Here is a 114,064-nt window from a genome sequence, read left to right as displayed (position 1 = left end):
CATGGTGATCCTGGGCGCCGTCGAGTTCAACTTCTGGACCGGCGTGGCGTCGGGCACCGCCCTGATCCTGGGCGCCGCCTACTCGCTATGGATGGTCAAGCGCGTCGTGTTCGGCCCGGTCGTGCACAAGCACGTGGCCGAGCTCACCGACCTGAATGGCCGTGAGTTCGCCATCCTGGGCGTGCTCGCGATCGCCACCCTGTGGATGGGCCTGTACCCGGCGCCGATCGCCGAGACGCTGCAGGTGTCGGTCACCGACCTGCTGCAGCACGTTGCAGCCGGCAAATTGCCTCAATAAAGAAGCCATGAACGAAATGAACTCCACATTGCTAGCGGCGGCCGACACCAACCTGGCGCCGGTCTATGCCGAAATCTTCCTGCTGATCGCGGCCTCCGCGATCCTGCTGATCGACATGTTCCTGAAGGAGGGCAAGCGTCACCTCACGTACGTGCTGACCCTGCTGGCCATCGTCGGCTGCGGCGTGCTGACCTTCGCCGACATGAGCGCAGGCGCCACCGTGTACACCTTCAACGGCATGTACGTGTCGGACCCGATGTCCAACCTGCTCAAGCTGGTGACCTACGTGGCCACCGCGATGACCCTGGTATATGCACGCCAGTACACGGGCGACCGTGACATGATGTCCGGCAACCTGGGCGGCGAGTTCTACGTGCTCGCGCTGTTCTCGATGCTCGGCCAGATGATCATGATCTCGGGTAACAGCCTGCTGTCGATCTACCTGGGCGTCGAGCTGATGTCGCTCTCGCTGTACGCCCTGGTGGCCATGCGCCGCGATCACGCGATCTCGACCGAAGCCGCGATGAAGTACTTCATCCTGGGCGCGCTGTCCTCGGGCTTCCTGCTGTACGGCATGTCGATGGTCTACGGCGCCACCGGCTCGCTCGACCTGACCGCCATCGCACAGTCGAGCAGCGGCATCGACGCCAACCGCACCATCCTGGTGTTCGGCCTGGTGTTCATGGTGGCCGGCCTGGCCTTCAAGCTGGGCGTGGTGCCGTTCCACATGTGGGTGCCGGACGTGGTGCAGGGCGCCCCGACCTCGGTGACCCTGCTGCTGGGCGGCGCACCGAAGCTGGCGACCTTCGCCATCGTGGTGCGCATCCTGGTGGAAGGCCTGCCGGCCATGGCCTTCGACTGGCAGCAGATGCTGCTGGTGCTGGCCGTGCTGTCGCTGGCCGTGGGCAACATCACCGCGATCGCCCAGACCAACATCAAGCGCATGCTGGCCTACTCGACCATCGCCCAGATGGGCTTCGTGGTGCTGGGCATGATGACCGGCGTCGTGGACGGCGACGCAAGCCGCGCCGCCGCTTCCTACAGCGCCGCGATGTACTACACCATCGCCTACGTCCTGACCACGGTCGGCAGCTTCGGCCTGATCATGATGCTGGCGCGCGCCGGCCACGAAGCCGAGAACATCGCCGACTTCAAGGGCCTGGGCAAGCGTTCGCCGTGGTTCGCGATCGTCATGACCATCATGATGTTCTCGCTGGCGGGCGTGCCGCCGATGGTCGGCTTCATGGCCAAGTGGGCCGTGCTGCAGGCCGTTGCCAACGCGGGCATGGTGTGGCTGGCCGTCGTGGCCGTGATGTTCTCGCTGGTGGGCGCCTTCTACTACCTGCGCATCGTCAAGACCATCTGGTTCGACGACGCGCTCGATGCCGCCCCGATCCACGCGCCGGCCGACATGCGCGCCGTGATGTCGCTCAACGGCGTGGCCGTGGTGGTGCTGGGCATCGTCCCGGGCTGGCTGCTGGCGGTGTGCTACACCACCATGCAGGCAACCCTCGCCAGGTAACAGGCGGCAGGGTGGATTCCTCCCTCGCCGTCTGGCTGGTGGTCGCGATCTCGATCGCGGCCGCCAACCTGCCTTTCCTCACCGAGCGCGTGTTCGGTTTCATTCCCGTGAAATCGAAGTCCGCCGGCGACGGCACCGTTCCCGTCTCGCGCACGAAGTCCCTCCCGCTGCGCCTGCTCGAGTTAATTGTTTTATACTTTGTCGTCGGCTTCCTGGCGCGCGCCCTGGAATCCCGGATCGGCGGCGCATTCGCGCAGAACTGGGAGTTCTATGCGATCACCGGCTGCCTGTTCCTGGTGCTGGCGTTCCCCGGTTTCGTGTTCCGTTACCTGCGCAAGCGCCGCGCCTGACTGTATCCCGTAGGGTGGGCGGGTCTCCCGCCCACGCGTTCAACTACCGCTCTTCTTTCGAAACGCGCGCCCGGACCATCATGCCGGGTTTGAACGCGTGGGCGGAGACCCGCCCACCCTACGAACCCAACATGGAGCCTGCATGACGGCAAACCTGAAAGAAACCCGCATCGATGGTGGCGTCGTCTACGACGGCCACTTCCTGAAAGTCGAACGCGACCGGATCGCGCTGCCCGACGGTTCCATCACCCAGCGCGAATTCATCCGCCACCCCGGCGCCGTGGTCATCCTGCCGCTGCTGCCCGACGGCCGTGTGCTGCTGGAGCGCCAGTTCCGCTATCCGAATTCACAGGTTTTCATCGAGTTTCCCGCCGGGAAGATCGACCCGGGCGAAGACCACCTCGACTGCGCCAAGCGCGAGCTCGAGGAGGAGACCGGCTACACGGCCGCCAAATGGCGCTTCGTCTGCACCATCCACAACGCGATCGCCTATTCCGACGAGCACCTCGAGCTGTTTCTGGCCGAAGACCTCACGGCCGGCGAGCAGAAGCTCGACGAGGGCGAGTTCCTCGAGACCTTCACCGCCACCGTGCCCGAGCTGCTCGACATGGTGAAGCGCGGCGAGATCACCGACGTCAAGACCATCATCGGCACGTTCTGGCTCGAGAAGATCCTGTCCGGCAGCTGGAACCCGGTTTGATGTATGCGGCCTCTGCTGGCGCTCGTATTCTCGTGTTGGGCGCTGGCCGCTTCCCCGACTGCGTCGGCCGCGCCCCGCACCGCCTTCCAGGCGCGCTGCGAGGCCACGGCCGGTGACACCCTGTCGGTGCTGACCGGCACCCGGAACGGCTTTCGCATCGACAACACCTTGGGCTACCGCTCGCTCACGACGATGAAGGGGCAGGCCACGAATGGCAGGGCGCACGCCAACCAGGTGGTGCTGGGCCTGACCCGTACCGAGTCGCGGGTCAGCATCCATGCCGGCGGGCGCCTGCTCACCGACCCTGCCAGCGGCAATGAATGCATCGCACCGCACATCGAGGTCAAGCTTTACTATCCGCCCATCGTGGTCTACATCGGCCGCGAGTTCCGGCCCGGTTCCTGTGCCTACGAAGAACTTCTGGCGCACGAAATGCGCCACCTGAACGCCTACCTCGACTACCTGCCCAAGGCCGAAGCGCGGGTGCGCCAGGCACTGGCCAAGCGTTTCGGGAACAAGCCCCTGTATGCGCGCATCGGCCAGGCACAAAGCCTGCTCCAGCGCGAGATCGACCGCGGCTGGATGCCCTACATTAAGAGCGAGATGGCGCGGGTCGAGGCCTTGCAGGCGGCGATCGATTCGCCCCAGGAATATGCCCGCCTCGGCAAGGTTTGCGGAGGTGAGGTACAGTCGCTGCTTCGACCTGTACAAAAACGCAAGCAACCATGACCCAGCAGGCAGTTCCAGCCAATCGACCTACGCCGCCGCGCTACGTCGCGCTGCTCCCCGCGGCCGGGGTCGGCGCGCGCATGGGCGCGGCCTGTCCCAAGCAATACATGCAGGTCGGCGGCAAGCCGATGCTGCGCCACGCGCTCGACGCCTTTTGCGCCAGTCCCCTGATCGCGCACACCTACGTGGTGGTGAGCGCAGACGATCCTTTCATCGACGGCGTCGCGCCCCCCGATGGCGTGACGGTGCTGCGCTGCGGCGGGGACACCCGGATGGAGTCGATCCGCAACGGCCTGCGCGCGCTGCACGGCAGCCTCGGCGTGGACGACTGGGTCCTGGTCCACGACGCGGCCCGTCCCGGGCTGGACGCGGAACTGATCGAACGCCTGATCGTCGAAACGGGTGAGCACCCGGCCGGTGGCCTGCTGGCCTTGCCGGTAGTCGATACCGTCAAGCGCAGCGGCGCCGGCGAGCTGGCGACCGTGCCGCGCGACCGTTTGTGGCTGGCCCAGACGCCGCAGATGTTCCGCTACGCCTTGCTGGTGCGCGCGCTGGACGCGGCGACCGACCCGTCCGCGATCACCGACGACGCCAGTGCGGTTGAAGCGCTGGGACTGGCCCCCAAGTTGGTGGAAGGGCATCCCCGCAACCTCAAGGTCACGCTGCCGGCCGACGTCCGGATCGCCGAGATGTACCTGGCAGCGTATCGAAACGACACCAAGCGAACCGAAACCACACCAAGCGAATGACCATGGCACAAGCATCCTTCAATCCCACCCCGCCGTTCCGCATCGGCACCGGCTACGACTGCCACGCGCTGGTCGAGGGGCGCAAGCTCATCGTCGGCGGCGTGACCATCCCGCACCGCCTCGGGCTGCTCGGCCACTCCGACGCCGACGTGCTCCTGCACGCCGTCATCGATGCCTTGCTCGGCGCCGCGGCGCTGGGCGACATCGGCAAGCATTTCCCCGACACCGACCCGATGTTCGCGGGCGCGGACTCGCGCACCCTGCTGCGCGAAGTGGCGCACCGGGTGGTCGCCACCGGCTACACCATCGGCAACATCGACGCCACCATCATCGCCCAGCAGCCGAAGATGGCGCCCCATATTCCGCTGATGGTCTCGCGCATCGCCGAGGACCTCGGCGTCTCGCCGCAGCAGGTGAACATCAAGGCCAAGACCAACGAGAAGCTCGGCTTCCTCGGACGCGAGGAAGGCATGGCGGCGGAGGCGGTCGCCATGCTGATCCGGGCAGCGGACTGATGCCGGGGTGATGACTCTCTGTCATGTGCGTGCATACGCACTATAATCCTCGGATCGCATGCCGCCGTCCGACGCGGAACCGCACATGAGTACACAAGAGACGATGACGCCGCGCGCGGCCTGGATGCTGATCCTGGCCGCCAGCGCGATCCTGATGATCACCATGGGCGCGCGCCTGACCACGGGCCTGTTCCTGTCGCCGATCAACACTTCCACCGGCCTCGGCATTGCGAGCATCAGCTTTGCAATGGCGGTGGCCCAGCTCATGTGGGGCGCCTCGCAGCCGGTGTTCGGCGCCATCGCCGACAAGTTCGGTCCGGCCCGCGTCATCGCGATCGGCGGGATCATGCTCGCGCTTGGCACGGCCGCCACGCCCTTCGTCGATTCCGAATGGGGCCTGCTGCTCACCATGGGCGTCCTGTCCGCCGCCGGCGCCGGGGCCGGCAGCTTCTCGATCCTGATCGGCGCCACCGCCCAGCGCCTGCCCAGCGAACGGCGCGCCTTCGCTTCCGGCTTCATCAACGCAGGCGGTTCCTTCGGCCAGTTCGTGTTCGCGCCGCTGATGGGCGCGATCATCGCCGGCGCCGGCTGGGTCGCCGCGATGCTGACCATGGCCGCCACGACCCTGCTCACCATTCCGCTGGCCCTCGGCATGCGCGGGAAGCGCTCGCCACTGCCGGTGGCGGCTGCCGGCGCCGGCATGGCCGGGCCCGCGCCGGCAGTGGCGGCGCCACCCGGCATGACGCTCACCGGCCAGCTGCGCCTGGCCATGCGCGACCGCAGCTACCTGTGCCTGCACCTCGGCTTCTTCACCTGCGGCTTCCACATCGCCTTTCTCGTCACCCACCTGCCGCAGGAGGTGGCGCTGTGCGGCCTGGCGGCCGGGGTGTCGGCCACGGCGCTCGCCCTGATCGGCCTGTTCAACATCGCCGGCAGCCTGGCGGCCGGGGCGCTCGGGAACCGCTACCGCATGAAGTCGCTGCTGGCCTGGATCTACGCCAGCCGCGCGCTGGTCATCGTCATCTATCTGCTGGCGCCGAAGACTGCGCTCACCTTCTACCTGCTCGCCGGCGCGCTCGGCTTCACCTGGCTGGCCACGGTGCCGCCGACCGCGGGCCTGGTGGGCAAGCTGTTCGGCATGCGCTACCTGGCCACGCTGTTCGGCATGACGCTGCTGTCGCACCAGATCGGCGGCTTCTTCGGCGCCTGGCTGGGCGGCCTGTCGTTCGTGCGCTTCGGCGACTACACCTGGATGTGGTACGCCGACATCCTGCTGGCCCTGGCGGCCGCGCTGGTCAACCTGCCGATCCGCGAAGCGCCGGTGGCCCCCGCGACGCGCCCCGCGCCGGCCGCGGCGGAGGGCTGAACGGATGGCGCGTGAAGCCTGGGCCTACCGCGACGTGGCCGTCGAGTCCGCGCTCGATCCGCGCACCGGGCGGGTGCGCATCCGGCCGGTCGCGGGGCAGGCCTACGCGAGCTCGTTGCGGGTGCAGTGCGCGCGTGCACTCAGCGATCCTGAACGCTACCCGGTCGGCACCCGCTTCCTCGTTTCCGCCAAGCTGACCGACCGCCTCGGCGGCGAGCCCTTCCTGTACGCCTGGCATGGCGATCCGGTGGTCGTGATGAGCAAGGCCGCCCTGACGCGTTTTCTCGGCGAGCGCAAGCGCCTGCGGCTCTGAGGGCGGCGCCGGACGCAAGCGCGCAGCTGCATGGCAGGCCCTTGCAAAAATGGTTACCATCGGGTTTTGAGACCGAACCCGAAAGGACATCATGCCTACACGGAACATCGCCGTCATCGTCGGCAGCCTGCGCAAGGACTCGTTCACCCGCAAGGTGGCGCAATCGATGATGGAACTTGCCCCGGCGAGCCTGCACATGGAGATCGTCGAGATCCGCGACCTGCCGCTCTACAACCAGGACGACGAGACCGACAATCCACCGGCCGCCTTCACGGCTTTCCGCGAGCGCGTCGGGCAGGCCGATGGCATCCTGTTCTGCACGCCGGAATACAACCGGTCGGTGCCGGGCGCGCTCAAGAACGCCATCGACGTCGGATCGCGCCCCTACGGCAAGGCGGCCCTTGCCGACAAGCCCTGCGCGATCGTCAGCGTGTCGCCCGGCGCGCTGGGCGGCTTCGGCGCCAATCACCACCTGCGCCAGATGCTGCCATTCCTGAACATACCCTGCATGCCGGCGCCGGAAGCCTATGTCGGCCTGGTGGCGGGCAAGTTCGAAGGCGAGCGGCTGGTGGACGAGTCCAGCCGCGCCTTCTTCCAGGCCTTCATCGACAGCTTCGCCGGCTGGGTCGAGCGCCATGCCCGCTGAGGCGCAAGAGGGAAATCCGATCACGGTGCGCGGGCTCGACCACATCGTCTTGCGCGTCGCCGACCTCGAGGCCATGATCGCCTTCTATGGCGACGTGCTCGGCTGCCCGGTCGAGCGCCGGGTCGAGGAGATCGGCCTGATCCAGCTGCGTGCGGGCCACTCCCTGATCGACCTGGTGCCGGTCACCAGCAAGCTCGGTCGCGAAGGCGGCGTTGCCCCGGGGGGGGGCGGGCGCAACCTCGACCACCTGTGCCTGCGCGTCGAGCCCTTCGACGAAGCGGCGATCCGGCGCCACCTGGACGGGCACGGCGTGCCGGCCGGTCCGGTCGAATCGCGCTATGGCGCGGAAGGGCAGGGGCCGTCGATGTACCTGCTCGACCCCGAACGCAACACCGTCGAGCTCAAGGGGCCGCCTTACCGATGAGCACCGCGAAGCGTCGACACGACGCCTTCCATCCGATCGGGTATGCGGGGCAGCCCGGCGGGTGGCGTGCACGCGTGCACGAGGTCATTTTTGGCATCGACACGCCGGCCGGGCGCGCCTTCGACATCATCCTGGTGGCGGCGATCCTGCTCAGCATCCTGGTTGTCGTGCTCGACAGCGTTCCCGCGATCGGCGGCAACTATCCCAGGCTGCTGTACGGGCTCGAATGGTTCTTCACGCTGCTGTTCACCGCCGAATACCTCGCGCGGCTCCTGACGGTGCGCCAGCCGCTGCGCTATGCCCTCAGCTTCTACGGGGTGATCGACCTGCTGTCCGTCGTGCCGACCTATATCTCGCTGCTCGTGCCTGGCAGCGAGGCGCTGCTCGACATCCGCATCCTGCGCCTGCTGCGCGTGTTCCGCATCTTCAAGCTGACCCTGTACATCGAAGAGTACACCCGGCTGGCCGAGGCGCTGGCGGCCAGCCGGCGCAAGATCATGGTGTTCCTGTCGGTGGTGCTGATGGCGGTCCTGATCCTGGGGACGGTCATGTATGTCGTGGAAGGACCGGCGAACGGATACACGAGCATTCCCGCGGCAATGTATTGGGCGATTGTGACCATGACCACGGTGGGTTACGGCGACATCACGCCGAAGACAGCGCTCGGCCAGGCGATCGCCTCGTTCATGATGCTGCTCGGCTGGGGGATCCTGGCGGTGCCGACCGGTATCGTCACTGCGGAGATGACGGCGCGCCGCGTCGACCGCCGCCATGGGCCCGGACGCCTGCTGCGCGACTGCGAGGACTGCGGCAGCGGCGGACATGATGCCGACGCGAACTTCTGCAAGGATTGCGGCGCCGAGTTGCCCGCGGAAACGCCGCCGCGCTGAGACCGGGCGGCGCACGTTTGAACCAGCTCAAATGAGGGAATGGCGGCGTCGTTAGCCTACTAGCTTCGCACCGCGGCCCGGCCCCCAGCCGGTCCTGCCGCGGACTCTTCGATAGTGGCATTGACGCCTTTCATTCATCACATTACGAGGTGAGCATGTATCCGTTTCCGCAATCCGTGACTCCTGCCGTGCGTTCCCACATGGACGCGCAGACCGCCTTCCTGAACGATATGTCGAAGTCGGTGTTCCGTTCCTTCCAGCAGATGTGCGACCTGAACATCCAGCTGGTCCAGACCCTGGTCGAGGAAAGCACGCTGGCCGGACAGCAAGTGTTGAGCGCCGAGCGCCAGACCGAGCTGCTCAGCGCCGCCTCGGCGCGGGCCCAGCCCACCACCGAGAAGCTGCGCGCCTACCAGCAGCACGTCTCGCGCCTGGCCGCCGACGCCCAGGCCGAGCTGGTGCGCGTGACCGAGCAGCACGTGCAGACCACCTCCCGCACCGCACGCGTGCTGGTCGACGAGGTGGCGCGCACCACCGCCGAGGAGACCGAGCGCAGCATCCGCACCCAGAAGGAAGCGCTGCGCAATGTGGCCGACCCGTTCTCGGGCCCGGACAGCGCCGCCCGGGAAGCGGCAGGCAACGGCGAGCAGCACCGCAGCCAGCCGAATCCGGGCGCGCCGCAGTCCGCCAGCCAGGGCAGCCGCGCGTCCGGCGCGACAGCGCACTGACACGCCCTCAGGCCGGTGCAGCCAGTGCTGAGCCGGCCGCCGCTGGCGCCGGACGCATCGGCGCCAGCCCGAACAGCGGCCGCAGGACGCGCATGCGCCGCACCAGTTCGAAGCTTCCGAAGCTGAGCGTCAGGGTCAGCACGACCAGCAGCACCGCTTCCAGCCCGGGCGCCAGCCTCAGCGGCTGCATGCCGTGCGCCAGCGCCACGATCAAGGTCTGGTGCAGGATGTAGACCGGGAACACGGCCTCGTTCAGGTAACGGCGTGCCGGGCCGTCGCGGTCCAGGTGACGGCCGGCGAAACCGCAGGCTGCCACGATTGCGCTCCATGCAAGCAAGGCATACAGGGCGTAGGCCAGGGGACGCAAGCTCGCCAGCAGGGGCGGCGACGCCAGGTCCCACGCTGCATTCCAGAGCACCAGCACTGTCCATATGGCGGCGGCGATACCGAGCGCGTGCCAGCGCAGGGGCGCCAGACGGGCCCAGAAGCCGGGCGCCCGCGCCACCAGCGCGCCGAGCAGGAAGGGCAGGAAAGACACCGCATGGTTATACCAGTCGTCCACCACGGCGTGGGTAGTCGGGAAGCGTTCGACCAGCCCGATGCGCACCAGGGCCAGCACGGCGGCCGGCAGGGCGATCAGTTTCCAGCCCTGCAGCAGGGCGCCGGCGCGGGCGGCGATGCGGTCGAAGCGCGGACCCAGCGAGGCGATCAGGCCGCCCAGCAGCATCGTGTAGATCCACAGGTAGGCCACGAACCACAGGTGGTTCCAGGTCGGCAGCAGCAGGCAGTCCTCGCGGCAGAAGCCCTGGTATGCCTGCAGGTAAAGCCCCATGAAGGCGCCGTAGCCGTCGGCATAGCCGAGCTTTTCCACCACTTCGAAGTAGGGCTGGGGCGGCACCACCACCAGCATCCCGAACGCCAGCGGAACGAGCAGGCGCAGGCTGCGGCGGCGCAGGAAGGGACCCGTTTCCGTCCTGCGCAGCATCAGGCTGGCCGCGGCGCCGGCCACGAAGAACAGCAGTCCCAGGCGCCAGGGCGAGGACAGCAGCATAAAGGGTTCCGGCCCGGCGCCGGCAAACGGGCTTTTCACGTGCCAGTCCCAGCTCACGTAGTACATGCCCACGTGGTAGAGGATCAGGACGAAGAAGGCCAGGATGCGCACCCAGTCGAGGAAGTACAGGCGCGCGGCGGGCGGAACAGGGGCTTGGTGCATGGCTCGCTTTCATTGGGATGATCGCGAAAGCATGCCGCGCATGCCTGCCTGGCGCCAGCCGCATGTGGCGAAGCGGTCTTGCGGCGGGGCGGACCGGTAGCGGGCGCCCAGGGCGCGGCTAGGGCATCCCGAGCCGGGCCATGAGCTCCGCGCGGTACTGGCGGCTGCAGGGCACCAGTGCGCCGCTGCGCAGCAGCAGCTCGCAGTCGCCCTTGTCGCGAGGGACGATGCGTTCCACGCAGGCGATGCGCACGGCGGCGCGCCGGTGGCAGCGCACGAAGCCGGCGCCCAGCTGCGCCAGCAGGGCGGCCAGGGTCTGGCGCAGCAGCGGCGCGCCATGCGCGCCGTGCAGCACCACGTAGTTGTCGGCCGTCTCGAGCCATTCGATGTCCGCCACCTGCACCACGCGCGTGGCGCCGCGCTCGGATACGAGCAGCTGGCGCGGCGGCAGCCCGCTCGGGACCTGCGCGCCTGAAGTCGCCAGGTTCCGCACCGCATGGCGTTCCCGCAGCCGTTCCAGGGCCCGGCGCAGGCGCGCCTGGTCGAAGGGCTTGAGCAGGTAGTCGATCGCATCGGCGTCGAATGCCCGCAGCGCATAAGCATCGTGGGCGGTGACGAACACCACCAGCGGCGCAGGCGCGGGTAGCGAGGCCGCCAGGTCGATGCCCGACAGCTCCGGCATCTCGACATCGAGCAGCAGCGCATCCGGCTGGAACCGGGGCAGGCAGTGCAGGGCGTCGATGCCGTCGGCCGCTTCGTGCACCGCGTCGATGCCCGTTTCCAGCGCCAGCATGCGGCGCAGGCGCTCGCGCGCCGGCCGCTCGTCGTCGACGATCAGGATGCGCAAGGCAGCCTCAGTTCGGTGCGCACGCCGGAAGGATGCAGCTGGCTCAGGGCCAGGCTGGCGTCGGTCCCGTACAAGGCGGCCAGGCGCGCGCGCAGGTTGGACAGGCCGAGGCCCGGGCCGGCCGACTCCCCGTTTTTCCGCGCGCCGGCGTCGAGCACGCCGCGGTCGTCCTCGATGCGCAGGACGAACTCGGAGGCGTCGCCGCGCCCGCTGCGGAAGGCGCACACCGTGATGCGGGTCGGCTCGCGGCGACGCTCGACCGTGTGCTTGAACACGTTTTCCAGCAGCGGCTGCAGGCTCATGGCCGGGAGCAGCACGCCCAGCACGGCGTCGTCGACGCGCCAGTCGACCCGGGCGCGACCGTCGAAGCGCCCTTCCATGACGCCGGCATAGGCGCGCGCCAGGTGCAGTTCCTGTTCCAGCGTGGCCTGCGGGCGTTCGCCCAGCGCCAGGGCGGCGCGCAGCATGTCGGCCAGCTGCACCAGGGTGGCGTCGGCACGCGCGACGTCGGTGTGCATCAGCGAGGAGATGGTGTTGAGGGCGTTGAACAGGAAGTGCGGCTGCATCTGGCGCGCCAGCGAATGCAGCTGGGCTTCGCGCAGCAGCGCGTGGGCCTGCCCGGCCCGCACGCGCTCGCCGAGCAGCTCGCGGTAGGACAGCAGGCCGAAGCCGATCACCGTGAACAGGCCGGCGAACACCGTGATCTTCAGCGACTCGTAGACGAACAGCTGCGGCAAGGGCGCATGCTCGTAGCCGGCGCCCGCCAGCGCATACACGCCATGGCGGATGCCGAAGGCAAGCGGCACGAAAGCGATCCAGTACAGCGGCAGCACGCGGGCCTGCAGGGCGAACCAGCGCCAGGGCGTGGCGATCAGGTGGTCGCCGTGGGCGGTCAGGCGGCGCTGGAGCAGCAGCAGGAAGGTGGCCGCGCAGGCCGACGAGCTTTCCCACAGCACCGGCTGCCAGTATGCCGTACCGCCGTCGCGTCGGTAATCCTCGATCGCGACCAGCACCATGAGGGTCCAGAACAGGAGCCAGGCGATGGCGGCGGCGGTCTTGCTGCGGGTCGGGTGCATGGACGGGATGTGCGTGGGATGCCCGATCATCCGGCATCCGCCGCCGCTTGTCAAAGTGCCTTCAGTTGCTGCCGGGCGCCGGTGGGGCCTCGCGTTCCTGCTCCAGCCTGGCGCGCATGGCCTCGACGTCCGCCATGTAGTCCGCGACCGTCGCATCCGGACTGGCGCGCAGTTCCGGCGGCAGCAGCACCGACATGTAGAGCTCGTCCGCCAGCCGGCCGTGCTGCTGCTGGTTCACGATCAGGACCAGGGCTGAACCCAGCACGGCGGCGCCGGCGCAGAGCGCGCGCAGGCGCCGCCGCAGGGACGGCTTGATGGTCGCCAGGTGGAAGTAGATGATGCCGGCGACGGTGGCGACTGCCGCGTGCGAGCCGTAGCGGGTCAGCCATTCGAGCGACCAGGCATAGGCGGCGACCGCCGCCAGCAGGCGGAAGCCCACCAGCGCCGCCATGCCGCAGCCGAAGATGAACAGGTGCCGCCCCAGCCGCGTATAGCGGCCGAACAGGCGGTTCAGGAAGGCCCACAGGCTGCTCCACAGCAGGGCCGCGCCGATGCCGGCGCCGGGCGCCAGCACATAGTTCAGCAGCTCGAAGGGTTCGGCGTCCAGCAGCCAGGTCAGGAACAGCGCCACCAGCCCGGCCAGCAGCACCCCCACGATGCCGGGCACGAGGCCTTCCCAGCCGTGCATGGTGCGATCGCGCAGTTCGGGCGGCACCGGGAAGTCCGCCGCGCGCACGCGCAGGGAAGTATGGCCCATGCGCACCACGGTATCGCCCGTGAGGATCAGCTCCTGCACCCGCTTGCGGCGGCGGTTCAGGACCGCATTGAGCCCGTTGAGCGTGCCAAGGTCGCGCATCACGAGCGCGCCATCGGGCCCCTGTTCGATGACGGCATGGTGCGCGGCCGCATATTCGTCGTCGAGGATGAAATCGTTGTCGTAGGCGCGCCCGACGCGGATCGGCAGGCTGGCGGCGCGCTGCCGGTGCAGCACCTCGCCGTTGCGGGCCAGGATCTCGACGGTCCAGGGGCCGGTCATCGCTTGCCCACCGGCGCGCCCGCGGGCGCTGCCGTGGCCGCAGGTGCGCGCCGGATATTGCGCCCAAAGGAGCCGAGAAAGGCGCGGGTCACGCGCATGCCGTTTTCGTAGGACACGCCGGACACGTCCAGCCGGCTCTGCAGGCTCGACTCCGCCGCATTGGTGCTGGCCGTCAGCAGCGTGAAGTTGTACAGCCCCTCGAACTTGCGGTAGGCGCGCACGCACGTCACGGCGCGCAGCGGCAGGGTGCGGGTATGCACGAAGCGCTCGGTGCACACCGGCTTGCCCAGGCGTTCGTCGCCCGCGCCGCCCAGCTTGCCCTTGCCGAACAGGCGGCTCGCCAGGGCCGCGAAGGGCAGCCGCGCCAGGTTGTCGGAGCGGATGTACAGGTGGGTCATCGACACGTGGCCGGTCTGCTGGGTCGAGGACACGTAGATCGCCGACTCCATCGCGCAGCTCATCGAGTCCGAGGTGTAGGCCGTCTGCGCCTTGACGTTCGAGCGTCCCCAGCAGCGCAACTGGCCGGATTCGCGCACCGGCACCAGGTAGGGGCCCATGCTCTTGATCGCCAGCGGGTCTTCCAGCAGGCGGTCGACCATGGCGCGCTGGTGCTCCAGCAACTGGGCCGCGATCAGGGGATTGAAATCCCTGGGCGGGGCCGGCTGGCTCTCCACCTTGCGCAGCAGTTCCTGCACGTATTTCACCGGCACCAGGAAGCTGACCGATTCGCCGTCGCGCCGCTTGGAGACGTTCACGCCGGCCACGGTGCCGTTGCCGGTGACGCTGGGCCCGCCGCTCATGCCCGAGTTGATCGGACCGCCGAACATGAGCTGGTCGTAGAAACTGCGCGTGACGATGCCGTTGTAGGCGCCTTCGGAGATCGCAAAGCCGAGGTCGAGCGGGTTGCCGAGCGAGTACAGGCGCTGGCCCTGGCTCAGGCGCACCGGCCGTTCGGGCACCTTGAAGAAGCCGCTGCCTTCGCGGTTGACGCGCAACACGGCCAGGTCGTGCAGCACATCCACGGCCATCAGCTCGACCGGGCCGCTGTTGCCGTCGGTGTCGACGAATTCGGCGGTGTAGACGTCCGGGTCGAGGGCCATCTGCGACACCACGTGGTAGTTGGTGACAACGAGGTTGCCGGTGCCTACCAGGAAGCCGGAGCCGACGGTGGACTGGGTGCGGCCGTTCTTGAGCAGCATGCGGATCTGCAGGAGGTCGCCGCGCGCCGACGAGTACAGGTCCTGGGCGGCCGAGGAGGGCGGGGGCAAGGCCTCCTGGGTGTCGACCTCGCCCGGCGCGGGCGCCGCCGGATCGGCGCCGGGCGGAGCGGCCGGGGGCAGGAGCGGTGGAGGCGCCGGCAGTGTCGTCGGGGTGGCGCGAGGCGGCTGGCTGGCCCTTTCAGGCGGCGCCGTGGCTGCGCCGGCCGTCAGGCAGGGGAGCAGCAGGGCGACGAAGGTCCGTTTCATGCAATCCGATCATGGCAGGGGGGAATCAGTATCTTGCCACCGGCGCGCTTGTCCGTGCGCGCGCTAGGGTGGGCCGGGGCGCGCCCCGGCCTACCCTACGCGAATCAGGACGTTGCGGCGGCCGCATCTGCCGCGCCCATCATGTGCCCCAGCTTGGCCTGCTTGGTGTCCAGGTAGCTGTTGTTGAAGGCGTTGCGGTTGACCAGCAGGGGCACGCGCTCCGCCACCGCGACGCCGAGACGGGTGAGGGCGTCGATCTTGCGCGGATTGTTGGTCATCAGGCGCAGCGAGGTGACGCCGAACTGCGCCAGCATCGGCTTGCACAGCTCGTAGTTGCGGGCGTCGGCATGGAAGCCCAGCTGCAGGTTGGCTTCGACCGTGTCGGCGCCGGCTTCCTGCAGGCGGTAGGCGCGGATCTTGTTGACCAGGCCGATGCCGCGGCCTTCCTGGCGCAGGTACAGCAGGACGCCGCGGCCTTCCTCGGCGATGCGCTGCAGCGCGCCTTCGAGCTGGGCGCCGCAGTCGCAGCGCTGCGAGAACAGCACGTCGCCGGTCAGGCATTCGGAGTGCACGCGCGCCAGCACCGGCTCGCCATCGCCAATGTCGCCCAGTACCATGGCCAGGTGCTCTTTACCAGTAGAGTGCTCGATGAAGGCGTGCAGCGTGAACTGCGCCCAGGGGGTCGGCAGGGCGCACGAGGTGACGTAGTCGAGCAGCTGGTCGCTGGCGGCAGGGGTGGTGGGCATGGCGTTTCTCTTGTTTAAAGCATATTGCAGTAACCGGATAGTTTACCGGAAATCCTACACTGCCGTGCGGCAGGCCCGGCCCTAAGGGGAGAAACAGTTTCGGTAGCGTAACTGTTGCGGTAGGATGCCCGCATGGACATGCTTTCCCCTTCCACACCCCGCCAGCGCAGACGCAGCCTGGGCGCCTGGCTGGCGCTCGCTTTTTCGATGTTGAGCGTGGTCCTGACCGTGCTGCTCGTCGTCGTCGTCGAACGTTCCGCGAACGAGCAGGTCAAGGAGAGCATCGGCCTTAGCCTGGGAGAACTGGCGCGGGGGACAGCCGACAAACTCGACCGCGGCATGTACGAACGCTACCGCGAGGTCATGCTGATGGCTGGCCGGCGCACGCTGCGCGACCCGCGCTTTCCGCTGGCCGAACGCCGCCAGGTCCTGACCGACATGCGCGACACCTACCAGTATTACGACTGGATCGGCCTTACCAGCCTGGACGGCCGCGTGATCGTCGAGGCGCGCGGCCTGCTGGAAGGCGTGGACGTGTCCTCGCGTCCCTGGTTCACGAATGCGCTGCGGGGCGTGCATGTGGGCGACGTGCACGAAGCCGTCAAGCTGGCCAAGCTGCTGCCGGGAGTGGACGGCGAGCCGCGCCGCTTCGTCGACGTCGCCTTCCCCTACACCGGACTGGACGGCAAGCCGGCCGGCGTGCTGGGCGTGCACCTGTCCTGGCAATGGGCGCGCGACGTCGAACGCTCGATCATCCAACCGATCCAGGCGCGCGGCCGGGTGCAGGCCCTGATCGTGAGCCAGGCCGGCGTAGTGCTGCTCGGTCCCAAGGACCTGCAGGGCAAGACGATTGCAACCGACAGCCTGAAGCTGGCGCAGCAGAAACGCACCGGCTACCTGGTCGAACAGTGGGACGACGGCGAATCCTACCTGGTCGGTTATGGCGCCACGATCGGACGCAATGCCTATCCTGGCCTGGGCTGGACCGTGCTGGTACGCCAGGACGTGGACGACGCCCATGAGCCGGTGCGCCGCCTGCGCGAGCGTGCGCTGTGGAGCGGCGCTGCACTGGCGGTGCTGTTCTCGCTGGCCGGCGTGCTGGTGGCGCGCCGCATCACCCGGCCGCTCGGCGCGCTCGCCGCATCGGCCGAGCGCATCGGGAGCGGCGAAGCCGTGCAGCTGGTGCCGAACACGAAGGACTATTTCGAGGTGCAGGCGCTGTCCGGCACCCTGAACCAGCTGGTGGGCGACCTGGTGCGCCAGCAGGCCGAACTGCGCGACCTGAACGCCACCCTCGAGCAGCGGGTCGAGCAGCGCACCCGCGAGCTGGAACGGGCGCTGGCCGCGGTACGGGCCAACGAGGGCCGCATCAACGCCATCGTGGAGGCGGCCCAGGATGCCTTCATCGCGGTCGACCAGCGCGGCATCATCCTCGACTGGAACGGCGCGGCCGAGCGCATGTTCGGCTGGCGCCGGCACGAGGCGGTCGGCTGGCCGCTGGCCGAGCTGGTGTTGCCGGAACGCTTCCGCGCCAGTCTCGGCCATGCCCTGAACGCGTTCCGCCAGGCGGGACACCTGCCGATCCTTGACGGGCGCATGGAGCGCGAGGTCATGGACCGCCAGGGCCGCGAGTTCACCATCGAGATGACGGCCGGCCTGGCCGGCGAGGGTGAGGACGCCTTCTTCAGCGTGTTCCTGCACGATATCTCGGAACGCAAGCGGGTCGAGCAGATGAAGAGCGAATTCGTCTCGACCGTCTCGCACGAACTGCGCACGCCGCTGACCTCGATCCAGGCCTCGCTGGCGATGCTGGCCGACGGCATGGCGGGCGAGTTGCCGCCGGACGCGATGCGCTTGACCACGATCGCCAGCCAGAGCAGCGAGCGCCTGGTGCGCCTGGTGAGCGACCTGCTCGACATCCAGAAGATCGAAGCCGGCCACATGGAGTTCGTGCGCACGCCGCAGCCGCTGCTGCCGGTGGCCGAGCGGGCGCTGGCGGCGATGGAGGGCCACGCGAGCCGGGCCGGCGTGCTGCTGCGCCACGACTGGAGTGTGAATGCGGCCGACATCGCGGCCAGCATCGACCGTGACCGCATGGAGCAGGTGCTGACCAACCTGCTGTCCAACGCCATCAAGTTTACGCCCGGCGGCAAGCGCGTCACGCTGGGCCTTGCCCTGGTTGACGGCAAGGCGCGCCTGTCCGTCGTCGACGAAGGGCCGGGCATTGCGCCGGAATTCCAGGGACGGGTATTCCAGCGCTTCGCCCAGGCCGATGGGGCCGACTCGCGCACCCGCGGCGGCACCGGCCTGGGGCTGGCGATCAGCAAGGCCATCATCGAGGAACACGGCGGCGCGATCGGTTTCACCACCGCCCCGGGGCGAGGCACCTGCTTCGCGGTGGAGCTGCCGGCCGCCTAGCCGACCGCCTAACCGGGGGCCTCCTGCTCGTCCTTGCTCTTCCAGAAGCGGTTCAGCAGCGGCGTGACGCTGGTGCCGTGCAGGAAGATGGAACCGATGATGACGGCCACGGTAGCGTTGATCAGTTCGCGCGCGAGCGAGGGCGGCAAGCCGTGGTTGATGGCATAGGTGAGGTAGTAGATCGAGCCGATGCCGCGCACGCCGAACCAGGCGCTGATGGCGGTCGCGCGCCCGCCGATGCCGGAGCCCAACATACTGATCAGCACGCTGAACGGCCGTACCAGGAAAAAGACGAACAGGGCCAGTGCCCACGGCTTCCAGTCGAGCAGGTACCAGCTCGCGGCGCCGCCCAGCAGCAGTACGAGGGTCAGCTCGGACAGCCGCTCCAGGTGCTCCTTGAACACCAGGGCGCCGCCGCTGACGGTCGGTTCTTCCGGAATGGGCGCGTGCGGGTGGGCCTCGTCGGTCTTCGGCTCGCTCAGGCCTTCGTGGTTGATCGGCGCCTTGATCAGGCGCATTTCTGTCTGGCGCAGCGCCACCCCGGCGGCGAACACGGCCAGGAAACCGTAGGTGTGCAGCGACAGGGCAATGCCGTAGGAAAGGCCGATCAGCCCCAGTCCCAGCAGGTCGTCGAGCACTTCATGCCGCTCGAAACGCGCGTGCACCGCCGCGCCGGCCCATGCCAGCGCGGCGCCGCAGGCGATACCGACTGCCAGCCCGCCCAGCGTGGCCCACGCCACGTCGACCAGCACCCAGCGCCACCCCATCTCGCCCAGCTCATGCAGGCCGAGCAGGCCCAGCCCCAGCATAATGAAGGGAAAGGCACTGCCGTCGTTGAGGCCCGCCTCGCAGGTCAGGGTAAAACGCAAGGGATCGTTGTCGCCGGCATGCCTGACCTGGACATCGGTCGCCAGGACCGGATCGGTCGGCGCCAGGACGGCGCCCAGCAGGACCGCCGCGCCGACCGGCAGGCCGAGCACCAGCCAGCCGAACAGGGTGATCAGCCCGACCGAGAGCGCCATCGCCAGCCAGGCCAGCCTGATCGCCGGCATCCAGCGTGGAAGGGAAAAGGGCACCGGCATCTTGATGCCGGCGGAGAACAGTGAAATGAGGACCGCGATCTCGGCGACCACTTCCAGCACCTTGGCCTCGTCGAGCGGATCGAAGGAAAACAGGCCGAGCGCCAGGGGACCGAGCAGGAGTCCGATGCCGAGGTAGATCATGGCCGACGTGAAGGGCAGCCTGGCGATCGTCTGCCCCCACAGGCCGCGCACCAGCATCAGTGCGCCGATCAGCATGAACCACTGAAAAGTTTCCATCATCGCTCCGGGAAGGTGGCCGGGATGCCCGCCCTCCCTGCCGGAGCGCTCTGGCTGAAGCGATTCTAGCGGTGCGACACCCTGTGCACCGTTCTCTTGCGCACACAGGACGGTGTCCGTGCGTCCGGGCTGCCGCCCGCCTGCCCGTTCAGCGCGCGATCAGGACCGGCTCGTCGAAGCCCAGTTCCTTCATGCGCGGCAGCTGGGTCTTCGCATCGCCCACCACCAGCCAGATCATCTTCGACGGATCGAAGTACCTGGTCGACAGGGCCTGGACCTGCGGCAGCGTCATGCCCTTGACGATGCGTTCGCGATCCTTGACATAGTCGGCGCGCCAGCCGTACTTGCTGATGTTGTCGAGCATCTCCAGCTTGGCCGAGGCCGTCTCGAATGCGCGCGCATTGCTCTTGACGAGGAAATTCCTGGTCGTTTCCAGGTCAGCCGCCGTGTAGGTGGCGGGGTAGTCCTGCAGCACCTGCTTCACCAGCTGGGCGGATTCGAGCGTGACGTTGCTGCGCACGCCGCTGGCGATGACGAAGGGCCCAGGGCTCTTGCTGCCCGAGAAATTCGAGCGGATGCCGTAGGTGTAGCCTTTCCCTTCGCGCAGCTGCTGGGTCAGGCGCGACGCGAAGCCGCCGCCGCCCAGGATATAGTTGCTCACGATCGCCGGGTAGTAGTCCGGATCGGTCGCGGCCAGCGCGCGGTAGCCGATGTGCAGCACCGACTGCTTGGCATCCGGCACGTCGACGAAGTAGACCTTGCCCGCAACCGGCGAAGCGGCCGGGGTGGCCGGCGGCAGCATCACCTCCCTGGCCTTCCATTCGCGGCCGAGCCCGGCAAGGGAGCGCGTCACCACGGCTTTCGGCAGGTCGCCGACCAGGTGCATGCGGGCCACCGATGGCGACAGGTTGGCGCGGTAGTAGGCCTTCAGGTCCTCGATGCCGATCGCGTTCACCGACTCGGCGCTGCCGAGCAGGTTGCGCGAGCGCGGGTCATCCTTGCCGTACACCAGCTGGTTGAAATTCCTGCTGGCCAGCGCGTTCGGGTCGGCTTCCTGCTGGCGGATCTGGCTCAGCACGCTCTGCTTGACGAGGGCGAATTCCTTCTCGTCCCAGCGCGGCTGCAGCAGGATTTCCTGCACCAGGTCCAGGGTGGCGGCATAGTTGCGGGCCAGGGTGGTCACGCTGATGCGCACGTCTTCGCTGCGCGCCGACACATTGATCGTCGCACCGAGCTGCTGGATCGCTTCTTCCAGCTCCTGCGGCGTCTTGTTCGCGGTTCCCTGCGTCATGAGGCGCGCCATCAGGTTGGCGACGCCCACCTTTTCCGGCTTGTCGAGCAGCAGGCCGCCGTCGATCGCAATGTCGAACTGCACCAGCGGCACTTCCTTGTTCTCGATGCCCACCACGCGCATGCCGTTCGCCAGCCTGGCATCCCACACCTGCGGCGCCTTGACGAGCGGCGCAGCGCCGTAGGGCGGCTCCTCCCTGCGGTCGATCTTCGACGGGGTCCTGGCATAGGCGGCATCGACGCTCGGGTCGACCGCGTTCTCGGCCCCTTGCACCACTTTTTCCTCGACGACGTCGGCCTTGCTGGACCCGCTCAGGGCCAGCGCCAGCTTGCCCTTCGGGACGAAGCTGGTCGCGACAAATGGCTTACCCTTGATGTAGGTGTCGTACACGCGGCGCACGTCGGCCGGCGTGACCGCCAGCGTCTTGCGGACGCTCTCCGCGATGTGGCCCGGATTGCCGGTCAGGTAATTGTATTCGGCCAGCAGGGCCGACTTGCCGAGCACACTGGACACCGCGGTGTAGAAGCGGGTCTCGAGACCGGCCTTGATGCGGTTCAGGTCGCGTTCGGAAATGCCTTCGCGTTCGAACCTGGCGAAGGCCCGGTCGACCGCGCCCGCCACGTCGTCGAGCGGCTTGCCTTCGAATGCCCGCACGCGCAGCATGAACTGGCCGGCGAGTTCGGACGCCTGGTTGCCCATCTGCACACTCGGGGCCAGCTTGCTGTCTTCCACCAGCACCTGGTAGAAGGGGGCGCGCTTGGTCTGCGACAGGTATTCGGCCAGCACCTCGAGGGCATAGGCGTCCGGATGCAGGTCTTCCACCGTCGGCCAGCTCATGGTCAGCTCGGGCAGCTTGGCGAAATTGTCTTCGTGGGCCAGCTTGACGGTCTGCTTCACGACGCCGGGGCGCTTGGCCATCGCCTTGACCGGGGCGCCGCGCTTGATCTCGGAAAAATACTTCTCGACCCACTTGCGCGCCTGCGCAGGGTCGAAGTCGCCCGCGATCACCAGGGTGACGTTGTTCGGCACGTACCACAGGCGGAAGAATTCCTTGACGTCGTCGAGGGTGGCATTCTGCAGGTCGTCCAGCGAGCCGATCACCTGCCAGTTATACGGGTGGTCGGCCGGATACAGGGCCTTGTTGATGACGTAGCGGGTGTGGCCGTAGGGCGCGTTGTCCACGCCCTGGCGCTTCTCGTTCTTGACGACCTGCTTTTCCTTGGCCAGCACCGGATCGGTGACCGTGTTGATGAACCAGCCGAGCTTGTCCGCTTCGGCCCAGATCATCTTCTCGAGCGCGTCCTTCGGCACCGTCTGCAGGTAGTTGGTGCGGTCCTGCGAGGTGGAGCCGTTGGCGCCGGAGCCGCCGATGCGTGCGCTCATCTTGTCGAGGCCGCCCTTGCCGAGGTTTTCCGATTCCAGGAACAGCAGGTGCTCGAACAGGTGGGCGAAGCCGGTGCGGCCGGCCTTTTCACGGGCCGAGCCCACGTGCGCCGTCAGGTTGACGGCGACCACCGGGTCGGAACGGTCGATGTGGAAGATCACGTCCAGCCCGTTCGGCAGCGTGAACTTCTGGAAGTCCACCCTCAGGCCGGACTTTGCCGCAGCGTGCGCGGGCGTGGCGGACTGGGCCGGAAGGGAGGCGCTTGCAGCGAAGCACGCGGCCAGCAGGAGGGGCAGGGGGGACATCTTCATGCAATCGGATCCTTACAATAGAACGAACGGTTGGCCACAGGCCATCGGTTCTGGATAGTAGGGTAATTTCCCGATTGCTACAACGGGCAGCTGGGCACTCAGGGTGTCGCCCAGGGACGTGCGCCGTACTCCCAGCTCCACGGCATGCCGGTGTCGCCCAGCACGCGCTTCACGATCCCGGGAAACAGGGCTTCGGCCCGCACATCGTTCGACAGGATGACGACACAGTCCTGCAGTCGTTCGAGGCACACCCAGGTATTACCCGTGGAATCGTTGTGCCCGCCTTTCTGGAAGCCGCGTCCTTGCGGCCCCTCGAAGGTGATCACCCCCAGGCCTGCAGCCAGGCCCTTGTGCCGCCGCTCGGGCGCGGCGCTGGTCTGCAGCGAGGGGAACTGCGACCGGGTCGCGATCGGCAGCTGGGCGCGGGTGAGTTCCGCCCGCGATGCCGGGCGCAGGCCGTCGCCGCGCACGTAGGCCGCCGCGAACCGGGCGAAATCCGCGATGCTCGTGTCCATCGACCCGGCGGCGCGCGTCTTGCTGCGTTCGTCGTGCGGCTCGACGCTGCCGTCTTCCTTCCATCCGTCGGCCAGGTTGGCGGCGAAGTCGGGGCGCCAGGTCATGCTGGTGTTCTTCATGCCGAAGCGATCGAATACGCGGCTCTGCATTTCCTTGCCCAGGTCCAGGCCGAGACCGCGCTCGATGACGAACTGCAGCAGGATCAGGCCGTCGCCGGAGTAGGCATAGCGGGATCCGGGCTCGAAATGGAATTTCAGCTTCCCGTCGGGCTCGAGGAAGCCGAAATTCGCAAAGCCGGCGCTGTGGGTCAGCAGGATGCGGGGCGTGAGCTTGCGCCAGCGCTCGTCGCCGCCGAGGTACTGCCAGGCGGCGTACTTGCGTTCTTCACCGGCGTAGTCGGGCAGGGGCTTGGGCAGGTAGACTGCGATCGAGGTGTCCAGGTCGAGCTTTCCTTCTTCCACGAACTGCATCACCGTATAGGCGAATACGGCCTTGGTGAGGGAGGCGCCATACATCACCGTATCCGGCGTCAAGGGCTCCGCCCGGGCATTGCGCTTGCCCCAGGTACGCACCTGGGTGACGGCGCCGTTCCGGATAGTGGCGACGGCAAGACCCTGTGCGCCTGTGCGTTCCATCCCCTGGACGATATGGCGATCCAGGTCTTCCATCGTCTCATGGGTGGCACAGCCGGCTAGGCACAGGCTCAGGAGGACGAGGCATAGTGTCGAACGAGAAGGCATGGCGCACGCTCATGTGAAGGAGATGTGGCCACTCTAGCATCGTGATGTGGCGGATCGCAAAATATTCATGGAGAATAAAGAGCATGCGCTGCCCGCATCCCATCCGCGCCGTCGAGCAAAGTGCTTGACCGAACATGCAATGAATTGCAGTATGGACATTTTTCCGCGAAAGAATGTCATGAAACCTGCCATTGCCGCCTCGCTCCTGCCGCTTCTGCTGCTCGCATCCGCTCCCGTCCATGCCCAGAAAGGGGTCGAGCTGGCGCGGATCAACCAGATTGCAGACGAAGGCTATAACCACGGGCAGGTCGTGAACATCGCCGCTTACCTCACCGATCAGATCGGTTCGCGCCTGACCAATTCGCCGGGCATGCGCAAGGCCGAAGCCTGGACCCAGCAGCAATTCTCCTCATGGGGCTTGAAGAACGTGCGTGCCGAGGGGTTCGAATTCGGCCGCGGCTGGTCGATCGAGTCCGCCCATACCCGGATGGTGACGCCGCGCCCGCTGAGCCTGCGCACCATTCCGGTCGCCTGGACGCCTTCCACCAACGGGCCGGTGACGGCGCCGATCCTGGTTGCGCCGATCCGCCACGTGCGCGATCTGGCGAAATGGAAAGGGCAGGCCAAGGGCAAGATCGTCCTGATCAGTTTCCCGGAGGCGCCCAAGGACACGAATGACGGCTCGCTCAAGCGCCTCGGCGCCGAAGAGCTGGGCAAGCTCGCGAGCTACGACCAGCCCTTCCACCATCCGGACGAGAACCGCGAAACCATCAAGGAATGGTTCGGGCTGGCCGTCGAGATCGACCGCTTCTTCGCAGCCGAGGGCGCAGTGGCGCTGGTGAAGATGTCCTACCGCGGCGACGGCCTGTTGCATGGCGAAGGCTATTCCCACCTCAAGGGCCAGACGCCCGCGCTGCCCTTCGTCGAGATGGCGCAGGAAGACTACCGCCGCCTGGCGCGCCTTGCCACGCAGGGCGAGGTAAAGATCGAGATCGACAGCCGGGTGCAGTTCGACGACCGCGACACCAAGGGCTACAACATCCTGGCCGACATTCCCGGCCGCGATCCCAAGGCCGGCTACGTGATGGCCGGCGCCCACCTCGACAGCTGGGTGGCGGGCGACGGCGCTGTCGACAACGCCGCCGGCTCGGCGGTGGTGATGGAAGCGGCGCGCATTCTGTCGGCGCTCGGCGTCAAGCCGAAGCGTACCATCCGCTTCGCGCTGTGGTCCGGCGAGGAACAGGGGCTGTATGGTTCGGCCGCCTATGTGGAGCGCCACCTGGCCAAGCGTCCGCCGCAGAAAGACCCGGTACTTGCCAAGTATCCCTTCCTGAGCGATACCTATCCGATCACGCCGCTGCCGGGATTCAATGAGCTGGCCGGCTACTTCAATATCGACAACGGCTCGGGGAAGATCCGCGGTATCTACGCCGAGGGCAATTTTGCCGCCATTCCGCAATTGCGCTCAATGATGGAGCCCTTTGAGAGTCTCGGCGCCAACCGTGTGGTGGCCAAGAAGACGGGCGGCACCGATCACGCGATGATGGCCGCGATGGGCCTGCCGGCCTTCCAGTTCATCCAGGATCCGCTGGACTACAACAGCAAGACGCACCACACCTCGCTCGATACCTTCGATCACTTGCGCACGGAAGATTTGCGCCAGGCCTCCGTGATCCTCGCGACGGTGCTGCTGCAGGCAGCGGAGAGCGAGAATCCCTTGCCGCGCAACGTGCTGCCGCGCCAGCCGAACCAGACCGATCCGTTCTACTACAGGGATCCGAAAAAGGATTGATCGCGGATACCTCCGTGTTCTTGGGACAGGCCGGCGTCACGCTCGCCGGCGGCGTGGCGGGCACGACTTACAACAGCGGGCCGCTCTCGTCCGACGAATTGGAAATCCTCAGCGCCACTCGTGCAAGGCGATGCCGCCGAAGCCTGGCCAGGCCCCGAAATCGCTCTCCAGGCGCGGCAGCAGCGCACGCAGGGCGTCCTTGTTCGCGTGGAAGGTGGTGGCCGAGCCGTCGATGTGGCGGGCGCCGGCCAGCCGGTAGGGCAGGGCGCGCGGATGCGCCAGCGGCTGGCGCAGCAGCACGGCCACCTGCTGGCCCGCCAGCGTGAACAGCAACATGTCGCCTGCGCTGCCGTTCGGTGCGCGGCGGTAGCGCCGCTGGGTCTCGGCCGGCAGCGGGCCGGCCTCGAGCGCGATGCGCACCCGCTTGCCGTTGGCCGCGCCCCAGTCGAGGAAGGGGACGGCGAAGCGGTAGATCTGGCCGGGATCGGTGCGGTAGTCCATCACCGACAGCGCGTCGGCATGGCGCGCCAGGGCGGCCAGTACGGCATGCCGGTCGCTCCACCAGAACGGCACCACGAATTCGAGCGGCATCGGGCCGGCAGCCTCGCGCAGCGCCGCCAGGGTGGCGATGTATTCCCGGTCCAGGCGCTCGGCGGGCAGCACGTGCCCGGGCAGCAGGTAGGGTTCGATGTCGAACTGGATGCCCGACAGGCGCGCCGCCGGCGCGGCCGCAGCATTGTAGGCGGCATAGGCGCGGGCACGGGCCGCGGTGGCGCCGCGCTGCGACGGCAGCACCATGTGCGGATCGCCTTCCACCGCGCTGACGGCAATGCCGCGTTGCCGGGCGCGGCGAACGAAGGCGGCCAGGGCTTGCGCGTCCTTGATCCGGCCTCGTTCGAGCGGCACCACGACGAACAGCTCACCCAGGCCTTCGCGCGCGGCCCAGTCGAGCAATGTGCCGGGGCGCTCGCGCCAGGCATTGCGGTCCCAGATCCAGGTGGCGCGGCGCGCCGCCGTGGAGCCCGCGGCCGGTGGGTCCGGCGCCAGCACCAGCGAATCGAGCAGCAGCGTGCCGCCGCCGGGCGGGCAGACGATGACGAACTGGCGCAAGCCGGCGCGATCGAGTCCGGCGGGCAGCGCCAGGGCCGTGCTGGCCGCATCGCCCGAGGCCGCGATGTGACCCATGTCGAGCGCGGATTCGCGCGCCGCACTCGCCGCATCGGCCGCCTGCCAGCCGAAGCTTCCCGTACCGGAGGAGGTCGCGAGCAGCGTCGCGCGCAATTTCGGAATGGTCCAGGGACCGCGCAGCACCACGCCCGCCGGAAGCCTGCCTGGCCGGCACTCCAGACGTAGCCGGCCTCCCGTTAGCCCGGCCTGTACCCGTTCCTCGACACCGTAGCTGCGGGCCTGCATGGCGGCGAGCAGGTTGGTCCGCAGCGGCATCGGTTCCGGCGCGGCGGGCTGGCCGCCGCCGTCAGGCACCAGGGTCTGCTCGCTGACCTTGAACGGCCGGGTCTTGTCGTCGCCCTGCAGCAGGATGGTGGCCGTGGGCCTGATGTTGCGCCCGAGTACATGCAGGGCTTCGACCTGGGCGGCGCCGAGGTCGATCTCCTCGCACCCCCGCAGTCCGGGGGCGGTGCTGACGACAAGGCGCAGTTCCGCGCCGTCTTCGCCGCGCAGCCTGGCGACGTGCGCGCCCTCCGGCGCGCCGGCCGCGGGGCACAGGTGCAGGAAGGCGGCATGGACGGGAGCGCTCACGGGCAGCAACAGGAGCGCAAGCAGCGACACCAGGCCAGGGCGGTGCATGGCATGCAGTGTAGCGGCGCCGGGCCGGCGGCCGCGCTCATTTGCCGGTCGGGCCCTGCGGCTTTGGCGCATCGCCAATACCCTTGCGCTTCATCGTTCCCCAGCTGGACTCCTTCTGTATCGCCCAGCGGTACAGCCCGGTCAGGCGCCACACGGCGTTGAGCTGACGGTAGCCGAAGTTCTCCAGGATCACGACCAGCCCCAGCATCAGGAGCTGCCTCCCGCGCGGGTAGATGTGGAAAGACATCTCTTCGAGCAGCAGGCCCGAGGCCGACAGCAGGATGCCCATGCCGATGGCGACGAACAGGAAGGCGCCGAAGGCCTCCCAGGAAATCGTGCCGGTAAAGAAAAGCCAGGCCATGAACAGATAGCCGCCGACTTCGATCAGCGGCCCGAGCCATTCGAACAGCAGCATGAAAGGAAAGGCCGCCCAGCCCGGCGCGCCGCCGTTGCGCGAGAACATCAGGCCCCAGTTGGCGTTCAGGCTCTCGGCCAGGCCGCGCTGCCAGCGGATGCGCTGGTTCTTCAGCGTGCGGAAGTCTTCCGGCGCCTCGGTCCAGCACACCGGATCGGGCACGAACTCGATGCGGTAGGGCTGGCGCCTGGCGCGCAGCAGGCGGTGCATGCGCACCACCAGTTCCATGTCTTCGCCGATGGTGTCGACCCGGTAGCCGCCGACCTCCACCACGGTGTCCTTGCGGAACACGCCGAAGGCGCCCGAGATGATCAGCATGCCGTTCATCGACGACCAGCCCAGGCGTCCGAACAGGAAGGCGCGCAGGTACTCGACCACCTGGAACAGCGCCCAGATATTCGTGGGCAGTCCGACGCTGGTGAGAAAGCCGCCGCTGACCGTGCAGCCGTTGGCCACGCGCACGGTGCCGCCGGTGGCCACCACGGTGGGGTCGCGCAGGAACGGTTCGGTGACCTTGGCCAGGCTGTCGCGCTGCAGGATCGAGTCGGCGTCCACGCCGCACACCAGCGGGTAGCGCGAGACGTTGATGGCGGCATTGAGCGAATCGGCCTTGCCGCCATTGAGCTTGTCGATCACGCGCACGTTCGGGTAGCGCGTGGAGCGGTAGATCTGGCGCACTTCGGCGGTGGGGATCCGGCGGCGGTAGGCTTCGGGAAACGGCAGCAGGCCGAATTCGCGCTTCAATACCTCGAGGGTGCTGTCCTTGGAGCCGTCGTTGACGACGACGATCTCGAACTCGGCATAGCTCAGCTGGAGCATCGAGCGGATCGACGCCGCAATGGTGGCTTCCTCGTTGTAGGCGGGAACCAGGATACTGACCGGCGGTTCCAGGCCGGAATAGGCGCGCGGCAGGTCGGCGATGACCAGTTCCTGGCCTTTCAGGCGCAGCGCACGCAGCGCGAAGGCATTGAGCAGCAGGTAGCCGCCGTTGAGCGCGATGAAATAGCAGAACACGAACCAGGTGACGAAGTCGCCCAGCAGCTGGCTCCAGTTCACGCCGCTCATGCTTCTTCCTCGGCCAGCACCTGGTCCAGCATGTCGAGCGCGAAGCGGTCGGTGAGCGAGGCCCGCAGCGCGTCCAGGTCGGCGCGCGCCAGCTGCGGCAGTTCGCGCAGCGCCTGCGCGGCACGGTAGCGCACCCACCACTCCGGGTCTGCCAGCAGGGCCGTCAGGCGCGCTGCGTCGCTGCGCTCGCCGACCCGGCCGAGGGCGCGGGCGGCCTGCACCCGCACCTGCCAGTCCCCATGTCCGAGCAGGGCCCGCACCTCCGGCAGGCTCTCGGGCGTCAGCACCCCGCGCAGGGCGGCGATCACCACGGCCGTGGAGGAGCTGTGCAGCGCGGCGGCCAGCACGCCGGCTGGCAGCGTCAGGCGCAAGGCTTCGGCGATGCGCAGCGCGCGCGGCATGCGGGCTTCCTCCAGTTGCGGCAGCAGGCGCGCCAGCACCTCGGCCACCGGCGTGCCGGCTTGCTGCAGGATGCCTGCCACGTGCGACAGGGCCCAGTCTTCGCGCTCGACGAACAGGGGCGTCAGGTACTCGGCCGCCGCCGCCGGGTCGACCCGCACCAGCGCCCACAGCGCGGTGAGGGACAGGACGCTGTCCGGAGCGCGCGCCAGCGCTTGCAGTTGCTGCCAGGCGGCGCGGTCGCCCAGGTGGCCGAGCACGAGGGTCGCCAGCAGGCGTTCCTCGCGTGCGCCGCGCGCCAGCATGCCGCGCGCCAGCCTGTCCACGCCCAGGCGGCGCGCCACGGCATTGAGCGCCGCGCTGGCTTCGCCGCGCACCGAGCCTTGCAGGTGGGCCCACAGGTGCAGGAAGGGCAGCCGGTCGCGCGGCGACAGCGTGGGCAGGCTGGGCTCCTCGCCCACGATGGCCAGGTTCAGCAGCGGACGCCAGCGTGCGACCACCGCCGCCGCCCGCCGTTCGCGCCGGCGCAGCGACATGCGCAGCACGACGATCTGCAGGGCGAGCAGCAGGGTCAGGGTGAGTACGGCCACCCCGGTCCAGATGGCGATGGTGACGAAGGTGCTGCCGGCGCCTGCTGGCACGGCGTTCGGCGTCATGGTCCCGGCTTCAGGAACCGGCGTACCCGCGCCAGCAATTCGTTGGGCTGGAAGGGCTTGATGACGAAATCGTTGGCGCCGGCATCGAGGGCGCGCACGGTGTCGCGCTCGGTGTTCTTGGCGGTGAGCATCAGGATCGGCACGCCGGCCCAGTCGCTGCGCTCGCGCGCCAGGCGCACCAGCTCGAAGCCGTCGACATAGGGAAGCATGACGTCGAGCAGGACCAGGCCGGGGCGCTCGCTAGCGCCGCCGATGTGCTCGCTCGCGGCACGGCCGTCCGCCAGGTGGACGACGCGGTAGCCCTGGCGCTCGAGCATGAAGCGCAGGACCTGGGCAATGTGCTCGTCGTCTTCGACGACCAGCACCAGGGGGGAGGAGACGTGTTCGTGTTCCATCGATGTCGAATGAAATGGCGCCGCCGCCAGTATAGCCTACCGGCATGCCCGGTGACGGCGGCGGCGCCCCGTGGCGGTGCAGGGGCGGGTCAGCGCGGGCGCAGCGGGTCGAGCAGGCCGCGCAGGTTGTTATGGTCGAGTTCGTACATCAGGGCCAGCAGCTGGCCCAGTTCGCCGCGCGGGAAGCCTTCGCGGGCGAACCAGCCAAGGTAGTGACCGGGCAGGTCCGCGATCTTGCGGCCCTGGTATTTACCATAAGGCATCTCGCGGACGAGGAGAAGGGAGAGGTGATCGGCTTGCATCGTGCGCTACTGTAGCAATAATCGGTGCAACAAGCGCGGCGCAGTATTATCCAAGACACAGGAGGGAAGCATCATGACGCAAGAATTCGACCTGCAACGCTTCGTCGACGCACAGGCCGCGGTCTACGAGACCGCCCTTGCCGAGTTGCGCACCGGACGCAAGCGCAGCCACTGGATGTGGTTCATTTTTCCCCAGCTCGCCGGGCTTGGCCGCAGCGAGATGGCGCAGCGCTACGCCATCGCCTCGGCCGACGAGGCGGCGGCCTACCTGGCCCATCCGCTGCTGGGCGCACGCCTGCGCGCGTGCGCGGCCATCGTGGCCGGGCTCGACGCCGGCGCGATCGAGGAGGTGTTCGGAGCGCCGGACGACATGAAATTCCATTCCTCGATGACCCTGTTCGCCGACGTGGCGCCGCACGAGGCGGTATTCCAGGACTGCATCGACCGCTGGTTCGACGGCGCGCCGGACCGCAATACGCTCGCGCTGCTATGAGGACGCGGCCTCGCCCGAGGTTCAAGCCCGGGCGTACAAGGCTTCCAGCGCCTCCTTCCGGCCGTGTTCGGCGATGTGGATGATGACGGTGTGCGTCAGCTGCAGGACCGGGTGGCGGGCGCGATGCCGGGCGAACCAGAACACTTCTTCCAGGTCCTCTTCCTCGTGCGAGGTGCTCATGAGCAGGCGCTCGGGAGGAACCTCGTCGTAGTCGAAGGCTTCCAGGTGGGCGTCGTCGGCAGACTCGGCCCAGTCGGCGCAGTACTCGCCCCAGGCCAGCAGGGTGCGGCAATGCGAGGCCGCCAGCCAGCGGCTCGCTTCCCAGCGCCAGCTTTCCTCGCAGACCGCGTCGACGACGAGCACCGCCAGGAAGGGCGGGAATTCCCCGATCGGCGGCAGGTCCTGGTGGGGCGGGACATGGAGGTAGGTGAGGCGCGGCTGTGGCATGGCAGTGGACCGTATGCGAAAGCGGGCATTGTGCCAGATGCGTTCCGGCGCCGTCATGCGCACGGTGCACGATACGTCCGCCCTGTACACGCCGACCGCGACGGTGGAGCGTTGTTGCGTATAATCGCCGTCAGTCTGTCCTTTACCTTTAGAAAAAACATACATGGCTTCTTCCGACAATATCAGCATGGCGGTGTTCTGCGACTTCGAAAACGTCGCGCTGGGCGTGCGCGACGCCAATTACGAAAAATTCGACATCAAGCCGGTGCTGGAGCGGCTGCTGCTCAAGGGCAGCATTGTCGTCAAGAAAGCCTATTGCGACTGGGACCGCTACAAGGCCTTCAAGGCCCCGATGCACGAAGCGAACTTCGAGCTGATCGAGATCCCCCACGTGCGCCAGTCCGGCAAGAATTCGGCGGACATCCGCCTGGTGGTCGATGCGCTCGACCTGTGCTACACCAAGTCGCACGTCGACACCTTCGTCATCATTTCGGGCGACTCCGACTTTTCGCCGCTGGTATCGAAGCTGCGCGAGAACGCCAAGCGGGTGATCGGCGTGGGCGTCAAGCAGTCCACCTCCGACCTCCTGGTGGCGAACTGCGACGAATTCATCTTCTATGACGACCTGGTGCGCGAAGTGCGCCGCGCCGCCGCCAAGCGCAAGGAAGAGCTGGACGCGCGCAAGGCCCAGCCAGCTTCGCGCCGCCCGAGCGACGACAAGCGCCGCGAGGAACTCGAGGCGCGCAAGGTGCAGGCGCTCGAGATGGTGGTCGAGACCTTCGACGCCCTGGTCTCGGAGCGCGGCGACACCGGCAAGATCTGGGCTTCGCTGCTGAAAGACACCCTGAAGCGCCGCCGTCCGGACTTCTCGGAAACCTATTACGGCTTCCGCACCTTCGGCAACCTGCTGGAAGAAGCGCAGGCCCGCGGCCTGTTCGAGTTCGGCCGCGACGAGAAATCGGGCACCTACGTGTTCCGCAGCACGGGCACGCCGGCGGCGCTGCCGGTGCCGGAACTGGCGGCCGTGCCGGAAGCGCCCGCCGCCGAGGACGAGGAAAGCGCGGACGAGCCCGGCGCGGCGGAAGCGCGGCAGGAGCCACGCCGCCGCGGTCGCGGCGGGCGCAACAAGGGGGCCGGGCGTGGCGAAGCGGCGGCACCGGCGCCGTCCGCGGCAGCCGCCGACCTGGCTCCCGAGACGCCGATGGCGGTGTTCCCTGATGCGGACGGGTCCGCGCCGGGCGCGCCGGAGGCAGAGCTCGCCGTCCCGGCCGAGGACAAGCCGGACACGCGCCGCCGCGGCCGTGGCCGCGGCAAGATCTCCTACCGTGGCGATGTGACGCAGGCGGCGCCGGTAGACGTCACCGCTGGCGCCACCGGGCCCGGCGCGCTCGTGCCGGCAGTCCCGTCCGCCGAAGACGCTGCGCCCGTGGCCGACGAGGCGCCTGAATCGGCAGCTGAAGTGGCGGCCGAGGCGGCTGCCCCCGTCAAGGAGCGCCGCCGCGCGCCGCGCAAGCCGGCGGCACGAAAGGCCGCGGCAGCGGACAGCGCCGCATCCGCCGAGAGCCTGCCAGCGCCATCCGGGCCGGCGCCTGCGGAACCGGAGGCCCGCCCGGATGTCGCGGCAGCGGCCGGCAGCGATGAGGACGATGAGTTCGACGACGACACCAGTAACGATGTCGACGGCAACGTCGCCGAAGTCAAGGTGGCGCGCAAGACGACGGGGGGACCGGCCCGCAAGCCGGCCGCGCGCGGCACTGCCGCGCGCGGGCGCCGCCCGGCCAAGCCGAAGGCCCCGTCCAAGGGCTGAAGGCGCGCCAGGGCAGGCCCGCGGCGACGTGTGCGACCTGCCGGCGCTGTCGCTGTCATAATGACATCGCCCGCATGCGCGGGCCCGCCGTGGCGGCCGCTGCGGCTGGCACGACCTGCGAAGGAGCTGCCATGCGTGTGCTTGCCGGACTGTTGATGCTGTCGGTGCTGAACACCGCAGGGGCCGCGCCGCAGGCGGACCACCCGATCGTCGGCATCTGGAAACTGAGCCTGCCCGACCTTTCCTGCTCTGAAACCTACCGCTTCCGCCCGGACGGCACCACTCTGGTGACCAGCGCCGAGGAAGTCTCCGAAAGCGAGTACCGCATCCCCGCCAAGCCCAGCGCCAAGGGTTTCTACCGGCTGGAAGACCGCATCGTCAAGGACAACGGCAAGAAGGACTGCTCGGGCGCCATCATGAAACCGGGCGCGAAAGCAACCAATTACATCCGCTTCCATCCGTCGGGGGCGCTGTTCCTGATGTGCGCGGACGAAACCATGAACACCTGCATTGGGCCGTTCGAGCGGGTGCAGGGCGAGGAAGCCTGACCCTGCCGGGCATAACCGGCGGGCATGGGCGGACCCGCTAGCGGCATCCCGCTGCCGTTCCCGCTGGGGCCGCTTGGGTGTATATTGCTGGGCGAATCCATCTTTCCCCCAGGAACTCCATGTCCCCGGCACTTCTTTTCGCAATCCTCATCGGCTACTCCGCGCTCCTGCTCGGGGTCGCCTGGGCCACTTCCCGCAACGCCGACAACGACAGCTTCTTCATCGGCAACAAGAGCAGCAACTGGATGCTCGTGGCCTTCGGCATGGTCGGCACCACGCTGTCCGGCGTGACGTTCGTGAGCGTGCCGGGCGCCGTCGGCGTCGACGGCTTCGGCTATGCCCAGATCGTGATCGGCTACGTGATCGGCTACATCGCGGTGGCCTACATCCTGCTGCCCCTGTACTACCGCCTGCAGCTCACCTCGATCTACCACTACCTCGACGTCCGCCTCGGCCGGCGCGCCTACCAGAGCGGGGCGGGCTTCTTTATCGTGTCGCGCCTGCTGGGCGCCACCGCGCGCCTGTACCTGGTGGTGAACATCCTGCAGGCGATCATCCTCGACAGCCTGGGCGTGCCGTTCTGGCTCAGCACCGTGGTCGTGCTGGGCATGATCCTGCTGTATACCTACAAGGGCGGCGTGAAGACCATCGTCTGGACCGACACCTTGCAGACCAGCGCCATGCTGTTCGGCCTGTTCGCATGCGTGTGGATCCTGCTGGGCGAACTGAACATGTCGGTGCCGGAAAGCCTGAACCAGATGCAGTCGCAAGGTCTGGCCAGGATTTTCACGCACGATCCGGACAGCCCCAACTTCTGGCTCAAGCAGATCGTCGCCGGCGCCCTGATCACGATCACGATGACCGGCATGGACCAGGAAATGATGCAGAAGACGATCTCGGTCAAGACCTTGAAGGACTCGCAGAAGAACATGCTGACCCTCACCGCGGTGCTGGTCGTGGTGCTGCTCTCCTTCTTGTTCCTGGGCGGCCTGCTGTACCTGTACGCGCCGATCGCGGGCGTCACGGCAAGCGGCGACAAGATCTTCCCGGCCGTGGTGATGGGCCACCTGCCGGCGGCGCTGCAGGTCGTGTTCCTGATCGCACTGATCTCGGCCCTGTTCCCCAGCGCCGACGGCGCGATCACGGCGCTGACCTCGTCGACCTGCATCGACCTGCTGGGCATCAAGCGCCGTACCGACATGACGGAAGCGGGCAAGGAAAGCCTGCGCCGCCGCGTGCACCTGGGCTTCGCCGCGCTGTTCCTGTTCCTGGTCATGGGCTTCAAGCTGGCCGACAGTCCGAGCATGATCGTCGTGATCCTCAAGCTGGCGGCCTATACCTACGGTCCGCTGCTGGGCCTGTTCGCCTTCGGCATGCTCACCCGCCGCTCCCTGACCGACCGCCTGGTGCCGTACATTACGATTGGCGCGCCGATTCTTTGCGCTCTCCTTGAGTACAATCAGGAACACCTGCTCGGTTCTTACCGCCTCGGGCTGGAATTGCTCATGGTAAATGGCATACTCGTGTTTGCCGGCCTGTTCGCCATTTCCCACAAGGAGAAGGCAGGCGCGGCCGCGGTGACGGTTTAATGATGTATTGACTGAAGACGGAGTTTCGATGGCTTTCAAACCACTCAGTGCGCTGCGCCGCGCGTTCGGCATGCTGTGGCATGCGGTCGACGTGTCGCGCCGTACCTTCATGAACCTGCTGTTCCTGCTGTTCGTGATCATCGTCGTGATGCTCATGACGGGCGGCGGCGTCAAGCCGATCGGCGCGAAGACCGCCCTGGTGCTGGAACTGAAGGGCGACCTGGTGGAACAGTACCAGTCGAGCTTCCAGGACACCGTGCTCGACTCGGTCGGCGGCGACAGCAAGCGCAGCGTGCGCCTGCGCGACCTGCTGCGCGTGCTCGATGCCGCGGCCAAGGACAAGAACATCGGGACCGTGGTGCTGCTGCTCGACCAGATGGACGGCGGCGGCCTGGCCCAGCTGCGCGAGATCGGCGCCGCCATCGAGCGCGTCAAGGCATCCGGCAAGAAGGTGGTTGCCTGGGGCGGCGCCTATGACCAGAAGCGCTACCTGGTGGCCTCGCATGCCGACGAAGTCTACGTGCACCCGATGGGCATGGTCATCATCGAAGGCTTCGGCGGTCGCCGCAACTACTACCGCGACGCCCTCGACAAGCTGGGCGTGACCGTCAACCTGATCAAGGTCGGCACCTACAAGAGCTTTGCCGAACCGTATATCGCCAACGGTCCGTCCGAGGCTGCAAGGGAAGCCGACGCTTTTCTCTACAACGCCCTCTGGCAGGACTATACCGGGCAGGTGGAGAAGAACCGCAAGCTGAGCGCGGGCAGCGTGGCAAAATGGATCGAGACCCTGCCGCAGCAGATGGAAGCGGCGGGCGGCAACGCGGCCAGGGTGGCGCTCCAGGCGAAGCTGGTGGACGGCCTCAAGACCCGCGACGAGATCCGCGCCATGCTGGCCAAGCGCGGCGCATGGGATGAGCGCATCAAGTCCTTCCGCCAGGTCGGCTTCCACGACTACCTGGCGCGCCACGAGCCAAAGCCCTTCGGCGATGCAGTCGGCGTGATCACCGCCTCGGGCAACATCACCGAAGGCACGAGCGGCCCGGGCGTGGTCGGCGGCCTCACCACCGCCAACCTGATCCGCCAGGCGCGCGAGGACGAGGCGATCAAGGCCCTGGTGCTGCGCGTGGATTCGCCCGGCGGCAGCGCCTACGGCTCGGAACTGATCCGGCGCGAGCTGGAACTCACGCGCGCCGCCGGCAAGCCGGTGGTGGTGTCGATGGGCAGCGTGGCCGCGTCGGGCGGCTACTGGATCTCGATGGCGGCCGACGAAGTCATCGCCGACCCGGCCACGATCACCGGCTCGATCGGCGTGTTCACCATCCTGCCGACCGCCGAGAAGGTGAGCGACAAGCTGGGCATCCATACGGGCGGCGTCACCACCACCTGGCTGGCCGACGCCTACAATCCGCTGCGCCCGCTCGACCCGCGGTTCAGCTCGCTGGTCCAGAGCAGCATCAACCACGTGTACAGCGAGTTCACCACCAGGGCGGCGCAGGCCCGCAAGACCACGCCGGCGAAGATCGACGAAGTGGGGCAGGGCCGCGTCTGGACCGGCGCCCAGGCCAAGGAACGCGGCCTGGTCGACCGACTGGGCGGCTACCGCGACGCACTGGCCTCGGCCGCCAGGCGCGCCAGGCTGGGCGAGGACTACCGGGTTGCCTATGTCGAACGCCCGGTCAGCCGCGTCGAACGCTTCCTCAACATGATGGGCGCCTCGACCGTGCAGGCGGTCAACATCCAGGTCAAGCTGGGCCTGATGGAAGACGTGCTGCCGGCTGGTCCGATGGCGCAGGTGGCGCAGGACATGGCCTGGCTGAAGGATGTGGCGGACGGGCGCAAGCCGTTCGCCGCGGTCACGCACTGCATGTGCGCTACGCCGTAAGAGATTTGTAGCGGCTTTGTAAGCGCTTGCAACAAACGCGAAACGGGTGCGGAAGCGATTTCCGCACCCGTTTTGCATTCGGTGGCCCGTCGTGCCGATGACCGGTGCGCTCCGCATCGCGTCCATGCCGACCCGGCAATGTAACAAGATGGTGCGCGCAATGTACGTTACGAAACATATGACTTGAGGAGCCCGTGCTACGCTTTTCGGCAGCTGTTAACTGAATAACATCAAGGCTAAAAAAACAAGGTTGAGCATGGATTCCCACTCGTCTCCCAAGTCCGCCCTCACCAGCCCGCCGCCAGCTTCTCCCGAAGCAAAGCGCCGCAAGCGACTGATCGGCGCCGTGGTCGCGGTGCTTGCGATGATCGGCCTGGCCGCGCTGGCCTGGTACCTTACCCACCGTCCGGCGGCCGGTGAAGCGGGCGGGCCGCCGGGAACGGCCGGCGCGCGCGCTGCCGGAGGCGGTGGGCCCGGCGCCGGCGGCAGAGGGGGCCGGGGCGGGCGCGGCGGCCCGGCGACCACGGTCGGCGTCGCCACGGCGCAGCAGGCCGACATCCCCGTCAACATCGAGGCGCTCGGCACCGTCACGGCGGCGGCCACGGCCACCGTGCGGCCACAGGTCTCGGGCGTGGTCCAGAAGATCCTGTTCACCGAAGGGCAGATGGTGAAGCAGGGCCAGGTGCTGGCCACCATCGATCCGCGGCCCTTCGAGATGGCGCTGCTGCAGGCACGCGGCCAGCGCCAGCGCGACGAGGCCCAGCTCGAGAACGCGCGCCTGCTGCTGTCCCGCTACCGCACCCTGCTGGAACAGGAATCGATCGCGCGCCAGGAAGTCGATACCCAGGCGGCGCTGGTGAAGCAGCTGGAAGGCACCGTGATGACCGACCGCGCCGCCGAAGGCATTGCCCGGCTCAACGCCAGCTATACGCAGGTCAAGGCGCCGATCTCCGGGCGCGTCGGCCTGCGGACGGTCGACATCGGCAACCTGGTCGGCAGCGGGGACGCCAACGGCGTCGCGGTGATCACCCAGCTCGCGCCGATCGACGTCGAATTCACGCTGCCGCAAGACCAGGTGCCGGCGCTGCAGGCGCGCATCGCGGAAGGAGCCAGGCTGCCCGCCACGGCGCTGGACCGCACCCGCACCACCGCCCTGGCGACCGGCAGCTTCATGGCGCTCGACAACCAGGTGGACGTGCAGACCGGCACCGTGCGCGCCAAGGCGCGCTTCGCCAACTCCGACAACAAGCTGTTCCCGAGCCAGTTCGTCAACCTGCGCCTGGTGCTGGACACCATCGAGAACGCCGTGGTGGTGCCGGTGACGGCGCTGCGCCATGGATCGAACGGCGACTTCGTCTACGTCCTCGATCCGCAGCAGCGCACGGTGTCGCAGCGCGCCGTCACGCGCGGGCAGGCGACGGTGGACAGGATCCAGATCACGTCCGGCCTGAAGGTGGGCGAGCAGGTGATCACGGAGGGTGCGGACCGGCTGCGCGACGGGGCCAAGGTGACGCTGCCGGGTGACAGGCCGCAAGGAGCGCGGGGCGGCGCCGGCGGACAGCGTGGCGGCGGGCAGGAAGGGCAGGGCGAAGGCCGTCGCCAGAGGCAGGGAGCGCAGCAATGACCAGCATGCGTTGGCCGCGCGGTCGGCGAAGCCGACCACCCTACGTAGGGTGCACGGGTTTCCCGTGCGCGCGTTCAAATCGTGCATGCACTGATGCGCCGTACCGGAACATGCCATGAGCCCATCCGCCCCATTCATCCGCAGGCCGGTCGCCACAGCCTTGCTGATGCTGGCCATCGTGCTGGCCGGCCTGGTCGGCTACCGCTTCCTGCCGCTGTCGGCGCTGCCCCAGGTGGACTTCCCGACCATCCAGGTGCAGACCCTGTACCCGGGCGCGAGTCCCGAGGTGATGGCGCGCACCGTCACGGCGCCGCTGGAACGCCAGTTCGGCCAGATGTCCGGCTTGACACGCATGAGTTCCACCAGCGCCGCCGGCGTGTCGGTGATCACGCTGCAGTTCGGCCTCGGCCAGACCCTGGACGTCGCGGAACAGGAAGTGCAGGCCGCGATCAATGCCGGCGGCTCGCTGCTGCCAGCCGACCTGCCGGCCCCGCCCGTCTACGCCAAGGTCAACCCGGCCGACGCGCCGGTGCTGACCCTGGCCATCACTTCCGATTCCTTGCCGCTCACCGAGGTCCAGAACCTGGTCAACACGCGCCTGGCCCTCAAGATCAGCCAGGTGTCCGGGGTGGGCCTGGTGACCCTGTCCGGCGGGCAGCGCCCGGCCGTGCGCATCCAGGCCGACACCGAGGCGCTGGCTTCCTACGGCCTGGGCCTGGACACGCTGCGCAGCGCCATCACGGCCGCCAATGCCAACAGCGCCAAGGGCAATTTCGACGGCCCGACCCGGTCGTATGCGATCAACGCCAACGACCAGCTGCTGGCCGTCGAGGACTACCGGAACCTGATCGTCTCCTATCGCAACGGCGCCCCGGTGCGTCTGCAGGACGTCGCGCGCGTGGTCGACAGCGCCGAGAACGTGCGCATCGGCGCCTGGGCCAACCTGAAACCCGCCATCATCCTGAACGTGCAGCGCCAGCCCGGCGCCAACGTGATCGCCACCGTGGACGGCATCCGCGAACGCCTGCCCGAGCTGCAGGCCGGCTTGCCTGGCTCGGTGCGCATGGACGTGCTGAGCGACCGCACCGCCGGCATCCGCGCCTCGGTCCACCACGTGCAGATGGAACTGCTGCTGGCCGTGGCGCTGGTGGTGCTGGTGATCTTCGCCTTCCTGCACAGCCTGCGCGCCACCGTGATCGCCAGCCTGGCGGTGCCGATCTCGCTGATCGGCAGCTTCGGCATCATGTACCTGATGGGCTACAGCCTGAACAACCTGTCCCTGATGGCGCTGACGATCGCCACCGGCTTCGTGGTCGATGACGCCATCGTCATGATCGAGAACATCGCGCGCTACATCGAGGAGGGCGAACAGCCGATGGCGGCCGCCCTCAAGGGCGCGAAGCAGATCGGCTTCACCATCATCTCGCTCACGGTCTCGCTGATCGCGGTCCTGATTCCGCTGCTGTTCATGGGGGACGTGGTGGGCCGCCTGTTCCGCGAATTCGCCGTGACCCTGGCGGTGACGATCCTGATCTCGATGGTGGTCTCGCTCACCCTGGTGCCGATGATGGCGGCGCGCTGGCTCAGGAGCCACGAAGAAGAGCGCCCAGGCCGCTTCGCGCAACGCTCCCAGGCCTTCTTCGATCGCGTGATCCAGCGCTATGACGTGGCCCTGGGCTGGGTGCTGGCGCGCCAGGGCCTGACCCTGCTGGTGGCCCTCGGCACGCTGGTGCTGACCGCGCTGCTGTGGATCATCATCCCGAAAGGCCTGTTCCCAACCCAGGACACCGGCCAGCTGCAGGCCCGCCTGCAGGCGCGCCAGTCGATTTCCTACGCCGACATGGCCAGGCTCCAGCAGGCCGCCGCCGCCGAAGTGCTGAAGGACCCGGCGGTCGGCTCGCTCAGCTCCTACGTGGGGGTGGACGCCGCCAACAACACCATGCTCAACACCGGCACCATGCTGATCAACCTCAAGGCCGAGGAGCGCGGCGACCAGGAAGCCATCATGAACCGGCTGCGCCAGCGGGTGGCCGGTGTCGCCGGCGTCACCATGTACCTGCAGCCCACCCAGGACCTGACCATCGACGCGGAAAGCGGCCCGACCCAGTACCGCCTGTCGATCGAGGGCGCCGACAGCGCCACGGTGAACGAATGGGCCAGCAAGCTGGTCGCGAAGATGGCCACCCTCGAGGAGCTGCGCAACGCCACCACCGACGCCGGCGCGGTGGGCAGCGCGGCCTACATCGACATCGACCGCGACACCGCCTCGCGCCTGGGCATCACGGCCGCGGCCATCGACGACGCCCTCTACAGCGCCTTCGGCCAGCGCATCGTCTCGACCATCTTCACCGAGACCAACCAGTACCGCGTGATCCTGGAGGCCCAGCAGGACGAAACCATGTCGCTGGCGAGCCTGTCGCGCCTGCAGCTGCGCACCGCGTCCGGCCAGCCGACGCCGCTGTCGGCGGTGGCCACCATCCGCGAGGCCGAGGCGCCGCTGCAGATCACCCATGTCGCCCAGTATCCGGCCGCCACGGTCGGCTTCGACACCGCGCCCGGCGTCTCGCTCGGCACGGCGGTAGATGCGATCCGCGCCGCCGGCGAAGAGATCAGGATGCCGGCCTCGGTGAGCATGAGCTTCCTGGGTGCTTCCGGCGCCTACCAGGCTTCGCTGTCGAGCCAGCTGTGGCTGATCCTGGCCGCCGTGGTTTGCGTGTACATCGTGCTGGGCGTGCTGTACGAGAGCTACGTGCATCCGCTCACCATCCTGTCCACGCTGCCCTCGGCCGGCGTGGGCGCGCTGCTGGCGCTGTGGGTCACCGGACAAGGGCTGGGGGTGATCGGGATCATCGGCATCATCCTGCTGATCGGCATCGTCAAGAAGAACGCGATCATGATGATCGACTTCGCCATCGAGGCCGAACGCGACGGGGGCAAGAGCCCCTTGGACGCGATCCGCCAGGCCGCGCTGCTGCGCTTCCGCCCGATCCTGATGACGACCCTGGCCGCGCTGTTCGCCGCCGTGCCGCTGATGCTGGGCTGGGGCGAGGGCGCCGAGCTGCGCCGTCCGCTGGGCCTGGCCATCTTCGGTGGCCTGATCGTCAGCCAGCTCCTGACGCTGTTCACGACGCCGGTGATCTACCTGGCATTCGACCGCCTGGCGCGCAGAAGGGGTGGAAAAAGCGCGGGCAAGGCGCCGGGGAAACCGAAAGAGGTCGGCGCATGAACCTGTCGCGGCCTTTCGTGGAGCGGCCGATCGCGACCGTCCTGCTGACGATCGGGATCGCGCTGGCCGGCATCGCCGCCTTCTTCGTGCTGCCGGTCTCGCCACTGCCGCAGGTGGACTACCCGACCATTTCCGTGTCGGCCTCGCTCCCCGGCGCCAGCCCGGAAACCATGGCATCGAGCGTGGCCACGCCGCTGGAGCGGCGCCTCGGCGTGATCGCGGGCGTGAACGAAATGACCTCGAACAGCGGCAACGGCTCGACCCGCGTCAGCCTGCAGTTCGACCTGGACCGCAAGATCGACTCGGCCGCGCGCGAGGTGCAGGCCGCGATCAACGCGGCGCGCGCCGACCTGCCGGCCACGCTGCGCAGCAACCCCACCTACCGCAAGTCCAACCCGTCCGACGCGCCGGTGCTGATCCTGGCGCTCACCTCGAAGACCCGCTCGCCCGGCCAGATCTACGAGTCCGTTTCCAACCTGGTCCAGCAGCGCCTGGCCCAGGTGAAGGGAGTGGGCGAGGTCGAGATCGGCGGCGGTTCGCTGCCCGCGGTGCGGGTGGAACTGCTGCCCTATGCGCTGAATAAATACGGCCTGTCGAGCGAAGACGTGCGCGCCGCGATCCAGGCCACCAATGCCAACCGCCCGAAGGGTGCGATCGAGGGCGGCGGCAACCGTTTCCAGATCTATTCGCAGCCGACCGGCCAAGGGGGTGAAAAACCCGGGCAGGGCAGGCCCCAGGCGGCAGCGTACCGCGACCTGGTCGTGGCCTGGCGCGACGGCGCGGCGATCCGCCTGCGCGACGTGGCCGAGGTGATCGACGGCGTCGAGAACGTGAATACGCTCGGCCTGTTCAACGGCCAGCCGGCCGTGATCGTGCTGGTCACGCGCCAGCCGGACGCCAACGTCATCGAGACCGTGGACGGCGTGCGCGCGCTGCTGCCTTCGCTGCAGGCCCAGTTGCCGGGCGACGTGAGCCTGCAGGTGGCCTCGGACCGCACCAATTCGATCCGCTCCTCGCTGCACGAGATCGAGTTCACGCTGGTGCTGTCGATCCTCCTCGTCGTGCTGGTGGTGAGCGCATTCCTGCGCAGCGTGCGCGCCACCATCATTCCGGCGGTGGCGACCGTGGTGTCGCTGCTGGGCACCTTCGGCGTCATGTACCTGCTGGGCTTCAGCCTGAACAACCTGTCGCTGATGGCGCTCACCGTGGCCACCGGCTTCGTGGTGGACGACGCCATCGTGGTGCTGGAGAACACGGCGCGCCACCTGGAGGCCGGCATGGACCGCATGAAGGCGGCATTGCTGGGCGCGCGCGAGGTGGGCTTCACGGTGCTGTCGATCTCGCTGTCGCTGGTGGCCGTGTTCATCCCGCTGCTGTTCATGGGCGGGCAGGTGGGGCGGCTGTTCCGCGAATTCGCCGTGACCCTGTCGGCGGCGGTGATGATTTCGCTGGTGATCTCCCTGACCACCACGCCGATGATGTGCGCATGGCTGCTGCGCAGGGAGGACAGGGAAAAGAAGCCCGGGGTGCTGGCGCGCTGGTCCGAGAAGGGCTTCGCCAGGGTCTTGCGCAGCTACGAGCACGCCCTCGACTGGGCGCTCGACAGCAAGCTGCTGGTGATGATCATCCTCGCCTTCGTGGTCGGCCTGAACGTCTACCTGTTCGCGGCCGCGCCAAAAGGCTTCTTCCCGCAGCAGGACACGGGCCAGCTCAACGGCGGCATCCGCGCGGACCAGAGCATTTCCTTCCAGGCCATGCAGGAGAAGCTGCGCCAGCTGGTGAACATCATCAAGCGCGACCCGGCGGTTGATACGGTGGTGGCCTTCACGGGCGGCGGCCGGGCCGGCGGCGGCTTCATGTTCATCAACCTCAAGCCCGTGGACGAGCGCGCCGAAGGCGACACCGGTCAGGCCGTCATCGCCCGCCTGCGCCCGCGCCTGGCGCGCGTGACCGGCGTGTCGATCTTCCTGAACCCGGTGCAGGACCTGCGCATGGGCGGGCGCTCCAGCAATTCCACCTACCAGTACACGCTCAAGAGCGACAACTCGGCGGACCTGAAACTGTGGGCCACGCGCCTGGCCGAATCGATGAAGCGCCAGCCGGCCCTGGTGGACGTCGACACCGACCAGGCCGAAAACGGCGTCGAAACCTTTGTCACCATCGACAAGGACACCGCTTCGCGCCTGGGAATCGGCACGCGCGACGTCAACAATGCGCTGTACAACAACTTCGGCCAGCGCCAGGTGGCCAACATCTACGACGAGCTGAACCAGTACCGTGTGATCATGGGCGTGGCCCAGCGCTATGCGCAGTCGCCGGAAGCCCTGCGCGACGTCTACGTGCCGGCGCGCGGTGCGGGGAACGCGGGCGCCACCGCCACGGGAGCCGCTAGCACGGCCGGCGCGCCGGGCAACCTGACGGCCGCGCGCGACCCGGCCAGCGGCGCGGCCTTGTCCACGGGCGCGACCACCATGGTGCCCCTGACGGCGATCGCCAGCTTCGCCGAAAGCTCCACCCCGACCTCGGTCAGCCACCAGGATGGCGAACTGGCCACCACGGTCTCGTTCAACCTGGCGCAGGGCTACAACCTGGAAGACGGCCAGGCCGCCGTAAAGCAGGCCGAGGCGGACATCGGCATGCCGACCAACGTGCGCGGCAGCTTCCAGGGCACGGCGCGCGCGGCCCAGGAATCGGCCCGGGAACAGCCGCTGCTGATCCTGGCGGCCATCGTCGTCATCTACATCGTGCTGGGCATCCTGTACGAAAGCCTGGTGCATCCGGTGACGGTGCTGTCCACGCTGCCCTCGGCCGGCGTCGGCGCGGTGCTGGCGCTGCTGCTGTTCCGGATGGAGTTCTCGATCATCGCCCTGATCGGGGTCTTCCTCCTGATCGGCATCGTCAAGAAGAACGCCATCCTGATCATCGATTTCGCGCTGGAAGCGGAACGGGCGCGGGGCCTGAGCGCGATCCAGGCCGTGCGCGAGGCCTGCATCCTGCGCTTCCGCCCGATCCTGATGACGACCCTGGCGGCCGCCCTGGGCGCGCTGCCGCTGGCGATCGGCTTCGGCGAAGGCTCCGAACTGCGCCGGCCGCTGGGCGTCGCCATCATCGGCGGCCTGGTCGCCAGCCAGCTCCTGACCCTGCTCACCACCCCGGTGGTCTACGTCCTGCTCGACAGGCTGCGCAAGAAGAAGGCCGACGAGCACGAGCTGACCCGCCATGCCGACCTGGACGATCCTATTCCTGCCAAATAAGACCGACATGCGAACCCATCCCATTTTCCGCCTCCACCTCGCCGCCCTTGCCGCCAGCCTGGCTGCCGGCTGCGCCATCGGCCCGGCCTACCAGCGTCCGGCGACGCCCGAACCGGCGGCCTTCAAGGAAGCCGAAGGCTGGGTGCCTGCCGCGCCCGCCGATGCGCTCGAGCGCGGCCCCTGGTGGCAGCTGTTCGGCGATCCGGTCCTGAACGACCTGGCCGGTGCGATCGCGGTGTCGAACCAGAACGTGGCGGTGGCCGCGGCCAACTATGCGCAGGCACGCGCCCTGGTGCAGCAGGAGCGCGCCGCGCTGTTCCCGAGCCTGAACCTGAGCGTGGGCGGCGAGCGCGCCGGCGTGCGCGGGCAGGGCGCGGACAATGCTTATCGGCTCAACCTCGGCGGCGGCTGGGAGCCGGATGTGTGGGGCCGGCTGCGCGCCGGCGTCACCAGCGCCCGCGCGGGAGCGGAAGCCTCGGCTGCCGACCTGGCCAGCGCGCGCCTGTCGGCCCAGGGCGAGCTGGCCGCCAACTACTTCGCCGTGCGCGCGCTCGATGCGCAGCGCGCCCTGGTCGAGCGCACCATCGCGGGCTACGAGCGCGAGCTGCGGATCACGCAGAACCGCTTCAATGTCGGCATCGTGGCCCGCACCGACGTGCTGCAGGCCGAGACCCAGCTCGCCAACGCCCGCGACGACGCGCTCGGGCTGGCGCGCCGGCGAGCCCAGTTCGAGCACGCCATCGCGATCCTGGTCGGCAGGGCGCCGGCCGAGTTCACGCTCGCGCCGCTGGGCGAATGGCGCGCGACGGTGCCGGCGGTGCCGGTGGGCCTGCCGTCCACCCTGCTGCAGCGCCGTCCGGACATCGCCGCCGCCGAACGCGACGTGGCGGCCGCCAATGCGGAGATCGGCATCGCGCGCTCGGCCTACTTCCCCAACATCGGCCTGTCCGCTTCACTGGGAACGGGCGGCTCGCGGGTCGCCGACCTGTTCTCTGCATCGAACGCCGCCTGGTCCTTCGGGCTGGCGGCCGCGCAGTCGATCTTCAACGCCGGCGCCACCCGCGCCAGCGTCGCGGGCGCCGAGGCCCGGCACCAGGCGGCAGTGGCGCGCTACCGCCAGACGGTATTGAACGCCTTCGCCGACGTGGAAGACCAGCTCACGGCGGTGCGCGTGCTGGAACAGCAGCAGGAACTGCGGCGCGTGGCCTCCGAAGCGGCCGACCGGGTCGAGCAGCAGATCCTGAACCGCTACCGGGCAGGGCAGGTCAGTTATTCGGAAGTCGTGCAGGCCCAGGCGACCGCGCTGAACGCGCGGCGCGCCCTGGTGCAGGTGCAGGCCGACCGGCAGGCGGCGGCGGTGGCGCTGATCCAGGCGCTGGGTGGCGGATGGCGCGCAGCTGGAGAGGCCGGCTGAGTGTCGAAGAATCTGACAAATGCTAACTTTATTGCAATAACCAATTGTATAACTTGTTGATTATTTTCAATTAGTTCCAGCTGGCATTCATCTTGCATTGGCATGGGCGTTCATCCCACAACCGAGGAAACGCCATGAAGACCCTGTCCCGTTCGATCCTTGTCCTTTCGCTCCTGGCTGCAAGCAGCGCCCAGGCCGGCACCGTAACCGTCACCAGCGTGGGCGCCGCGTTCACCACGGATGCCTGGTACCTGACCAATTTCCGCGACAAGTCCAACGGCTATAAGTCGGACACCTTCGCAGGGATCACCGCTGCCAACCCGCGCAATGGCAGCGGATCGGTCGAGATGTCGTCCACCGACGGCAGCGGCAAGGCCGACTATGCCCTTACCTGGGGCTTCGTGGACGGCCGCACGCTCGGCAATGTCGATGTCGTCGGCTTTGACTGGTTCCGCGCCCCCGGCACCTCGGCCGGACACCTGGCGCCGGCCATGCGCCTCCTGTACGACGCCGATGGCGACGCCGGCACGACTGTCGACCGTGGCTACCTCGTCTGGGAGCAGATCTACAACGGCCCGACCGCCCAGAACACCTGGGTTTCCAGCGACCTGGAAAACCAGTATTTCTGGCAGCGCAAGTTCACGCCCGGTACCACGGTGGAGGATTTCGACATCACGCTGGACAACTGGGCCGCCGGGGCGATACCGAACGTGCCCAACGGGACGCCATACGATGTGCTGGGCACCTCGACCGCCATCCTCGGCATCGAGTTCGGTATCGGGTCCGGCTGGGGCGGTACTTTCCGCGGCTTCGTCGACAACGTGCGCATCGGTTTCACCGGCGAGGAAGCGACGACATACAACTTCGAACTTGCCCCTGCAGAGGTGCCGGAACCTGCGAGCATCGCGCTGCTCGGCCTGGGGGCATTCGGCCTCGGCGCGGTGCGTCGCCGCAAGCAGCTCTAAGCAGCTAAACGCAGCTATAGGCAGCGCAGCGCCTGGCGGCCCGTGCATCCGGGGAAAAGATACACGGGCCTTGTCGACAGAAAAATCAGCGGTTGTGCGTGGTGGTGGTCGTGCGGTGATCGTCGTGCTTGCGGCGCAGGCCGAGCAGGCCGGCAAGGCCGAGCAGGCCGATCCAGCCGTAATCGGTGTCGTCGTCGCGCTCGGTCTGGGTGGTCGTGGCGGTACCGGTGTTGGCAGCGTCGCCTCCGGTGTTCTGGGCCGCGGCCGGCAGGGCGCAGGCGAGGGTCAGCGACATGGCGACGAGGGTACGGCAAGCAGCAGGCATTATTTTCTTCATGGTTTTCTCCGTTGGTTGTGAGCGTATCGATGCATTCGCCCAGGTTTATTGCCTTATTTATTGCAACAACAAAGTCAGCTACGTCCAGAAGGTTGGGAACCGTCTTTGACCCAGTATAGACACGCAGGCAAATGGGCTCAGCACGGTACAAATCAGAAATAAACGGCGGGATGCATCATCGTTCCCGCGGATCGAGTCTGCTGTCATCAAGGCCTGTCGCTATCGCTGGTGTCAGGCCACCCGGCAGCCGTCATTACGCCGAAAAACGACCTATGCGGATGTAACAATAGCTATACTCCCGGCTGCATTCATTCGCCTGGGATTCCACCTTGTTCAAATCGATCGTCCTGCCCGTCGCACTGATGGGCGCCGCGAGCGTCGCTGTCGCCGACGAAGGCCAGTGGCAACCGCACCAGCTGCCGCAACTCAAATCCGAACTCAGGCGCATCGGCATCACCATGCCGGCCGAAAAGCTGGCCGACCTCACCAGGCATCCGATGAGCGCCATCGTCTCGCTGGGCGGCTGCTCGGCCTCGTTCGTGTCCCCCGAAGGCCTGGTGGTCACCAATCACCACTGCGCCTACGGCGCGATCCAGCGCAACGCGACGCCGGAAAAGAACTACATCGTCAACGGCTTCCTGGCCAGGACCCGCGCCGAGGAACTGCCGGGCGGCCCGAGCACGCTGGTCTACGTCACCGAAAAGGTGGAGAACGTGACGGACCGCGTGCTCAAGGGATTGAACGCGAACCTGTCGGGACGCGAGCGCCACGAGCTGGTCGAATCCCGCATCAAGGCCCTGGTGGCGGAATGCGAAACCGACAAGTCGATCCGCTGCTCGGTGCCGGCCTTCCACCGCGGCCTGGAGTACTACCGCATCAAGCAACTGATGATCCGCGACGTGCGCCTCGTGTACGCGCCCTCCGACCGCATCGGCAACTTCGGCGGCGACATCGACAACTACGAGTGGCCGCGCCAGACCGGCGACTATGCCTTCCTGCGCGCCTACGTCGGCCCCGACGGCCGTCCGGCCGATCCGTCGCCGAACAACGTGCCCTACAAGTCGAAGGACTTCCTGGTGGTGTCCGCCGAAGGCCTGAAGCAGGGCGATCCGATCCTGCTGGCCGGCTACCCGGGCCGCACCAGCCGCTACAAGCTGCCGAGCGAAATCCGCTTCGCGCGCGACGTCGACTTCCCGGGCAGGGTCGCCAGCATCACCGCCGACCTGTCGGTGATCTCGGCCGCCACCATGGGCAACCCGGCCTGGGACGTGCGCTACGCGAGCGTGGCCAAGAGCTTGAACAACGTGCTCAAGAAAACCCAGGGCCTGCTGGACGGCTTCGCGCGCAAGGACATCGCCGCCATCAAGGACGTGCAGGACGCCGAGTTCCGCACCTGGCACAAGCAGAACGGCAATGGCGCGAAGAACCTGCTGGGTGAGCTGGACAGCGTGATCGCGCAGGACATGGCGGCCTCGCGCCAGGAAGGCGCCTGGCTTGAGGCCACCCACAGCGACCTGCTCAAGAGCGCGCGTACCCTGTACCGCCTGGCGCTGGAGCGCCAGAAACCGGATGCGCAGCGCGAAGCCGGCTACCAGGAGCGCGACCTGTCCTTCATCAAGGCGCGCCTCACGCGCCTGGAACAGTCCTTCGTGCCGCAGGTGGACGAAGCGCGCTGGGGCGCCGCGCTGGCGCGCTATGCGCGTACCGACGCCAGGCTGCGTCCGCAAGGGCTGGACGCGCTGCTGCCCGCGCCGACTACGCTGAACGCGATGTACAAGGCGACCGACCTGGACGACACCGCCAGGCGCCTGGCCTGGATCGGCAAGGACGTGGACGCGTTCCGCAAGTCGGGCGACCCCTTCATCGCGCTGGCTGTGCGCTTGCATGAGACGGGACTCAGCCTGGAAAACCGCCGCAACGAGATCGACGGCAACCTGGAACGCGTGATCCCGCAGTACATGGCGGCCGTCATCGCCTGGAAAAAGTCGCAGGGCAAGCCGGTCTACCCGGACGCCAACTCGACCCTGCGCGTCACCTACGGCACCGTGTCGCCGTACGCGCCGCGCGACGGCCTGGTCAAGGGCCCGTTCACGACCGTCGAGGGCATCGTGGAGAAGGCGAGCAACAAGGATCCGTTCATCGCCCCGGCGCCGCTGCTCGACGCCATCAAGGCCAGGCGCTACGGCGTGTTCAAGGACCCGGTGCTGGGCACCGTGCCGGTGAACTTCCTGTCGAGCGCCGACACGACCGGCGGCAATTCCGGCTCGGCCGTGATGAACAGGCGCGGCGAACTGGTAGGCCTGAACTTCGACTCGACCTACGAATCGATCACCAAGGACTGGTACTTCGACAGCGCCATCACGCGCGCGATCCACGTCGACATCCGCTACATGCTGTGGGTGATGAAGGAAGTCGACCGCGCCGACAAGCTGCTGAAGGAAATGACGATCAAATACCCGAGGAAGTAATCGGGAAGCGTGGAACGAGCCGCGGCCGGAGCAATCCCGCCGCGGTTTTCGTTGGGCGCAGGGAACCGGATCTCGAAGCGCGTTTCTCCCCGGCCGGGGGGCGCAAGGGAACAGGGTAAAGATGTCCAGATCCGGACGGTCCGCCTTGCGCATTCAGTGGCGAGTAGCCATAATCGCCTGCCGACCCGACCTCGCATCCCTTGCGCCGCCTTCCGACCGTCCCTGAATGAACGAACCGCTCGCCTTCCTCGGTTTCAGCACCACGCCGCTGGAACTCATTTCCTTCCTGCTGGCGGCGACCACCGTGCTGCTGAACATCCGCCAGAAGCACTGGGCCTGGCTGTTCTCGATCGCGTCGTCCGCCACCTATGCCGTGGTGTTCTACGACGCCAAGTTGTACGGGGACATGGGCCTGCAGTTCGTCTTCATCGTGGCCTCGGTATGGGGCTGGTACCAGTGGCTGCACGGCGCCGGCAATCAGCCCCTGGTGGTGACGCGCCTGCAGGCATCCGGCTGGCGCTGGGCGATCGCCGGCTGGGCCGCCGGCTTCGTGCTGCTGGCCGGCTTCCTCGACCATTTCACGGACACCGACGTGCCGCATGCGGACGGCTTCCTGACCGCCGGCAGCCTGGTGGGCCAGCTCCTGCTGGGCCGCAAGAAGGTCGAGAACTGGCTGGTGTGGATCGTGGTGGACATCCTGTACGTCGGCCTGTACGTCTACAAGGGACTGATGCTGACCGCGCTCCTGTACGCGGTGTTCGTGGTGCTGGCCTATACCGGCCTGCGGGCCTGGTCGAACATCGCACGGAGGAATGCGTGAGCGGGGCGGTGGAACGGGTCGCCGTGCTGGGCGCCGAGTCGTCCGGGAAGTCGACGCTGTGCGAAGCGCTTGCGCGGCACTACGGCAGCGTGTGGGTGCCGGAATACCTGCGCGAGTTCGTCGACACCCGGGCCCGCGTTCCTTTCGAGAGCGACCAGTACCCGATCGCCTCGACCCAGCGCGCGCGTGAAGATGCGGCTGCCGCGCGGGCCACGCGTTTCCTGTTCTGCGACACCACGCCCCTCATGACGGCCCTGTACAGCCGCCAGTACTGGGGCAGGGTCGACCCGCAGCTGGCGCGCCTGGACAGCCGCCACGACTACGCCTGGACCTTCGTCACGGCGCCCGACAGCCCCTGGGAGCCGGACGGCCTGCAGCGCGAATCGGAGGAGGTGCGCCAGAAGGTGCACCGGATGCTGCTCGAGACCCTCGATGCGCGGCGCATCCCCTACGTGCTGCTCGAAGGCGGCCTGGCGCAGCGGCTGCAGCGGGTGGAGGAAGTGCTCGGGCCTGTTTGCCCCGAAGCCGGCGGCTTGCGTCCGCCGCGATAGACGCTGTGCGGCGCGGGCTGCGCAAGACGGCTGGACGGCGCCGCCGGGAATGTCGAGTGGGCCTTTTTGACGCCTGAGCGGGCTCTCGCCTGGTTCTAGTAGCCAAAATGAAACACTCCAGACTATTGTTGGATGACTTTCTGTTGATTTCTGGTATTAGAATGGATGCTGTACTGACACAAATAAAAAGCGGTGAATAATGAAAAATTGGATCGGCCGCCTGTTGGGCGGCGCCGAGAAGGAGACCGTCACCCCTGTCCGCGCCGATGAGGCCGCGGTGGCGGATGACGAAGACATGGCGGCCGACGTGGACGCAGCCTATTACCGCTGGCTGGTCGCCTCGAGCGGCGCCAATGCCGGCGCCGAAGTCGAGCAGCAGATCCTCGACGAGGTGCGCGCCCTGATCGACGACCCGGAGAAATCGGCCGGGCTGGTGCCGCGCGTGCCCGAGCTGGTGGCCCAGCTGCTGGGCGCGCTGTCGGACGAAAACATCTCCACCGCGGCCTTGTCGGCCGAAGTGGGGCGCGACGTGGTGTTGGTCGCCGAAGTGATCCGCGAGGCGAACAGCGCCTACTACCGTCCTGCCAAGCCGATCGAGACCCTCGACGGTGCGGTGACGATGCTCGGCCTGAACGGTTTGCGCATGCTGCTCGCGAAGATCGCGATGCGCCCGCTGATCCGGGTCAAGGCGGTGGGCGTGGCGCGCCAGGTGGCCCCGAACGTCTGGCGCCACTCCGAACGCTGCGCCTTCGCCGCCAGCGTGATGGCGCCGGGCCTGTCCGCGGGCGTATTCGAATCCTACCTGGCCGGCCTGATGCAGAACGTGGGCCTGCAGGTCGCGTTCCAGGTGGCCGACCGGGTCTGCGAGGGCAAGGTGCCGGGCGCCGGACACTTCGGCATCGAACTGTTCGCGGCCAGCCGCCAGTTGTCGGCGGTGATCGCCCGGCACTGGGACTTCCCGGCCGAGGTGGTCGAGGCGATCGCCTGGGCTGGCGACCCGGACGGATCGAACCTGGCCCAGGCGCTGACCCAGGGCGACCGCATTGCCAAGCTGCGCCTGCTGCTCGATGCGGAAGTGATCGTGATGGACGACAGTTTCGTCGCGACCGGATTGAACGGCTTCCAGCGCCGCTGCCTGGGCAAGCTGGCCGACCTGGGCGAGTGAAGCGGGCCGGTGAAGTGATCGAGTCCAGTGGAGTGATCGAGTCCGGTGGACTCGATCACAAACACTACCCTCAGAAGTCGAACTGGGCCGACACGCGGAAGGTGCGCGGCGCGCCCGGCAGCAGGTAGCCGCCCAGCGACTGCGTCACGTCGCGCCAGTAGAACTTGTCGAACACGTTGTCCACGCGCGCGCGCAGGACCGTGTTCACGCCGCCCATCCGCAGGGCATACGACGCGCCCAGCGCGGCCACGTGGTAGCCGGGAACGATGGCGCGGTTGGCCGGATCGAAGGCCTTGCTGCCCGCGTACTGCCAGGTCGCGTCCAGCTTCATGCCGGCGACGGCCGGCACCGCATATTCCACCCATGCGGTCGAACGCAGTTCCGGCACGTTGGTCACGCGCTTGCCCTCGACTTCGAGGTCGCCGGTGCCGGTCTGCCTTGCTTCGAGCGCCATCAGCGACAGGCTGTAGTTCAGGTCCGCATCGAGACGTCCCTGGGCCGCGAATTCGAGGCCGCGGTGGCGCTGCTGGCCGGCGCGCACCAGGATGTTGGCGGCATTGACGTATTCGAGGCCCTGGCGGATGTCGAACACGGCGGCCGACAGCATGAGGGCATTGCCCACCACGCCTTTCACCCCGAGCTCGGCCTGTTTCGATCGGCCCGGCGGCAGCGCGGTGTTCTCGTTTTCCGTGCCCATCTCGGCAATGCCGCCGTGCTGCAGGCCATGGCTCACCGAGCCGTACACGCTCCAGTCCCGCGCCGGCTTGTAGACCAGCGCCACGCTCGGCAGCACAAAGCTGTCGCGCGCGTGCACCCACGGCTGGCCGATCTCGGCCAGTTCATCGCGTTTGAGGCGTACGTAGCGCAGGCCGGCGTGCAGCGTGAACTGCGGCGACAGGCTCATCACGTCCTGCGCGAACAGGGCGCGTTCCTGGTCCATGCGGCGCACCATCACCGGGCCGGTGGTACGGTCCGGCGAAACCGGCGGCACGATGCGCCTGTTCCAGATGTTGCTGTAGCCGACGTAGTCGTACACGTACTCGCCGAAGCTGTCGCGGCGCTCCGAGAGGGCCGCGCCAACGGTGAGCTGGTGGCGCACGGCGCCGACGGCGAAGCGGCCCTGCAGCATGGCTTGCGCGCCCCATGGGGTCTTGCGCTCGCCCACGCTCTGGTAGTCGTACACGTCGAAGTCGCCGTTCGAGCAGTAGCCCGGATAGAAGCCGTCGCCCTCGTTGCCGCAGCCATAGGGGAAGGCGGTGTAGTCATCGCGCTTGAACCAGTGCTTGTTGGCGTTGACCGTCGCCGTCCAGTCGGGGGCGAGGCGGTATTCGAAGCGCAGGCCCAGGTTGCTGCTGTCGGTCTCCACCGGCTTGGTCCAGGGCTGGTCGTTCAGCAGGGTCTTGGGGGATATGCCGGTGGGCAGGACTTCATTGCGCAGCAGCTGGTAGCCCGGCGCGGTGACCTGCGCGCGGTGCTGGTGGTCGAGGTCGAGCGCCAGCTGCGCGTCCGGGCTGATCTGCCAGTCGAAGGCGCCGGATACGAACTGGCGCTCGCCGTCGGCGCCGCGCACGTAGGATTTCAGGTCATCAAAGGCGGCATTGATGCGGTAACCGAAGCGGCGGTCCTCGAAGCGCCCGCCGAGGTCGATGGAGCCGTGCAGGGTGCCGCGCTCGCTCACTTCCACCAGCGCCGAGCGCAGCGGCGCGCTGGTCGGGCGCTTGGTCACGAAATTGACCATGCCGCCCGGCGCGGCGACGCCGGCCTGCAGCCCGGCCAGGCCGCGCAGCACCTCGATGCGCTCCTTGTTCTCGAGGGGGATCTGGGTGTCGGCGGGGATCGCGATGCCGTCCTTGCGGTAGCTGTTGGCATTGTCGAGCGCGAAGCCGCGGATCGAGAACTGCTCGGCGTAGCCGACCGCGTTATAGGCGTCGCCGACCGAGGCGTCGAGGCGGGCCGCATCCGACACGTTGCGGATCGACAGGTCGAGCATCTTGCTGCGGTCGATGGCCGTGATCGATGCAGGGGTGTCGAGCAGGGGCGCGTCGGAAAAACCGCCAATGCTGGCGCGGTCGCTGGCGACCCAGCGGCTGCCGGTGACGACCACCGAGGTGAGGCTGCCGGTGTCCTGTGCGAACGCGGCGACGGAGAAGGCCTGCAGGATGGCGCAGGGGAGGACGGAATGCTTCAGGTTGAATGTCATGGTGTGCTCGTCTTCGCGCGCCATGGACGGCAGGGCGCGCTGCTTTTAACAAAAAGCCGGAGCCAACGTGGGGGAAGGGCAAGGAGGATGGGAACTGCGTTGCGCTTTCCTTCGCTGGCATTATCCAGATCAGGTACGAAGGGTATCTCTCACCCGGCAACGCGCTTCGCGCGCACCAGGACCCCTAGCGAGGCGGCAGTGTACCACGGACCCGGGCGGGCGTGGTGAAAGTGGCAAGGACCGGCGGAGGGCGGCGATTTCCGGCGCCCGGCCGGGGCGGGCTCAGGGCACCCGCTTCAGGTCTTGTCCCTGTTCCATGAAGCTCGCGGCCGCGCCGCGGAAACCGGTGCAATGGTGCGCGCTCACGACCCGGGCATGGGTGTCGTCCGCATCGATCACCATCGTGCACAGCGGACGCTCGTCGACGACGCCGCCCTCGATGAAGTTCACTGCGCGCAGGGTCAGGCGCTGGCCGTCGCGCGTGGCGAGGCCCTGGACGTGGCCCTTGTGCTGGGTCTGGTTGGGCGCGACGATCTGGAAGTCGACCGCGTAGGCGTCGCCGTCGACCTGGGTGAGCCTGAGGCGGCTGATGCCGGTCGGCGAATGGGCCGTCACCGCTTCGTAGGTGAGCGTCCGCGCTGTCGCAGTCCCGGCGCTCGAGGACGAAGCAGCCAGCAGCAGGGTAGCAAGTACAAGGATGTTCATGGGAGCGCTTTCGGGTAGTGGAGCGGCGCGGCACACGGCTTGCATGCATCCGTGTTGATGACAATCACGGTAGCACGGCGCATGCTGGAAAATGCTCACCGATTGTCACGCAGCCTGCGGCGCCGGACGGCCCCCGCGGAAAAACACGGGCGCGCCGCCTGGCCGGCCGTTCAGGCTTCGGCCGTTGCCGGCGCCGCCGCGGTGCGGGCCCGGGTGCTGGCCGCCGGCGCCAGGTGGCGCAGCAGCGTGGTGCGGGTCGAGTCGCCGATGGTGCGCCAGAATTCGCGGCGCTGGGCGGCGCGCTTGCGGTGCTTGGACGGCATGTCGGCCAGCGGCTTCAGGTAGAAGGGCAGGCGGATCAGGTAGCTGCGGCCAGGCATCTCGACCCCGCCCAGGATCTTCCAGAAACCGTCGTAGGCGTTCTCGAAATGCTTCACGTCCGCCGGATCGTAGGCGATGTGCGAGGTGCACTTGATGGCCACGACCTGGTCGATGCCCAGCGCCTGCGCCACGCCCTGCATCGCGGCGAAGCAGAAGAAGCTCGGCGAATTGTTGGGGAAGGCTTCCTCGAAGGCGTCGAAGGCCGCGCCGGAGTCGGTCCAGCGGCCCTGGTTGCGGGTAAGGAAGGGCACGGTCGGCAGGTTGACGCCGGCCAGCTGGCCGTCCACCCAGGTGTAGGAAAGCCGGTGCAGGTACTTGCCGTCGGCGACCAGCGAGATGGTGAGGTCGCCCTCCGCATCGAGGCGCGGCGCCATCTCGAGGCGCAGGACGAAATCGTGCTCGCCGCTCTCAAGCTGGACTGCATGCTGCCACAGCGTGAGCCCGCCGCCGCCATACACGGCCTGGTGGTAGGCGTTGCTGAAGGCGGCATCCTCGAAACGGTAGTGCGACAGCACGCACTGCACGCGCTGGCGTGCGCTCAGGTCCCTGGACAGGTAGCTGCGGTGACTCAGGTGGTGGAACAGGTCGTCGTGTGGCGCGCTTGCCACGAAGCGGCGCACCAGGTCGAGGCGGCACAGGGCCTGGTGTTCGCGCCAGTAGCGCAGCACACGCAGGCTGCGCACGATGCTCAGCACCCACGACGCGGGCGAGGTCTGGCTGCGGCGTGCGCGCCAGGACCTGGAAAGGTGAGCGAAAATCATGGGACGCTCCATTCGGCGTAAAGTTACGGGCGCAGTCGGCGCCTCAGTCTTTATCTTCGATGCCCGCCCGGTCGAGAACGGGCTTGCACAGCAGAAACCATATTCTGCCATGCATTTGTGCCGGGAGCTAACTGGTGCCTGGATAAGTCAGGGAATGGAGGAGGGAATGGAGGAGGGAAGCGCTGGACAGGGTGGCGTTCATGTTGTCTCTCTCGGATGGCAATGACTACGCGCGATAAGGGATGGCTGTTGGCATCCTCCTTCGCGTCATTTGCGACTTTTTGTTTTCGCCTGACAGGCAACACAAGATTACCATGTTTGTGCGGCGACACGCTTCCGATTCATCATCGATAATTGCGCCAGACCGAAGCAGACCGGAGGTGCGAGATGGCGTATGAACTTTTTTACTGGCCGGGTATTCAGGGACGGGGCGAGTTCGTCCGGCTCGCCCTCGAGGAAGCCGGGGCCGAATACGTGGACGTGGCGCGCCGCGCAGGGGGCATGGACCTGTTGCTGTCGGCGCTCGAGACCGAAGCCCATCCTTCGTTCGCGCCGCCCTTCCTGCGCGCGGGCGAGCAGACCATCGGCCAGGTCGCCAATATCCTGCTGTACCTGGGCGAGCAGCATGCGCTGGCGCCGCGTTCCGACCCGGGCCGGCTGTGGACGCACCAGCTGCAGCTGACCATCGCCGATCTCGTCACGGAGATCCACGACAGCCACCACCCGATCGCCACTTCGCTGTACTACGAAGACCAGAAGCCGGAAGCGCAGCGGCGCGCCGCCGACTTCATCGAGACGCGCCTGCCCAAGTTCTTCGGCTATTTTTCGCGCCTTCTCACCAACCCCGAGCCGCGCGACTGGCTGGTGGGCGACAAGCCGACCTATGCCGACCTGTCGCTGTTCCAGGTGATCGAGGGCTTGCGCCATGCGTTTCCGAATGCGATGAAGCGGCTCGCAGGCGAGTACCCGGCGCTGGGCGCGCTGCGCGACCGCGTGGCCGCGCGCCCCAACATCGCGGCCTACCTGGCCTCGCCGCGGCGCATCCCGTTCAACCAGAACGGGATCTTCCGCCACTATCCGGAGCTGGACGAATAAGGCGGCAGCGCCGGCGCCTGGACAGGGAGGCGTCGACCGGCGCGATGGATCCCTGCCCTGCAGCCGGCGCGGCGGCAGCATATGATGGCGGTCGTTCCGATAACAGAAAGAGACTGCCATGACGGAATCCGCCATCGAGCCATCCGACATCCAGCGCATTGCCGCCTTCTCCGACGGCGACGCCGGCGGCAACCCCGCCGGCGTCTGGATCGGCGAGGCGCTGCCGCCGCCTGCCGAGATGGCGGCGCTGGCGCACGCCATCGGATTTTCCGAAACCGTGTTCGCCGCACCCCTGGCAGGGAGCCAGGGCTGGCGGGTGCGCTATTTTTCGCCCGAGTCCGAAGTGCCGTTCTGCGGCCATGCCACCATCGCGCTGGGCGCCGCGCTGGCGCGCCGCTTCGGCGACGGGCGCTACGCACTGGTGCTGAACGCGGCCGCGATCTCGGTCGAGGGCAGGGTCGAGGGCGAGCGCGTCGCGGCCAGCCTGCAGTCGCCGCCGACCTGGAGCGGGCCGGCCCCGGCCGCGCTGGCCGATGCCGCGCTGGCGCTGTTCGGCTATACCCGCGCCGACCTCGACGACCGCATTGCGCCGGCCCTGGCCCATGGCGGCGCCGACCACCTCGTGCTGGCATTGAACAGCCGCGCCGCGCTGGCGCGCATGGATTACGAACTCGATGCCGGCCGCCGCCTGATGAACGAACACGGCATCGTGACGGTCGTGCTGGCCTGGTCCGAGACCCCGCAGCTGTTCCATACCCGGAACCCGTTCGCGTCCGGCGGCGTCCTGGAAGACCCGGCAACCGGCGCCGGTACCGCCGCACTGGCCGGCTACCTGCGCGATCTCGGCTGGCCGCACGGCGGGCGCATCGAGGTGGTGCAGGGGGAGGACATGGGCATGCGCTCGCGCCTCACGGCCGAGATCGGCAATGAGGCCGGCGCGTCGATCCGGGTGTCCGGCACGGCGCGCATGATGTAGGGGCGCCTGCCGTTCAAATATTGCATTACGGCATTAATTTATGCTGTATCCTTGCGCTTCGACGCTAGTACCGGCGCCTGCACCTGCACGTCACGATCCGCCCATGTCCATGTCAACACCGAAACCTCGTTCGTCGTTCCTGGCTGCCGCGCATGCAGCGGTGGAACAGGTGTTGGAACTGTTTGCCTACTACCTGATCCCGCTCGGGATCGGCCTCGTTTCCCTGGTGGCCCTGGCGTTCTGGCACGACCAGTACCGCACCCATGGCGACGTGCCGCTCTCGATGCACGTCACCGTCCAGCAGGGCGCCGCGCTGTCGCCCGCCGCCGCGCTGGCGCATGCGCACGCCTCCAGCCTCGTCACCAGTCACGACACCCACCTGTCCGAAGCCCCGGTCTGGTTCGCGGTCGAACCGATGCCGCGCAGCGGCAGGCAGGTGATCGAGTTTCCTTCGCGCCATGCGCTGGACGTTGCCTGCTGGGATGCCGGCAGCCTGGCGCCGCTCGGCGCCGCCACCCGGGGCGCCGGCAGCGGCAGGATCAAGGGCTCGAAGGCCGGCTTTGTCCTGGAGCTGGCGCCGCTGCCGCAGGAACTGCTGTGCCGGGCCCGTTTCTCCGGTCCGGCGCGCCTGTCGGTGCTGCAGTGGCCGGCCGGGCAGTATGCGCTGGCGGTGGAGCAGTACCACCGCAAGTCCGGCCTGCTCGACGGCGGCATGGTGGTGCTGGCGCTGTTCGTCCTGATCACCGCGCTGATCAACCGCCAGCCGCTATACGTGCTGTTCGCCGGCTGGCTGGTGCTGAACCTGCGCGTCGCGGCGCTCTCGGCCGGCTGGGACATCCAGTGGCTGGGCCAGACGCTCCCGTCCGACTGGCTGCTGCGCAGCCGCTCTGTGACCATCACCCTGTACGGCATCGCCACGCTCACCCTGTACCAGTCGCTGTTGAAGGACAACCTGACCGCGTTGCCCTATGCGCTGCCGTTCCGCATCATGCAGTGGCTGTGCCTGCCCATGCTCGCCGCCGCCATGTTCCTGCCCTATGGCCTGTACTTGCCGTTGCTGTGGGGTATCACGGTGTGCGGCTTCTCGGTGATGTCGATCGGCCTGTTCAAGATCATCGCCGAATCGCGCAACCGGGTCGCGACCTGGTTCGCGGCCTCGTTCGGCGTCAGCTTCATGGCGACCATCGCCGAGGTCGCCGCGGCCGCGCTCGGCATGCGCGAGCTGCTGGGCGTCATCAACAGCGTCACCGCCGCGCTAGCGTCGAGCCTGCTGGCGGCGCTGGCCGTGTCCGAGCAGATGCGTGTCGAGACCGAGCAGCGCGAGGCGGCCCAGCAGGAACTGGAACACGCCTACCAGGCCATGCCGGTGGGCCTGTTCACGCTCGACATGCACGGATACTTCCTGAGCGTCAATCCGGCCCTGCAAAAGATGCTGGGCATCGCCAGCCTCAATCCTGGCCGTACCGCATGGCGCCAGTTCTTCACCGAAAGCACCTGGACCGCGCTGCACGAACAGGTGCATGCGCGGGCGGAGGCCGAGATGGAACTGACCAGCCGCGACGGCAGCCAGCGCTTCCTGGTCAGCGCCACGCTGGCGCGCGCCCGCATCGAGGGCGTGCTGCAAGACACCACCGAAAAGCACAAGGCCACCGAGCAGCTGCAGTTCATGGCCCACAACGATCCGCTCACCAAGGTCTTCAACCGGCGCGGCATCGAGCACGAGTTCGTGCTGGCGTCCGGCGGCCTGGCGGCGGGCAAGCCGATGGCCCTGGCCTATGTCGACCTCGACCGCTTCAAGCTGATCAACGACCTGTTCGGCCACGCGGCCGGCGACGACGTACTCAGGCAGGTGTGCGAGCGGATGGGCACGGTGCTGGCCGGCGGCCAGCAGATCGGCCGCGTAGGCGGCGACGAATTCGTGATCCTGATGCCGGAAACCGCGCTTCCGCTGGCCTCGATCATTTGCCGCGGCATCGTCGACCGCATCGGCAACACCCCGTTCCGCGTGGGCGACAAGGCCTTCCACGTGCGCGCTTCATGCGGCCTGATCGAGGTCACGCGGGGCATGGTCATGAAGGATGCGGTGTCGACCGCCGACCGCGCCTGCCGCGAGGCCAAGCTAGGTGCCGGCGAGGGCCTGGTGGTGTACGAGTGCGGCGCCGACGCCTTCCGCCAGCGCGCAGCCGAGCTGGACATGGTGGAGCGCCTGTCCGGGCCGGATGCGACCGACGGCCTGCTGCTCGAGATGCAGCCGATCATGTCCCTGAAAAACCCGCGCCAGTCGCTGGACTTCGAAGTGCTGCTGCGCATGCGCGAGCCGGACGGCCGCGTGGTGCCGGCCGGCGCCGTGATCGGCGCGGCCGAGAAAAGCGGGCGCGCGAGCATGATCGACCGCTGGGTGCTGAACACCACGCTGGCCTGGATCGCCGAGCACGCCGACAGGCTGGGCAATACCCGTTTCGTGTGCATGAACCTGTCGGGCGCTTCGCTCAACGACGAGCGCTTCGTGCAGGATACCTTCGAGATCCTGGGGCGCTACGTGCATGTGGCCAGCCGTTTGTGCCTGGAGATCACGGAGAGTGTCGCGTTGCACGACCTCGACAACACGCGCCGCTTCATCGACCAGGTGCGCAGCTTCGGCGCCAAGGTGGCGCTGGACGACTTCGGCGCCGGCTATACCTCGTTCTCCTACCTGAAGGAACTGCCGGCCGATGTGCTCAAGATCGACGGCAGCTTCATCGTGAACATCAATGCGCACCCGGCCAACGTGGCGATCGTCGAAGCGATCGTCAGCCTGGCGGGCAACCTGGGCATGCAGACAATTGCCGAGTGGGCGGAAGATGCCGCCACCGTGCAAACGCTGGCGGAGATCGGCGTGGATTACGTGCAGGGCTGGGCAGTGGCGCGCTCGCAGCCGCCGGAGCGCCTGCTGCAGGCCCGCTCGGCGGCGGATTTCATCACCCACCCTGCGGTGCTGGACGTACTCGCGGGGCTGGAGGCGCCGCCATCGTCCACTCCGGCGAGCGTGGCGCGGCGATCCGCCCTGAACCGGTTCGGCTGAGTCCGAACCCGGGTTTCCGGCCGGCGCTCAGTCCAGCGTCGCCAGCGTCTGTTTGCCGCCCGCACCCAGCAACAGGAACTGCGCCCGCGCCGCCTTCAGGGTGGCCACGTCGCGCATCAGCGGCTTGGCTTTGGCGCGCGGCGCCGCCACGCGGCGCTGCACGGCCGGCGGCAGCACGTCCTGCTCGGCGACCAAGGGATAGGGTTCGGCGCGGGTAGTACCTTCGTCGGCCGGCGAACTGGCCAGGCGCACGGTGGTCGCGCCGGCGTCGCAGGGCTGGTCGGTCAGGGTAATGCGTCCCGCGCCATCGACGCACTTGACGATGTCCGACCCGGCATGCACAAGCGTGGCGGTGGGTGCGGCCACGGCCGCGAGGAAAATGCTGAGGCAGAGATGACGCTTCATGGGCGGCTCCTTTTCTTGAGCCCCCATTGTCCGTGTCAGTCTTACAAGCTTCTGTTCGCTATCCCACGCCTGCGCTGTGCGGGCGCAAGAATCTCTCAGCCGTATTCAGGTATGCGGCCGTTCTGCAACCAGCTGCACTTCCACCAGGAAACCATAGTGCAAGGCCGGCACCGGCACCACGGCGCGCGCCGGCCGGTGCGCGCCGAACACGCCGGCATAGACCGTGTTGAATGCCGGCCAGTGCTCGACCCCGGCAAGGTAGGCGGTGCATTGCACCACGTCATCGAACCCGCAGCCGGCCGCGCGCAGGATCTGTCCGCACTGCGCGAACACGGATGCGCATTGGGCCTCGAAGCCCGTCTCCGGCAAGTCGCGCGCCGGCAGCACGCCGGACACGAACACCAGGCCGCCGCGGGTAACGACGGCCTGCGAGTAATGCCCGGCGGGCGCGGGCAGCTCGGGTGACTGGATGAATTCCATTCAGGCATCCATCGATTGCAGCAGCTCGGCGAAACGCGACAGGTCGACGTTGCCGCCGCTGATCAGGATGCCGACGCGCTTGCCCCTGACGTCGACCACGCCGTGCAGTGCGGCCGCCGCCGCCAGGCAGCCGGTCGGCTCGACGATCATCTTCATGCGCTCGGCAAAGAAGGCCATGGTCTGCACCAGCTGGGCGTCGCTCACGGTGACGATGTCGTCCACGCTGCGCCGGATCACCTCGAAATTGTGCTCGCCGACGTGGGTCACCATGGCGCCGTCGGCAATGGTTCTGGGCACGGCGATGTGCACGATCTCACCCCTGCGCAGCGATTGCTGGCCATCGTTGCCGGCTTCCGGCTCCACGCCGATCACCTTGCAATTCGGCGACAGGGCGCGCGCCGCCAGCGCGCAGCCGGCCAGCAGGCCGCCGCCGCCCAGGCAGACCAGCAGGATGTCCAGTTCGCCGGTTTCCTCGAACAGCTCCCTGGCTGCCGTGCCCTGGCCGGCGATCACGTCCGGATGGTCGTAGGGCGGAATCAGGGTCATGCCGCGTTCTTCCGACAGGCGCCGGCCGATCTCCTCGCGGTTCTCGGTATAGCGGTCGTAGGTGATGACTTCGCCGCCGTATTCCTTCGTGGCCTTGACCTTCAGCGCCGGCGCATCCTGCGGCATGATGATGACGGACTTGATGCCGGCCAGCTTCGCCGACAGGGCGATCGCCTGCGCGTGGTTGCCCGACGAGAAGGTCAGCACGCCGGCGGCGCGCTGGGCCGCGTCGAACTTCGCGATGGCGTTGTAGGCGCCGCGGAACTTGAAGGCGCCCATGCGCTGGTAGTTCTCGCACTTGAAGAACAGCGTGCCGCCGGACAGCGTGTTCGCCGTGGTCGAGGTCAGGACCGGCGTGCGGTGTGCGGCGCCTTCCAGGCGCTCGGCGGCCAGTTCGACGTCACGATAGGAGAGGGCGGAAGGTGGGGTCATGGCGGCGGTCATGGCGGGCTCGCGAAAGTCGAAAGGCGACAGTATAGCGAAGCCGCAGGGCCTGCGACCGCCCACCCGGCGCGCACGGTGACAAACGGACGCTTGCCTTTTTCTTCAATCTGTACTTTAATTTCTGTAACAACAGAAATAAAGGAAATCATGAGCCTGAGCCCGACCGCGCAGAAGTTCGTCCTCCACTGGGGCGAGATGGGAACCCGCTGGGGCGTCAACCGGACGGTGGCGCAGATCCATGCATTGCTCTACCTGTCCGAGCGTCCGCTCACCGCCGACGACATCGTCGAGACCCTCGGCGTGGCGCGCTCCAACGTCAGCAACAGCCTGAAGGAGCTGCAGAGCTGGAAGCTGGTGCGCGTGAGCCACGTGCTGGGCGACCGGCGCGATCATTTCCAGGCCTTGCAGGACGTGTGGGAAATCTTCCGGGTCATCCTGGAGGAGCGCAAGCGGCGCGAGATCGACCCGACCCTGAGCGTGCTGCACGAATGTGCGATCGAAGGGGAAGAGGACCGCGACCTGGACGCCGCCACCCTGGCGCGCATGCAGGTCGTGCTCGAGTTCCTCGAGATGCTCAGTACCAGCTTCCAGGATTACCAGCATTTGCCGCCGCAGACGCTGCAGCGCTTCCTCAAGATGGGCGGCCAGGTCGCCCGCTTTCTCGGACCCAAGGACAAGGAGCAGCCATGACATCGAGCGCACGGGGTTTGACCGGACTTCGCGATGTGATCGCCGCAGCGCGCGGCCAGGTCGGGCGCAGTACTTCCGCCATCGACTTCGACAGGCACAAGCGCACCGTCCTCGTTACCGGCGCCACCGGCTTCGTCGGCCAGCACCTGGTGCCCGCCCTGTTGAATGACGGCCATGCGGTGATCGTCCTGAGCCGGCATCCGGCAGCGGCGGCGCGCCTGTACGCAGACCGGGCGCGCTGCATTGCATCGATGGACGCGCTGCCGGCGGACACCCGGGTGGATGTCGTGGTCAACCTGGCCGGCGCGCGCATCCTCGGGCCGCGCTGGTCGTCCGCGCGCAAGGAGGCCCTGCGGGAGAGCCGGATCGGCCTGACCCGCCGGCTCACCGGCTGGATCGCGCAGGCCCGGCACAAGCCCTTCCTGCTGCTGAATGCCTCCGCGATCGGCTACTACGGCATCCAGCCCATCGGTGACGCCGCCGAGCTCGACGAGACGGCGCCGCCGCAGCCGGTCTTCATGTCGGACCTGTGCCGCGAATGGGAAGAAGCGGCCGGGGAAGCCGCGCGCCATGGCGTGCAGGTGGAATGCATGCGCTTCGGCCTGGTCGTAGGCAGGGGCGGCGCGCTGCCCATGATGCTGCTGCCGATCCTGCTCGGCCTGGGCGGCAGGCTGGGAAGCGGGCGCCAGTGGCTGTCGTGGATCCACGTGGACGATGTGGTGGGCGGCATCGCGCACCGCTGGCGCCATGCGCTTGCGCATCCGGCGCCGGGCGCCGTCGGGGCCAGCAACTTCACGGCGCCGGAATGCGTCACGCAGGCGCAGTTCAGCCGGGTGGCGGCGCGCATCTGGCGCCGCCCCGCCTTCGTGCCGACGCCCGGCTGGCCGCTGCGCCTGGCGCTGGGCGAGCAGTCCGACCTGCTGCTGCAAGGCCAGCGCGTCGCGCCGCGCCGGCTAAAGCAGGAAGGCTTCGTGTTTCGCTATCCGACCCTGGCGCAGGCCTTGGAAAGCCTGAAATAGACGCCTAGGGCGACTGTAGGGTGGTCGGTTTCGCCGACCGCGCGTTCAGCCGAAGCATGCATGGCCACGATGCGTCCGTGAGTCGAACGCGCGGTTGGCAGAGCATGCCTTTAGCCCGCCAGCGGCAGCGCCAGCTGCAGCAGCAGCCCGCCGCCTTCGCGGTTGCTCACCGTGAGCTCGGCGTTGTGGCGCGACAGTACGCGCTCGACGATCGCCAGGCCCAGGCCGGCGCCGTTGGCCTGGCCACGCGCGCTGTCCAGGCGCGTAAAGGGTTTCAGCAGCTGGTTGATCTGGTCGTCCGGCACGCCCACGCCGTGATCGCAGATCTCGATCACCGCCCGGCGCCCGTGGCCGGTCGCTTTCACTCGCAATACGATCGCGATCTCGGTATGGTCCTGGCCCGGCGTCTTGCCGTACTTGCGGGCGTTCTCGATGATGTTGTTGACCACGCGCCGCAGGTCTGTGGCGTTGCCCATCACGTGCACGCCCGGCATCAGGTCGACCTTGACCTGAAGGTCGCGGATGCGGCCCGCCTCGCGGCCCACTTCGGCCAGCATCTCCGACAGGTTTACGGCAACGAAGGTGGCGGCATCGGTCGGCTTGGCGAAGTCGAGGAACTGGCCGATGATGGCGTCCATCTGGTTGATGTCCGACTGCATGCCTTCGCGCGCATCCTGCGGCAGGTGGGCCATCTCGATTTCCAGCTGCATGCGCGCGAGCGGCGTGCGCAGGTCGTGCGAGATGCCGGCCAGGATCACGGCCCGGTCTTTCTCGACCTGGGCCAGGTCGTCCACCATCTGGTTGAAGCTGCGGTTGGCCTCGATGATCTCCTGCGACCCCTTCTCGGGCAGCGGCGTCGGCCGTTCACCCTTGGCGATGGCGCGCGCGGCTGCCGTCAGGCGCGCCAGCGGCAGGTTGACAAGATTCGAGATCACGGCCGCGCCCACCAGCGACAGCAGGCCCACCAGGGTGGCCCAGCCCAGCCACTGCACGCCGGTCATGCCGGCCAGGCGCTCGCGCTCGAGCATCAGCCAGTATTCGTCGTCCTCGATGTTGAAGCTGATGTAGAAGCCAGGGACCCCGTTCACGCCGCTGGCGAAGCGCGTCTGCTTGCCGAGGCGCTCGCGTACGGCAGCGGCGATGTCGGCCATCAGCGGCGTGTTGGGCGGCGGATCGACGATGTCGTCGTTGTTCAGCGTGAGGATGCGAATGCCTTCGTTCGACACCAGTTCGAGCAGCAGCTCGCGCCGCAGGTCGGGCGCCGAGTGGGTCAGCGCCGCGCGGGTGAGGGTGACCACCGAACCGACCAGCTCGGCCGTCTGCTGCACCTGCGGACCGCGCTGGAAGACGTTGATCATGCCGATCCACGAGCCCATCGAGGCGGCGGTCAGCAGGGACATCAGCAGGAAGGTGCGCCAGAACAGTCCGCTACGGTACCAGGCGAAACGGGCGGCGCGGCGCGCCGCCGAAAGCGGGGCGAACATCGGAGCGAACACTAGCGCGGCTGTCCTTCAGGGATGAACACGTAGCCCAGGCCCCAGACCGTCTGGATGTACAGCGGGCTGGATGGATCCGGCTCGATCAGCTTGCGCAGGCGCGAGATCTGCACGTCGAGCGAGCGGTCGAACACTTCGTATTCGCGGCCCCTGGCCAGTTCCATCAGCTTCTCGCGCGACAGCGGCTGGCGCGCGTGGCGTGCGAACACCTTCAGCACCGAGAATTCGCCGGTGGTCAGGGGCACGGTCTCGCCGTTCTTCTTCAGGGTGCGGGTGCCCAGGTCGAGCACGAAGTCGCCGAACTCGAAGCTTTGCGGCGTTTCGCTGGGAGCGCCGGGGATTTCGTCCGGGCCCTTGCGGCGCAGGACCGCGCCGATGCGGGCCACCAGCTCGCGCGGGTTGAAGGGCTTGGGCAGGTAGTCGTCGGCGCCCATCTCGAGGCCGACGATGCGGTCCACGTCCTCGCCCTTCGCGGTCAGCATGATGATCGGGGTCTGGTCGCCGGCGCCGCGCAGGCGGCGGCAGATCGACAACCCGTCTTCTCCCGGCAGCATCAGGTCCAGCACCAGCAGATCGTAGCGTTCGCGCAGCCACAGCTTGTTCATGGCTGGCGCGCTTTCGGCCGTCACCACCTGGAAGCCCTGCTCGGTGAGATAGCGGCGCAGCAGGTCGCGCAGGCGCACGTCGTCGTCCACCACCATGATCTTGGCGGAATGGCCGCCTTGGTTGCCGGGAGCGCTGCCGCTGGTCGGGGTATTGCCCGTATTGTTCGTCGTCGCGTTCATATGGAATCCAGAATTGTCAGAATCATGTCGCTATGGTAACGTCTTATCGCTTGGATATCTCGTCCTGATGGCTCAGCCATTACATTGTGTTACAAACTTTACCCAATCAGGCTTACACCCCGAACGCTATGCACATACACTGGCGGCAAGTGGAAATCACAGCTTATCTGTTTATATGGCATCGCGGAAGAGGAACACCATGAACCACGTGTTTACCAAAACTAAGGCAGCAGGCAGCGTCGGATTGGCCCGCCTCGTCAGGCACGGGGTGGTGGCTTGCGTCCTGGCCTGCACCGCCGCAGGCGCCATGGCCGGCTGGCAGGACCGCAGCCCGCGCCGCGAGGACATGCAGCAGGCACGCGAGCGTTTCGACAGCCGGGCGCAGGAGCCACGCAACGACGCGCGTGCCTATGAGATGCAGATGCAGGAAGAGGCGCGCCGCCGCGCGATGGAAGACCAGCCCCGCATCCAGCGCGATGACGGCGGCCGCCGCATGCGCATGACGCCTGACGAGCGCAGCGAACTGAAGCGTCAGATCAACGAAGCCAACCGGGACCTGTACCCGAACGCGCGCCGCCGCTGAGGCGGGGAAGGCCGGACGGACGGCGCCTGCGGGCGCCGTCGTCGTTTACGGGAGCGACAGTGTATTCCCCCCAAAGGTGGGGTTTCTGCGCCAGATCTTGTTGCATTATGTTCATTTCCATTTCGCAACATGCTATCTTAAGCACACCAGATTACCGAGAGAGTGTGCCGTGATCACTTCCGCCGTATCCAGCGCGCCGGTTCCGCCCGCCGCGCGCCCTCTCGCGTCCGCCGCAGGCCCCGAAGCGTGCATCGCGCGCCAGTCCGACGGCGTGTACTGCGACGCCTCCGCACTCGGTCCCATGCTGCTGGCGGCCGTGGACGCCATTCTGCTCGGGAACCGGTATTTCGCCGGTCTCGATTACCTCGTCCTGATGAAGGCTTTGTTCGGGTATGGCCCGGAACTGCCGTGCAATGCACGGGGCGAGCCCATCGTGCGCCTTGCCGGCGACATCTTGCCTTTCGATCCCGTCCGCCGCACGCTCTACCGCGCCGTCAAGATCGCCGACGGCCAGGCCGAATACTATTTCGAACCCCTGTTCCTGCCCGACGCCGACGGTGTCGAACAGCCGGCCCGGCTCGACGTCGACGAGTTCATCGCCGACATGTGGATGAAGGGTATCCGCTTCGGCATCGACGTCGAGGCGGTGCAGGGCGCCATCGCCTCGGGTGCGGCCGGGCGCATCGTGGTGGCGCGCCGGCTGCCGCCCCGTCCAGGCGAGGATGCGCGGGTGGTCGAGGTCTCCAACGAACTGCACCGCAGCGACGCTCCACGCCAGCTGGCCAACGGCCGGCTCGACCTGATGAGCTTCCAGAACCGCTTCCCCCAGGTACAGCGCGGCAAGCGCCTGCTGCAGAAGCTTCCGCGCGTGCACGGCGAACCGGGCTTCGACCTGTCCGGTATCGCGCTCGCGCCCGAGATCCCCGCCGATCTCGACCTGGAAGGCTGGAGCGGCCCGGGCACGGTCGTCGACCGGATCGCCGAGGGCGAGTTCGTGGTGGCGTTGCAGGACGGCTTCCTTCAGGTGGAAGACGGCCGGCTCTCGGTGGGCGACAAGATCGTCAGCCGCGACGGCGTCAGCGCCAGGACCACCGGCAACCTGCAGCTCGAAGGCGACTACGAGGAATTCGGCGAAATCCAGGAAAACCGCGTCGTCGAGGGCGAGAGCATCACCGTGCATGCCGACGTGTTCGGCAACCTCGTGTCGCGCGGCGGCGTGGTGCGCCTGAACCGCAACCTGGTGGGCGGCAGCGCGCGCAATGCGGATGGCCCGATCCAGGTGCTGGGCCTGGCGTCCAACGCCACCATCCAGAGCATGAAAGGCGAAGTGAACCTGCAGCGCGCCGAGAATTGCATCATTTCGGGCGACCGGGTGGTGGTGGCGGAAGCCATCAACTGCGAGATCATCGCGGAAGAGCTCGAGGTGGGCCAGGCCGAGGGTTGCGCCATCGCCGCCAAACGGATCGCGATCGGGCGCGCCGCGCCGCGCGGGCACAGCGAGATGCGGCTATTCGTGCTGCGTCCCGACTGCGGCCGCCTCGAAGAGGCAATGCAGATGGTGCGCGAGCGCATGGCCCAGTTCGGCGAGCTGGCCATGCAGCGCCGTGCCGCCATGAATGCCGTGACCGCCCAGCCCGAGGTGGCCAACTACGTCAAGCTGGCCGGCAAGGTACGCAAGGGTGAACTGGTGCTGACGCCCGAGCAGCAGCCCGCGTTCAAGCGGCTCGCGGCGGCGGTCGCGCCGGCGCTCAAGCAGATGGCCGCGCTGTCGCAGGAGATCAAGGACCTGGAAGCCGAGCAGCAATCCGGCATGTTGCTGGTGGCGCGCCTGGAAGACCAGCGCGCGGAGCACAGCGGCACGGTCAGCGTCGCCATCGCCCAGGTGGACGGCGAACTGACGGTGCGCGCCATGAACGTCGAGCCGGATGCGGCGGGGGCGGAACGCACCAGTGTCCACCAGCTGCCGGCACGCGAGATCAAGGCGCGCCTGCGCGACGCCAACGGCGCCGAGCTGCTGTTCGCCGGCAGCAGCGGCAGTTTCAGCTGGAGCACCGAACAGGCGCCCGCGTCCTGAGTCGTGCGGCTCAGTTGCAGGCGCAGTCGTCCTGTGCCGGCCTGATCTCGGTGCTTTGGTGGAAGCTGTTCTTCCAGCCTTCGGGCTGGCGTACCCACAGGTGTGCGAAGCGCCCGCGGAAGGGACGAGCCGAGGCGCCGGCTTGCAAGGTGCGGAAGGTGCCGGTGACCAGGGCCCTGGCGCCGCCGTCGAGCACCTGCACCTCGGTCGACTCGATCTCGTAGCTCCGGAAGCGGAAGTCGTCGCGCTCGAGCGCCGTCAGGAGTTCGGTCTTGCTGCGGATGCGTCCGCGGCTGTCGACGTGGTAGTACTGGCGGTCCATCAGCTTGCGCATGGCGGCGACGTCGCGCCGCAGGATGGCGCCGGCGCGCTGGCGTTCGAGCGTCGCCAGCAGGGCGTGCAGGCCGATCTCGCGCGCCGCGATAGGGCGCTCGCCCTGGACCTGGAGGTCGGCCGCGCCGCCGGGAGCCGGCAAGGACAGGAGGGCGAGCATGCCTGCCAATAGACCCGCGGGCAGGAAGAAGGAGCTTGACGGCGGGGCGCAGGACGGCGGCTTCATCGGTTCCTCCGTGAACGGACAGGAGCGTGCTACGCCCACATCATACCCCCGCCCCGTCCACCTGCGCTACGCCCGTGCGCTACGCCCGTGCGCTACGCCCGTGCGCTACGCCCGTGCGATGTGAATCTTTTCCTTGATGTGCTTGAGATTGGCGACGATGGTGAAGGTCATGATCACCAGCAGCGACCATGAGCTCCACTTGCTCACGTGGACCACTGACCAGGCGCCCAGCTGGTTCGGGTAGCGCCACACGCCCCAGAAGGTGCCGATGTTCTCGGCCAGCCAGATGAAGAAGCCGATCAGCACGAAGGCGAGCAGCAGCGGCATCTTGCGGTCGCGGTCGAGCGGCCGGAACACCACGGTGGTGCGCGAGTACAGGCCGAGCGCGCAGGCAGCCAGGTACCATCGGTAGTCGCCGATGTAGTGATGGGTGAAGAAGTTCAGGTAGATCAGGATCGCGATCGTCCACGCCATCCAGTGCGGCGGATGGTGGCGGATGCGCAGGTCGAACAGGCGCCAGGCCTGTACGATGTAGCTGCCGATGGCGGCGTACATGAAGCCCGAGAACAGCGGCACCTCCAGCACCTTGGTATAGGCGAAGTCCGGATAGGCCCAGGACTGGATGGCGCTTGAGACCTTGAAGGCCTCGAGCGCGAAGCCGATCGCGTGGAACAGGCAGATCGCTTTCAGCTCGTCCATCGTCTCCAGGCCGGAGCGCACCATCCACAGCTGGATGGCGAGCGCCACCAGCAGCAGCACGTCGTAGCGCGGAATGCCGAACATGCCGGTGCGTGGCGTGAGCATCATGGCCGCGAAGAACAGGCCCACGAACAGGCAGGCGCGCGCGTTCTTGAACCCGAACCAGAGGAATTCCATGCCGGCGCGGCGCCAGCCGCCGAGCTGGCGCGGCCGGGTGTCGAGCAGCACGTTGTCGAGGGCGATGGTGATGGGCGCGGAGCCGGGCGTCTTGTTCATGTTGTCGGTCTGGCAGGCAGGTCTGGCGATCTTGTCACAGAAGGGGGGGCGAATCAATGGCATGCATCGAAAACGATGCTCGTACGTAAGGAAACCTTGTCGAAATGGATAGCGGTACAATGGGTAGTCATTACTACCGACCTGGACCATGGGGCTCCACGACCACGCCTTCCGCGCACTGTTCGACGCCTCGCCGAACCCCTATCTGGTGCTCGATCGCGCGCTCACCATCGTCACCGCCAACCGGGCCTACCTGGCCTCAACCGGGCGCACCCTGGCCGAGATCGCCGGGCGCCGGGCCGAAGAGGCCTTTCCGGCCGACCCGGCCACCATGCGCCACATGCTGGCTTCGTTCGACCGGGTATTGCGCTCCAGGCGCCCGGACACGATGGCGCTGCTGCGCTACGACGTCGCCAGGTCCGAGGCCGACGGCGGCGGCATGGAGACGCGCTACTGGACCATCACCCACCTGCCTGTGCTGGATGCAGCGGGCGAGGTCGAGCTGGTGCTGCAGCATCCGATCGACGTCACGGGCCTGGCGCGCATGCGCGAAGCGGCGGGCATGGCGCTGGATGCGGACAGCCCGTTGCTGGCCGAGCAGACCGGCCTGATCGACCGCGCCCGCCACGTCCAGGAATCCAACCAGCTCCTGGAAGCCGACGTCGCGCGCCTGCGCACGCTGTTCCTGAAGGCGCCGAGCTTCATGGCGGTGCTGCGCGGCCCGGACCACGTGTTCGAATTCGTCAACGAAGCCATGATCGAGCTGCTTGGCCCGCGCGCCTACGTCGGCCGGCCGGTGCGCGAGGCGCTGGCGGAACTGGCGGACCAGCGCCTGTTCGAGGTGCTCGACGCGGTACTGGCGTCGGGCAAGGAATACCTGGCCTACGACATCCCGATCCAGGTCCGGCGCGGCGCCGGCGCGGAGCTGGAGCGGCGCTACATCAACGTGATCTACCAGCCGATCGTCGAGGACGGCGCGATCGCCGGCATCTTCGTCGAAGGCACCGACGTCACCGAGCAGCACCTTGCGCGCCGCACCGTCGAGCTGCAGGTGGCGCAGATGAAGCAGGTCGAGCGCCAGCAGGCTTTCCAGCTGGCGCTGGCCGACCGCCTGGCGCCGCTGGACGAGGTCGAGGAGATCATCGGCGCGGCCAGTGCGCTGCTGGGCGACACGCTCGGCCTGGCGCGGGTGCTGTTCGCCGAGGTAAGCGAGCCGCTCGGTGCGACGACGATCCGGCGCGACTGGTGCCGCCCGGGCATGCGCAGCCTCGCAGGCGTGGTGACCTCGCTCGATGCCTTCGGTCCCGACCTGGCGCAGGAACTGCGCCGTGGGAACAATGCGGTCGTGGCCGATGCCGCCCGGGACCCGCGCACCAGGGCCTTCCTGTCCGCCTACGAGGCATTCGGGATAGGCGCCCACGTCACCCTCCCGCTGATCAAGGCCGGGGAGCTGCGCATCGTCCTGAGCATGCACTGCAGCGAGCCGCGGTCATGGAGCGACGACGAAGTGCGCATGGCGCGCGAGATGGCCGAGCGTACCTGGGCGGCCGTGGAAAACGCGGCGGCCCAGGCCGCACTGCGGGCCGAGCGCGACCGCTCGCGCTACATCTTCGACACCATGACCGAAGGCTTTGCCCTGGTCGATGCCGGCTGGACCATTACGCGCATGAACGCGACCGGCCTGCAGCTGGTGCAGCGGACGGAGGACGAAGTCGTCGGCCGCAATCACTGGGACGCCTTCCCGGATTCGGTGGGTGGCGAGATCGAACGCATTTGCCGCGACGTCATGGCTTCGGGCGCTGCCGGCCAGGTCGACTACGCCTATCCGTTGCCGGACGGCGGCAAGCTGTGGATGGAAGTGCGCGTCTACCCCTCCCTCGATGGGGGGCTGGCGATCTTCTTCCGCGACATCACCAAGCGCCGCCGCGCGCAGGAGCAGCTGCGCCTGGAGGCCCAGCGCAAGGACGAATTCCTGGCCATGCTGGCCCACGAGCTGCGCAATCCGCTGGCGCCGATCGGGGCTGCGGCCGAGCTGCTGGCGCTCGGGCGGCTGTCGGAAGACGGCGTGCGCCACACCAGTGCGATCGTCGCGCGCCAGGTCGGCCACATGACGAGCCTGATCAACGACCTGCTGGATGTCTCGCGCGTGACGCGCGGCCTGGTGGCGCTGGCCTGCGAGCCGGTGGACGTCAAGACCGCGGTAGCCGACGCGCTGGAACAGGTGCGCCCGCTGGTGCAGGCGCGCCAGCACCGGCTGGAATTGCACCTGGCGCCTGACGAAGCGGTGGTCGAGGGCGACCGCAAGCGCCTGGTGCAGGTGCTGGCCAACCTGCTGAACAACGCGGCCAAGTACACGCCGGACGGCGGCCGCATCCTGGTGGGGCTGGAGGTGCAGGACGACTGGGTGGTCCTGTCCGTCGCCGACAACGGGATCGGCATGACGCCGGACGTGCAGCGCGGCGTGTTCGACCTGTTCACCCAGGCCGAGCGCACCTCGGACCGTTCGCAGGGCGGCCTGGGCATCGGCCTGGCCCTGGTAAAAAGCCTGGTCGAACTGCACCACGGCAGCGTGTCGGCGCACAGCGCGGGGCTGGGGCAGGGCAGCCGCTTCTCGGTCTGCCTGCCGCGCATGACCGCCCCGGCGCAGCTGCGCGACGATGGCGTGCAGGGGGCAGGACGCCAGGCCGGCGCAGCGCCGGTGGGAGGTCGGCGCGTGCTGGTGGTCGACGACAACGTCGATGCGGCCGAGCTGCTGGGCATGATGCTGGAAAGCGTCGGCCACCGCGTCCGCATCGACCACCATTCGCACGCTGCGCTCGAGTATGCACGGGCCGCGCTGCCGGATGCCTGCATCCTCGACATTGGACTGCCCGACATGGACGGCAACGAACTGGCGCGCCGGCTGCGCGCCCTGCCCGGAATGGCTGGAGCGCTGCTGGTGGCCGTCACCGGCTATGGCAGGCCCCAGGACCGCGACGCCTCGCTGGCGGCCGGCTTCGACCATCACCTGGTCAAGCCGGTCGACATCCAGCAGTTGCTGGACCTGCTGGCGCCGCCCCGGGACGGGCGCCTGCCGTAAAATGCTCCCATGAGCGCATTCCATCCGAAACGGGGCGAGCACGGAGGGGCCGTGCCGCTCCATTCCCCCACCGCGCCGACGCCGCCGGACAGCTGGCTCGATCCGCACCAGGTGGCCACCGTGATTCCGCAAGGCGTGCTGCCGGCCGCCCTGAACGGCATTCCTTTCCTGGCCTGGCGCGATGCGCCCCGGACCAACGCCGGCTGGGCCGCGGTGGCGGGCCAGGATGGGACGTTCAACGAACCGCCCTTCGTGCCGGCGCCCGGCAAGCGCGTGGCGGCCGGCGTCGTCATCGCCGAACCGGATGGCCGGGTCTGGGTGGTGCATCCGTCGAACGGCTTCGGCGGCTACCAGGCGACGTTTCCCAAGGGGACGCTGGACCCGGGCGTCCCGCTGCGGGCGAACGCGATCCGCGAGGCTTTCGAGGAAAGCGGCCTGCAGGTAACCTTGACCGGCTTCCTGATGGACCTGACCCGCAGCCGCAGCCGGACCCGCTACTACCTGGGCCGGCGCATCGGCGGCTGCCCGGCCGACATGGGCTGGGAGAGCCAGGCGGTGTCGCTGGCGCCGCGCGCGCAATTGGGCGGGCTGCTGGTCAATCCGAACGATGCGCCGCTGGTGGCATGGCTGCAGGCTTGAGCGGAGACACCATGGAACCCATCGCGCTTGTCATCGGGATCGGGGTGGCGGCTGCCGTCGCGTACGGCGACTACAGGTATGCGCGCGGCGCGCGCGACATCGTACGCCTGGCGGACGAGGAATTCCGGCAGATCCTCGTCAAGGGAGCGCCACCTGAACTGTGCTTCGACGGCCGGAGCGCCGAAATCGTCGACGAGAGCGTGTCTTACCAGGACAAGGCCCGGACACGCGTCCTCAGCGTGACCCGCTACGCGCGCAATGCCTTCGGCGAGTACTTTTTCTTCATGTCCGAAGGCAGCGGCAGGCCCTTGTTCAGGCATATCGAACAGCGGTCCGCCCGGGCCGCGCTGGGCAAGCGGTATGTCGCGCCCGGACAATCGCAGGACAGGAGGCTTTAGGGCAGTGCAATTGTTGACTGCAGTCAACAATTCGAGGAGAGCTCGCCTTTAGCATTGGTGGTGCTGATGAAAGGACTGCCATGCCGAACCAACTCCTTGCCACTTCCCAGCAGTTCCTCGGGTTCACCCTGGGCGGGCTCGACTATGGGCTCGACTACGCCGCCGTGCAGGAGCTGAAGGCATACCGGTCGCTCGAGCGTTTCAGCAGCGATGGCGAGATCATCGGCGGGGTGGCGCTGTCGCGCGGCGTGATCATGCCGGTGATGGACTTGCGCGCCGCCTTCGCCCCCTGTTTTTCGCTGCCCGCGCCGGACACCGACGTCGTGATCGTGCGGGTCGCGGCGGGCGTGGCCGGGGTGGTGGTCGAACGGGTGACGGGGGTGGTGCGCCTGCGCCCCGAGCAGGTAGTGCCGCTGGCGGGGGCGCAGTGCGAGGCCGACTACCTGATCGGCCTCGGTCTTGCCAAGGGACGGCGCATGTTCCTGATCGACATTGAGCGCCTGATGTCGGTGGCGCCGGCCGCATCGCGCCAGGTGGCCTGAGGCATCAGGCGGCGGCCAGGCCTTCGAGCTGCTCCTGCAGTTCCAGCCATTCGGATTCGAGCTGCTCCAGGTCGCGCACGGCAAAGGCCTGGTCGGCCACGAGAAGCTTGAGCTTGTCCTTGTTTTCTGCCTCGTAGATGCTCGGCTCCAGCAGCCGTGCGTCGATCTCGGCCTTCTTTGCGTTCAGCTTGGCCATCTGTTCTTCCAGGCGTTTGACGCGGTTTTCAAGCGGCTTGCGCAGCGCCGCGACGCGCTGGCGCTCTTCCGCTTCGAGGCGCTTCTGTTCCTTGCGGTCGGCCGGCGCCAGCGCCGGAGCCGCTGCCCTGGACGCGTTCGCGGGCGTCGGCAGGGGCAGGGACACCGTGCCCTTGCCCAGCTTGGTCTGGAACAGCCATTCCTTGTAGTCGTCGAGGTCGCCGTCAAAGGGCTGCAGCTTGCCGTCCGCGACGATGATGAACTCGTCGGTAGTAGCGCGCAGCAGGTGGCGGTCGTGCGACACCAGCACCACGGTCCCCTCGAACTGCGCCAGCGCCATCGTCAGCGCCTCGCGGGTTTCCAGGTCCAGGTGGTTGGTCGGTTCGTCCAGCAGCAGCAGGTTCGGGCGCTGCCAGACGATCAGGGCCAGGGCCAGGCGCGCTTTTTCTCCGCCGGAGAAGGGCGCGATCGGGCTGCTCACCATCTCGCCCGGGAAGTTGAAGCTGCCGAGGAAGTTGCGCAGCTCCTGCTCGCGGACGTTCGGCGCGATCTTCAAGAGGTGCCACAGGGGCGACTCGTCGTGGCGCAGCATCTCGACCTGGTGCTGGGCAAAGTAGCCGATCGACAGGCCCTTGCCCAGGGTGGCCTTGCCCTCCAGGGGCATCAGTTCGCCGGCCACGGTCTTGATGAGCGTCGATTTACCGGCGCCGTTCACGCCCAGCAGGCCGATGCGCTGGCCGATCTGCAGCGAGAAGTTGACCCGCTTGACGATCGCCTTGCCGCCGACCTTGTCGCCATGCTCGTCCAGCAAGGGGTAGCCGGCATCGACATTGTCCAGCACCAGCAGCGGATTCGGGGCGGACAGCGGCTCGCGGAATTCAAAAGAGAATTCGGCGGCCGCGCGCAGCGGCGCCAGTTCTTCCATCTTGGCCAGCGCCTTCATGCGGCTCTGGGCCTGGCGCGCTTTGGTGGCCTTGGCCTTGAAGCGGTCGACGAAGGACTGCAGGTGGGCGCGCGTGCGCTGCTGCTTTTCGAACGCGGCGGCGGCCAGCACCAAGTGCGCGGCGCGCTGGCGCTCGAAGGCGCTGTAGTTGCCCGAGTAGCGCTTCAGCGCGCGCTCGTCGATGTGCACGACGACGTTCACGATCTCGTCGAGGAAGTCGCGGTCGTGCGAGATGATGATCAGGGTGCCCGGGTAGCGCTTCAGCCAGTCTTCCAGCCAGATGATCGCGTCCAGGTCCAGGTGGTTGGTCGGCTCATCCAGCAGGAGTAAATCGGAAGGGCACATCAGGGCCTGCGCCAGGTTCAGACGCATGCGCCAGCCGCCCGAGAAGCTGGCCACCGGCTGCTGCATCTGCTCCAGCGAGAAGCCCAGGCCCAGCAGCAGTTGCTCGCCGCGCGACTGGACCGTGTAGGCGTCCGCGTCCGCCAGCAGGCTGTGGATCTCGCCCAGGCGCATGCCGTGGTCGCCCGCGTCGGGATGCGCTTCCAGCTCAATGAGCTCGGCCTGCAGGCGGCGCAGGTTGACGTCGCCGTCGATCGCGTAGTCCAGCGCCGGGCGGTCCAGGGCCGGAGTCTCCTGCGCCACGTAGGCCATGCGCCACCTGGCGGGGAAGTCGATGGCGCCCTGGTCCGGGTGCAATTCGCCACGAAGCATGGCGAACAGGCTCGATTTGCCGGCGCCGTTGGCGCCGATCAGGCCGATCTTGTCGCCCGGGTTGAGGGTGAGGTCGGCGCTATCTAGCAGCGGCTTGGTGCCGCGCATCAGGCTGACGTTCTGGAAGCGGATCATTGCAAGTTTCTGGGTTCATGTAGGGTGGTCGGCCATGCCGACCGCGCGTCCAGCCGCATCATGCGCAGCCACGGTGCATCCGGGAGTTGAACGCGCGGTCGGCGAAGCCGACCACCCTACGAAAATCTATAAAAGCGATTACCGGGCCTGCAACTGCTCGGCAGTCAGCAGGAACACCGCATCGTCACCGGCGCTGGTCGTGAGCCAGGTCAGCCCGAGATGGCCGAACGCGGCTTCGGCGTAATCACGCTCGTTGCCGATCTCGACCACGAGAATACCTTCCGGCGTCAGGCGCTCGGCGGCGCCTTCCACGATCTTGCGCACCAGGTCCATGCCGTCCTCGCCGCCGGCCAGGGCGATCTGCGGTTCGCGCAGGTATTCCGGCGGCAGCTTGCCCATCGAGACGCTGTTCACGTAAGGCGGATTGGTGACGATCAGGTCGTAGCGCTTGAAGGGCACGTTCTCGTACAGGTCCGATGCGATCGGGTTGACGCGGCCTTCCAGCTTGTATTCGCGGATGTTGTGCTCGGCCACGGCCAGCGCGTCCTTCGAGATGTCCACCGCGTCGATCACGGCGTTCGGGAAGACGTCGGCCATCATGATCGCCAGGCAGCCGCTGCCGGTGCACAGTTCCAGCACGTTTTCGACAAGCTCCGTGTCCTGCACCCAGGGGCTGAAGGTCTGCGGGATCAGCTCGGCGATGAAGGAACGCGGCACCAGCACGCGCTCGTCCACGTAGAAGCGGTACTCGCCCAGCCAGGCTTCCCTGGTGATGTAGGCGGCCGGCACGCGCTCGCTCACGCGGCGCTCGATGACTTCCATCACCTGGATCACTTCGTCCGGCAGCAGCCTGGCGTCCAGGAAGGGATCGAGGCGGTCCAGCGGCAGCTTGAGGGTGTGCAGGACCAGGTAGGCGGCTTCGTCGAAGGCCTCGGCGCTGCCGTGGCCGAAGAACAGCTTGGCGCCGTTGAAGCGGGTGATCGCATAGCGCAGCAGGTCGCGCGGGGTGCTGAAAGTGGTGGTGGTCATGGCCTTCTCCCGGTTTCTATTGCTCGTTATTGCTCGTTACTGCGCCAGCAGCTGTTCCAGCGTGCGGCGGTAGATGTTCTTGAGGGGATCGATGTAGCGCAGCTCGATGTGTTCGTCGATCTTGTGGATGCTGGCGTTCGGAGGCCCGAATTCTATCACCTGCGGGCAGATGCGGGCGATGAAGCGGCCGTCCGAGGTGCCGCCGGTGGTCGACAGCTCGGCCTGCACGCCCAGTTCCTCTTGGATGGCATCGCACAGAGTGTCCGAGAGCAGGCCCCTGGGCGTCAGGAAGGGCTGCCCTGATAAGGTCCACTGCAGCTCGTAGTCCAGGCCGTGGCGGTCGAGGATGGCGTGCACCCGCGCTTCCAGGCCGTCGGCGGTGCTGGCAGTAGAGAAGCGGAAGTTGAAGTCGACCGTTACGTGGCCCGGGATCACGTTGGTGGCGCCGGTGCCGGAGTGGATGTTCGAGACCTGCCAGCTGGTCGGCGCATAGTACTCGTTGCCTTCGTCCCAGGCCTCGAGCGCCAGCTCGGCCAGCGCCGGCGCGGCCTGGTGGATCGGATTGCGCGCCAGGTGCGGGTAGGCGATGTGGCCCTGGATGCCCTTGATCACCAGGTGGCCCGACAGCGAGCCGCGGCGGCCGTTCTTGATGGTGTCGCCCAGTACGTGGCTTGACGTCGGTTCGCCCACCAGGCAATAGTCGAGGGTCTCGCCGCGTTCTTCCAGCTTCTCGCACACGACGACGGTGCCGTCGGTGGCCGGGCCTTCCTCGTCGCTGGTGATGAGGAAAGCGATCGAACCTCGATGGTCGGGATGGGCGGCGATGAATTCCTCGCAGGCGACCACCATGGCGGCGATCGAGGTCTTCATGTCGGAGGCGCCGCGGCCGTACAGCTTGCCGTCCCTGCGGGTCGGCACGAAAGGCGCGGACTCCCACTGGTGCTCTGGGCCGGCCGGCACCACGTCGGTATGGCCGGCAAACACGAACACCGGCGCCGTCAATCCCTTGCGCGCCCACAGGTTGGTGACGCCGTTCGCAGCGATGGTCTCGCAATGGAAGCCCAGCGGGGCGAGCAGCTCGATCAGGCGCTGCTGGCAGCCCTTGTCGTGCGGGGTGACGGAATCGAGGGCGATCAGTTCCTCGGTCAGCAGGAGGGTGCGCGAGGGCTTCATGCCGCCTGGCCCGGCTGCGCCTTGAACCTGGCCTCGTACATATCGGGCGAGAAGCCGACCGATACCGGGCCGACACCGGCAAGCACCGGACGCTTGATGACGGACGGGTTCTCCAGCATCAGCGCCAGCGCGCCAGCCTTGTCGACCACCTGCGCCTTGCGCTCGTCCGGGAGATTGCGCCAGGTCGTGCCCTTGCGGTTGACCAGGGTTTCCCAGTCGAGCTGATCGAGCCAGCCGGCCACCAGTTCGCGCGACAGGCCCTGTTTCTTGAAGTCGTGGAACGTAAAGTCGTGGCCGTTATCAAGCAGCCAGGTGCGGGCTTTCTTGACGGTGTCGCAGTTGGGGATGCCGTAGAGGGTGATGGTCATGGTGCGTCGATCCTTGCGCCCGCGCGAACGTGCAGGCTGATGGTATTTTGGAAAGGCGGCAAGGATAGCACGGCACGCCCCCTCGGGATTCTACACAGGGGCGTTTTTCCGCAGCGGACGAATGGACGACCGGGGCCTTGCCCGGGTGAAGCTCAGCTCAGGGTGAACTCGGTAAACGACGCCCCCGGCGGTTCGGCGCCAGGTTTTTTCTGCTCATCCTCAGGCTGGGCCTGGCTGTCCGGCCCATTGTTGAGCAGCCAGAGCAGGTTGGTGGCCGAGTCGGCATTGGCCAGCGCTTCTTCCTGCGTCACCAGCCCATCCTTGACCAGCTTGAGCAGCGCGGTCTCGAACGACTGCGAGCCCGGCGACAGACTCTTGTCTATCGCATCCTTGATCTGGCCGATGTCGCCCTTTTCGATCAGGTCGGCGATGTAGCGGGTGTTCAGCATCACCTCGACGGCGGCCTGGCGCTGGCCGCCAGCGCTCGACTTGACCAGGCGCTGCGACACGATCGCCTTCACTGCCGAGGACAAATCCTGCAGCAGGGCGGCGCGGTTCTCGATCGGGTAGAAGCTGATGATGCGGTTCAGGGCGTTGTAGCTGTTGTTGGCATGCAGGGTGGCCAGTACCAGGTGGCCGGACTGGGCGTAGGCCAGCGCCGCCGCCATGGCTTCCTTGTCGCGGATCTCGCCGATCAGGATGCAGTCCGGCGCCTGGCGCATCGAGTTGCGCAGGGCGGTGCCGAAGCTGGTGGCGTCGCTGCCGATCTCGCGCTGGTTGACGATCGATTTCTTGTTCTTGAACAGGTATTCGATCGGGTCTTCCAGCGTCAGGATGTGACCGGTGCGGTGTTCGTTGCGGTGGTCGAGCATCGATGCGATCGTGGTCGACTTGCCGGAGCCGGTGGCGCCCACGATCAGGAGCAGGCCGCGCTTTTCCATGATCAGCTCGGACAGCACGGGCGGCAGGCCCAGTTCGCCGATCGGCGGGATATTCGCCGGCACGAAGCGGAACACGGCCGAGATCGAGCCGCGCTGGCGGAAGGCTGACAGGCGGAAGCGCCCCAGGTTGGGCACGGAAATGCCCATGTTGAGTTCGTTTTCGCGCTCCAGCTCGGTCATCTGCTCGGGCGTCGCGATCTCGGACAAGAGCATCCGGATGTTCTCTGGCTCGAGCTTGTTCTGGTTAATCGGGATCAGGTTCCCGTTGATCTTGATGTGGACCGGCGAGTTGGCCGCAAAGAACATGTCAGACGCGTTCTTTTCCTTCATCAACTGGAACAGGCGTTCCATCATCATGTTCGTTTTCCTTTGCTTCGCCGTATTCTTGCACTGAGGTGATTCTAACCCAAGCGCCCGGGTGTGCAATGGGAGAAGGCTTCAAGGAAGGCGCTGCGCGCTGCGCCAGTCCGCCAGGGCCTGCCTGCCGCTGCCCAGCGTGGCCAGCAGGCGGACGCCGGCGATGGGCGCCAGGTCGCGCACGCCCGTCCCGCCGGCCCACAGCGCGCTTCCCTCGGGCAGGGCCTGGCGCAGTTGCAGCAATGCCGGGCCGAGCTGGCGGCGCGGATAGGCGGCCGAGAAGGACAGGGCCACGATGTCGCAGGACTGCGCCGCCGCGGCGCGCACGATGTTCGAGGCCGGCGTTTCGGTGCCCAGCGGCAGGCAGGCCGCGCCGTCCAGGGCCAGCAGCGCTTCCACCATCGCCAGTCCCAGGCCATGGGTTTCGCCGGGCAGGCTGGTGAGCAGGATGCGTGGCGCGCGGCCGGCGGCCGGCAAGGCGGCGCTTGCGTGGCGCAGGACGCGGCCGAGCGCCTCGGTGCAGAAATGTTCGTCGTGGATGTCGAAGTCGCCGTCTTCCCAGCGCGCGCCGACCGCCGCGGTGAGCGGCGCGGCGAGGCCCTCGACGAAGCGTTCCAGCCCGAGGCGGGCGAGATGGTGCTGCAGGGCGTGCGGGAAGCCCGCCGGATCCTGCTTGACCAGGGCCAGCAGGGTGTCGATGGCCTGCACCTCGCCGCCAGTCGCGGCATTGGGGTGCGCGCCACATCCGGCGTCCTGGCGCTGCGCCAGCCGCGCCAGCTCGTTCATGGGCAGCGCGGCCAGGCGCCCGGGGCGCAAGCCCTGGTCCATCAGGCGTTTCATCAGGCGCAGGCGCTCCACCTGCTCGGCCGGGTAGCAGCGCTCGCCGTTGCCGTCGCGTTCGGGCGCGGGAAAACCGTAGCGTTTTTCCCATGCGCGCAGCACGTCTTTCGATAGCCGCGTTTCGCGTTCGACGGCGGAAATGCCGAGGTTTGCCGGTGTCATGGCGCGCATCTCGGCTTGGATCAGCCCGGCCGCCCAGGGGCCATGTCGCCCGCGTCCGCGGAAGCCGGCAACAGGCCCTCGCAGCCTCCGCGGATGGCGACCAGCAGGCGCTCCAGGTCGCGGTCCAGGCGCCGGTCTTCGTCGATGAACGGCACCAGCTGTCCGAGCCGCTCCAGCGCCGCGCGCAGTCCCGCGCCGAGCTGCGCGGGCGGCCCGTCGGGATGGCGCAGCGCGCAGGCCTGGCGCGTGGCGATCAGGAGCGCGGCCGCGACCTGTTCCGTGAGCGCGAGCACGCGCAGGCAGTCGCGCGCCGCGATCGTCCCCATGCTCACCTTGTCCTGGTTGTGGCATTCGGTCGAGCGCGAGAATACCGAGGCCGGCATGGTCAGCTTCAGGGCCTCGGCGGTCCAGGCGGACACGCTGATCTGCAGCGCCTTCAGGCCGTGGTTCACGGCGGCGCGCGCGCCCTGCGCGCCACGCAGGTTGGGCGGCAGGCCGTTGTTGTAGCGCGCATCGACCAGCAGGGCCATCTGGCGGTCGAGCAGGTCGGCGATGTTGGCGACCGCGTTCTTCATGGCGTCCATGGCGAAGGCCATGTGCCCGCCGTAGAAGTGGCCGCCATGCAGCACGCGGCCATTGTCGACGTCGACCAGCGGATTGTCATTGGCGCTGTTGAGTTCCAGCGCGACGTGGCTGCGCATCCAGGGCAGGGCGTCGGCCAGCACGCCGATCACGTGCGGCGCGCAGCGGATCGAATAGCGGTCCTGCAGGCGCGGGCTGTTGCGCAGCTGCTCGCCGGGCCGATACGCCAGGTCGTCCGCGATCCATGCCGCGACCTGGCCCATGCCCGGATACGGCTTGGCGGCGAACAGCGTGTCGTCGAAATGGTAGCCGTTGCTTTCCAGCGCCAGCGCGGACAGCGCCGTGATGCGGCTGGCCAGGCGCACCAGATTGTCGGCGCGGTCAAGGGCCAGGCAGGCCAGGCCGGTCATGGCGGCGGTGCCGTTCATCAGCGCCAGCCCTTCCTTCGGGCGCAGGCGGATCGGCTGCAGGCCGGCGGCGTCGAGCGCCGCGCCGGCGGCGACCGGCCCGTGCTCGCCCCAGACCTCGCGTTCGCCGCACAGCACCGCCGCGACGTAGGACAGCGGGGTCAGGTCGCCGCTGGCGCCGACCGAGCCCTCGGACGGGATCACCGGCAGCACGTCGTGTTCGAGCAGGGCGGCCAGCGCCCGCAGCAGGCCCGTGCTCACACCGGACTGTCCCCGGCACAGGGAAGCCAGGCGCACCGCCAGGATCGCGCGGGTTTCTTCGCGGCTGAACGGGACGCCCAGGCCGCAGCCGTGGTAGGTGAACAGCCGGTGCGGCAGTTCCGCCACCAGCTCGGGCGGGATCACGGTGTCGCAGGAGTCGCCGTAGCCGGTCGTGACCCCGTAGATGACGCCGTCCTCGCGCAGGATACGGTCGAGCAGCTCGGCGCCGGCCGCGATCCGGGCCGTGAAGCGCGGGTCGTCCGACAGCACAGCACGGGCGCGCCGCGCCGCCAGTGCGGCCACCTCGTGCGGCGACACGGGGCCGGCGCCGAACAGGACGGCGTGCGGGGCGCTGCCCGGCATCGCCATCCGCGATGTGTCTGTCATGTGATACTCCAGTCGGCGGCTTTACCCATGCCGGTGCAGGGCAGTTCGGCGCCGAGCGTCAGCGCCTTGGGGCGTTCCGGCGCGCTCAGGCGCCCGTCGATCCAGCTGCGCAGGCTCGCCGCCAGACCGGGGTCGGCGCCAGCGTCGGGGTGCGGAACGATGAAGGCCTTGAGGCGCTCGCCTTCGTCGGGGCGCATCAGGCGCACGGCGGCGTCCAGCACCTGCGGGTGCTCCAGCAGCGTGGCGCGTACGCGCGAGGGAAACACGTTCACGCCGCCCACCTGCACCGCGCCGTCGCGGCGCGCGCCGACGGCGAAGCTGCGCGGACCGCTCCAGGCCAGCGCATCCTGCGCCCGCAGCGCTTCGCTGCCGCCGGCCGGCAGCATCCGGCGTACGAGCGCCTCGTCCTGCGGGTCGCGGGCGAGATAGGGCAGCAGGCGGTAATCCTCGAGCTGCGAGCTGCGCCAGCCCAGGCCGCCGGTTTCGGAGGCGCCGTAGATCTGGAACAGGCGCGCCAGCCCACAGCGGGTGGCGGCCTCGCTGACCGAATCCGGGCAAGGGGCGGTTGAACTGACGCCGACGACGTCTTCCGGGAAGGTCGACCCGCCGGCGGTGGCGGCCTGCCAGAACTGCGGGTGGCCGACCACCAGGTCGCCCGGCTGCGCCAGGTGCGCCAGCTGCGAAGGCAGGCGCGTGCGGACGGCCACGACGGCCTCCGGCGCCAGGCCCAGGTAGCGCGGCAGCAGCTGGGAAAACAGGAAACCGTAGATGTGGTGGCTGGGGACGGCCACGAGCAGGCGCCGCCGTCCGGGGAACAGGGTGGCGAGCGCTTGCGCCTCCTGCTCCAGTTTGTCCAGGACATGGAGGCAGCGCTTAGGCTGCCCGGTGCTGCCCGAGGTGCTGAACAGCAGCTCGCTGTCGCGGTGCTGCAGGGCCGCGCCGGCGATGTCGACCCAGGCGCCGAGCGTACGGCGCGCCAGCAGGTAGTCCTCGATGCCGCTGTGGTGCATCTGCAGCGCCGCGGCAAGGGCGCCGGCCACGTGCAGGAACTCGAGCGAATCGAGGCCGAGCTCGTGCTGCAGGGACAGGCCTTCGGTCCAGCCTGCCGGGGAGACGAGGGCATCGTGGCGCAGCGCCCCCAGCTCGCAGGACAGCAGGTCGGCGACGAAGCGCAGCAGGGCAGGCCGCGCCGCCCACCACGGCGCCGGGCGCGGGTCGTGTGCGTGCATCGGCTTACAGGCGCTTGACGAAGATCCAGAAGGTGCCGTCGCTGATCGCCTTCTTCATGTGGATCTTCACCTTGGTCGGGTTCATCTTGTAATCGAACACATATTCGAACATGGTGTTCAGGGTGTTGGTGCGCACGCCTGCGTCGAAGATGCCCTTGAAGCGCGGCGTATTCGTGCACGGCGCCACATCGCGGAAGAAGTTGCTGCCGATGACCGCGCTGGCCTGGCGGCCGGTGATCTGCGCTTCCGCTTCGTTATAGCGCAGGATCTTGCCGTCTGCATCGAGCTGGATGGCGCCGAAGGCCAGCTCATCGATCTGCTTGGGTGACAAGCTCGACAGTTTGTTGTCGATGTCGTCTTTGCCGAAGGCAATCACGTTCAGGGTGGCGGTCATGCGGTTCCTCTGGAAAGTTAAGTGGTTTTGTCTAGGACAAAACGAACTATACATTACCGTACGGAAATAATTCAGCACCTACGGCAAACCTTTTCAAATTTGTCTAGGACAATTGCGGTTCGGAAACATCCGGATATTGGAAGTTTCTCGCTAGCGGAGGCGGGACAACGCGTGGGGAAGGCCGATACGGAACCGATGGGAAGCCGGCCACCCGCGTGGCCGGCCCAGGGGCGCAGGCGCGCCCGGCGAATCAGTCGCCGCGCAGCAGTTCGTTGATGCCGGTCTTGGCGCGGGTCTGGGCGTCCACGCGCTTGACGATCACGGCGCAGTACAGGCTGTACTTGCCGTCGGCGGACGGCAGGCTGCCCGACACCACCACCGAACCGCTCGGCACGCGGCCGTAGCTGATCTCGCCGGTGGCGCGGTCGTAGATCCTGGTCGACTGGCCGATGTACACGCCCATCGAGATCACCGAGTTCTCCTCGACGATCACGCCTTCGACGATTTCCGAGCGGGCGCCGATGAAGCAGTTGTCTTCGATGATGGTCGGGTTGGCCTGCATCGGTTCCAGCACGCCGCCGATGCCGACGCCGCCCGACAGGTGCACGTTCTTGCCGATCTGGGCGCAGGAGCCGACGGTGGCCCAGGTGTCGACCATCGCGCCCTCGTCGACGTAGGCGCCGATGTTGACGTAGGACGGCATCAGGACCACGTTCCTGCCGATGTAGCTGCCGCGGCGGGCCACGGCTGGCGGCACCACGCGGAAACCGCCTTTGGCGAAGTCTTCCTGGGTGTAGTCGGCGAACTTGGTCGGCACCTTGTCGTAGAACTGCGGGCTCCCGCCGAGGGCTCCGCCGCCGCCCATGACCACGTTGTTCTCGAGACGGAAGGACAGCAGCACGGCTTTCTTGATCCATTGGTTCACGACCCAGCTGCCGCTGTCCTTCTGCGCCACGCGCAGGGTACCGGCATCCAGGCCGGCGAGCACGTGGGCGACCGCGTCGCGCACTTCGCTGCTGGCGTTGGACGGGCTGATCTCCGCGCGCTGTTCCCACGCGGTGTCGATGATGTTCTGGAGTTGTTGGGTCATGGGATTCTCTCGTTATGGATTCGTTGGTGCTGCCGCTTTCAGCTGCTTGCAGAACTCGATGATGCGGTTGGCGGCCTCGAGTCCTTCGTCGACGCCGGCAACCAGCGCCATGCGGATGCGGTCGCGGCCCGGGTTGAGGCCGTGCGCTTCGCGTGCAAGATAACTGCCTGGCAAAACCGTCACATTATATTCGGCGTACAGGCGGCGTGCGAAGTCGGTGTCCGACAGGCCGGTGCGGCGCACGTCGGCCCACAGGTAGAAACCGGCGTCGGGCAGCTCGACGTCCATCACTTCCCGCAAGAGCGGGGTGATGAGCTGGAACTTCTCCCGGTACAGCGCGCGATTGTCCTGCACGTGCTGTTCGTCGCTCCACGCCGCCACCGATGCGGCCTGCACGGGCGGCGACATGGCGCCGCCAGAGTAGGTGCGGTAGAGCAGGAATTTCCTCAAGAGCTGCGGGTCGCCCGCCACGAAGCCCGAGCGCATGCCCGGCACGTTCGAACGCTTCGACAGGCTCGAGAACACGACCAGGTTCGGGTAGGGGCGGTCGCCGCCACTGCGGCCGAGCTGGTGGGCCGCTTCGAGGGCGCCCAGCGGCGGGGTCGCGCCCAAGTAGATCTCGGAATAGCATTCGTCGGCGGCGATCGCGAAGCCGTGGCGGTCGGACAGCGCGAACAGCGCCTTCCAGTCCTCGAGCGTGAGCACGGCGCCGGTCGGGTTCCCCGGCGAGCAGACGTAGAGCAGCTGCACGCGCGCCCATACCGCGGCGGGCACGCTGCCGTAGTCGGGCGCGAAGTTGCGGCCGGGCTCGGAGTTCACATAGTAGGGCGTGGCGCCGCTCAGGTAGGCCGCGCCCTCGTAGATCTGGTAGAAGGGGTTGGGGCTCATCACCAGCGCCGCGCCGCGCGATGCATCGACCACGCACTGGGCAAAGGCAAACAAGGCCTCGCGCGAGCCGTTCACCGGCAGCACCATGGTGGCCGGGTCGACCGCCGGGATGCCGTAGCGGCGCTCCAGCCAGCCGGCGATGGCGCCGCGCAGGGCTTCGCCGCCGAGGGTGCTGGGATACACCGCCAGGCCCGTCATCGCATGGTTCAGGGCTTTTTCGATGAAGGCCGGCGTGGGGTGCTTCGGTTCGCCGATGCCCAGGCTGATCGGGCCGTAGGCCGGGTTCGGGGTGATGCCGCTGAACAGCTGGCGCAGCTGCTCGAAGGGGTAGGGGTGGAGCTGGTCGAGATGTGGATTCACGTCGGTACCGATGGGTGCGCTTTGGATGTTCAGGCAATTATAGCCCCAGCGCGCCGGAACGATGGGCGGCCGCCGCGCCTTTGCGGCCGCTCAGGCCAGGGCTTCCTTGGCCGCTTCTTCCGGGGTCAAGCCGTCGTAGAACTGGTCGGTGAACCATTCCACCTGTTCTTCGATATGGTCTTGCGCCTGCTTCACGGTGGCCCCGCCCGCCACCAGGAACCCTTCCACTTCGATGCACCACTGGATCAGGGCCAGGGTTTCTTCGTCCAGCTCTTCTTTCTTTGCCATGTCTTTCCTTATCTGCTGCGATGTCGTCCGAGGATGTCGGATCGAAGGATTCTACCGCAGCCGATGCCGCCGGCGCCCGGCGGCGCTAGATCAGCCCGAGCGTCAGTGCCTTGAGGGTCGCCGCCGCCCGCGTGGAACAGCCGAGTTTACGGAAGATGCTTTCCACATGGGTGCGCACGGTCGACGGGCTGATCTGCAGTTCGCGCGCCGCTTCCTTGTTGCTTTCGCCCAGGCTGATCCGGCGCAGCACGGCGGCTTCGCGATCCGACAGCAGTTTCCTGCCCTCCGCGCCCACTACCGCCGGCTTGGGCGCGCTGCCGCCGGCGGCCGCGATCACGGCATGCACCGCGGCGGTGTCGAAGCGGCCGGCGGCGCCGTCCTCGCACAGGATGCGCGTTGCCTCCTGCGCCGGCAAGGCCGCACGCCAGGGGCGCGGCATGCACAAGGCGGCATAGGCGGCGGCTGCGGCCAGCAGGCGCTGCGGCTGGCCCAGCTGGGAGGCCTCGAGGTCACGAAAATAGCCGCTGCCATCCAAGCGTTCGTAGACCTGCGAGGCCAGCAGCGCTTCCGCGCGCATCGACGGCACCTGCGTGCCTGCGCGCGCGGTCCAGTAGGGCGCCAGCCGCACCTGTTCCCAGTCCGCCGGGCCGAGCTTGCCGGCGCGCTGCCACACGGCGTTGGGCACCGCCGCGCGGCCGATGCCGTGGATGAGGGCGGCACGCGCGAGACACGCCTGCTGTGCTTCGGGCAGGCCCGCCTGGGCGGCCGCGCGTTCGGCCAGGCCGGCCACGCTGCGCGAATAGCCGAGCAGCCAGGGCAGTTTCAGCTCGATCATGTCGGCCACGAGCGTCAAGGGAACCTGCTGCGACATGAGCTGGGCGTCGGGCGGGCAGGGCGCGACGTCGGCCTGGTCAAGCCAGTGCCGGGCATGCAGTAACAGCTTGGGCACCAGGTCGGCGGGGTACTTGCGTCCGGCCAGTGTGCCGATCACGCGCAGCGCTTCGTCGATGCCATGGGCGCGCGTGAGCACCACCAGGTCGCCGGCCAGGTTGGCGTGGTACACCACCGGCGGGATGTGCGGCGCCTGCAGGCGCTCCGGCATGCCGCCGCCATCGTAGTGTTCCCAGACCCGGCGCAGGCCGAGCTGCACTTCGCTGCCCAGGCCGAGGGTGTCGGCGATGGCGCCCGACACTTCGCAGTGGATGCGTGCGAGCGGCGCGACGCTGGCGAAGTCCTTGCGCTGCTCGGGCGGCAGGGTGTGGGTGATCAGGGCGTCGCGGGAGGCGACGTCGTCGCCCATCAGCACCGAGAAGCCGGCTGCATTGGCCGTGCATCCGGACCAGCGCAGCATCGTCACCAGGCGGGCATGTTCGCAGCCGCGGGCGTCGGCGCCGTCGGCCAGCGCCAGGCGCTCGGCCACGTGGGCCGAGCGGATCGACTGGTCAGTGGGCTGGCCCATGCTGAGGTCGCCGACCATGGCCAACAGCTGGACCGCTTCCTCGACGGTAACGCTGTGTTTTTCTTGCATCCCGGAACTTTACAGCATGTGCCTCGCCTTGACGAGTTCAGCCGCCCGTTCTCCGATGACGACGCAGGGCGCCATGGTGTTGCCGGTGGTAATGCGCGGCATGATCGAAGCATCGGCGACACGCAGGCCCTCGACGCCATAGACCTGCAGGTCGCTGTTGACCACCGCCATGTCGTCCCGTCCCATCTTGGCGGTGCAAGACTGGTGCCAATAGGTGACGGCGCCGTTGCGCAGGTACTGTTCCATGGCTTCTCGCCCCAGCTTGCCCGGCATGCTCTCTCCCTTGACCAGCCCGGCGAAGGCGCCGGCATTGCCCAGGTCGCGGCACATCTGCACGCTGGCCAGCGCAGCCGCCAGGTCGTCCGGGTCGGACAGGGTGTTGGCGCGGATGATCATCGGGTCATCCGGACCTGCACCGGAGAGCAGCAGTTCGCCGCGGCTCTTCGGATGCGCCAGGCCGGCGAACATGGTCCAGCCGTGTTCGGGCACGCCGTGCTGTGCATTCTCCGCGCTCGGCACCGGGAACTCGACCTGGCAGTGCAGCATGTCGGGCGCGTCCAGGCTCGGGTCGCTCTTCCAGTACAGGGTCGCCTCGGAACCGCCGTTGCCGACCTGCTGCGGTTTGGCGTATTCCCAGATGCAGCCGAAGGACACGTGGTCCTGGTGGTTCTGGCCGACGCCGGGCAGGTGCTGCACGACGTCGATGCCATGCCGTTCCAGTTCGCGCCGCGGCCCGATCCCGGACTGCATCAGGACCTTCGGTGTATTCACCGCGCCCAGCGACAGGATGACTTCGCCCGTGGCGCCGAACCAGACGCGGCGGCCGTCGAGGATCACGTCCACGCCGGTGACGCGCTTGCCTTCGAAGGTCAGCCGGGCGACCTGCGCATGGGTGAGCACGGTGAGGTTCGGCTGGGCCATGCGCGGATAGGTGTACGAACGGAACACCGACAGGCGCTTGCCGTCGCGGATGCGCAGGTCGTTGATCGCGGCCCCGCCGTCGCCTTCCATCATCGCGCCGTTCGGGCTGTCGAAGGTGGGAATGCCGAGCGAGCGGGCCGCATCCAGCATCAGGGTGGCGGTCGGCTGGGGATGACTGGCCGGCGCCACGTAGACCGGGCCCCCCTGTCCACGGCGTTCCGGATCGGCCGGGCCGTGCCAGTCCTCGATGCGGCGGTAGATCTTCAGCACCGATTCGTAGTTCCAGGCTTCGTCGCCGGCCTCGGCGGCGAAATGGTTCCAGTCGCTGCGGTGCCCGCGCGCCCAGACCATCACGTTGATGCTGGAGCCGCCGCCCAGGACCTTGCCCATGCTCATCGGGATTGCGCGGCCGTTCAGGTGTGGGTTCGGCGTTGCCATGAACCCCCAGTCGCGCTCCGAGCCGAGGTTGAGCGGCCATTGGGCCGGTTCGATCACGCTGGCGACCTCATCGTCGCCGCCGGCTTCCAGCAGGAGCACGCGCACGTCCGGGTTCTCGGCGAGCCGGCCCGCGACGACGGAGCCCGAGGAGCCGGCGCCGCAGACGATGAAGTCGTAATGGGTTCTCAGGGTGCAGTACTGGGTGGCCTGGTTGGCGCGGACCGCCTCCGCAAATGCCTTGTCGTTCGGTTCAGCAGGTGTCATCGTGATATGTTCGGTAAGAATGGATGCTGGGCGCTTGGGCAGCGCCACCGTCATGGAAGTCAGCAGGATGGACCGAGGCCACGGCGGCAGCTGCCACCATGGCCCCACGGCGCCTGGACTTACTTGGTCGCGGCAACGGCCTCGAGGATCACCTTGGCGACTTCCGCGGGGCGCGATTGCTGGGGCACGTGGCTGGCCGGCAGCGCGGTGATGCGGGCGCCGATCTTGCCGGCCATTGCCTGCTGCAGGCCGGGGTCGATCATGCGGTCCCTGGTCGCCACGATGAACCACGAGGGCTTGGTCTTCCAGGCCGCGCCGGAGACCTTCTCGCCGAAGGCCCTGGCCTGGATCGGCCCCTGGGTCGCCGTCATGACGGCGGCCTGGGCGCGCGGCACGTCCTGGGCGAAGTCTTCACGCATGGCCGCTTCGGGCAGGCTCAGGAAACCCTCCGTGTCGGCGACGAAGCGCTTGCTGCCGGGTGCGGCCGGGTAGCCTTCGCCGGTCTCGGCGGTCGACTTGCCCGCGTCCGGCGCGAATGCGGCGACGTAGACCAGGCTGCCGACCTTCTCGTGCTGGCCGGCCTCGGTGATCACGGTGCCGCCCCAGGAGTGGCCGACCAGCACCACCTTGCCGGGCTGGCTCCCGATCGCCCGGCGCGCCGCGGCGGCGTCGTCGGCCAGCGAGGTCAGGGGATTCTGCACGGCGGTGACCTTGACGCCCTTGGCCTGCAGCAGCGGGATCACCTTGGCCCAGTCGGAGCCGTCGGCGAAGGCGCCGTGGACGATGACGACCGATGGCTTGGCGCCGGCTTCGAGCGGGGCGGCATGGGCGCCGGTGGCAGCCAGGATGGCGGCGGCGGCAAGGGTGCGCAGGGATTGTTTAACACTGGTCATGGTGATCTCCTCGGGTGTGGTGGGCAAGTGAGACCAGTGTAGGGATCGGCCGGGATGGCCGGTATCGGTCGATTGACCGATGGGGGCTTATTCCCCCAGGTACTGGGCCTGGGTGTCGCGCCAGGCGCTCGGGTTGACGCCGGACCATTCGCGAAACGCGTGGGTGAACGCGCTCTGCTCCTGGTAGCCGAGCAGGAAGGCGATGTCGACGAGGCCCAGGTCGCGCTGGCGCAGGTAGCCGCGCGCCAGTTCGTAGCGCACGCCGTCGAGCACTTCCTGGAAGCTGGCGCCGGCGTCGGCGAGCTTGCGCTGTAGCGTGCGCGGCGACATGCCGAGTTGCGCTGCCAGGATCGGCAGCCGCGCCGCGCCTTGCGGGAGCTCGCGGATTACGGCGGCGCGCACCTGCGCCAGGATGCCGTCGCCCGCGGCGCGGCGCTCGCCCAGCAGGCGCTCGGCGTGCTGGCGCAGTACCGGATACAGGCTCGGGTCCGCGTTCGGCACCGGCGCGGCGAGCAGGGCGGCGTCGAAGCGCGCCTCGTTGTCCGGCGCCCCGAACTGCGGCGCGATGCCGAGCACGCGCACGTATTCGTCGAGGGGCGCGTCGCTGCCGTGCACGAAGGCGATGCGGCGCGGACCGAGCGGCCGCCCGGCCAGCCAGCTGCCGAACACGCGGATGCCCGCATATACGCTTTCCACCAGGTGGCGCGAAGCGGCGGGATAGTGGCTGGTCCAGCCGTACAGCGCCTCCGCGCCCTCTACCCCCAGCCGGGTGCGGCCGAGGTCGTGGGCCAGCTGTTCGTAGCGCTGGGTCTGGGCCAGCACCTGGCCGAAATCGCGGCAGGCCATCAGCACCAGGCCGTACACCGAGAAGGTGCCGGGGCGTACCCGTTCGCCCACGTGCAGGCCGAAGTGCGGGTCGCCGCCCAGGCGCGCACCGGCGTCCAGCAGCGCGATGTAGTCGCGCGCCGCCAGGGTATCGGCGCCGAGCGCGGCGCGCGACACGCCGGCCGCCTGCGCCAGCCGGGCAGCGTCGATGCCCTGCGCCGCCGCCGTGTCGAGGACCGGCTGCAGGTAGGCGCCGGTTACCCGGCCGCCGTCCGGCGGGGCGGATGGCGCAATGGAGCAAGGCTGTGTCATGAAAGCGCAAGACGCGAGGGCGATGGACCTTTAGGCTGGCAGCATTAATAATGGCTGGCGGCAACGGCAAGTATAAGGGGAAACGGGGATGCGGCGATGGAACGGCTGGGGGGACGACGCGGTCGACGTGGCGCTGGGCGAGGAAGCGCGCGCCTTCCTGCGCGAACGCCTGGGCGAGGGCACCCCGCCCCGTGACGCCGGCTTCGACGCGCTCTGCGCCGGCCTGCCGCCGGGGCGCCTGCCGGCGCATCCGCTGGTCGACGCCAGCCCGCAGGCCAGGCTCCTGCATGCGCTCGGCCAGAGCCTGCCCGACTGGCTGCGGCTGCGCTACGGCCGGGTCCACGCCGCGCCCGACGCCGTGGCCTACCCTGAAAGCGCGGAACAGGTGCGTGCGCTGCTGTCGTATGCGGCGCAGCACGGCGCCGCCGTGATCCCCTACGGCGGCGGCACCAGCGTGGCCGGCCACCTGGGCGTCCAGGATGCGTCGCGCCCCGTGCTGACGGTGGACATGGGCCGCATGCGCGCGCTGGTCGCGCTCGACCGCGAGGCCCAGCTGGCCACCTTCGAAGCGGGCGTGTCCGGGCCTGACCTGGAAGCCCAGCTGCGCGCACACGGCTACACCCTCGGCCACTTCCCGCAATCCTTCGAGTACTCGACGCTGGGCGGCTGGGTGGTCACCCGTTCCTCGGGCCAGCAGTCATTGCGCTACGGGCGCATCGAGAACCTGTTCGCGGGCGGGCGTGTCGAGACGCCGGCCGGCGCCCTCGAGATTCCAACCTTTCCCGCGTCGAGCGCCGGCATCGACCTGCGCGAAATGGTGCTCGGCTCCGAAGGCCGGCTCGGCATCCTGACCCACGCCACCGTGCGCATCAGCCGGCTGCCGCACCACGAAGCCTTCCACGCCGTGTTCTTCCCGGGCTGGGAGGCGGCTTTGAGGTCGGTGCGCGAGCTGGCCCAGGCGCGCCTGCCGCTATCGATGCTGCGCCTGTCGAACGCGGTCGAAACGAGGACGGTCCTGACGCTTGCCGGCCATGCGAGGCTGGTGCGCCTGCTGGAAGGCTGGCTGGCGCTGCGTTCCTGCAGCGACGGCAAATGCATGCTGATGATCGGCGCTACCGGCCCCAGGGCGCAGGCGCTGCCGGCCCTGCGCGCGGCGCTGCGCCTGGTGCGCCGCCATGGCGGCGTGTATGCCGGGCGCGCGCTCGGCGAGCGCTGGCGCCGCAACCGCTTCCGGAGCGTCTACCTGCGCAATAGCGCCTGGGCGCACGGCTACGCGATCGACACGGTCGAGACGGCGCTCGACTGGCCACGCGTGACGGGAGCGATGGAGGCCATCGAGCGCGCCGCCGCGCAAGCCCTGCAGGCCTGGGGCGAACGGGTGCACGCCTACACCCACCTGTCGCACCTGTATCCGCAGGGCGCGAGCGTGTATTCCACCTTCGTGTTCCGCCTGGCGGGCGACTTCGAGACCGACCTGATGCGCTGGCGCGTCCTGAAGGACCGCGTGTCGGAGGCCATTGTCGCCGCCGGCGGCACCATCAGCCACCAGCACGGGGTCGGGGTCGACCACGCACCCTGGCTGGTGCATGAAAAAGGCGCGCTGGGACTCGGGGCGATGGCGGCCCTGTTCCGCCATGTCGACCCCGACGGGCGCATGAACCCCGGCAAGCTGGTGGCGCCATGAAGGAAGGCCGATGGGACCTCCTGGTGATCGGCGGCGGCATCACCGGGGCCGGCATCCTGCTGGAAGCCGCGCGGCGCGGGCTCAAGGCGCTGCTGGTCGAGCAGCGCGATTTCGCCTGGGGCACCTCGAGCCGCTCATCGAAACTGGTGCACGGCGGCCTGCGCTACCTTGCCGAGGGACAGCTGCGCCTGACGCGCGAATCGGTGCGCGAACGCGAAGCCTTGCTGCGCGATGCGCCCGGACTGGTCGAGCCGCAGGGCTTCGCCTTCCCGGACTATGGCGGACGCCGGGCGAAGCGGCGCAGTTTCCTGGCGGGACTGGCCGTGTACGACCTGCTGGCCGGGCGGCATCGCATTGGGCCTGATTCCCACTGGCTCGATGCCGATCGCTTCCACATGCTGGCGCCGAACATCCGGCGCGAAGGGCTGCTCGGGGGCATCCGCTACCTGGACGCAAAGACCGACGATGCGCGCCTGGTGCTGCGGGTGCTCGACGAAGCTGCGCGCCATGGCGGGCAGGCGCGCAACTACGTGGCCGTGACGTCGCTGCGCCGCGAGGACGGCCAGGTGACGGGCGCGCTGCTGCAAGACGCGCGCAGCGGAAAAACCGAAGACATTGCGGCGCGGGTGGTGGTGAACGCCACTGGCGCCTGGGCCGGCGGCATCGAAGGACAGGGGACCCAGGGCCGGGCGCCGCGCCTGCGCCCGCTGCGCGGCAGCCACCTGGTGCTGCCGGCCTGGCGCCTGCCGCTGGCGCAGGCGGTCAGCCTGATGCATCCGCTCGACGGCCGGCCGGTGTTCGCCTTCCCGTGGGAGGGCGTGACGCTGGTCGGCACGACCGACGTCGACCATGCCGGCGGCCTGGCGCGCGAGCCGCGCATCACGCGCGCCGAGTTCGACTACCTGATGGCGGCGCTGCGGGCGCAGTTTCCCCAGCTGGGCTTGCAGGACGGCGACGTGCTGGCCACCTATGCCGGCGTGCGCCCCGTGCTCGACGGCGGCAGCCGGGGTGCGCCGTCGAAGGAGACGCGCGCCCACCTGGTATGGGACGAACCGGGCCTGGTCGCCGTCACCGGCGGCAAGCTGACCACTTTCCGCGCCATCGCCCTCGACACGCTGCGCCACGTGGCGCGCCAGCTGCCCGACTGGCATGCGGACCTGGCGCCGCGGCAGGTGTTCGCACCGCAGGCCGTGCCGCAGGGGCCGCGCGGCGCGCGCAACACCGCGCCGGCCGTGCTGGGGCGCCTGGCGGGCCGTCACGGCCGCCATGCGCAGGCCCTGGTCGACGCCGCCCAAGCGGGCGAACTGGACACCATTCCCGGCACGCTCACACCCTGGGCCGAGCTGCGCTGGGCGGCGCGCAGCGAAGCCGTGCAGCGCCTGGAAGACCTGCTGCTGCGCCGCACCCGCCTCGGCATCCAGCTGCGTGGCGGCGGCGTCGCCCAGATGGCGCGCATCCGCAGCATCTGCCAGCCGGAACTCGGCTGGAGCGACGCGCGCTGGGAGACCGAGCAGGAAGCCTACCTGGCGCTGTGCGCATCCTGCCACGGCATTCCCGACCACCAAGAGTCCACCCATGCAACATCCCTCCCATGATCCCCTGATCCTCGCCATCGACAACGGCACCCAGAGCGTGCGCGCGCTGCTGTTCGACTTGCGCGGCGAGATCGTCGCCAAAGCCCAGGTGCCGCTGAACTACGCCAGCGAACACCCCGGCTGGTCCGAACACGAGCCCGAAGGCTTCTGGCAGGCGCTGTGCCAGGCCTGCGGCAAGCTGTGGGCGCAGCCGGGCGCCGACCGTGCGCGCATCGCCGGCGTGGCAGTGACGACCCAGCGCGGCACCGTCGTCAACGTCGACCGCGAGGGCAGGGCCCTGCGCCCCGCCATCACCTGGATGGACCAGCGCAGGACCGAGGCGGTGCCGCCGATCGGCCCGCTGTGGCGCACCGCCTTCCGGCTGGCGCGGGTGCACGGCACCATCGACTACTTCCGCGGCGAGGCCGAGATCAACTGGATCCGCGCGCACCAGCCCGAGGTCTGGCAGGCGACCCACAAGTTCCTGCTGCTGTCGGGCTACCTGAACTGGCGCCTGTGCGGCCGCTTCATGGATTCGTCCGGGTGCCAGGTGGCCTACCTGCCGTTCGACTACCGCCGGCGCCGCTGGGCCGGCCGGCGCGACTGGAAATGGCAGGCGCTGGCGGTGGAGCCGCGCATGCTGCCCGAGCTGGTCGAGCCGGGCGGGCGCATGGGCCATATTTGCGCCGCGGCGGCCCGCGAGACCGGCATTCCGGAGGGCTTGCCGCTGCTGGCCGCCGCCGCCGACAAGGCCTGCGAGGTGATCGGGGCCGGCTGCAGCGCGCCCCACGTGGGCTGCCTGAGCTACGGCACCACCGCCACCATCAACACCACCACCACGCGCTACGTCGAGGTGACGCCATTCGTACCGCCGTATCCCGCGGCGATTCCGGGCGCCTACAGCACGGAAGTCCAGGTGTTCCGCGGCTACTGGATGGTCAGCTGGTTCAAGGAGCAGTTCGGCCACCACGAGCAGTCGCGCGCCCTGCTGGAAGACGTGGCGCCGGAGCGCCTGTTCGACGAGCTGGCCAATGCCGTGCCGCCCGGCGCAATGGGCCTGATGCTGCAGCCCTACTGGACGCCGGGCATCCGGGTGCCGGGGCGCGAGGCCAAGGGCGCGATCATCGGCTTCGGCGACGTGCACACCCGCGCCCACGTGTACCGGGCCATCCTGGAGGGCCTGGCCTATGCGCTGCGCGAGGGTAAGGAGCGCATCGAGCGGCGCGGCGGGGTACGCGTCACGGAGCTGCGGGTGTCCGGCGGCGGCTCGCAGAGCGACGCGGCGATGCAGCTCACGGCCGACATCTTCGGCCTGCCGACCTCTCGCCCGCATGTGTACGAGACTTCCGGGCTGGGCGCGGCGATCGACGCCGCGGTCGGACTGGGCTTGTACCCGGATTTCGGCACGGCCATCGCGGCCATGACGCGGGTAGGGCGGGTGTTCGAGCCGATCGCGGCGAACCGGGCCGTCTACGACCGGCTGTACCGCGAGGTCTACCTGAAGATGTACCGCCGGCTGCAGCCGATGTACCGCGACATCGCGCGCATCACCGGCTATCCGGCTGGCGCCTGAGCCGGCCGGTGCAGCGTCAGCGGGCGCATGCCCGCTGCATGGTTTCCCACGCATGCCCCCCTTCGACCGCCAGCGACCGGTTGCGCCCGGCCGCCTTGGCGTCGTACATGGCGCGGTCGGCGGTGAGGAACAGGGAACGGAGGTCGTCGAACGGAGTCGGATGGAAGGTGGCGGCGCCGATGCTGACGGTCACGTAGTCGGAGGTCGTGGAGCCGGGGTTGGACACGCGCAGGGCCTCGATCCCGGCGCGGATGGATTCGGCAACCCTTGCTGCGCCCGCATGGGGAGTGTCCGGCAGCAGCAGCACGAATTCCTCGCCGCCGTAACGCGCCGCGAGGTCGGTCGCGCGCAGCGCATGCGCCTCCAGCGCGGCTGCCACCGACCGCAGGCACTCGTCGCCCGCGGCATGGCCGAGCAGGTCGTTGAACAGCTTGAAATGGTCGACGTCCAGCACCAGCAGCGACAGGGGCCGCGCAGTGCGGATGGCGCGCTGCCATTCCCGTTCGAGGCAGGCGTCGAACTGGCGGCGGTTGGCGATCGCGGTCAGCGGGTCGACCAGGGCGGCGCGCTGCAGCGCGGTCTCGGACTGCTTGTGGTGGGTGATGTCGTGCAGCAGGGCGACGTACAGCTGCTCCCCCGAGGCCATCGGCGACAGGCTCAGGTCCATCGCGCGCAGGCTGCCGTCGGGCCGCTGCACCAGCACCTCGCGGGTGCCGCGGCAGCGCGCCAGGCTGGTCTCGTCGCGGCGGTCGAAGTAGGCCGCATAATCGTTCGCGGCAGGTTCGGCCAACAGGCCCGCCAACGGACGCCCGGCCAGCTCGGTTTCCGAGTAGCCCAGGCAGCGTTCGGTGGCCGGGTTGGCGTACTGGATGCGTCCGTCGGGCCCGACCAGCATCAATCCTTCTTCCATGCCCTCGACGATCATGCGCAGGCGGCGCGTCTGGCGCATCTGCTGCTGGCTGCTGGACTGCATCTGCAGCTGGGCGCGCACGCGAGCCTGGACTTCCGGCAGGCGCACCGGCTTGGAAATGTAGTCGACGGCGCCATGGTCGAAGCCGGACACCACGTCGTCGGTCGCGGTGCAGGCGCTGACGAAGATGACGGGAATGCCGGTCGTTTCCGGATGGGCCTTGAGGCGGCGGCAGGTTTCGAAGCCGTCCAGGCCCGGCATCATGACGTCGAGCAGGATCAGGTCGGGCTGGATGCGCTGCGCCAGTTCGAGGGCGCGCGCGCCGGAATTGGCGATGAAGGTCAGGTAGCCCTGGGTGCGCAGCATCGCATCGAGCATCTCGAGGCTGTCGGGAGCATCGTCGACGATGAGGATCGTGGCTTGCCGGGTAGGCACGCTGATCGCTGGAGAGGCAAGATTCATGAAGTCGCTTAGTTGCCGTAAAGTAATACTGCCGGGATCATACTCCCTTCGGCGCGACTTGTGTCTAAAATGTTGCCTTGCATCCACTTATGATGCCGAAAATGCAAAACCGCCGGGCTGGCCGGCGGTTCGATTCGTGCTTAGGGGACAAGGACTCAGAGCATGTCCTTGATCAGCTTGCCCAGGATGGCGATGCCTTCGCGGATGCGTTCCGGCGGCACGGTCACGAAGGACAGGCGCAGGGTGTTGGTGGCCGGCTCGTTGGCGTAGAACGGCGCGCCCGGCACGAAGGCGACGCGCGCGGCCAGCGACTGGTCCAGCAGTTTCATGGCGTCGATGCTCTGCGGCAGGGTGACCCAGATGAACATGCCGCCTTCCGGCCTGGTCCAGCTGACGCCGGCCGGGAAGTGCTCGGCCATCGCGTCCAGCATGACCTGGCACTGGTCGCCGTACAGCTTGCGGATGGTCGGGATGTGCTGGTCGAGGAAGCCGTCCTTCACCACTTCGTGCACCACCATCTGGGTCAGTTGGGCGGTGTGCAGGTCGGCGGCCTGCTTGGCCAGCTCGAGGCGGCGCACCAGCGGCAGCGGGGCGCACACGTAGCCGAGGCGGATGCCCGGGGTCAGCACCTTCGAGAAGGAACCCATGTAGATGACGCCGTCCGGGTTCATCGCGACCATTTTCGGCATCGGTTCGCCAGTGTAGCTCAGGGTGCCGTAGGGATCGTCCTCGATCAGCGGCAGCTTGAACCGGGCGCAGGTTTCCACCAGTTCCTGGCGGCGCTCGATGGACAGCGAGCGGCCGGTCGGGTTCTGGAAGTTCGGCAGCGCGTACAGCAGGCGCGCGCCGTCGGCGACGCCGGCGATCGAGGACGGCACCAGGCCGTGGTCGTCCGTGTCGACCGACTTGAATTCAGGACGGTAGACCGAGAATGCCTGCAGCGCGCCCAGGTAGCTCGGGGTCTCGACCAGCACGCGGCTGCCTTCGTCGATCAGAACCTTGCCCAGCAGGTCGAGCGCCTGCTGCGAGCCGGAGGTCATCAGGATCTGTTCCGGCAGGATGCGGCTGCCTTCCGTGGAAAGAGAATTCGCGATCCATTCGCGCAGCGGGCCGTAGCCGTCGGTCGGGCCGTACTGCAGCGCGACCTTGCCGGCGTCGGTCAGGACCTTGTCGTACGCTTCCTTCATGCGCTCGACCGGGAAGGTGGCGGGCGAAGGCAGGCCGCCGGCGAAGGAGATGATCTCCGGACGCTGGGTGATCTTCAGGATCTCGCGGATGAACGAGCTTTGCAGCTGCTGCGCGCGCTCCGAAAACTGCCACTGGATGGGGTTTGGATTCTCGATTTTCATACTTGGCTCTCTAGGGACGGACCGCACGGGTAGTGCCGGACATTATAAAGCAGCCGGGTAGGCGGCTTCAGGGAAGGCCGGGCCGGATAGGCCCAGCCCGCTCGCGCCTCACAAGCCCCCCAGTGCTGCGTTGCATTCGTCTCGCCGTACTGGCGTACAGTCTTCGACGATGCGCCTTGCCCTGGGGGCCTTATCAGGCGCGCTATCTTCACGCCACTTCGGCGATCATCTCGATCTCGACGCAGGTGCCGCGCGGCAGCGAGGCCACGCCGAAGGCGGAGCGGGCATGCTTGCCGGCGTCGCCGAACAGCTCGCCGATCAGTTCCGAGCAGCCGTTGGTGACCAGGTGCTGTTCGTTGTATTCCGGGGTCGAGGCGACCAGGCTCATCACCTTGACGATGCGCTTGACGCGGTTCAGGTCGCCGCCCACGGCTTCCTGCAGGGTGCCGATCAGGTCGATGGCGACCGAGCGTGCGGCGGCCTGGCCGTCGGCGGTGGTCTTGTCGCGGCCCAGGATGCCCGCGTTGGGCGAGCCATCCGCGTTCTTGGCGATGTGGCCCGAGATGAACACGAGATTGCCGGTCTGCACGTACATGACGTAGGCGGCGGCCGGGGTGGCCGGCGCGGCCAGGGTGATGTTCAGTTCTTTGAGTTTGTCGTAGACGGACATGGTGATCGATATGCTCTTCTGGTGAAAGAAGCCGGTATTGTACGTCCACCGGCCGGAAACGGCATGACTACTGCTGCCGTACCGCCATCCGGCGTCCCCCGAACACGACGGCGGCCACCGCCAGCGCGAAGGCGCAGTTGGCCAGGGTCAGGGTCTCGCCCAGCAGCACGGCCGCGCCGACCAGGCTCAGGAAGGGCTGCAGCAGCTGCACCTGGCCCACCCGCGCCACCCCGCCCAGCGCCAGGCCGCGGTACCAGAAGAAGAAGCCGACGAACATCGAGATCGCCGTCACATAGGCGAAGGCGAACCAGGCCGCGGGACCCACGCCGGCAAGAATCGGGATGCCGTGCCACAGCAGCACGGGAAGCAGCACGGGCGCCGCCAGCACCAGCGCCCAGCAGATGGTTTCGGGCCCGCCCAGGCTGCGCGACAGGCGGCCGCCCTCGGCATAGCCGACCGCGGCCGAGACGACAGCGCCGAACAGCAGCAGGTCGGCCAGGTGCAGGCTGCCCCCGCCCTGGGCCAGGGCAAAAGCGATCACCAGGCCGGAGCCGAGCAGGGCCAAGCCCCAGAAGCCGCGCGAGGGCCGCTCGTAGCCGCGCAGTGCGGAGTACAGCGCCGTGACCAGGGGCAGCACGCCGACCAGCAGGGCGCCGTGCGCGGCGGGCACGGTGCGCAGGGCGATCGAGGTCAGCAGCGGAAAACCGACGATGCAGCCGCCTGCCACCAGCGCCAGCGGCGCCATGGCCTGGCGCGACGGCAGCGGCGCGCGGCGCCAGGCCAGCCATGCGGCCGCCAGCACGGCGGCGCCGAGCGCGCGGCCGAGCGCGATGAAGACCGGGTCGAGTTCGGCCACCGCCAGGCGGGTGAAGGGCATGGTCAGGCTGAACATCGCCACGCCGATCAGGCCGAGCAGCATGCCGCGGCTCTCGTCGCGTCCATTGGTCGTCGATATTAATGTGGATGGGGCGGCAGGGCTGGCGCTGGACATGGGACTCCTTTGGACAATGCTTGCAACGGGCTGGGATAGGGGTCTATGCTAGCGCTGCGGACCAATACAGTCCCAGTACACTTGCGCATTTAATTGATTCACTGTGATGGCGACATGACCAATACGCCCCTCTTGACCCTTGCGCGCGCGAGCAGCGAGCCCCTGGCCGACCAGATCGTGCGCGCGGTGGCCGCGCGTATCGATGAGCGCCTGCTGCGGCCCGGTGCGCGCATGCCCTCGATCCGCCAGTTCGCCCAGGCGCACGAGGTGTCGCCGTTCACCGTCGTGGCCAGCTATGACCGGCTGGTAGCCCAGGGCTACCTCGATTCGCGGCGGGGCGCCGGTTTTTTCGTGCGCGAGCGGGCGCAGCCGGCGTCGGCCGGGGCTGGAGCAGGGGCCGAGCGCAAGGCCGCGGCGGGCGCCGGCACGCCGGGCGCCGCCGCGCTCGACGTGGCCTGGCTGATCCGCAACCTGTTCCGCCAGGCCCCGCTGCAGCTGTCGCCCGGCGCCGGCGTGCTGCCGGCCGACTGGCTCGACGGCGCCGCCGTGGCCAAGGCATTGGGGAGCCTGAGCCGGCAGAACAGCGCCGCCTTCCTCGGCTATGGCGCGCCACAGGGTTTCCTGCCGCTGCGCCAGCAGCTGCGCCTCAAGCTGGCCGAGTTCGAGATCGAAGCGCCGCCCGAGCAGATCGTCATGACGCTCGGGGTGACCCAGGGGCTCGACCTGGTCGCGCGCGAGTTCTGCCGGCCGGGCGACACCATCCTGGTCGACGATCCCGCCTGGTTCCTGATGTTCGGTTCCTTCGCGGCCATGGGCCTGAATGTGGTCGGCGTGCGCCGCCTGGCCGACGGCCCCGACCTGGAACAGCTGGCCGAGCTGGCGGCCCGCTACCGGCCCTGCCTGTACGTGATCAACTCGGTGCTGCACAACCCGACCTCGAGCTCGATCTCGGCATCGAGAGCCTTCCAGGTGCTGCGGCTGGCCGAGCAGCACGGCTTCACGGTGGTGGAGGACGACATCTATGCGGACCTGCACCCCGGGAACGCGACCCGGCTGGCGGCGCTGGATGGCTTGCGCCATGTGATCTACCTGGGCGGCTTCTCGAAATCGATGGCGCCGAACCTGCGGGTCGGCTTCATCGCGGCCTCCAGCGAACGCGCGGCGCGCCTGGCCGACCGCAAGATGCTGGCCACGCTCACCACCAGCGACATTGGCGAGCGCGTGGTGTACAAGATCCTGTCCGAAGGACTGTACCGCAAGCACCTGGACCGGGTACGCAACCGGCTGGATGCAGCACGCCCTAAGGCCCTGCGCGAGCTGGAGGCGCTTGGTCTGCGGCCGGTGCCCACCCCGGGCGCGGGCATGTTCATCTGGGTCGATGCGGGGCGCGACACCAGCGAGCTGGCCGCGCGCGCCATGCAGCAGGACCTGCTGCTGGCGCCGGGCAGCCTGTTCTCGCCGAGCCAACTGCCCTCGACCCGCATGCGCCTGAACGTGGCGGCGCTGCAGGACGCGCAGGCGCTACGCCTGCTCGGGCGCCTGCTTTAGGCGTTCCCGCAGCCGGTCGGCATTTCCCTGGCCATCGCGTCTTCGATCTCCTGCGGCGTCATGTCGCGGATGTGGGTGGCGATGGCCCAGCGGTGGCCGAAGGGATCGACCAGCTGGCCGTAGCGGTCGCCCCAGAAGGCGTCGCCCAGCGGCATCAGGGGCCTGGCGCCGGCCGCCATGGCGCGTTCCCATGCGGCGTCGGCGTCCCGTACGTACAGGTGGATGACGACGGTCGAACCGCCAAGGGCGAGCGGGCCGCGGCTGCCGAATTCTGGGAAGTCGTCGCACAGCATGACGAGCGAATCGCCGATGCGCATCTCTGCATGCATGATCTTGCCGCCCGGGCCGGGCATGCGCGCGACTTCTACCGCGCCGAAGCAGTCGCGGTAGAAGTCGAGGGCCTTGGCCGCGCCTTCGCAGACAAGGTGCGGGGTGACGCTGTGAAAGCCTGCCGGGATGGGTCGTATTGCCTCGTTCATGATGAATCTCCTGTTCTGGTTGTGGGTGCCGCTGCCAGGACGACGAACGGCGCCGGCCGGATTCGACACGCAGCGCGAAAAAAGAGCGCCCAGCGCAAAAACTTGCCAGAAAGACTCTTGAAATCGGTGTCGGCATCCTTATATGCCCCCGAGTTGGACCACCCCACCCATGTTTTTTTAACGAGGAATAAGATGGCAGTTGCCGAAAAAGAAACCCTTGGCTTCCAGGCAGAAGTAAAACAGCTGTTGCAGCTCATGATCCACTCCTTGTATTCGAACAAGGAGATCTTCCTGCGCGAGCTGATCTCGAACGCTTCCGACGCCGCCGACAAGCTGCGCTTCGAAGCGATCAACAACGACGCCCTGTACGGCAACGACCATGAACTGAAAATCAAGGTCAGCTTCGACAAGGACGCGCGCACCCTGACGATTTCCGACAACGGCATCGGCATGAGCCGCGACGAAGTGGTCGCCCACCTGGGCACCATCGCCAAGTCGGGCACCAAGGAATTCTTCAGCAAGCTGTCGGGCGACCAGCAGCAGGATGCCGCCCTGATCGGCCAGTTCGGCGTCGGCTTCTATTCGGCCTTCATCGTGGCCGAGAAAGTCATCGTCAACACCCGCCGCGCCGGCGCGTTCGCCTCGGAAGGCGTGCGCTGGGAGTCGACGGGGGAGGGCGACTACAGCGTCGAACCGATCGAGAAGGCCGGTCGCGGCACCGACGTGATCCTGCACCTGCGCGCCGGCGAGGAAGAGCTGCTGTCCTCGTGGAAGCTCAAGTCGATCATCCGCAAGTACTCGGACCACATCTCGCTGCCGATCGTGATGCAGAAGGAAGAGTGGGATGAAGAGAAGAAGCAGACCGTCTTGACGGACGAATTCGAGACCGTGAACCAGGCCAGCGCGCTGTGGGCCCGCACCAAGAGCGAGATCACGGAAGAGCAGTACAAGGAGTTCTACAAGCACGTCTCGCACGACTTCCAGGACCCGCTGGCCCACACCCACAACCGCGTGGAAGGCCGCAGCGAGTACACCCAGCTGCTGTATGTGCCGGCCCATGCGCCCTTCGACCTGTGGGACCGCAACAAGCGCGCCGGCATCAAGCTGTACGTGAAGCGCGTGTTCATCATGGACGACGCCGAGCAGCTGATGCCGACCTACCTGCGCTTCGTCAAGGGCGTGATCGACTCGAGCGACCTGCCGCTGAACGTCTCGCGCGAGATCCTGCAGGAGTCGCGCGACGTGCGCGTGATCCGCGAAGGCTCGACCAAGCGCGTGCTGGGCATGCTGGAAGAGATGGCCAACTCGGAAGAGCAGGCCGGCAAGGATAAGTACACCACGTTCTGGAAGGAGTTCGGCCAGGTCCTGAAGGAGGGCATCGGCGAGGACGCGACCAACAAGGACCGCATCGCCAAGCTGCTGCGCTTCGCCTCCACCGCCAGCGAGTCGGACGAGCAGGGCGTCTCGTTTGCGGACTACATCGGGCGCATGAAGGAAGGCCAGGACAAGATCTACTACGTCACTGCCGACAACTACAACGCGGCCAAGAACAGCCCCCACCTGGAAATCTTCCGCAAGAAGGGCGTCGAAGTGCTCCTGATGACGGACCGCGTCGACGAATGGATGCTGTCCTTCCTGAACGAGTTCGACGGCAAGGAACTGGTGTCGGTCGCCAAGGGCGGCCTGGACCTGGGCGCCCTCGAGGACGAAGCCGAGAAGAAAGAGCATGCAGAGACGGAAGCCGGCTACAAGGAGCTGGTCGAGAAGATGAAGGGGGCGCTGGCCGAGAAGGCCAAGGACGTGCGCGTGAGCTTCCGCCTGACCGATTCGCCGGCCTGCCTGGTCGCGGACGAGAACGAGCTGTCGGGTAACCTGCTGCGCATGCTGAAAGCGGCCGGCCAGAACGCGCCGGAATCGAAGCCGATTCTCGAGATCAACCCGAACCACCCGCTGGTGACGCGCCTGAAGTACGAGGATGCCGAAGGCGCGCGCTTCGCCGACTGGTCGCACATCCTGTTCGACCAGGCCATGCTGGCCGAAGGCGGCAGCCTGGGCGACCCGGCCTCGTTCGTGAAACGCCTGAACGAGATGCTGCTGGCGGGCGCGAAGTAAGCGTCGTTTGGACGGGAAGACCATGAACCGGGGCCGCGCGCCCCGGTCTTTTGTTTACGCTTGGCGTAGGGTGGGCGGCTACACCACAAGGCCCGGTCAGCCACTAGCCCGGATGCCGCCCGCGCGTTCAACTCACAGTGGCATAGAGACGCACATCGATCCGCTACGGCTGCTTGAACGCGCGGGCGGCCCCGATGCCGCAGGCAGATCGCACTCCAGGGTGTAGCCGCCCACGCTACGAGCGCTGCGCTATTCAGTTGCCGCAGCGCGCTTTAGTGCCTCAAGCCGTGCGTCCGATCTCGTCGCAGAATTCCTGCAGCAGGCGCTCGCCTTCCGGCCAGGGGCCGTGCCCCGAATCCGCATTCACGTGCCCGGCGTCGCCAATGCGCACCAGACGGCTGCCCCAGGCCCCGGCAAAGGCGGCGGCGCGCTCGCTCGACACGTAGGGATCATCGGTGCTGGCGACCACCACGCTCGGGAAAGGCAGGGCAGCGAGCGGGATGGGCGCGAAGCCGTTGACCGGCGCCGGGTAGCTGGGCGCCTCGACGTCGCTCGGCGCCACCAGGAAGGCGCCGGCCACTTTCAAGGGCGAACGGCTGGCGGCCCAGTGCGCGACCAGCATGCAGCCCAGGCTGTGGGCGACCAGGATCGGCGCGCCCTTGCAGGCGCCGATGGCGGCGTCGAGCTCGGACACCCACTCGTCGCGGTCCGGGCAATTCCAGTCGCGGTGCTCGGCCTTGGTCCAGGCCGGGTAGCGCCCCTGCCACTGGCTCTGCCAGTGCTCGGGACCGGAATTCCACAAGCCTGCCAGGATCAGTACGTCGCACTTCATCATGCCTCCATCGCCATTGAAAAAAGATCAAGGCGATTGTACGTCGAAATCCGCGCCGGCAGCGGCGGCCGCTCAGGCTTCGGACTTCTCTGCCGCCACGACATCATGCGCTCGGGGACGGCGGCCCGGCAGCAGCCGGGCGAACAGGGCGTGGTACAGGCCGCGGCGGCGCTCGGTCACGGTTCCGAGCAGGATGGTCACGGCGCCGATCGCCACGCCGAGCAGCAGGTGGTCGGCGCCGCCGTGCCGGTCGTGCGGGTAGAAGGCCAGCCACAGGCCGATCACGATCGAGTGCGACAGGTACAGGGTGAAGGTGTGCGAGGCCAGCAGGCGCACCGCCGGCGCGACTCGCAGCAGGCCGGAAAAACCGGCCTCGCGCGCACAGGCGAAGTTGGCCAGCACGAGCAAGGTTACCAGATAGTCGGCCAGGAACCGGTCGGCGCTGCCCAGCGGCAGCGCGGGGAAAGGCCACCAGGCCAGGGCGGCCGCGCGCAGGGGGCTTTCGAGGTCCAGCGCCACCCAGGCGCCGAGCAGCAGCATGCTTGCCAGCCAGCCGCACCTGGCCACCAGCGGCGACATCCACGGGCCGCGCCAGGCATGGAACAGCCATGCGCCAGCCAGCCACACCGGCAGCAGCAGCCACAGCTTGTAGCCCATGACCGCCAGCGCCAGTGTAACCAGGGCAATGCGGCGCGCGCCGCGCAGGTAGCAGGCCAGCCCGAACAGCAGGTAGTACCAGGCTTCGTAGCCGAGCGACCAGTAGGGCACCATCAGGGGCGGGGTTTCGGCCAGGTTCCAGTGCTGGCCGAGGAACAGCAGGTGAAACGGCAGGTACACATACAGCTTGTCGAGCACATAGCCTTCTACCTGGAAGGCGCCGGACCACACCCGTATCGCGCAGGCGGCCGCCAGCGCCAGCAGCAGGACCGGCAGCGCCACCGAGTACACGCGCGACAGGCGCGCCACCGCATAGTCGCGCGCCGAGGGACGGCGCTGCGCCACGGTGGCGGCGATCACGAAGCCGGACAGCACGAAGAACACGATCACCGATTCGCGCCCCATGGCCGGCAGCTCACCCCAGGCGCCCGGCGCGATGAGGCCGAAGAACCCGTAGTGCGAGACCACGACCAGGACCGCGGCAAGGAAGCGGGTCAGGTCGAGATAGACCGAGAATGATTGCTCAAGCGGCTGCCCGAGCGTAGGCGGTGGCGGCATTGTTTCTTCAGGTCATGGAGACATGCGATCATACACTGCTCTGCGGCTGCTTCATCATGCGTAATACATGGGACGGACAGTCTGGAAAGGCATTAGATCAGCGTGATGCCATCTACCTGCATCAACTACCGACAGTGCGGCGATTATGGCTGCAGGCTCACGAAAAAACGCATACTATCTGTTGTTGCTTGCTTGCTTGCCAGAATATCTTGTTGCTACAGAGATTGCAAAAGGGTAAATCGGATCAATCAAACTGTAGCGTACGAACATTTGCTGAATTCGGGTTAAACCATTCCTCAAAGAACGAAAAATATTCAACTCCCATGACAAATAAAAAGACACCAGTGACACGAGATGATCTATTGCTTTCAAGGCTTCAGGAGATGTCTGAAGCTGAATTTACTGAGACGGCAATCATCCCACTTTTTAAATCTATGGGATACCAAGTCGATTATCATGGCGGTCCTTCGGAAGGGGGGAAGGATGTAATTTGTAGGAAAGGCGGAAATTTTGGCTATCAAGAGATTTGCGTTATTCAGGTTAAAAAAACAACGGCCTCTGCAGCTGCTGGGAAATCTGCAAGTTTCGCAGGAATCGTATCGCAACTTCAGCAAGCTTCAGAAAAAAAAGTTCCTTCCCTCTCTGGGCAAGCTCAGCTGCCGACAAGTATCTATTTTATTACTCCTTACGAGATCAATACACGTGCGCTGGAGAGCAGATTCGAAGGGGTCTCAGGACTAGCAAGTCGTGGTGTGCGAATTCTTGATGGTCGTATGATTGTGGTTGAATTGGTTCGACTTTTACCTGAAATTGCAGAGAAAATTTGCGGTCAATCTTTCGCCATCGAAGCGAAATTGCTTTCAAATATCTCAAATGCGGATTTGTTGAGCGCCCTCAACTATTCCAATGAAAAGAAGGTAGCTGATTTTTACTGCGATCTGGATTTCGGCGTCGGGAAAATTACTACTAAGAGTCTGTTCTCTACTACGTTTTCTCCAGTGCAGATGCACTATACAATCCCGCACTCTCGCTGGTTAAGATTTGAGGAGCTGGCAATTGCCTCTTTGCATTTCGGAACAGACGAGATCTTTAGTCCCTCAATTGCTGAGTTGCGCGAAAAATTCAATATTGAATATAAGAGATGGATCTCGCCAGCGAATCAAGCTCTATTGAAAGAAATAATATCCGCGCGCACCCAGATCGAGTTTGCATTATTGGCGTTCGTCGAGAGCGCTGGGCAAGTAGTTTCAGATGCCTTAACTGAAGAGATTAAGCTTGACAGCGCACACCTTTCAAATGTTAAACCTAAAAATGAATTAACACTTGACGAAAACCATCGGCTTAATAGAATTCGTTCGGAAAATTTGGGTTTGCAAGCTCAGCTGCAATCGCTCCAAGAGAGTCAACATACTACCGAGATAGTTTATGATCGTCTGGGTCTAGTAATTGATGAGTGTAGTACGCACGCTCAGCAGGTTTCGGCAGAAATTGCCATACTAAAGTCTACAGCAAAAGTTCGACTTTCCGCTTTGTTGAAAGAGCTGGCATTGGTTAAGTCCAAGCATAAACAATTGAGTTCGCGGATTGCAAAAAGAGTTGAGGAGCCGAACTATGAGATCACAATAGATGGGCATGTGCTAGCGCACGGCATTGAGCTAGAAAAGGCTTGGCTTGCAAAAAGGATAAATCTACTGTCAAGCGGAAGCCAAAGTCCCGTTGAGATTAGGGAGTTCTTTTCCCGTTGCCAAAAGCTTTTTGTGTTGCTTGAAGACTTGTTTGGGGATAAGTATTTTTCTGGCGTATTAGTCCCGGAGAATGCTTTAAACGACTCAAAGCTCAGTTCATCTCAGCGTATCAGCATGCCGTTGCGCGAGGTGTTTGCTACAAGGATTCATTGCGCTGTTTATGGAGAGGCTGGGGCAGGAAAATCTACAACGTTGCACCAGTATGCAGCTTTCGCATCTGGCAGAGATTCAGAAAACGAACTTACCTTATTCCTTCCATTGACCCGTATTCTGGCAGAGAAAATTCTTCCGCCAATATCGAGTCCGCTATCGCCTGTGCAAAAACTTGAGAGCTGTTTGTCATATTTCCTTGCTGCAGAAAAGGCCTATAGCGCCAATGAAATGGCTGCGTTCATTAAGGCTAAGCAGCGTGTCACTTTTATTTTCGATGGTGTGGATGAGGTGGTAAAACGCACTCCGTGGATATTGGAAGCAATCGAGGGAGTAGAGAAGACATACGCCAACTGTCAAATAATTCTATCGTCTAGAATGAGCGGGCGTTATACCGATGATATTCATTATCTTGGTCTAACTTTGCTACCTTTTACAGATGAGCAGGTGCTTCATTTTATTCAGGGATGGTTTATTGATAGGCCCGACTTGGCTAATACGGTTAAGCAGCATCTTGCCAAAGCGAAGGAATTGCGGGAGATAGTGCGAAGTCCCTTGCTTGCGACTATCCTCTGCGTATTGGCTGAGAATAACGTGCCATTGCCCGAGGGTGAGTTGAGCATGTATGCAGAGCGATTCAAACTTCTATTTGGGCATTATGACATCCACAAAAAAACAAGAAGAATTGAATCGCACCATTCTGCGCTTGAAACTATTGCAAGAAAACTGGCCTTTTACCTTCATTCTCGCAACGTTCGTTCTGCAACTCTGAAAGATCTTGAAAATGCAGCGGTACGAATTGCTGGTCGACGGAGCCGCATGAGTGAGTCCCATATAAGGCTTGCTGTTCATGAATTGGTCGACCCTTGTAATGTGTTAGTCCCAATGACGTCAGATGGTGACTTCGGATTTGGTCATCTGCGATATCAGGAGTATTTAAGCGCAACCGAATTATGCGCAAATCGAGGTATAGATATTGGCCCGCTTCTGTCCTCCCCATGGTGGCGGTCGGTGCTAACCCTTTTTGCTAAAATGACTGATGATATATCATACGTTTTAGAGGATATGCTTGAAAAGGGGCTAAACGTTACTAAATGCCAAGAGAATTTACTCGGAATGTTTGAGACTAAGAGCAAATCAGAACAACAACATTTGCGAAGAATCGTTGAGGGCCATGTTGAGCTAGACAAATGGGATGCCGATGTTCATGATTTTGAGGATTATGAACCTGAATGGGGACGAGATCGATATTGAGTTATCAAGGTTTTGAACTCTAGAGGGCGGTACGCAGCGCGAACAATTCCGGGAACAGCACGACGTCGAGCATCTTGCGCAGGTAGCTGGCGCCGGAGGTGCCGCCGGTTCCCTGCTTGAAGCCGATGATGCGCTCGACCGTGCTGACGTGGCGGAAGCGCCAGAAACGGAACGCGGTCTCCAGGTCGACCAGCTTCTCGGCGAGTTCGTACAGGGCCCAATGGTGTTGGGTGTCCTGGTAGACGCCCAGCCAGGCGGCCTTGACGCTCTCGTCCGCCCGGGTCGGCTGGGTCGGATCGGCGTCCAGCCGTTCCGGCGCGATGGTGAAACCGCTGCGCGCCAGCAGCTTCACCGCCTCGTCGTAGACGGAAGGCGTATTCAGCTCGCGTGCGAGGACGGCGTGCGCCTCGGGCGACTTCTCGTGCACGCCCAGCAGGTTCGCGTTCTTGTTCCCAAGGATGAATTCCAGCTCGCGATACTGGAAGGACTGGAAGCCCGACGAAGCGCCCAGGTAGGGACGAATCGCCGTGTACTCGGGCGGCGTCATGGTGGCCAGCACGTCCCAGGCATGCACCAGCTGATCCATGATGCGGGCCACCCGGGCCAGCATCTTGAAGGCCGGCGGCAGCTCGCCTGCGCGGATGTGGCGGCGCACCGCCTGCAGCTCGTGCAGCATCAGCTTG

Annotated in this window: 96 protein-coding genes and 1 riboswitch (2 of these 97 cut by a window edge); of the genes, 46 read left to right on the top strand and 50 right to left on the bottom strand. The window is 67.3% G+C overall.

What is annotated here, in order from left to right:
- The 13 genes from AC56KL_RS02485 to AC56KL_RS02425 form a co-directional block, all read left to right on the top strand.
- A protein-coding gene (locus tag AC56KL_RS02485; RefSeq protein ID WP_497178559.1) for an NADH-quinone oxidoreductase subunit M crosses the window boundary here: on the top strand, positions 1-298 show its 3' end. It extends 1,202 nt beyond the left edge of the window; only the last 298 of its 1,500 coding nucleotides appear in the window; its start codon lies off the left edge, out of view; it ends in the stop codon at positions 296-298.
- A 7-nt stretch (positions 299-305) separates the two neighbouring features.
- The gene (gene nuoN, locus AC56KL_RS02480; protein WP_497178558.1) at positions 306-1,820 is read left to right on the top strand and encodes an NADH-quinone oxidoreductase subunit NuoN; all 1,515 of its coding nucleotides are present in this window, start codon (positions 306-308) and stop codon (positions 1,818-1,820) included.
- Between the two features lie 11 nt (positions 1,821-1,831).
- On the top strand, positions 1,832-2,170 hold the full coding sequence (locus tag AC56KL_RS02475; RefSeq protein ID WP_497178557.1) for a DUF2818 family protein: 339 nt from the start codon (positions 1,832-1,834) through the stop codon (positions 2,168-2,170).
- Positions 2,171-2,312: 142 nt separating this feature from the next.
- A complete protein-coding gene (locus AC56KL_RS02470; protein WP_497178556.1) occupies positions 2,313-2,870 on the top strand; it encodes an NUDIX domain-containing protein in 558 nt (185 codons plus the stop codon).
- Between the two features lie 3 nt (positions 2,871-2,873).
- Positions 2,874-3,599, top strand: a complete 726-nt coding sequence (locus tag AC56KL_RS02465; RefSeq protein WP_497178555.1) for a hypothetical protein — start codon at positions 2,874-2,876, stop codon at positions 3,597-3,599.
- Entirely contained in the window at positions 3,596-4,348 is a 753-nt protein-coding gene (gene ispD / locus AC56KL_RS02460; RefSeq protein WP_497178554.1) for a 2-C-methyl-D-erythritol 4-phosphate cytidylyltransferase, read from the top strand. Before AC56KL_RS02465 ends, ispD begins: the two co-directional genes overlap by 4 nt.
- 2 nt (positions 4,349-4,350) lie before the next feature.
- On the top strand, positions 4,351-4,863 hold the full coding sequence (ispF, locus tag AC56KL_RS02455) for a 2-C-methyl-D-erythritol 2,4-cyclodiphosphate synthase (protein WP_497178553.1): 513 nt from the start codon (positions 4,351-4,353) through the stop codon (positions 4,861-4,863).
- Positions 4,864-4,948: 85 nt separating this feature from the next.
- Positions 4,949-6,229 carry an MFS transporter gene (locus tag AC56KL_RS02450; RefSeq protein ID WP_497178552.1) on the top strand — a complete coding sequence of 427 codons (1,281 nt, stop codon included), beginning with the start codon at positions 4,949-4,951 and terminating at the stop codon, positions 6,227-6,229.
- 4 nt (positions 6,230-6,233) lie between these two features.
- On the top strand, positions 6,234-6,542 hold the full coding sequence (locus AC56KL_RS02445) for a hypothetical protein (protein ID WP_497178551.1): 309 nt from the start codon (positions 6,234-6,236) through the stop codon (positions 6,540-6,542).
- A 91-nt stretch (positions 6,543-6,633) separates the two neighbouring features.
- Entirely contained in the window at positions 6,634-7,188 is a 555-nt protein-coding gene (locus AC56KL_RS02440) for an NADPH-dependent FMN reductase (RefSeq protein ID WP_497178550.1), read from the top strand.
- The gene (locus AC56KL_RS02435) at positions 7,178-7,612 is read left to right on the top strand and encodes a VOC family protein (protein ID WP_497178549.1); all 435 of its coding nucleotides are present in this window, start codon (positions 7,178-7,180) and stop codon (positions 7,610-7,612) included. Before AC56KL_RS02440 ends, AC56KL_RS02435 begins: the two co-directional genes overlap by 11 nt.
- Complete coding sequence (locus AC56KL_RS02430; protein ID WP_497178548.1) at positions 7,609-8,502, top strand: ion transporter; 894 nt, start codon at positions 7,609-7,611, stop codon at positions 8,500-8,502. The genes AC56KL_RS02435 and AC56KL_RS02430 overlap by 4 nt, the downstream gene beginning before the upstream one ends.
- A gap of 200 nt (positions 8,503-8,702) precedes the next feature.
- Entirely contained in the window at positions 8,703-9,230 is a 528-nt protein-coding gene (locus AC56KL_RS02425) for a phasin family protein (protein ID WP_497178547.1), read from the top strand.
- A 7-nt stretch (positions 9,231-9,237) separates the two neighbouring features.
- Here AC56KL_RS02425 and AC56KL_RS02420 read toward each other — a convergent pair whose 3' ends face one another.
- The 6 genes from AC56KL_RS02420 to ribA all read right to left on the bottom strand — a co-directional run bounded on the left by AC56KL_RS02420 (position 9,238) and on the right by ribA (position 15,614).
- On the bottom strand, positions 9,238-10,443 hold the full coding sequence (locus AC56KL_RS02420; RefSeq protein WP_497178546.1) for an acyltransferase family protein: 1,206 nt from the start codon (positions 10,441-10,443) through the stop codon (positions 9,238-9,240).
- A gap of 118 nt (positions 10,444-10,561) precedes the next feature.
- Positions 10,562-11,290, bottom strand: a complete 729-nt coding sequence (locus AC56KL_RS02415; protein ID WP_497178545.1) for a LytR/AlgR family response regulator transcription factor — start codon at positions 11,288-11,290, stop codon at positions 10,562-10,564.
- Positions 11,278-12,396 (bottom strand): sensor histidine kinase, encoded by a 1,119-nt coding sequence (locus AC56KL_RS02410; RefSeq protein WP_497178544.1) that lies wholly within the window; start codon positions 12,394-12,396, stop codon positions 11,278-11,280. The genes AC56KL_RS02415 and AC56KL_RS02410 overlap by 13 nt, the downstream gene beginning before the upstream one ends.
- 31 nt (positions 12,397-12,427) lie before the next feature.
- The gene (locus tag AC56KL_RS02405; RefSeq protein ID WP_497178543.1) at positions 12,428-13,402 is read right to left on the bottom strand and encodes an FHA domain-containing protein; all 975 of its coding nucleotides are present in this window, start codon (positions 13,400-13,402) and stop codon (positions 12,428-12,430) included.
- Positions 13,399-14,868, bottom strand: coding sequence for a S1 family peptidase (locus AC56KL_RS02400; protein ID WP_497178542.1), 1,470 nt, complete (start codon positions 14,866-14,868; stop codon positions 13,399-13,401). The genes AC56KL_RS02405 and AC56KL_RS02400 overlap by 4 nt, the downstream gene beginning before the upstream one ends.
- Positions 14,869-14,972: 104 nt before the next feature.
- Entirely contained in the window at positions 14,973-15,614 is a 642-nt protein-coding gene (gene ribA / locus AC56KL_RS02395) for a GTP cyclohydrolase II (RefSeq protein ID WP_497178541.1), read from the bottom strand.
- A 132-nt stretch (positions 15,615-15,746) separates the two neighbouring features.
- Here ribA and AC56KL_RS02390 point away from each other — a divergent pair, with 132 nt between their 5' ends.
- A complete protein-coding gene (locus tag AC56KL_RS02390; protein ID WP_497178540.1) occupies positions 15,747-18,032 on the top strand; it encodes an ATP-binding protein in 2,286 nt (761 codons plus the stop codon).
- A gap of 8 nt (positions 18,033-18,040) precedes the next feature.
- Here AC56KL_RS02390 and AC56KL_RS02385 read toward each other — a convergent pair whose 3' ends face one another.
- From AC56KL_RS02385 to AC56KL_RS02375, 3 genes are all read right to left on the bottom strand, one after another.
- Positions 18,041-19,351 (bottom strand): cation:proton antiporter, encoded by a 1,311-nt coding sequence (locus AC56KL_RS02385; RefSeq protein WP_497178539.1) that lies wholly within the window; start codon positions 19,349-19,351, stop codon positions 18,041-18,043.
- A gap of 148 nt (positions 19,352-19,499) precedes the next feature.
- Entirely contained in the window at positions 19,500-22,337 is a 2,838-nt protein-coding gene (locus AC56KL_RS02380) for a M16 family metallopeptidase (protein ID WP_497178538.1), read from the bottom strand.
- Between the two features lie 98 nt (positions 22,338-22,435).
- Positions 22,436-23,521, bottom strand: a complete 1,086-nt coding sequence (locus AC56KL_RS02375) for a serine hydrolase domain-containing protein (RefSeq protein WP_497178537.1) — start codon at positions 23,519-23,521, stop codon at positions 22,436-22,438.
- A 250-nt stretch (positions 23,522-23,771) separates the two neighbouring features.
- On the opposite strand from AC56KL_RS02375, the gene AC56KL_RS02370 reads away from it, so the two are divergent.
- Positions 23,772-25,385, top strand: coding sequence for a M20/M25/M40 family metallo-hydrolase (locus tag AC56KL_RS02370; protein ID WP_497178536.1), 1,614 nt, complete (start codon positions 23,772-23,774; stop codon positions 25,383-25,385).
- Positions 25,386-25,493: 108 nt separating this feature from the next.
- Here the strand turns inward: AC56KL_RS02370 and AC56KL_RS02365 are convergent, their stop codons facing one another.
- The 5 genes from AC56KL_RS02365 to AC56KL_RS02345 form a co-directional block, all read right to left on the bottom strand.
- On the bottom strand, positions 25,494-27,191 hold the full coding sequence (locus AC56KL_RS02365; protein WP_497178535.1) for a hypothetical protein: 1,698 nt from the start codon (positions 27,189-27,191) through the stop codon (positions 25,494-25,496).
- A 37-nt stretch (positions 27,192-27,228) separates the two neighbouring features.
- Complete coding sequence (locus AC56KL_RS02360; protein WP_497178534.1) at positions 27,229-28,671, bottom strand: glycosyltransferase family 2 protein; 1,443 nt, start codon at positions 28,669-28,671, stop codon at positions 27,229-27,231.
- Entirely contained in the window at positions 28,668-29,726 is a 1,059-nt protein-coding gene (locus tag AC56KL_RS02355) for a HEAT repeat domain-containing protein (RefSeq protein WP_497178533.1), read from the bottom strand. The genes AC56KL_RS02360 and AC56KL_RS02355 overlap by 4 nt, the downstream gene beginning before the upstream one ends.
- Positions 29,723-30,121: a response regulator transcription factor gene (locus AC56KL_RS02350; RefSeq protein ID WP_497178532.1), complete on the bottom strand. Its 399-nt coding sequence runs from the start codon at positions 30,119-30,121 to the stop codon at positions 29,723-29,725. Before AC56KL_RS02350 ends, AC56KL_RS02355 begins: the two co-directional genes overlap by 4 nt.
- Before the next feature lie 89 nt (positions 30,122-30,210).
- Positions 30,211-30,423 (bottom strand): DUF3820 family protein, encoded by a 213-nt coding sequence (locus AC56KL_RS02345; protein ID WP_497178531.1) that lies wholly within the window; start codon positions 30,421-30,423, stop codon positions 30,211-30,213.
- A 73-nt stretch (positions 30,424-30,496) separates the two neighbouring features.
- Here AC56KL_RS02345 and AC56KL_RS02340 point away from each other — a divergent pair, with 73 nt between their 5' ends.
- Positions 30,497-30,916, top strand: a complete 420-nt coding sequence (locus AC56KL_RS02340) for a DUF1810 domain-containing protein (RefSeq protein ID WP_497178530.1) — start codon at positions 30,497-30,499, stop codon at positions 30,914-30,916.
- Between the two features lie 21 nt (positions 30,917-30,937).
- Here the strand turns inward: AC56KL_RS02340 and AC56KL_RS02335 are convergent, their stop codons facing one another.
- Positions 30,938-31,363 carry a DUF7684 family protein gene (locus tag AC56KL_RS02335; protein ID WP_497178529.1) on the bottom strand — a complete coding sequence of 142 codons (426 nt, stop codon included), beginning with the start codon at positions 31,361-31,363 and terminating at the stop codon, positions 30,938-30,940.
- Between the two features lie 163 nt (positions 31,364-31,526).
- On the opposite strand from AC56KL_RS02335, the gene AC56KL_RS02330 reads away from it, so the two are divergent.
- The 9 genes from AC56KL_RS02330 to AC56KL_RS02290 all read left to right on the top strand — a co-directional run bounded on the left by AC56KL_RS02330 (position 31,527) and on the right by AC56KL_RS02290 (position 47,675).
- Positions 31,527-33,170: an NYN domain-containing protein gene (locus AC56KL_RS02330; protein WP_497178528.1), complete on the top strand. Its 1,644-nt coding sequence runs from the start codon at positions 31,527-31,529 to the stop codon at positions 33,168-33,170.
- 131 nt (positions 33,171-33,301) lie between these two features.
- Positions 33,302-33,718, top strand: a complete 417-nt coding sequence (locus AC56KL_RS02325) for a hypothetical protein (protein WP_497178527.1) — start codon at positions 33,302-33,304, stop codon at positions 33,716-33,718.
- A 119-nt stretch (positions 33,719-33,837) separates the two neighbouring features.
- A complete protein-coding gene (locus tag AC56KL_RS02320; RefSeq protein ID WP_497178526.1) occupies positions 33,838-35,307 on the top strand; it encodes a sodium:solute symporter in 1,470 nt (489 codons plus the stop codon).
- A gap of 28 nt (positions 35,308-35,335) precedes the next feature.
- On the top strand, positions 35,336-37,192 hold the full coding sequence (gene sppA / locus AC56KL_RS02315) for a signal peptide peptidase SppA (RefSeq protein ID WP_497178525.1): 1,857 nt from the start codon (positions 35,336-35,338) through the stop codon (positions 37,190-37,192).
- Positions 37,193-37,448: 256 nt separating this feature from the next.
- On the top strand, positions 37,449-38,816 hold the full coding sequence (locus tag AC56KL_RS02310; protein WP_497178524.1) for an efflux RND transporter periplasmic adaptor subunit: 1,368 nt from the start codon (positions 37,449-37,451) through the stop codon (positions 38,814-38,816).
- 115 nt (positions 38,817-38,931) lie between these two features.
- Positions 38,932-42,042, top strand: coding sequence for a multidrug efflux RND transporter permease subunit (locus AC56KL_RS02305; protein ID WP_497178523.1), 3,111 nt, complete (start codon positions 38,932-38,934; stop codon positions 42,040-42,042).
- Positions 42,039-45,296 (top strand): efflux RND transporter permease subunit, encoded by a 3,258-nt coding sequence (locus AC56KL_RS02300; RefSeq protein ID WP_497178522.1) that lies wholly within the window; start codon positions 42,039-42,041, stop codon positions 45,294-45,296. Before AC56KL_RS02305 ends, AC56KL_RS02300 begins: the two co-directional genes overlap by 4 nt.
- A 7-nt stretch (positions 45,297-45,303) precedes the next feature.
- Positions 45,304-46,710 carry an efflux transporter outer membrane subunit gene (locus tag AC56KL_RS02295; RefSeq protein WP_497178521.1) on the top strand — a complete coding sequence of 469 codons (1,407 nt, stop codon included), beginning with the start codon at positions 45,304-45,306 and terminating at the stop codon, positions 46,708-46,710.
- A gap of 134 nt (positions 46,711-46,844) precedes the next feature.
- Positions 46,845-47,675, top strand: a complete 831-nt coding sequence (locus tag AC56KL_RS02290; protein ID WP_497178520.1) for a PEP-CTERM sorting domain-containing protein — start codon at positions 46,845-46,847, stop codon at positions 47,673-47,675.
- A gap of 85 nt (positions 47,676-47,760) precedes the next feature.
- On the opposite strand, the gene AC56KL_RS02285 is transcribed toward AC56KL_RS02290, so the two are convergent.
- Positions 47,761-48,012: a WGxxGxxG family protein gene (locus AC56KL_RS02285; RefSeq protein ID WP_497178519.1), complete on the bottom strand. Its 252-nt coding sequence runs from the start codon at positions 48,010-48,012 to the stop codon at positions 47,761-47,763.
- A 329-nt stretch (positions 48,013-48,341) separates the two neighbouring features.
- Between AC56KL_RS02285 and AC56KL_RS02280 the strand changes: the two genes are divergently transcribed.
- The 4 genes from AC56KL_RS02280 (at position 48,342) to AC56KL_RS02265 (ending at position 53,016) form a co-directional block, all read left to right on the top strand.
- Positions 48,342-50,480 carry a S46 family peptidase gene (locus AC56KL_RS02280; protein WP_497178518.1) on the top strand — a complete coding sequence of 713 codons (2,139 nt, stop codon included), beginning with the start codon at positions 48,342-48,344 and terminating at the stop codon, positions 50,478-50,480.
- A gap of 226 nt (positions 50,481-50,706) precedes the next feature.
- Positions 50,707-51,300: a nicotinamide riboside transporter PnuC gene (pnuC, locus tag AC56KL_RS02275; RefSeq protein ID WP_497178517.1), complete on the top strand. Its 594-nt coding sequence runs from the start codon at positions 50,707-50,709 to the stop codon at positions 51,298-51,300.
- Positions 51,297-51,851, top strand: a complete 555-nt coding sequence (locus tag AC56KL_RS02270; protein WP_497178516.1) for an AAA family ATPase — start codon at positions 51,297-51,299, stop codon at positions 51,849-51,851. The genes pnuC and AC56KL_RS02270 overlap by 4 nt, the downstream gene beginning before the upstream one ends.
- Positions 51,852-52,050: 199 nt before the next feature.
- Entirely contained in the window at positions 52,051-53,016 is a 966-nt protein-coding gene (locus tag AC56KL_RS02265; protein WP_497178515.1) for an HDOD domain-containing protein, read from the top strand.
- Between the two features lie 70 nt (positions 53,017-53,086).
- Here the strand turns inward: AC56KL_RS02265 and AC56KL_RS02260 are convergent, their stop codons facing one another.
- From AC56KL_RS02260 to AC56KL_RS02250, 3 genes are all read right to left on the bottom strand, one after another.
- On the bottom strand, positions 53,087-55,216 hold the full coding sequence (locus AC56KL_RS02260) for a TonB-dependent siderophore receptor (RefSeq protein WP_497178514.1): 2,130 nt from the start codon (positions 55,214-55,216) through the stop codon (positions 53,087-53,089).
- An 89-nt stretch (positions 55,217-55,305) separates the two neighbouring features.
- Positions 55,306-55,412, bottom strand: a riboswitch (TPP riboswitch).
- Between the two features lie 86 nt (positions 55,413-55,498).
- The gene (locus AC56KL_RS02255; protein ID WP_497178513.1) at positions 55,499-55,921 is read right to left on the bottom strand and encodes a hypothetical protein; all 423 of its coding nucleotides are present in this window, start codon (positions 55,919-55,921) and stop codon (positions 55,499-55,501) included.
- A gap of 170 nt (positions 55,922-56,091) precedes the next feature.
- Entirely contained in the window at positions 56,092-57,063 is a 972-nt protein-coding gene (locus AC56KL_RS02250) for a DUF535 family protein (protein ID WP_497178512.1), read from the bottom strand.
- 387 nt (positions 57,064-57,450) lie between these two features.
- Here AC56KL_RS02250 and AC56KL_RS02245 point away from each other — a divergent pair, with 387 nt between their 5' ends.
- The 3 genes from AC56KL_RS02245 (at position 57,451) to AC56KL_RS02235 (ending at position 62,195) form a co-directional block, all read left to right on the top strand.
- The gene (locus AC56KL_RS02245; protein ID WP_497178511.1) at positions 57,451-58,158 is read left to right on the top strand and encodes a glutathione S-transferase; all 708 of its coding nucleotides are present in this window, start codon (positions 57,451-57,453) and stop codon (positions 58,156-58,158) included.
- Between the two features lie 118 nt (positions 58,159-58,276).
- On the top strand, positions 58,277-59,134 hold the full coding sequence (locus AC56KL_RS02240; RefSeq protein WP_497178510.1) for a PhzF family phenazine biosynthesis protein: 858 nt from the start codon (positions 58,277-58,279) through the stop codon (positions 59,132-59,134).
- Positions 59,135-59,237: 103 nt separating this feature from the next.
- Entirely contained in the window at positions 59,238-62,195 is a 2,958-nt protein-coding gene (locus tag AC56KL_RS02235; RefSeq protein ID WP_497178509.1) for an EAL domain-containing protein, read from the top strand.
- Between the two features lie 27 nt (positions 62,196-62,222).
- Here the strand turns inward: AC56KL_RS02235 and AC56KL_RS02230 are convergent, their stop codons facing one another.
- From AC56KL_RS02230 to AC56KL_RS02220, 3 genes are all read right to left on the bottom strand, one after another.
- On the bottom strand, positions 62,223-62,600 hold the full coding sequence (locus AC56KL_RS02230; protein WP_497178508.1) for a DUF4124 domain-containing protein: 378 nt from the start codon (positions 62,598-62,600) through the stop codon (positions 62,223-62,225).
- A 105-nt stretch (positions 62,601-62,705) separates the two neighbouring features.
- Positions 62,706-63,080, bottom strand: coding sequence for a RidA family protein (locus AC56KL_RS02225; RefSeq protein ID WP_497178507.1), 375 nt, complete (start codon positions 63,078-63,080; stop codon positions 62,706-62,708).
- Positions 63,081-64,058, bottom strand: coding sequence for a threo-3-hydroxy-L-aspartate ammonia-lyase (locus AC56KL_RS02220; protein WP_497178506.1), 978 nt, complete (start codon positions 64,056-64,058; stop codon positions 63,081-63,083).
- A 159-nt stretch (positions 64,059-64,217) separates the two neighbouring features.
- On the opposite strand from AC56KL_RS02220, the gene AC56KL_RS02215 reads away from it, so the two are divergent.
- Positions 64,218-64,760 carry a GbsR/MarR family transcriptional regulator gene (locus AC56KL_RS02215; protein WP_497178505.1) on the top strand — a complete coding sequence of 181 codons (543 nt, stop codon included), beginning with the start codon at positions 64,218-64,220 and terminating at the stop codon, positions 64,758-64,760.
- Complete coding sequence (locus AC56KL_RS02210; protein WP_497178504.1) at positions 64,757-65,779, top strand: TIGR01777 family oxidoreductase; 1,023 nt, start codon at positions 64,757-64,759, stop codon at positions 65,777-65,779. Before AC56KL_RS02215 ends, AC56KL_RS02210 begins: the two co-directional genes overlap by 4 nt.
- A gap of 110 nt (positions 65,780-65,889) precedes the next feature.
- Here the strand turns inward: AC56KL_RS02210 and AC56KL_RS02205 are convergent, their stop codons facing one another.
- Both AC56KL_RS02205 and ompR read right to left on the bottom strand, forming a co-directional pair.
- The gene (locus tag AC56KL_RS02205; protein WP_497178503.1) at positions 65,890-67,263 is read right to left on the bottom strand and encodes an ATP-binding protein; all 1,374 of its coding nucleotides are present in this window, start codon (positions 67,261-67,263) and stop codon (positions 65,890-65,892) included.
- 11 nt (positions 67,264-67,274) lie between these two features.
- On the bottom strand, positions 67,275-67,976 hold the full coding sequence (gene ompR / locus AC56KL_RS02200) for an osmolarity response regulator transcription factor OmpR (RefSeq protein ID WP_497177387.1): 702 nt from the start codon (positions 67,974-67,976) through the stop codon (positions 67,275-67,277).
- Positions 67,977-68,259: 283 nt separating this feature from the next.
- On the opposite strand from ompR, the gene AC56KL_RS02195 reads away from it, so the two are divergent.
- Both AC56KL_RS02195 and AC56KL_RS02190 read left to right on the top strand, forming a co-directional pair.
- On the top strand, positions 68,260-68,643 hold the full coding sequence (locus AC56KL_RS02195; RefSeq protein WP_497178502.1) for a hypothetical protein: 384 nt from the start codon (positions 68,260-68,262) through the stop codon (positions 68,641-68,643).
- Between the two features lie 169 nt (positions 68,644-68,812).
- Entirely contained in the window at positions 68,813-70,717 is a 1,905-nt protein-coding gene (locus tag AC56KL_RS02190; RefSeq protein ID WP_497178501.1) for a flagellar assembly protein A, read from the top strand.
- Positions 70,718-70,727: 10 nt separating this feature from the next.
- Here AC56KL_RS02190 and AC56KL_RS02185 read toward each other — a convergent pair whose 3' ends face one another.
- Positions 70,728-71,276: a nuclear transport factor 2 family protein gene (locus AC56KL_RS02185; RefSeq protein WP_497178500.1), complete on the bottom strand. Its 549-nt coding sequence runs from the start codon at positions 71,274-71,276 to the stop codon at positions 70,728-70,730.
- A 105-nt stretch (positions 71,277-71,381) separates the two neighbouring features.
- Entirely contained in the window at positions 71,382-72,152 is a 771-nt protein-coding gene (locus AC56KL_RS02180) for a DUF817 domain-containing protein (RefSeq protein WP_497178947.1), read from the bottom strand.
- Between the two features lie 247 nt (positions 72,153-72,399).
- Here AC56KL_RS02180 and AC56KL_RS02175 point away from each other — a divergent pair, with 247 nt between their 5' ends.
- The 4 genes from AC56KL_RS02175 to AC56KL_RS02160 all read left to right on the top strand — a co-directional run bounded on the left by AC56KL_RS02175 (position 72,400) and on the right by AC56KL_RS02160 (position 76,909).
- Complete coding sequence (locus tag AC56KL_RS02175; protein ID WP_497178499.1) at positions 72,400-75,330, top strand: hybrid sensor histidine kinase/response regulator; 2,931 nt, start codon at positions 72,400-72,402, stop codon at positions 75,328-75,330.
- A 9-nt stretch (positions 75,331-75,339) separates the two neighbouring features.
- Positions 75,340-75,969 carry an NUDIX hydrolase gene (locus AC56KL_RS02170; protein WP_497178498.1) on the top strand — a complete coding sequence of 210 codons (630 nt, stop codon included), beginning with the start codon at positions 75,340-75,342 and terminating at the stop codon, positions 75,967-75,969.
- A gap of 11 nt (positions 75,970-75,980) precedes the next feature.
- The gene (locus AC56KL_RS02165) at positions 75,981-76,367 is read left to right on the top strand and encodes a hypothetical protein (RefSeq protein WP_497178497.1); all 387 of its coding nucleotides are present in this window, start codon (positions 75,981-75,983) and stop codon (positions 76,365-76,367) included.
- An 80-nt stretch (positions 76,368-76,447) separates the two neighbouring features.
- Positions 76,448-76,909, top strand: coding sequence for a chemotaxis protein CheW (locus AC56KL_RS02160; RefSeq protein WP_497178496.1), 462 nt, complete (start codon positions 76,448-76,450; stop codon positions 76,907-76,909).
- A 4-nt stretch (positions 76,910-76,913) separates the two neighbouring features.
- Here the strand turns inward: AC56KL_RS02160 and AC56KL_RS02155 are convergent, their stop codons facing one another.
- From AC56KL_RS02155 to AC56KL_RS02080, 16 genes are all read right to left on the bottom strand, one after another.
- Positions 76,914-78,896: an ATP-binding cassette domain-containing protein gene (locus tag AC56KL_RS02155; RefSeq protein WP_497178495.1), complete on the bottom strand. Its 1,983-nt coding sequence runs from the start codon at positions 78,894-78,896 to the stop codon at positions 76,914-76,916.
- Positions 78,897-79,034: 138 nt separating this feature from the next.
- Positions 79,035-79,925 carry a 50S ribosomal protein L3 N(5)-glutamine methyltransferase gene (gene prmB, locus AC56KL_RS02150; RefSeq protein ID WP_497178494.1) on the bottom strand — a complete coding sequence of 297 codons (891 nt, stop codon included), beginning with the start codon at positions 79,923-79,925 and terminating at the stop codon, positions 79,035-79,037.
- 36 nt (positions 79,926-79,961) lie between these two features.
- Positions 79,962-81,098 (bottom strand): succinyl-diaminopimelate desuccinylase, encoded by a 1,137-nt coding sequence (gene dapE / locus AC56KL_RS02145; protein ID WP_497178493.1) that lies wholly within the window; start codon positions 81,096-81,098, stop codon positions 79,962-79,964.
- On the bottom strand, positions 81,095-81,466 hold the full coding sequence (locus tag AC56KL_RS02140) for an ArsC family reductase (RefSeq protein WP_497178492.1): 372 nt from the start codon (positions 81,464-81,466) through the stop codon (positions 81,095-81,097). The genes dapE and AC56KL_RS02140 overlap by 4 nt, the downstream gene beginning before the upstream one ends.
- A 152-nt stretch (positions 81,467-81,618) precedes the next feature.
- Positions 81,619-82,764: a PilT/PilU family type 4a pilus ATPase gene (locus tag AC56KL_RS02135; protein ID WP_497178491.1), complete on the bottom strand. Its 1,146-nt coding sequence runs from the start codon at positions 82,762-82,764 to the stop codon at positions 81,619-81,621.
- A gap of 81 nt (positions 82,765-82,845) precedes the next feature.
- The gene (locus AC56KL_RS02130; protein WP_497178490.1) at positions 82,846-83,766 is read right to left on the bottom strand and encodes a MerR family transcriptional regulator; all 921 of its coding nucleotides are present in this window, start codon (positions 83,764-83,766) and stop codon (positions 82,846-82,848) included.
- Between the two features lie 20 nt (positions 83,767-83,786).
- Positions 83,787-85,403 carry an HAL/PAL/TAL family ammonia-lyase gene (locus tag AC56KL_RS02125; RefSeq protein WP_497178489.1) on the bottom strand — a complete coding sequence of 539 codons (1,617 nt, stop codon included), beginning with the start codon at positions 85,401-85,403 and terminating at the stop codon, positions 83,787-83,789.
- Positions 85,400-86,632, bottom strand: coding sequence for an AMP-binding protein (locus AC56KL_RS02120; RefSeq protein WP_497178488.1), 1,233 nt, complete (start codon positions 86,630-86,632; stop codon positions 85,400-85,402). The genes AC56KL_RS02125 and AC56KL_RS02120 overlap by 4 nt, the downstream gene beginning before the upstream one ends.
- A 4-nt stretch (positions 86,633-86,636) precedes the next feature.
- Positions 86,637-87,026 (bottom strand): photoactive yellow protein, encoded by a 390-nt coding sequence (gene pyp, locus AC56KL_RS02115; protein WP_497178487.1) that lies wholly within the window; start codon positions 87,024-87,026, stop codon positions 86,637-86,639.
- Positions 87,027-87,276: 250 nt separating this feature from the next.
- A complete protein-coding gene (dapD, locus tag AC56KL_RS02110) occupies positions 87,277-88,116 on the bottom strand; it encodes a 2,3,4,5-tetrahydropyridine-2,6-dicarboxylate N-succinyltransferase (RefSeq protein ID WP_497178486.1) in 840 nt (279 codons plus the stop codon).
- 12 nt (positions 88,117-88,128) lie between these two features.
- Positions 88,129-89,364, bottom strand: coding sequence for a succinyldiaminopimelate transaminase (gene dapC / locus AC56KL_RS02105; RefSeq protein ID WP_497178485.1), 1,236 nt, complete (start codon positions 89,362-89,364; stop codon positions 88,129-88,131).
- A gap of 90 nt (positions 89,365-89,454) precedes the next feature.
- Positions 89,455-89,652, bottom strand: coding sequence for a hypothetical protein (locus AC56KL_RS02100; protein WP_497178484.1), 198 nt, complete (start codon positions 89,650-89,652; stop codon positions 89,455-89,457).
- A gap of 85 nt (positions 89,653-89,737) precedes the next feature.
- Positions 89,738-91,180 carry an HD domain-containing phosphohydrolase gene (locus AC56KL_RS02095; protein ID WP_497178483.1) on the bottom strand — a complete coding sequence of 481 codons (1,443 nt, stop codon included), beginning with the start codon at positions 91,178-91,180 and terminating at the stop codon, positions 89,738-89,740.
- Between the two features lie 9 nt (positions 91,181-91,189).
- Entirely contained in the window at positions 91,190-92,803 is a 1,614-nt protein-coding gene (locus AC56KL_RS02090; RefSeq protein WP_497178482.1) for a GMC family oxidoreductase, read from the bottom strand.
- Between the two features lie 119 nt (positions 92,804-92,922).
- The gene (locus AC56KL_RS02085) at positions 92,923-93,696 is read right to left on the bottom strand and encodes an alpha/beta fold hydrolase (RefSeq protein WP_497178481.1); all 774 of its coding nucleotides are present in this window, start codon (positions 93,694-93,696) and stop codon (positions 92,923-92,925) included.
- An 87-nt stretch (positions 93,697-93,783) separates the two neighbouring features.
- Complete coding sequence (locus AC56KL_RS02080) at positions 93,784-94,833, bottom strand: AraC family transcriptional regulator (protein WP_497178480.1); 1,050 nt, start codon at positions 94,831-94,833, stop codon at positions 93,784-93,786.
- Between the two features lie 88 nt (positions 94,834-94,921).
- Here AC56KL_RS02080 and AC56KL_RS02075 point away from each other — a divergent pair, with 88 nt between their 5' ends.
- From AC56KL_RS02075 to AC56KL_RS02065, 3 genes are read left to right on the top strand one after another with little or no spacing between them, the layout of a single operon-like run.
- A complete protein-coding gene (locus tag AC56KL_RS02075; protein ID WP_497178479.1) occupies positions 94,922-96,517 on the top strand; it encodes an FAD-binding oxidoreductase in 1,596 nt (531 codons plus the stop codon).
- Complete coding sequence (locus AC56KL_RS02070) at positions 96,514-98,112, top strand: glycerol-3-phosphate dehydrogenase/oxidase (RefSeq protein ID WP_497178478.1); 1,599 nt, start codon at positions 96,514-96,516, stop codon at positions 98,110-98,112. Before AC56KL_RS02075 ends, AC56KL_RS02070 begins: the two co-directional genes overlap by 4 nt.
- Positions 98,093-99,664 (top strand): FGGY-family carbohydrate kinase, encoded by a 1,572-nt coding sequence (locus AC56KL_RS02065; RefSeq protein ID WP_497178477.1) that lies wholly within the window; start codon positions 98,093-98,095, stop codon positions 99,662-99,664. The genes AC56KL_RS02070 and AC56KL_RS02065 overlap by 20 nt, the downstream gene beginning before the upstream one ends.
- Before the next feature lie 16 nt (positions 99,665-99,680).
- On the opposite strand, the gene AC56KL_RS02060 is transcribed toward AC56KL_RS02065, so the two are convergent.
- From AC56KL_RS02060 to AC56KL_RS02045, 4 genes are all read right to left on the bottom strand, one after another.
- Positions 99,681-101,009, bottom strand: a complete 1,329-nt coding sequence (locus AC56KL_RS02060; RefSeq protein ID WP_497178476.1) for a diguanylate cyclase — start codon at positions 101,007-101,009, stop codon at positions 99,681-99,683.
- 182 nt (positions 101,010-101,191) lie between these two features.
- Positions 101,192-102,385 carry an aminotransferase-like domain-containing protein gene (locus tag AC56KL_RS02055; protein ID WP_497178475.1) on the bottom strand — a complete coding sequence of 398 codons (1,194 nt, stop codon included), beginning with the start codon at positions 102,383-102,385 and terminating at the stop codon, positions 101,192-101,194.
- Between the two features lie 208 nt (positions 102,386-102,593).
- On the bottom strand, positions 102,594-103,055 hold the full coding sequence (locus AC56KL_RS02050) for a RidA family protein (RefSeq protein ID WP_497178474.1): 462 nt from the start codon (positions 103,053-103,055) through the stop codon (positions 102,594-102,596).
- Between the two features lie 67 nt (positions 103,056-103,122).
- The gene (locus AC56KL_RS02045) at positions 103,123-104,046 is read right to left on the bottom strand and encodes a DMT family transporter (RefSeq protein ID WP_497178473.1); all 924 of its coding nucleotides are present in this window, start codon (positions 104,044-104,046) and stop codon (positions 103,123-103,125) included.
- Between the two features lie 114 nt (positions 104,047-104,160).
- On the opposite strand from AC56KL_RS02045, the gene AC56KL_RS02040 reads away from it, so the two are divergent.
- A complete protein-coding gene (locus AC56KL_RS02040; protein ID WP_497178472.1) occupies positions 104,161-105,594 on the top strand; it encodes an aminotransferase-like domain-containing protein in 1,434 nt (477 codons plus the stop codon).
- On the opposite strand, the gene AC56KL_RS02035 is transcribed toward AC56KL_RS02040, so the two are convergent.
- Positions 105,591-106,073: a VOC family protein gene (locus tag AC56KL_RS02035; RefSeq protein WP_497178471.1), complete on the bottom strand. Its 483-nt coding sequence runs from the start codon at positions 106,071-106,073 to the stop codon at positions 105,591-105,593. The genes AC56KL_RS02040 and AC56KL_RS02035 overlap by 4 nt on opposite strands.
- 192 nt (positions 106,074-106,265) lie before the next feature.
- Here AC56KL_RS02035 and htpG point away from each other — a divergent pair, with 192 nt between their 5' ends.
- Positions 106,266-108,185 carry a molecular chaperone HtpG gene (gene htpG, locus AC56KL_RS02030; protein ID WP_497178470.1) on the top strand — a complete coding sequence of 640 codons (1,920 nt, stop codon included), beginning with the start codon at positions 106,266-106,268 and terminating at the stop codon, positions 108,183-108,185.
- Positions 108,186-108,465: 280 nt separating this feature from the next.
- On the opposite strand, the gene AC56KL_RS02025 is transcribed toward htpG, so the two are convergent.
- Both AC56KL_RS02025 and AC56KL_RS02020 read right to left on the bottom strand, forming a co-directional pair.
- Positions 108,466-109,017, bottom strand: coding sequence for an RBBP9/YdeN family alpha/beta hydrolase (locus tag AC56KL_RS02025; protein ID WP_497178469.1), 552 nt, complete (start codon positions 109,015-109,017; stop codon positions 108,466-108,468).
- A 72-nt stretch (positions 109,018-109,089) separates the two neighbouring features.
- Entirely contained in the window at positions 109,090-110,232 is a 1,143-nt protein-coding gene (locus AC56KL_RS02020; protein ID WP_497178468.1) for an acyltransferase family protein, read from the bottom strand.
- A 323-nt stretch (positions 110,233-110,555) separates the two neighbouring features.
- Between AC56KL_RS02020 and AC56KL_RS02015 the strand changes: the two genes are divergently transcribed.
- Complete coding sequence (locus AC56KL_RS02015) at positions 110,556-113,381, top strand: NACHT domain-containing protein (protein ID WP_497178467.1); 2,826 nt, start codon at positions 110,556-110,558, stop codon at positions 113,379-113,381.
- Positions 113,382-113,400: 19 nt separating this feature from the next.
- On the opposite strand, the gene kynA is transcribed toward AC56KL_RS02015, so the two are convergent.
- Positions 113,401-114,064, bottom strand: partial view of a tryptophan 2,3-dioxygenase gene (gene kynA / locus AC56KL_RS02010; RefSeq protein WP_497178466.1) — the 3' portion only. 179 nt of this gene lie beyond the right edge of the window; only the last 664 of its 843 coding nucleotides appear in the window; the start codon falls outside the window, past its right edge; the stop codon is at positions 113,401-113,403.

The organism is Telluria sp. ZB4P34, assembly GCF_059686055.1.
The sequence above is the reverse complement of the archived record's forward strand: the minus strand, read 5'-3'. Positions and strand labels throughout refer to the sequence as shown.

Bases quoted from the DNA above. Each gene is read 5' to 3' on its own strand.
- AC56KL_RS02095 (WP_497178483.1), bottom strand. From the start codon at position 91,180: ATGCAAGAAAAACACAGCGTTACCGTCGAGGAAGCGGTCCAGCTGTTG.
- AC56KL_RS02465 (WP_497178555.1), top strand. From the start codon at position 2,874: ATGCGGCCTCTGCTGGCGCTCGTATTCTCGTGTTGGGCGCTGGCCGCT.
- dapD (WP_497178486.1), bottom strand. From the start codon at position 88,116: ATGACCCAACAACTCCAGAACATCATCGACACCGCGTGGGAACAGCGC.
- AC56KL_RS02160 (WP_497178496.1), top strand. From the start codon at position 76,448: ATGCCGAACCAACTCCTTGCCACTTCCCAGCAGTTCCTCGGGTTCACC.
- AC56KL_RS02210 (WP_497178504.1), top strand. From the start codon at position 64,757: ATGACATCGAGCGCACGGGGTTTGACCGGACTTCGCGATGTGATCGCC.
- AC56KL_RS02320 (WP_497178526.1), top strand. From the start codon at position 33,838: ATGTCCCCGGCACTTCTTTTCGCAATCCTCATCGGCTACTCCGCGCTC.
- AC56KL_RS02025 (WP_497178469.1), bottom strand. From the start codon at position 109,017: ATGAAGTGCGACGTACTGATCCTGGCAGGCTTGTGGAATTCCGGTCCC.
- AC56KL_RS02240 (WP_497178510.1), top strand. From the start codon at position 58,277: ATGACGGAATCCGCCATCGAGCCATCCGACATCCAGCGCATTGCCGCC.
- AC56KL_RS02020 (WP_497178468.1), bottom strand. From the start codon at position 110,232: ATGCCGCCACCGCCTACGCTCGGGCAGCCGCTTGAGCAATCATTCTCG.
- AC56KL_RS02070 (WP_497178478.1), top strand. From the start codon at position 96,514: ATGAAGGAAGGCCGATGGGACCTCCTGGTGATCGGCGGCGGCATCACC.
- AC56KL_RS02195 (WP_497178502.1), top strand. From the start codon at position 68,260: ATGAACCACGTGTTTACCAAAACTAAGGCAGCAGGCAGCGTCGGATTG.
- AC56KL_RS02435 (WP_497178549.1), top strand. From the start codon at position 7,178: ATGCCCGCTGAGGCGCAAGAGGGAAATCCGATCACGGTGCGCGGGCTC.
- AC56KL_RS02405 (WP_497178543.1), bottom strand. From the start codon at position 13,402: ATGACCGGCCCCTGGACCGTCGAGATCCTGGCCCGCAACGGCGAGGTG.
- ispD (WP_497178554.1), top strand. From the start codon at position 3,596: ATGACCCAGCAGGCAGTTCCAGCCAATCGACCTACGCCGCCGCGCTAC.
- AC56KL_RS02420 (WP_497178546.1), bottom strand. From the start codon at position 10,443: ATGCACCAAGCCCCTGTTCCGCCCGCCGCGCGCCTGTACTTCCTCGAC.
- AC56KL_RS02260 (WP_497178514.1), bottom strand. From the start codon at position 55,216: ATGACATTCAACCTGAAGCATTCCGTCCTCCCCTGCGCCATCCTGCAG.
- AC56KL_RS02015 (WP_497178467.1), top strand. From the start codon at position 110,556: ATGACAAATAAAAAGACACCAGTGACACGAGATGATCTATTGCTTTCA.
- AC56KL_RS02100 (WP_497178484.1), bottom strand. From the start codon at position 89,652: ATGGCAAAGAAAGAAGAGCTGGACGAAGAAACCCTGGCCCTGATCCAG.
- AC56KL_RS02075 (WP_497178479.1), top strand. From the start codon at position 94,922: ATGCGGCGATGGAACGGCTGGGGGGACGACGCGGTCGACGTGGCGCTG.
- AC56KL_RS02245 (WP_497178511.1), top strand. From the start codon at position 57,451: ATGGCGTATGAACTTTTTTACTGGCCGGGTATTCAGGGACGGGGCGAG.
- AC56KL_RS02250 (WP_497178512.1), bottom strand. From the start codon at position 57,063: ATGATTTTCGCTCACCTTTCCAGGTCCTGGCGCGCACGCCGCAGCCAG.
- AC56KL_RS02305 (WP_497178523.1), top strand. From the start codon at position 38,932: ATGAGCCCATCCGCCCCATTCATCCGCAGGCCGGTCGCCACAGCCTTG.
- AC56KL_RS02385 (WP_497178539.1), bottom strand. From the start codon at position 19,351: ATGGAAACTTTTCAGTGGTTCATGCTGATCGGCGCACTGATGCTGGTG.
- prmB (WP_497178494.1), bottom strand. From the start codon at position 79,925: ATGACCACCACCACTTTCAGCACCCCGCGCGACCTGCTGCGCTATGCG.
- AC56KL_RS02425 (WP_497178547.1), top strand. From the start codon at position 8,703: ATGGACGCGCAGACCGCCTTCCTGAACGATATGTCGAAGTCGGTGTTC.
- pnuC (WP_497178517.1), top strand. From the start codon at position 50,707: ATGAACGAACCGCTCGCCTTCCTCGGTTTCAGCACCACGCCGCTGGAA.
- AC56KL_RS02090 (WP_497178482.1), bottom strand. From the start codon at position 92,803: ATGACACCTGCTGAACCGAACGACAAGGCATTTGCGGAGGCGGTCCGC.
- AC56KL_RS02175 (WP_497178499.1), top strand. From the start codon at position 72,400: ATGGGGCTCCACGACCACGCCTTCCGCGCACTGTTCGACGCCTCGCCG.
- AC56KL_RS02375 (WP_497178537.1), bottom strand. From the start codon at position 23,521: ATGGAAGACCTGGATCGCCATATCGTCCAGGGGATGGAACGCACAGGC.
- AC56KL_RS02450 (WP_497178552.1), top strand. From the start codon at position 4,949: ATGAGTACACAAGAGACGATGACGCCGCGCGCGGCCTGGATGCTGATC.
- AC56KL_RS02365 (WP_497178535.1), bottom strand. From the start codon at position 27,191: ATGCACCGCCCTGGCCTGGTGTCGCTGCTTGCGCTCCTGTTGCTGCCC.
- nuoN (WP_497178558.1), top strand. From the start codon at position 306: ATGAACGAAATGAACTCCACATTGCTAGCGGCGGCCGACACCAACCTG.
- AC56KL_RS02170 (WP_497178498.1), top strand. From the start codon at position 75,340: ATGAGCGCATTCCATCCGAAACGGGGCGAGCACGGAGGGGCCGTGCCG.
- AC56KL_RS02165 (WP_497178497.1), top strand. From the start codon at position 75,981: ATGGAACCCATCGCGCTTGTCATCGGGATCGGGGTGGCGGCTGCCGTC.
- AC56KL_RS02040 (WP_497178472.1), top strand. From the start codon at position 104,161: ATGACCAATACGCCCCTCTTGACCCTTGCGCGCGCGAGCAGCGAGCCC.
- AC56KL_RS02215 (WP_497178505.1), top strand. From the start codon at position 64,218: ATGAGCCTGAGCCCGACCGCGCAGAAGTTCGTCCTCCACTGGGGCGAG.
- AC56KL_RS02360 (WP_497178534.1), bottom strand. From the start codon at position 28,671: ATGAGCGGCGTGAACTGGAGCCAGCTGCTGGGCGACTTCGTCACCTGG.
- AC56KL_RS02050 (WP_497178474.1), bottom strand. From the start codon at position 103,055: ATGTCCGTCTACGACAAACTCAAAGAACTGAACATCACCCTGGCCGCG.
- AC56KL_RS02135 (WP_497178491.1), bottom strand. From the start codon at position 82,764: ATGATGATGGAACGCCTGTTCCAGTTGATGAAGGAAAAGAACGCGTCT.
- AC56KL_RS02205 (WP_497178503.1), bottom strand. From the start codon at position 67,263: ATGTTCGCCCCGCTTTCGGCGGCGCGCCGCGCCGCCCGTTTCGCCTGG.
- pyp (WP_497178487.1), bottom strand. From the start codon at position 87,026: ATGACCGCCACCCTGAACGTGATTGCCTTCGGCAAAGACGACATCGAC.
- htpG (WP_497178470.1), top strand. From the start codon at position 106,266: ATGGCAGTTGCCGAAAAAGAAACCCTTGGCTTCCAGGCAGAAGTAAAA.
- AC56KL_RS02125 (WP_497178489.1), bottom strand. From the start codon at position 85,403: ATGACAGACACATCGCGGATGGCGATGCCGGGCAGCGCCCCGCACGCC.
- AC56KL_RS02295 (WP_497178521.1), top strand. From the start codon at position 45,304: ATGCGAACCCATCCCATTTTCCGCCTCCACCTCGCCGCCCTTGCCGCC.
- AC56KL_RS02255 (WP_497178513.1), bottom strand. From the start codon at position 55,921: ATGAACATCCTTGTACTTGCTACCCTGCTGCTGGCTGCTTCGTCCTCG.
- AC56KL_RS02035 (WP_497178471.1), bottom strand. From the start codon at position 106,073: ATGAACGAGGCAATACGACCCATCCCGGCAGGCTTTCACAGCGTCACC.
- AC56KL_RS02440 (WP_497178550.1), top strand. From the start codon at position 6,634: ATGCCTACACGGAACATCGCCGTCATCGTCGGCAGCCTGCGCAAGGAC.
- AC56KL_RS02085 (WP_497178481.1), bottom strand. From the start codon at position 93,696: ATGACCAGTGTTAAACAATCCCTGCGCACCCTTGCCGCCGCCGCCATC.
- AC56KL_RS02045 (WP_497178473.1), bottom strand. From the start codon at position 104,046: ATGTCCAGCGCCAGCCCTGCCGCCCCATCCACATTAATATCGACGACC.
- AC56KL_RS02300 (WP_497178522.1), top strand. From the start codon at position 42,039: ATGAACCTGTCGCGGCCTTTCGTGGAGCGGCCGATCGCGACCGTCCTG.
- AC56KL_RS02325 (WP_497178527.1), top strand. From the start codon at position 33,302: ATGCGTGTGCTTGCCGGACTGTTGATGCTGTCGGTGCTGAACACCGCA.
- AC56KL_RS02310 (WP_497178524.1), top strand. From the start codon at position 37,449: ATGGATTCCCACTCGTCTCCCAAGTCCGCCCTCACCAGCCCGCCGCCA.
- AC56KL_RS02330 (WP_497178528.1), top strand. From the start codon at position 31,527: ATGGCTTCTTCCGACAATATCAGCATGGCGGTGTTCTGCGACTTCGAA.
- ompR (WP_497177387.1), bottom strand. From the start codon at position 67,976: ATGGTGGTGGACGACGACGTGCGCCTGCGCGACCTGCTGCGCCGCTAT.
- AC56KL_RS02065 (WP_497178477.1), top strand. From the start codon at position 98,093: ATGCAACATCCCTCCCATGATCCCCTGATCCTCGCCATCGACAACGGC.
- AC56KL_RS02220 (WP_497178506.1), bottom strand. From the start codon at position 64,058: ATGACCCCACCTTCCGCCCTCTCCTATCGTGACGTCGAACTGGCCGCC.
- AC56KL_RS02130 (WP_497178490.1), bottom strand. From the start codon at position 83,766: ATGACACCGGCAAACCTCGGCATTTCCGCCGTCGAACGCGAAACGCGG.
- sppA (WP_497178525.1), top strand. From the start codon at position 35,336: ATGGCTTTCAAACCACTCAGTGCGCTGCGCCGCGCGTTCGGCATGCTG.
- AC56KL_RS02345 (WP_497178531.1), bottom strand. From the start codon at position 30,423: ATGCAAGCCGATCACCTCTCCCTTCTCCTCGTCCGCGAGATGCCTTAT.
- AC56KL_RS02235 (WP_497178509.1), top strand. From the start codon at position 59,238: ATGTCCATGTCAACACCGAAACCTCGTTCGTCGTTCCTGGCTGCCGCG.
- AC56KL_RS02355 (WP_497178533.1), bottom strand. From the start codon at position 29,726: ATGACGCCGAACGCCGTGCCAGCAGGCGCCGGCAGCACCTTCGTCACC.
- ribA (WP_497178541.1), bottom strand. From the start codon at position 15,614: ATGCCCACCACCCCTGCCGCCAGCGACCAGCTGCTCGACTACGTCACC.
- AC56KL_RS02470 (WP_497178556.1), top strand. From the start codon at position 2,313: ATGACGGCAAACCTGAAAGAAACCCGCATCGATGGTGGCGTCGTCTAC.
- dapE (WP_497178493.1), bottom strand. From the start codon at position 81,098: ATGAAGCCCTCGCGCACCCTCCTGCTGACCGAGGAACTGATCGCCCTC.
- AC56KL_RS02335 (WP_497178529.1), bottom strand. From the start codon at position 31,363: ATGCCACAGCCGCGCCTCACCTACCTCCATGTCCCGCCCCACCAGGAC.
- AC56KL_RS02400 (WP_497178542.1), bottom strand. From the start codon at position 14,868: ATGAAACGGACCTTCGTCGCCCTGCTGCTCCCCTGCCTGACGGCCGGC.
- AC56KL_RS02350 (WP_497178532.1), bottom strand. From the start codon at position 30,121: ATGGAACACGAACACGTCTCCTCCCCCCTGGTGCTGGTCGTCGAAGAC.
- AC56KL_RS02155 (WP_497178495.1), bottom strand. From the start codon at position 78,896: ATGATCCGCTTCCAGAACGTCAGCCTGATGCGCGGCACCAAGCCGCTG.
- AC56KL_RS02380 (WP_497178538.1), bottom strand. From the start codon at position 22,337: ATGAAGATGTCCCCCCTGCCCCTCCTGCTGGCCGCGTGCTTCGCTGCA.
- AC56KL_RS02185 (WP_497178500.1), bottom strand. From the start codon at position 71,276: ATGAAGCCGCCGTCCTGCGCCCCGCCGTCAAGCTCCTTCTTCCTGCCC.
- AC56KL_RS02225 (WP_497178507.1), bottom strand. From the start codon at position 63,080: ATGGAATTCATCCAGTCACCCGAGCTGCCCGCGCCCGCCGGGCATTAC.
- AC56KL_RS02120 (WP_497178488.1), bottom strand. From the start codon at position 86,632: ATGCACGCACACGACCCGCGCCCGGCGCCGTGGTGGGCGGCGCGGCCT.
- AC56KL_RS02290 (WP_497178520.1), top strand. From the start codon at position 46,845: ATGAAGACCCTGTCCCGTTCGATCCTTGTCCTTTCGCTCCTGGCTGCA.
- AC56KL_RS02445 (WP_497178551.1), top strand. From the start codon at position 6,234: ATGGCGCGTGAAGCCTGGGCCTACCGCGACGTGGCCGTCGAGTCCGCG.
- AC56KL_RS02390 (WP_497178540.1), top strand. From the start codon at position 15,747: ATGGACATGCTTTCCCCTTCCACACCCCGCCAGCGCAGACGCAGCCTG.
- AC56KL_RS02055 (WP_497178475.1), bottom strand. From the start codon at position 102,385: ATGAAAATCGAGAATCCAAACCCCATCCAGTGGCAGTTTTCGGAGCGC.
- AC56KL_RS02370 (WP_497178536.1), top strand. From the start codon at position 23,772: ATGAAACCTGCCATTGCCGCCTCGCTCCTGCCGCTTCTGCTGCTCGCA.
- AC56KL_RS02430 (WP_497178548.1), top strand. From the start codon at position 7,609: ATGAGCACCGCGAAGCGTCGACACGACGCCTTCCATCCGATCGGGTAT.
- AC56KL_RS02080 (WP_497178480.1), bottom strand. From the start codon at position 94,833: ATGACACAGCCTTGCTCCATTGCGCCATCCGCCCCGCCGGACGGCGGC.
- AC56KL_RS02140 (WP_497178492.1), bottom strand. From the start codon at position 81,466: ATGACCATCACCCTCTACGGCATCCCCAACTGCGACACCGTCAAGAAA.
- AC56KL_RS02230 (WP_497178508.1), bottom strand. From the start codon at position 62,600: ATGAAGCGTCATCTCTGCCTCAGCATTTTCCTCGCGGCCGTGGCCGCA.
- AC56KL_RS02180 (WP_497178947.1), bottom strand. From the start codon at position 72,152: ATGGAATTCCTCTGGTTCGGGTTCAAGAACGCGCGCGCCTGCCTGTTC.
- AC56KL_RS02265 (WP_497178515.1), top strand. From the start codon at position 52,051: ATGAAAAATTGGATCGGCCGCCTGTTGGGCGGCGCCGAGAAGGAGACC.
- ispF (WP_497178553.1), top strand. From the start codon at position 4,351: ATGGCACAAGCATCCTTCAATCCCACCCCGCCGTTCCGCATCGGCACC.
- AC56KL_RS02410 (WP_497178544.1), bottom strand. From the start codon at position 12,396: ATGATCGGGCATCCCACGCACATCCCGTCCATGCACCCGACCCGCAGC.
- AC56KL_RS02285 (WP_497178519.1), bottom strand. From the start codon at position 48,012: ATGAAGAAAATAATGCCTGCTGCTTGCCGTACCCTCGTCGCCATGTCG.
- AC56KL_RS02340 (WP_497178530.1), top strand. From the start codon at position 30,497: ATGACGCAAGAATTCGACCTGCAACGCTTCGTCGACGCACAGGCCGCG.